The organism is Microbispora sp. NPDC004025, assembly GCF_053604425.1.
Genome location: NZ_JBSGHN010000006.1, coordinates 272,050 through 377,441 on the forward strand (window position 1 = coordinate 272,050; position 105,392 = coordinate 377,441).

The 105,392-nt window shown below is 72.1% G+C and carries 102 protein-coding genes and 2 tRNA genes (1 of these 104 running past the window's edge); 66 read left to right on the plus strand and 38 right to left on the minus strand.

What is annotated here, in order from left to right; all coding sequences use genetic code 11:
- Nucleotides 1–1,230, minus strand: the 5' portion of a protein-coding gene (gene rfaE2, locus ACWEQG_RS18645) for a D-glycero-beta-D-manno-heptose 1-phosphate adenylyltransferase (RefSeq protein ID WP_452286141.1). 216 nt of this gene lie to the left of the window's left edge; only the first 1,230 of its 1,446 coding nucleotides appear in the window; it begins with the start codon at nucleotides 1,228–1,230; its stop codon lies off the left edge, out of view.
- Nucleotides 1,231–1,416: 186 nt separating this feature from the next.
- On the opposite strand from rfaE2, the gene ACWEQG_RS18650 reads away from it, so the two are divergent.
- Together ACWEQG_RS18650 and ACWEQG_RS18655 are read left to right on the plus strand one after the other, a co-directional pair.
- A complete protein-coding gene (locus ACWEQG_RS18650; RefSeq protein WP_363462508.1) occupies nucleotides 1,417–2,469 on the plus strand; it encodes a glycosyltransferase family 9 protein in 1,053 nt (350 codons plus the stop codon).
- On the plus strand, nucleotides 2,466–3,578 hold the full coding sequence (locus ACWEQG_RS18655; RefSeq protein ID WP_452286143.1) for a DNA topoisomerase IB: 1,113 nt from the start codon (nucleotides 2,466–2,468) through the stop codon (nucleotides 3,576–3,578). The genes ACWEQG_RS18650 and ACWEQG_RS18655 overlap by 4 nt, the downstream gene beginning before the upstream one ends.
- Here the strand turns inward: ACWEQG_RS18655 and ACWEQG_RS18660 are convergent.
- A complete protein-coding gene (locus ACWEQG_RS18660) occupies nucleotides 3,538–4,446 on the minus strand; it encodes a glycosyltransferase family 9 protein (protein WP_452286145.1) in 909 nt (302 codons plus the stop codon). The genes ACWEQG_RS18655 and ACWEQG_RS18660 overlap by 41 nt on opposite strands.
- Before the next feature lie 25 nt (nucleotides 4,447–4,471).
- On the minus strand, nucleotides 4,472–5,695 hold the full coding sequence (locus ACWEQG_RS18665) for a glycosyltransferase (RefSeq protein ID WP_452286147.1): 1,224 nt from the start codon (nucleotides 5,693–5,695) through the stop codon (nucleotides 4,472–4,474).
- A 580-nt stretch (nucleotides 5,696–6,275) separates the two neighbouring features.
- Here ACWEQG_RS18665 and ACWEQG_RS18670 point away from each other — a divergent pair.
- Together ACWEQG_RS18670 and ACWEQG_RS18675 are read left to right on the plus strand one after the other, a co-directional pair.
- On the plus strand, nucleotides 6,276–6,521 hold the full coding sequence (locus tag ACWEQG_RS18670) for a BON domain-containing protein (protein ID WP_030505965.1): 246 nt from the start codon (nucleotides 6,276–6,278) through the stop codon (nucleotides 6,519–6,521).
- Nucleotides 6,518–7,246 carry a metallophosphoesterase family protein gene (locus tag ACWEQG_RS18675; RefSeq protein ID WP_452286149.1) on the plus strand — a complete coding sequence of 243 codons (729 nt, stop codon included), beginning with the start codon at nucleotides 6,518–6,520 and terminating at the stop codon, nucleotides 7,244–7,246. The genes ACWEQG_RS18670 and ACWEQG_RS18675 overlap by 4 nt, the downstream gene beginning before the upstream one ends.
- Nucleotides 7,247–7,326: 80 nt before the next feature.
- On the opposite strand, the gene ACWEQG_RS18680 is transcribed toward ACWEQG_RS18675, so the two are convergent.
- Nucleotides 7,327–7,476, minus strand: coding sequence for a GPGG-motif small membrane protein (locus ACWEQG_RS18680; RefSeq protein WP_169947694.1), 150 nt, complete (start codon nucleotides 7,474–7,476; stop codon nucleotides 7,327–7,329).
- Between the two features lie 120 nt (nucleotides 7,477–7,596).
- Between ACWEQG_RS18680 and ACWEQG_RS18685 the strand changes: the two genes are divergently transcribed.
- Entirely contained in the window at nucleotides 7,597–8,559 is a 963-nt protein-coding gene (locus ACWEQG_RS18685; RefSeq protein WP_452286151.1) for an LLM class F420-dependent oxidoreductase, read from the plus strand.
- Nucleotides 8,560–8,611: 52 nt separating this feature from the next.
- On the opposite strand, the gene ACWEQG_RS18690 is transcribed toward ACWEQG_RS18685, so the two are convergent.
- Both ACWEQG_RS18690 and ACWEQG_RS18695 read right to left on the minus strand, forming a co-directional pair.
- Nucleotides 8,612–9,103 carry a DUF6328 family protein gene (locus ACWEQG_RS18690; RefSeq protein WP_452286153.1) on the minus strand — a complete coding sequence of 164 codons (492 nt, stop codon included), beginning with the start codon at nucleotides 9,101–9,103 and terminating at the stop codon, nucleotides 8,612–8,614.
- Between the two features lie 55 nt (nucleotides 9,104–9,158).
- Complete coding sequence (locus ACWEQG_RS18695; RefSeq protein WP_452286155.1) at nucleotides 9,159–9,659, minus strand: DUF1360 domain-containing protein; 501 nt, start codon at nucleotides 9,657–9,659, stop codon at nucleotides 9,159–9,161.
- A gap of 55 nt (nucleotides 9,660–9,714) precedes the next feature.
- Here ACWEQG_RS18695 and ACWEQG_RS18700 point away from each other — a divergent pair, with 55 nt between their 5' ends.
- Nucleotides 9,715–10,311 (plus strand): nucleotidyltransferase family protein, encoded by a 597-nt coding sequence (locus tag ACWEQG_RS18700; RefSeq protein ID WP_346224690.1) that lies wholly within the window; start codon nucleotides 9,715–9,717, stop codon nucleotides 10,309–10,311.
- Nucleotides 10,312–10,423: 112 nt separating this feature from the next.
- On the opposite strand, the gene ACWEQG_RS18705 is transcribed toward ACWEQG_RS18700, so the two are convergent.
- Entirely contained in the window at nucleotides 10,424–10,786 is a 363-nt protein-coding gene (locus ACWEQG_RS18705; protein WP_169987722.1) for a PRC-barrel domain containing protein, read from the minus strand.
- 160 nt (nucleotides 10,787–10,946) lie between these two features.
- On the opposite strand from ACWEQG_RS18705, the gene ACWEQG_RS18710 reads away from it, so the two are divergent.
- Nucleotides 10,947–11,023 (plus strand) — tRNA-Lys (locus tag ACWEQG_RS18710).
- 117 nt (nucleotides 11,024–11,140) lie between these two features.
- Here ACWEQG_RS18710 and ACWEQG_RS18715 read toward each other — a convergent pair.
- Together ACWEQG_RS18715 and ACWEQG_RS18720 are read right to left on the minus strand one after the other, a co-directional pair.
- A complete protein-coding gene (locus ACWEQG_RS18715) occupies nucleotides 11,141–11,458 on the minus strand; it encodes a hypothetical protein (protein ID WP_452286157.1) in 318 nt (105 codons plus the stop codon).
- A 69-nt stretch (nucleotides 11,459–11,527) separates the two neighbouring features.
- A complete protein-coding gene (locus ACWEQG_RS18720; RefSeq protein ID WP_363462974.1) occupies nucleotides 11,528–11,731 on the minus strand; it encodes a hypothetical protein in 204 nt (67 codons plus the stop codon).
- 172 nt (nucleotides 11,732–11,903) lie between these two features.
- Here ACWEQG_RS18720 and ACWEQG_RS18725 point away from each other — a divergent pair, with 172 nt between their 5' ends.
- Nucleotides 11,904–12,803, plus strand: a complete 900-nt coding sequence (locus ACWEQG_RS18725; RefSeq protein WP_452286159.1) for an ASCH domain-containing protein — start codon at nucleotides 11,904–11,906, stop codon at nucleotides 12,801–12,803.
- A gap of 115 nt (nucleotides 12,804–12,918) precedes the next feature.
- A complete protein-coding gene (locus ACWEQG_RS18730; RefSeq protein WP_452286161.1) occupies nucleotides 12,919–14,259 on the plus strand; it encodes a DUF2786 domain-containing protein in 1,341 nt (446 codons plus the stop codon).
- Nucleotides 14,260–14,342: 83 nt separating this feature from the next.
- Here ACWEQG_RS18730 and ACWEQG_RS18735 read toward each other — a convergent pair whose 3' ends face one another.
- Nucleotides 14,343–15,959: a hypothetical protein gene (locus tag ACWEQG_RS18735; protein ID WP_452286163.1), complete on the minus strand. Its 1,617-nt coding sequence runs from the start codon at nucleotides 15,957–15,959 to the stop codon at nucleotides 14,343–14,345.
- Between the two features lie 220 nt (nucleotides 15,960–16,179).
- The gene (locus ACWEQG_RS18740) at nucleotides 16,180–16,908 is read right to left on the minus strand and encodes a GntR family transcriptional regulator (protein ID WP_363462978.1); all 729 of its coding nucleotides are present in this window, start codon (nucleotides 16,906–16,908) and stop codon (nucleotides 16,180–16,182) included.
- Between the two features lie 140 nt (nucleotides 16,909–17,048).
- On the opposite strand from ACWEQG_RS18740, the gene ACWEQG_RS18745 reads away from it, so the two are divergent.
- From ACWEQG_RS18745 to ACWEQG_RS18765, 5 genes are read left to right on the plus strand one after another with little or no spacing between them, the layout of a single operon-like run.
- Entirely contained in the window at nucleotides 17,049–18,308 is a 1,260-nt protein-coding gene (locus ACWEQG_RS18745) for an extracellular solute-binding protein (RefSeq protein WP_452286165.1), read from the plus strand.
- Between the two features lies 1 nt (nucleotide 18,309).
- Nucleotides 18,310–19,254, plus strand: a complete 945-nt coding sequence (locus ACWEQG_RS18750; RefSeq protein WP_452286167.1) for a carbohydrate ABC transporter permease — start codon at nucleotides 18,310–18,312, stop codon at nucleotides 19,252–19,254.
- On the plus strand, nucleotides 19,251–20,069 hold the full coding sequence (locus ACWEQG_RS18755) for a carbohydrate ABC transporter permease (RefSeq protein WP_182906483.1): 819 nt from the start codon (nucleotides 19,251–19,253) through the stop codon (nucleotides 20,067–20,069). Before ACWEQG_RS18750 ends, ACWEQG_RS18755 begins: the two co-directional genes overlap by 4 nt.
- 5 nt (nucleotides 20,070–20,074) lie before the next feature.
- Complete coding sequence (locus ACWEQG_RS18760) at nucleotides 20,075–21,346, plus strand: beta-N-acetylhexosaminidase (protein WP_452286169.1); 1,272 nt, start codon at nucleotides 20,075–20,077, stop codon at nucleotides 21,344–21,346.
- A gap of 36 nt (nucleotides 21,347–21,382) precedes the next feature.
- The gene (locus ACWEQG_RS18765; RefSeq protein WP_452286171.1) at nucleotides 21,383–22,792 is read left to right on the plus strand and encodes a cellulose binding domain-containing protein; all 1,410 of its coding nucleotides are present in this window, start codon (nucleotides 21,383–21,385) and stop codon (nucleotides 22,790–22,792) included.
- Between the two features lie 45 nt (nucleotides 22,793–22,837).
- Here ACWEQG_RS18765 and ACWEQG_RS18770 read toward each other — a convergent pair whose 3' ends face one another.
- Complete coding sequence (locus tag ACWEQG_RS18770) at nucleotides 22,838–23,629, minus strand: class II aldolase/adducin family protein (RefSeq protein ID WP_452286173.1); 792 nt, start codon at nucleotides 23,627–23,629, stop codon at nucleotides 22,838–22,840.
- 179 nt (nucleotides 23,630–23,808) lie between these two features.
- Here ACWEQG_RS18770 and ACWEQG_RS18775 point away from each other — a divergent pair, with 179 nt between their 5' ends.
- Complete coding sequence (locus ACWEQG_RS18775) at nucleotides 23,809–24,462, plus strand: HAD family hydrolase (RefSeq protein WP_452286175.1); 654 nt, start codon at nucleotides 23,809–23,811, stop codon at nucleotides 24,460–24,462.
- A gap of 4 nt (nucleotides 24,463–24,466) precedes the next feature.
- Here ACWEQG_RS18775 and ACWEQG_RS18780 read toward each other — a convergent pair whose 3' ends face one another.
- A complete protein-coding gene (locus ACWEQG_RS18780) occupies nucleotides 24,467–25,369 on the minus strand; it encodes a LysR family transcriptional regulator (RefSeq protein ID WP_452286178.1) in 903 nt (300 codons plus the stop codon).
- 100 nt (nucleotides 25,370–25,469) lie between these two features.
- On the opposite strand from ACWEQG_RS18780, the gene ACWEQG_RS18785 reads away from it, so the two are divergent.
- Both ACWEQG_RS18785 and ACWEQG_RS18790 read left to right on the plus strand, forming a co-directional pair.
- Complete coding sequence (locus ACWEQG_RS18785; protein WP_452286180.1) at nucleotides 25,470–26,297, plus strand: oxidoreductase; 828 nt, start codon at nucleotides 25,470–25,472, stop codon at nucleotides 26,295–26,297.
- A 10-nt stretch (nucleotides 26,298–26,307) separates the two neighbouring features.
- Entirely contained in the window at nucleotides 26,308–27,000 is a 693-nt protein-coding gene (locus ACWEQG_RS18790; RefSeq protein ID WP_452286182.1) for a hypothetical protein, read from the plus strand.
- Here ACWEQG_RS18790 and ACWEQG_RS18795 read toward each other — a convergent pair.
- The gene (locus ACWEQG_RS18795; protein WP_452286184.1) at nucleotides 26,990–28,330 is read right to left on the minus strand and encodes a helix-turn-helix domain-containing protein; all 1,341 of its coding nucleotides are present in this window, start codon (nucleotides 28,328–28,330) and stop codon (nucleotides 26,990–26,992) included. The genes ACWEQG_RS18790 and ACWEQG_RS18795 overlap by 11 nt on opposite strands.
- A 166-nt stretch (nucleotides 28,331–28,496) precedes the next feature.
- Here ACWEQG_RS18795 and ACWEQG_RS18800 point away from each other — a divergent pair, with 166 nt between their 5' ends.
- On the plus strand, nucleotides 28,497–28,724 hold the full coding sequence (locus ACWEQG_RS18800) for a hypothetical protein (RefSeq protein WP_363462988.1): 228 nt from the start codon (nucleotides 28,497–28,499) through the stop codon (nucleotides 28,722–28,724).
- Between the two features lie 125 nt (nucleotides 28,725–28,849).
- Here ACWEQG_RS18800 and ACWEQG_RS18805 read toward each other — a convergent pair whose 3' ends face one another.
- Nucleotides 28,850–29,407, minus strand: a complete 558-nt coding sequence (locus ACWEQG_RS18805; RefSeq protein ID WP_452286186.1) for a hypothetical protein — start codon at nucleotides 29,405–29,407, stop codon at nucleotides 28,850–28,852.
- Between the two features lie 48 nt (nucleotides 29,408–29,455).
- Between ACWEQG_RS18805 and ACWEQG_RS18810 the strand changes: the two genes are divergently transcribed.
- The 4 genes from ACWEQG_RS18810 to ACWEQG_RS18825 all read left to right on the plus strand — a co-directional run bounded on the left by ACWEQG_RS18810 (nucleotide 29,456) and on the right by ACWEQG_RS18825 (nucleotide 31,408).
- A complete protein-coding gene (locus ACWEQG_RS18810) occupies nucleotides 29,456–29,659 on the plus strand; it encodes a hypothetical protein (protein WP_452286188.1) in 204 nt (67 codons plus the stop codon).
- A gap of 158 nt (nucleotides 29,660–29,817) precedes the next feature.
- The gene (locus ACWEQG_RS18815; RefSeq protein ID WP_452286190.1) at nucleotides 29,818–30,411 is read left to right on the plus strand and encodes a PadR family transcriptional regulator; all 594 of its coding nucleotides are present in this window, start codon (nucleotides 29,818–29,820) and stop codon (nucleotides 30,409–30,411) included.
- 122 nt (nucleotides 30,412–30,533) lie between these two features.
- Complete coding sequence (locus tag ACWEQG_RS18820; RefSeq protein ID WP_452286192.1) at nucleotides 30,534–30,956, plus strand: SgcJ/EcaC family oxidoreductase; 423 nt, start codon at nucleotides 30,534–30,536, stop codon at nucleotides 30,954–30,956.
- A complete protein-coding gene (locus tag ACWEQG_RS18825) occupies nucleotides 30,953–31,408 on the plus strand; it encodes a hypothetical protein (RefSeq protein ID WP_452286194.1) in 456 nt (151 codons plus the stop codon). Before ACWEQG_RS18820 ends, ACWEQG_RS18825 begins: the two co-directional genes overlap by 4 nt.
- 114 nt (nucleotides 31,409–31,522) lie before the next feature.
- Here the strand turns inward: ACWEQG_RS18825 and ACWEQG_RS18830 are convergent, their stop codons facing one another.
- Nucleotides 31,523–32,095 carry a DinB family protein gene (locus tag ACWEQG_RS18830; RefSeq protein ID WP_452286196.1) on the minus strand — a complete coding sequence of 191 codons (573 nt, stop codon included), beginning with the start codon at nucleotides 32,093–32,095 and terminating at the stop codon, nucleotides 31,523–31,525.
- A 58-nt stretch (nucleotides 32,096–32,153) separates the two neighbouring features.
- Between ACWEQG_RS18830 and ACWEQG_RS18835 the strand changes: the two genes are divergently transcribed.
- From ACWEQG_RS18835 to mgrA, 3 genes are all read left to right on the plus strand, one after another.
- Entirely contained in the window at nucleotides 32,154–33,113 is a 960-nt protein-coding gene (locus tag ACWEQG_RS18835) for a helix-turn-helix transcriptional regulator (protein WP_452286198.1), read from the plus strand.
- An 80-nt stretch (nucleotides 33,114–33,193) separates the two neighbouring features.
- Nucleotides 33,194–33,823, plus strand: coding sequence for an alpha-ketoglutarate-dependent dioxygenase AlkB (locus ACWEQG_RS18840; RefSeq protein WP_452286200.1), 630 nt, complete (start codon nucleotides 33,194–33,196; stop codon nucleotides 33,821–33,823).
- Nucleotides 33,824–33,986: 163 nt separating this feature from the next.
- On the plus strand, nucleotides 33,987–34,982 hold the full coding sequence (gene mgrA / locus ACWEQG_RS18845; protein ID WP_452286202.1) for an L-glyceraldehyde 3-phosphate reductase: 996 nt from the start codon (nucleotides 33,987–33,989) through the stop codon (nucleotides 34,980–34,982).
- 61 nt (nucleotides 34,983–35,043) lie between these two features.
- Here mgrA and ACWEQG_RS18850 read toward each other — a convergent pair whose 3' ends face one another.
- The 4 genes from ACWEQG_RS18850 to ACWEQG_RS18865 all read right to left on the minus strand — a co-directional run bounded on the left by ACWEQG_RS18850 (nucleotide 35,044) and on the right by ACWEQG_RS18865 (nucleotide 40,063).
- Nucleotides 35,044–35,994 carry an SDR family NAD(P)-dependent oxidoreductase gene (locus ACWEQG_RS18850; protein ID WP_452286204.1) on the minus strand — a complete coding sequence of 317 codons (951 nt, stop codon included), beginning with the start codon at nucleotides 35,992–35,994 and terminating at the stop codon, nucleotides 35,044–35,046.
- Nucleotides 35,995–36,081: 87 nt separating this feature from the next.
- Nucleotides 36,082–36,945 (minus strand): NAD(+)/NADH kinase, encoded by an 864-nt coding sequence (locus ACWEQG_RS18855; RefSeq protein ID WP_452286206.1) that lies wholly within the window; start codon nucleotides 36,943–36,945, stop codon nucleotides 36,082–36,084.
- Between the two features lie 35 nt (nucleotides 36,946–36,980).
- Nucleotides 36,981–38,408 carry an ATP-binding protein gene (locus tag ACWEQG_RS18860; protein WP_452286208.1) on the minus strand — a complete coding sequence of 476 codons (1,428 nt, stop codon included), beginning with the start codon at nucleotides 38,406–38,408 and terminating at the stop codon, nucleotides 36,981–36,983.
- Complete coding sequence (locus tag ACWEQG_RS18865) at nucleotides 38,405–40,063, minus strand: FAD-dependent oxidoreductase (protein ID WP_452286210.1); 1,659 nt, start codon at nucleotides 40,061–40,063, stop codon at nucleotides 38,405–38,407. Before ACWEQG_RS18865 ends, ACWEQG_RS18860 begins: the two co-directional genes overlap by 4 nt.
- Before the next feature lie 129 nt (nucleotides 40,064–40,192).
- On the opposite strand from ACWEQG_RS18865, the gene ACWEQG_RS18870 reads away from it, so the two are divergent.
- Both ACWEQG_RS18870 and ACWEQG_RS18875 read left to right on the plus strand, forming a co-directional pair.
- Entirely contained in the window at nucleotides 40,193–40,888 is a 696-nt protein-coding gene (locus tag ACWEQG_RS18870) for a CBS domain-containing protein (protein WP_452286213.1), read from the plus strand.
- Nucleotides 40,888–41,367 (plus strand): CBS domain-containing protein, encoded by a 480-nt coding sequence (locus tag ACWEQG_RS18875; RefSeq protein WP_452286215.1) that lies wholly within the window; start codon nucleotides 40,888–40,890, stop codon nucleotides 41,365–41,367. The genes ACWEQG_RS18870 and ACWEQG_RS18875 overlap by 1 nt, the downstream gene beginning before the upstream one ends.
- On the opposite strand, the gene ACWEQG_RS18880 is transcribed toward ACWEQG_RS18875, so the two are convergent.
- Both ACWEQG_RS18880 and ACWEQG_RS18885 read right to left on the minus strand, forming a co-directional pair.
- Nucleotides 41,354–42,358 carry a zinc-binding alcohol dehydrogenase family protein gene (locus tag ACWEQG_RS18880; RefSeq protein ID WP_452286217.1) on the minus strand — a complete coding sequence of 335 codons (1,005 nt, stop codon included), beginning with the start codon at nucleotides 42,356–42,358 and terminating at the stop codon, nucleotides 41,354–41,356. The two genes, ACWEQG_RS18875 and ACWEQG_RS18880, sit on opposite strands and share 14 nt — an antisense overlap.
- Nucleotides 42,359–42,365: 7 nt before the next feature.
- Entirely contained in the window at nucleotides 42,366–42,791 is a 426-nt protein-coding gene (locus tag ACWEQG_RS18885; protein ID WP_363463004.1) for a pyridoxamine 5'-phosphate oxidase family protein, read from the minus strand.
- A 174-nt stretch (nucleotides 42,792–42,965) separates the two neighbouring features.
- Here ACWEQG_RS18885 and ACWEQG_RS18890 point away from each other — a divergent pair, with 174 nt between their 5' ends.
- From ACWEQG_RS18890 to ACWEQG_RS18915, 6 genes are all read left to right on the plus strand, one after another.
- Nucleotides 42,966–43,373, plus strand: coding sequence for a VOC family protein (locus ACWEQG_RS18890; protein ID WP_452286219.1), 408 nt, complete (start codon nucleotides 42,966–42,968; stop codon nucleotides 43,371–43,373).
- Between the two features lie 62 nt (nucleotides 43,374–43,435).
- Nucleotides 43,436–43,648 carry a hypothetical protein gene (locus tag ACWEQG_RS18895; protein WP_363463006.1) on the plus strand — a complete coding sequence of 71 codons (213 nt, stop codon included), beginning with the start codon at nucleotides 43,436–43,438 and terminating at the stop codon, nucleotides 43,646–43,648.
- Nucleotides 43,649–43,653: 5 nt separating this feature from the next.
- Nucleotides 43,654–43,989, plus strand: a complete 336-nt coding sequence (locus ACWEQG_RS18900; protein ID WP_346224726.1) for an ArsR/SmtB family transcription factor — start codon at nucleotides 43,654–43,656, stop codon at nucleotides 43,987–43,989.
- A complete protein-coding gene (locus ACWEQG_RS18905) occupies nucleotides 43,986–45,707 on the plus strand; it encodes a SulP family inorganic anion transporter (protein ID WP_452286221.1) in 1,722 nt (573 codons plus the stop codon). The genes ACWEQG_RS18900 and ACWEQG_RS18905 overlap by 4 nt, the downstream gene beginning before the upstream one ends.
- A gap of 81 nt (nucleotides 45,708–45,788) precedes the next feature.
- Nucleotides 45,789–47,111, plus strand: a complete 1,323-nt coding sequence (locus ACWEQG_RS18910) for a lanthionine synthetase LanC family protein (protein ID WP_452286223.1) — start codon at nucleotides 45,789–45,791, stop codon at nucleotides 47,109–47,111.
- Between the two features lie 507 nt (nucleotides 47,112–47,618).
- Nucleotides 47,619–48,830, plus strand: coding sequence for a hypothetical protein (locus ACWEQG_RS18915; protein WP_452286225.1), 1,212 nt, complete (start codon nucleotides 47,619–47,621; stop codon nucleotides 48,828–48,830).
- A 17-nt stretch (nucleotides 48,831–48,847) separates the two neighbouring features.
- On the opposite strand, the gene secA2 is transcribed toward ACWEQG_RS18915, so the two are convergent.
- A complete protein-coding gene (gene secA2, locus ACWEQG_RS18920) occupies nucleotides 48,848–51,112 on the minus strand; it encodes an accessory Sec system translocase SecA2 (protein WP_452286227.1) in 2,265 nt (754 codons plus the stop codon).
- Nucleotides 51,113–51,240: 128 nt separating this feature from the next.
- Here secA2 and ACWEQG_RS18925 point away from each other — a divergent pair, with 128 nt between their 5' ends.
- The 3 genes from ACWEQG_RS18925 to ACWEQG_RS18935 all read left to right on the plus strand — a co-directional run bounded on the left by ACWEQG_RS18925 (nucleotide 51,241) and on the right by ACWEQG_RS18935 (nucleotide 53,745).
- The gene (locus ACWEQG_RS18925) at nucleotides 51,241–51,597 is read left to right on the plus strand and encodes a VOC family protein (RefSeq protein ID WP_169987786.1); all 357 of its coding nucleotides are present in this window, start codon (nucleotides 51,241–51,243) and stop codon (nucleotides 51,595–51,597) included.
- 168 nt (nucleotides 51,598–51,765) lie between these two features.
- On the plus strand, nucleotides 51,766–52,710 hold the full coding sequence (locus ACWEQG_RS18930; RefSeq protein ID WP_452286229.1) for a hypothetical protein: 945 nt from the start codon (nucleotides 51,766–51,768) through the stop codon (nucleotides 52,708–52,710).
- 147 nt (nucleotides 52,711–52,857) lie between these two features.
- Nucleotides 52,858–53,745, plus strand: coding sequence for a DMT family transporter (locus tag ACWEQG_RS18935; protein WP_452286231.1), 888 nt, complete (start codon nucleotides 52,858–52,860; stop codon nucleotides 53,743–53,745).
- Nucleotides 53,746–53,757: 12 nt separating this feature from the next.
- Here ACWEQG_RS18935 and ACWEQG_RS18940 read toward each other — a convergent pair whose 3' ends face one another.
- Nucleotides 53,758–54,921, minus strand: coding sequence for an FAD-dependent monooxygenase (locus tag ACWEQG_RS18940; protein ID WP_452286233.1), 1,164 nt, complete (start codon nucleotides 54,919–54,921; stop codon nucleotides 53,758–53,760).
- A gap of 68 nt (nucleotides 54,922–54,989) precedes the next feature.
- Between ACWEQG_RS18940 and ACWEQG_RS18945 the strand changes: the two genes are divergently transcribed.
- Entirely contained in the window at nucleotides 54,990–55,559 is a 570-nt protein-coding gene (locus ACWEQG_RS18945; protein ID WP_363463013.1) for a TetR/AcrR family transcriptional regulator, read from the plus strand.
- 1 nt (nucleotide 55,560) lies between these two features.
- On the opposite strand, the gene ACWEQG_RS18950 is transcribed toward ACWEQG_RS18945, so the two are convergent.
- On the minus strand, nucleotides 55,561–56,139 hold the full coding sequence (locus tag ACWEQG_RS18950) for a GNAT family N-acetyltransferase (protein ID WP_452286235.1): 579 nt from the start codon (nucleotides 56,137–56,139) through the stop codon (nucleotides 55,561–55,563).
- Nucleotides 56,140–56,254: 115 nt separating this feature from the next.
- On the opposite strand from ACWEQG_RS18950, the gene ACWEQG_RS18955 reads away from it, so the two are divergent.
- From ACWEQG_RS18955 to ACWEQG_RS18970, 4 genes are read left to right on the plus strand one after another with little or no spacing between them, the layout of a single operon-like run.
- Nucleotides 56,255–57,205: a phosphotransferase family protein gene (locus ACWEQG_RS18955; protein WP_452286237.1), complete on the plus strand. Its 951-nt coding sequence runs from the start codon at nucleotides 56,255–56,257 to the stop codon at nucleotides 57,203–57,205.
- Nucleotides 57,206–58,426: an acyl-CoA dehydrogenase family protein gene (locus ACWEQG_RS18960; RefSeq protein ID WP_452286239.1), complete on the plus strand. Its 1,221-nt coding sequence runs from the start codon at nucleotides 57,206–57,208 to the stop codon at nucleotides 58,424–58,426.
- Nucleotides 58,427–58,433: 7 nt separating this feature from the next.
- Nucleotides 58,434–59,606, plus strand: a complete 1,173-nt coding sequence (locus ACWEQG_RS18965) for an acyl-CoA dehydrogenase family protein (RefSeq protein ID WP_452286241.1) — start codon at nucleotides 58,434–58,436, stop codon at nucleotides 59,604–59,606.
- The gene (locus ACWEQG_RS18970) at nucleotides 59,603–60,802 is read left to right on the plus strand and encodes an acyl-CoA dehydrogenase family protein (protein WP_452286243.1); all 1,200 of its coding nucleotides are present in this window, start codon (nucleotides 59,603–59,605) and stop codon (nucleotides 60,800–60,802) included. The genes ACWEQG_RS18965 and ACWEQG_RS18970 overlap by 4 nt, the downstream gene beginning before the upstream one ends.
- Nucleotides 60,803–60,820: 18 nt before the next feature.
- On the opposite strand, the gene ACWEQG_RS18975 is transcribed toward ACWEQG_RS18970, so the two are convergent.
- Nucleotides 60,821–61,468 (minus strand): TetR/AcrR family transcriptional regulator, encoded by a 648-nt coding sequence (locus ACWEQG_RS18975; protein ID WP_452286244.1) that lies wholly within the window; start codon nucleotides 61,466–61,468, stop codon nucleotides 60,821–60,823.
- 152 nt (nucleotides 61,469–61,620) lie between these two features.
- Here ACWEQG_RS18975 and ACWEQG_RS18980 point away from each other — a divergent pair, with 152 nt between their 5' ends.
- Complete coding sequence (locus tag ACWEQG_RS18980) at nucleotides 61,621–62,388, plus strand: nuclease-related domain-containing protein (RefSeq protein ID WP_452286246.1); 768 nt, start codon at nucleotides 61,621–61,623, stop codon at nucleotides 62,386–62,388.
- A gap of 53 nt (nucleotides 62,389–62,441) precedes the next feature.
- Here ACWEQG_RS18980 and ACWEQG_RS18985 read toward each other — a convergent pair whose 3' ends face one another.
- Together ACWEQG_RS18985 and ACWEQG_RS18990 are read right to left on the minus strand one after the other, a co-directional pair.
- Nucleotides 62,442–63,815, minus strand: a complete 1,374-nt coding sequence (locus ACWEQG_RS18985) for a vWA domain-containing protein (RefSeq protein ID WP_452286248.1) — start codon at nucleotides 63,813–63,815, stop codon at nucleotides 62,442–62,444.
- Nucleotides 63,812–64,660: an AAA family ATPase gene (locus ACWEQG_RS18990; RefSeq protein WP_452286249.1), complete on the minus strand. Its 849-nt coding sequence runs from the start codon at nucleotides 64,658–64,660 to the stop codon at nucleotides 63,812–63,814. The genes ACWEQG_RS18985 and ACWEQG_RS18990 overlap by 4 nt, the downstream gene beginning before the upstream one ends.
- An 89-nt stretch (nucleotides 64,661–64,749) precedes the next feature.
- Here ACWEQG_RS18990 and ACWEQG_RS18995 point away from each other — a divergent pair.
- The 3 genes from ACWEQG_RS18995 (at nucleotide 64,750) to ACWEQG_RS19005 (ending at nucleotide 66,818) form a co-directional block, all read left to right on the plus strand.
- Nucleotides 64,750–64,826, plus strand: a tRNA-Lys gene (locus tag ACWEQG_RS18995).
- Between the two features lie 203 nt (nucleotides 64,827–65,029).
- Nucleotides 65,030–65,416: a hypothetical protein gene (locus ACWEQG_RS19000; RefSeq protein ID WP_452286251.1), complete on the plus strand. Its 387-nt coding sequence runs from the start codon at nucleotides 65,030–65,032 to the stop codon at nucleotides 65,414–65,416.
- 100 nt (nucleotides 65,417–65,516) lie between these two features.
- Complete coding sequence (locus ACWEQG_RS19005; protein WP_452286253.1) at nucleotides 65,517–66,818, plus strand: alpha/beta hydrolase family protein; 1,302 nt, start codon at nucleotides 65,517–65,519, stop codon at nucleotides 66,816–66,818.
- 42 nt (nucleotides 66,819–66,860) lie between these two features.
- Here ACWEQG_RS19005 and ACWEQG_RS19010 read toward each other — a convergent pair whose 3' ends face one another.
- Nucleotides 66,861–67,790, minus strand: coding sequence for a helix-turn-helix transcriptional regulator (locus ACWEQG_RS19010; protein WP_452286255.1), 930 nt, complete (start codon nucleotides 67,788–67,790; stop codon nucleotides 66,861–66,863).
- 101 nt (nucleotides 67,791–67,891) lie between these two features.
- Between ACWEQG_RS19010 and ACWEQG_RS19015 the strand changes: the two genes are divergently transcribed.
- Complete coding sequence (locus tag ACWEQG_RS19015; RefSeq protein WP_452286257.1) at nucleotides 67,892–68,812, plus strand: oxidoreductase; 921 nt, start codon at nucleotides 67,892–67,894, stop codon at nucleotides 68,810–68,812.
- Here ACWEQG_RS19015 and ACWEQG_RS19020 read toward each other — a convergent pair.
- The 3 genes from ACWEQG_RS19020 to ACWEQG_RS19030 form a co-directional block, all read right to left on the minus strand.
- Nucleotides 68,799–70,073 (minus strand): endonuclease Q family protein, encoded by a 1,275-nt coding sequence (locus tag ACWEQG_RS19020; protein WP_452286259.1) that lies wholly within the window; start codon nucleotides 70,071–70,073, stop codon nucleotides 68,799–68,801. The two genes, ACWEQG_RS19015 and ACWEQG_RS19020, sit on opposite strands and share 14 nt — an antisense overlap.
- Nucleotides 70,074–70,146: 73 nt before the next feature.
- Entirely contained in the window at nucleotides 70,147–71,007 is an 861-nt protein-coding gene (locus ACWEQG_RS19025; RefSeq protein WP_452286261.1) for a DUF4429 domain-containing protein, read from the minus strand.
- A gap of 42 nt (nucleotides 71,008–71,049) precedes the next feature.
- Nucleotides 71,050–72,963: a Xaa-Pro dipeptidyl-peptidase gene (locus tag ACWEQG_RS19030; protein WP_452286263.1), complete on the minus strand. Its 1,914-nt coding sequence runs from the start codon at nucleotides 72,961–72,963 to the stop codon at nucleotides 71,050–71,052.
- Between the two features lie 249 nt (nucleotides 72,964–73,212).
- On the opposite strand from ACWEQG_RS19030, the gene ACWEQG_RS19035 reads away from it, so the two are divergent.
- From ACWEQG_RS19035 to ACWEQG_RS19075, 9 genes are all read left to right on the plus strand, one after another.
- A complete protein-coding gene (locus tag ACWEQG_RS19035) occupies nucleotides 73,213–74,241 on the plus strand; it encodes an SIS domain-containing protein (RefSeq protein WP_452286265.1) in 1,029 nt (342 codons plus the stop codon).
- Nucleotide 74,242: 1 nt separating this feature from the next.
- Nucleotides 74,243–75,067, plus strand: a complete 825-nt coding sequence (locus tag ACWEQG_RS19040; protein ID WP_452286267.1) for a PfkB family carbohydrate kinase — start codon at nucleotides 74,243–74,245, stop codon at nucleotides 75,065–75,067.
- Nucleotides 75,064–75,861, plus strand: coding sequence for an ATP-binding cassette domain-containing protein (locus tag ACWEQG_RS19045; RefSeq protein WP_363465151.1), 798 nt, complete (start codon nucleotides 75,064–75,066; stop codon nucleotides 75,859–75,861). Before ACWEQG_RS19040 ends, ACWEQG_RS19045 begins: the two co-directional genes overlap by 4 nt.
- Entirely contained in the window at nucleotides 75,858–76,925 is a 1,068-nt protein-coding gene (locus ACWEQG_RS19050) for an ABC transporter permease (protein WP_452286269.1), read from the plus strand. The genes ACWEQG_RS19045 and ACWEQG_RS19050 overlap by 4 nt, the downstream gene beginning before the upstream one ends.
- A gap of 55 nt (nucleotides 76,926–76,980) precedes the next feature.
- Nucleotides 76,981–77,967, plus strand: a complete 987-nt coding sequence (locus ACWEQG_RS19055) for a substrate-binding domain-containing protein (protein WP_452286271.1) — start codon at nucleotides 76,981–76,983, stop codon at nucleotides 77,965–77,967.
- A complete protein-coding gene (locus tag ACWEQG_RS19060) occupies nucleotides 77,964–80,018 on the plus strand; it encodes a hydantoinase/oxoprolinase family protein (protein ID WP_452286273.1) in 2,055 nt (684 codons plus the stop codon). The genes ACWEQG_RS19055 and ACWEQG_RS19060 overlap by 4 nt, the downstream gene beginning before the upstream one ends.
- On the plus strand, nucleotides 80,015–81,739 hold the full coding sequence (locus ACWEQG_RS19065; protein ID WP_452286276.1) for a hydantoinase B/oxoprolinase family protein: 1,725 nt from the start codon (nucleotides 80,015–80,017) through the stop codon (nucleotides 81,737–81,739). Before ACWEQG_RS19060 ends, ACWEQG_RS19065 begins: the two co-directional genes overlap by 4 nt.
- Before the next feature lie 94 nt (nucleotides 81,740–81,833).
- A complete protein-coding gene (locus ACWEQG_RS19070; protein WP_452286278.1) occupies nucleotides 81,834–82,928 on the plus strand; it encodes a LacI family DNA-binding transcriptional regulator in 1,095 nt (364 codons plus the stop codon).
- 422 nt (nucleotides 82,929–83,350) lie between these two features.
- Nucleotides 83,351–83,863, plus strand: coding sequence for a GNAT family N-acetyltransferase (locus ACWEQG_RS19075; RefSeq protein ID WP_452286280.1), 513 nt, complete (start codon nucleotides 83,351–83,353; stop codon nucleotides 83,861–83,863).
- A gap of 26 nt (nucleotides 83,864–83,889) precedes the next feature.
- Here ACWEQG_RS19075 and ACWEQG_RS19080 read toward each other — a convergent pair whose 3' ends face one another.
- A complete protein-coding gene (locus ACWEQG_RS19080; RefSeq protein WP_452286282.1) occupies nucleotides 83,890–84,027 on the minus strand; it encodes a hypothetical protein in 138 nt (45 codons plus the stop codon).
- Between the two features lie 219 nt (nucleotides 84,028–84,246).
- Here ACWEQG_RS19080 and ACWEQG_RS19085 point away from each other — a divergent pair, with 219 nt between their 5' ends.
- Genes ACWEQG_RS19085 through ACWEQG_RS19100 form a run of 4 tightly spaced genes read left to right on the plus strand, consistent with a single transcriptional unit; the run spans nucleotide 84,247 to nucleotide 86,726 of the window.
- On the plus strand, nucleotides 84,247–85,236 hold the full coding sequence (locus ACWEQG_RS19085) for a DUF2332 domain-containing protein (protein ID WP_452286284.1): 990 nt from the start codon (nucleotides 84,247–84,249) through the stop codon (nucleotides 85,234–85,236).
- Between the two features lie 35 nt (nucleotides 85,237–85,271).
- Nucleotides 85,272–86,012: a class I SAM-dependent methyltransferase gene (locus ACWEQG_RS19090; RefSeq protein ID WP_452286286.1), complete on the plus strand. Its 741-nt coding sequence runs from the start codon at nucleotides 85,272–85,274 to the stop codon at nucleotides 86,010–86,012.
- Between the two features lie 40 nt (nucleotides 86,013–86,052).
- Nucleotides 86,053–86,418, plus strand: a complete 366-nt coding sequence (locus tag ACWEQG_RS19095) for a hypothetical protein (RefSeq protein ID WP_452286288.1) — start codon at nucleotides 86,053–86,055, stop codon at nucleotides 86,416–86,418.
- Between the two features lie 32 nt (nucleotides 86,419–86,450).
- Nucleotides 86,451–86,726 (plus strand): HesB/IscA family protein, encoded by a 276-nt coding sequence (locus tag ACWEQG_RS19100; RefSeq protein WP_452286290.1) that lies wholly within the window; start codon nucleotides 86,451–86,453, stop codon nucleotides 86,724–86,726.
- Nucleotides 86,727–86,742: 16 nt separating this feature from the next.
- Here ACWEQG_RS19100 and ACWEQG_RS19105 read toward each other — a convergent pair whose 3' ends face one another.
- Together ACWEQG_RS19105 and ACWEQG_RS19110 are read right to left on the minus strand one after the other, a co-directional pair.
- Nucleotides 86,743–87,054 carry a hypothetical protein gene (locus ACWEQG_RS19105; RefSeq protein WP_363465181.1) on the minus strand — a complete coding sequence of 104 codons (312 nt, stop codon included), beginning with the start codon at nucleotides 87,052–87,054 and terminating at the stop codon, nucleotides 86,743–86,745.
- Between the two features lie 41 nt (nucleotides 87,055–87,095).
- Nucleotides 87,096–92,480: a non-ribosomal peptide synthetase/MFS transporter gene (locus ACWEQG_RS19110; RefSeq protein ID WP_452286292.1), complete on the minus strand. Its 5,385-nt coding sequence runs from the start codon at nucleotides 92,478–92,480 to the stop codon at nucleotides 87,096–87,098.
- 623 nt (nucleotides 92,481–93,103) lie between these two features.
- On the opposite strand from ACWEQG_RS19110, the gene ACWEQG_RS19115 reads away from it, so the two are divergent.
- From ACWEQG_RS19115 to ACWEQG_RS19135, 5 genes are all read left to right on the plus strand, one after another.
- Nucleotides 93,104–94,030: a TauD/TfdA family dioxygenase gene (locus tag ACWEQG_RS19115; protein WP_452286295.1), complete on the plus strand. Its 927-nt coding sequence runs from the start codon at nucleotides 93,104–93,106 to the stop codon at nucleotides 94,028–94,030.
- Between the two features lie 25 nt (nucleotides 94,031–94,055).
- On the plus strand, nucleotides 94,056–96,116 hold the full coding sequence (locus tag ACWEQG_RS19120; protein WP_452286297.1) for an HAD-IIIC family phosphatase: 2,061 nt from the start codon (nucleotides 94,056–94,058) through the stop codon (nucleotides 96,114–96,116).
- 5 nt (nucleotides 96,117–96,121) lie between these two features.
- Complete coding sequence (locus ACWEQG_RS19125) at nucleotides 96,122–97,405, plus strand: glycosyltransferase (protein WP_363465192.1); 1,284 nt, start codon at nucleotides 96,122–96,124, stop codon at nucleotides 97,403–97,405.
- 28 nt (nucleotides 97,406–97,433) lie between these two features.
- Nucleotides 97,434–98,258, plus strand: coding sequence for an SDR family oxidoreductase (locus ACWEQG_RS19130; RefSeq protein WP_452286299.1), 825 nt, complete (start codon nucleotides 97,434–97,436; stop codon nucleotides 98,256–98,258).
- Nucleotides 98,259–98,325: 67 nt separating this feature from the next.
- On the plus strand, nucleotides 98,326–99,588 hold the full coding sequence (locus tag ACWEQG_RS19135; protein WP_452286301.1) for a GAF domain-containing protein: 1,263 nt from the start codon (nucleotides 98,326–98,328) through the stop codon (nucleotides 99,586–99,588).
- A 22-nt stretch (nucleotides 99,589–99,610) separates the two neighbouring features.
- Here ACWEQG_RS19135 and ACWEQG_RS19140 read toward each other — a convergent pair whose 3' ends face one another.
- Both ACWEQG_RS19140 and ACWEQG_RS19145 read right to left on the minus strand, forming a co-directional pair.
- A complete protein-coding gene (locus tag ACWEQG_RS19140; protein ID WP_452286304.1) occupies nucleotides 99,611–100,768 on the minus strand; it encodes an NAD(P)/FAD-dependent oxidoreductase in 1,158 nt (385 codons plus the stop codon).
- Between the two features lie 2 nt (nucleotides 100,769–100,770).
- On the minus strand, nucleotides 100,771–102,036 hold the full coding sequence (locus ACWEQG_RS19145; RefSeq protein ID WP_452286306.1) for a serine hydrolase domain-containing protein: 1,266 nt from the start codon (nucleotides 102,034–102,036) through the stop codon (nucleotides 100,771–100,773).
- A 169-nt stretch (nucleotides 102,037–102,205) separates the two neighbouring features.
- On the opposite strand from ACWEQG_RS19145, the gene adh reads away from it, so the two are divergent.
- The gene (adh, locus tag ACWEQG_RS19150; protein WP_452286308.1) at nucleotides 102,206–103,729 is read left to right on the plus strand and encodes an aldehyde dehydrogenase; all 1,524 of its coding nucleotides are present in this window, start codon (nucleotides 102,206–102,208) and stop codon (nucleotides 103,727–103,729) included.
- Nucleotides 103,729–104,109, plus strand: coding sequence for a DUF779 domain-containing protein (locus ACWEQG_RS19155; RefSeq protein ID WP_452286310.1), 381 nt, complete (start codon nucleotides 103,729–103,731; stop codon nucleotides 104,107–104,109). The genes adh and ACWEQG_RS19155 overlap by 1 nt, the downstream gene beginning before the upstream one ends.
- 183 nt (nucleotides 104,110–104,292) lie before the next feature.
- Here ACWEQG_RS19155 and ACWEQG_RS19160 read toward each other — a convergent pair.
- Nucleotides 104,293–105,392: pectate lyase family protein (locus tag ACWEQG_RS19160; protein WP_452286312.1), on the minus strand; the 1,100-nt coding region annotated here is incomplete at its 5' end.

A 105,392-nucleotide genomic window follows, 5' to 3' on the forward strand; every position in this document is an offset into this window, starting at 1 on the left:
CGCCGCCAGCACCGCGACCCGGTCCTCGCAGCGGTTGATCGGGCGCTGCGGCCCCTTCAGCCGGGCCACGCCGTCGTCGCCGTTGACCGCGACGACCAGCACGTCGCCGAGCCGGGCGGCCTCCTCCAGGCAGGCGACGTGGCCGCGGTGCAGCACGTCGAAGCAGCCGTTGGTGAAGACGATGCGCTTGCCTTCGGCCCGGTCGCGCTCCAGGCACGCGGCCAGCCGCTCGGGCGGCAGCGCGGTGTCGGGCCGCAGCGCCTGCAGCAGGTCCTCGTGGGAGCAGGCGGCCGTCCCCTGGCGGCGTACCACCACGCTCGCCGCCGCCTGGCCGATGTCCGCGGCGCGCTCGGGCTGCGCGCCGGCCGCCAGGGCGAGCGCGAACGCCGCGGTGAAGGTGTCGCCCGCGCCGATGCTCATCGTGTCGGGCGCGGGGGTCGCGTACGTGCGGTGCGGCGGCCTGCCGCGCCGGTGCAACAGTGTGCCCTCGCCGTCCAGCGTCGTGACCACCAGGTCGGCGCCGGTGGCCTCGACGAGGTCCTCCGACCGCGCGGACAGGAACGCGACCCTGTCGTGGTCGTCCCCCTCGCCTAGCAGCCGCCGTACCTCGGCGTAGTTGGGCAGCACGGCCGTCGGCCGGCACTCCCGCCAGGCCGCCACGTCGTGGGCGTCCACGACGAGGATCGGCGCGCCGCGCGAGCCCTCGCTGCGGTCGATGCTCAGGTCGCACAGCACCCGGCGGACGTCCGGCGTGCACACCCCGCCGCCGTAGTCGCAGGCGATGATGACGTCCGCGTCCGCCGCGAGCCGGGTGATCTGCTCGATGAGCTCGCGCTCGGCCGCCTCCGGCAGCGGCGCCTCGTCCTCCTCGTCGTACCGCGCCACGATCTGGCCGTCGGTCAGCACCCGGCGCTTGACCGAGGTCCGCCAGCTGCGCACGATGACCAGGCCCTCGATGTCGAGCCGTCCCAGGGTCGCGTTGAGCGTGGCCCCGGCGGGGTCGGCGCCGGTGACCCCCACCATGTGGACCCGTGCGCCCAGGGCCGCCAGGTTCACGGCCGTGTTGGCGGCACCGCCCGGCTGGTCCTCGATCTGCTCGACGGTCACCACCGGCACCGGGGCCTCCTGCGCCATGCGCTTGGTGCGGCCCCGCAGCCACGAGTCGAGCATCACGTCCCCGACGACGACGGCTGTGACTTCACCGAAACGGTTGAGCGTCTCTTCCGTCATACACGGCGGCTACCCCGGCAGACGCAGGGAAAACAACAGGCACGGCAGACCCGGCGGGCCGGTTTGGGGCGGTCGCACCGGGGTAACCGGGATCAGACGTCGCACCACACGAGCGCTCCGCCGGGGGTCAGCCGGCGGGCCGGGCGAATGGGGGTGTCCGATGCACGAGGGGACGAGGCGGGTGGCATGAGCGCGCTGCTCGTCGAGGGAGTCGAGCGGATCGCCGTGCTGAGGGCCAACGCGCTGGGCGACCTGCTGCTGGCCCTGCCCGCCATCGGGGCGCTCAGGCGGGCGTACCCGGCCGCGAAGATCACCCTGCTCGGCCGTGAATGGCACGCGCGGTTCCTGCGGGGCCGCCCGGGCCCGGTGGACGAGGTGGTGGCGCTGCCGCCCATCTCCGGCGTCTCCTCCGCCCCGCCGGACGGGACCGACGCCCCCGAGGAGCTGTACGAGGACCTGCGTGAGCGCAGGTTCGACCTGGCCGTCCAGATGCACGGCGGCGGGCGCAACTCCAATCCGTTCATCCGCAGCCTCGGAGCGCGGGTGACGGCCGGCCTGCGCACGCCCGACGCCGCGCCGCTCGACCGCTGGGTGCCGTACGTCCACTACCAGCACGAGACCCTGCGCTATCTGGAGGTGGCCGGGCTGCTCGGCGCCGCCACCAGCGAGATCGAGCCGAGGATCGCGGTCGTCAGGGAGGACTGGGCCGAGCTGAACCGCACGCTCGGCAAGGTGCCCCGGGGCCTGGTGGCGATCCACCCGGGCGCGGGGGACCGGCGCAGGAGATGGCCGCCGGAGCGCTTCGCGGAGGTCGCCGACCGCCTGGGACGGCCGGTGGTGGTGACCGGCGTCGAGGAGGAGCGGGAGGTCGTGGAGAAGGTCGTCGCGCAGATGCAGACCCCGGCGAGGGCCGTCGTCGGAGAGCTGTCCCTCGGCGGGCTCACCGCGCTGTACGCCGCCTGCGACCTGCTCGTGTCCAACGACACCGGGCCGCGCCACCTGGCGGCGGCGACGGGCACGCCCACCGTGGGCATCTACTGGTGCGGCAACATGATCAACTGGGGTCCGCTGAGCAGGGGTCACCAGCGGCCGCTGATCTCCTGGACGTCGGGCTGCCCGGTCTGCGGGCTCCCGGCCGGCACGGAGGGCATGCGGGAGTGCGGCCACCGCGACGTCTCGTGGGTGGGCGACGTGAGCGTGGACGACGTGCTCGAACAGGCGTGGGATCTGCTGCGATGAGCGCCGTGGCCGAGAAGTCCGGCGCGGGGAGGTCCGCGGCGGACAAGGCCGCGGCCGGCAAGTGCGCGGCGGAGAAGGCGAAGGTCTTCGAGACACCGCCCGTCGAGCTGCGGCCGAGCGACCCGAGCGAGCCGGGCATCCGGCGCCGCCGCCGCGGGCGCGGGTTCAGCTACACCTGGGCCTCCGGCCGGCCCGTGAAGGACCGGGCGGCCCTGCACCGGATCAAATGCCTCGCGATCCCCCCGGCGTGGACCGACGTGTGGATCTGCGCGCATCCGAACGGTCACCTCCAGGCCGTGGGCACCGACGCCGCCGGCCGGCGGCAGTACCGCTACCACGACGAGTGGCGCAGGCAGCAGGACGAGGCCAAGTTCGACCACGTGCTGGAGATCGCCGAGCGGCTCCCCGCCTTCCGCGAGCGGATCGCTCGCGACCTGCGCGGGGACGGCCTGGGCCGCGAGCGCGTGCTGGCCACCGCCGCGCGCATGCTCGACATCGGCTTCTTCCGCGTCGGCGGGGAGGAGTACACCGACTCCTACGGCCTGGCCACCCTGAAGACGTCGCACGTGAAGTGCGGGGACGGCAAGGTCGTGTGCCGCTACCTGGCCAAGGGCCGCAAGGAGCGGGAGCAGGTGCTGGCCGACGCCGACGTGTGCGCGGTGCTCACCGCGCTGTCGAAGGGCCGCCGGGGCGAGCTGCTGCGCTACCGCACCGAGGAGGGCTGGGTGGACGTGCGCAGCGCCGACATCAACGCCTACCTCAAGGACGCTTTCGGCACCGACGTCTCGGCCAAGGACTTCCGCACCTGGCACGCCACGGTCCTGGCCGCGGTCGGGCTCGCCGTCTCCCGCCCCGTACGCAGCGGCGCGGGACGCAAGCGGGCGGTCTCCAGGGTCATGAAGGAGGTGTCGGAGTACCTCGGCAACACGCCGTCGGTGTGCCGCGCCTCCTACGTGGACCCCCGCATCGTCACGCTGTACGAGAAGGGGCGGACGATCCCCCTCGAACGGCTGGGCGAGGAGACCGGCGAGGGCCGGCTCGCCACCCACGGGCCGGTCGAGGAGGCCGTCATCGAACTCCTGCGCCGAGCGCCCGCACGGCGGCGCTGACCACCTGCGCGGCCGGGACCACCGCGCCCAGGTGGTCGGAGGCGTCCGCCTCGTGCAGGATCGGGTGGCGTCCGTCCGCCGTGGACACGAGCACCGAGGGCGTCCGATAGGCCCCGGCGAGCCGGGTCATCGCGACGTCGCCGCTGATGACCAGCCGGGCCCCGGCGACCAGCGCGCACAGCTCCCGCAGCGAGGTGCGGCCCGCGAGCACGATCTGCGGCGGCAGCACCGCCCGGGTCGCCACGAGCAGGGCCATCGGCCGTTCCCGCACGCTGCCGGTGATCACGACGGGCAGGCCCTCGTCCGTCAGCACCCGGGCCACCTCGGCGAACCGGTCTGCGGGCCAGCGCAGCGAGGTGCCGCCGGCGCCGGGGTGGATCACGACGGCGCCCGGGGCGGGACTCGCGGTCAGGGGAGTGGGCAGCGCCATGTCCTCCGGGTCGGCCGGCACGCCGTGCCACTGGAGCAGCCGGCACCACCGCAGCACCTCGTGCTCGCCGGGGTCCCACCACGGCCCCCTGATCCAGGGGACGTCCGGGTTCGCGTACGCCCACAGGCGCCTCGTCCCGACAGCGAGGAGGACGCGGTGACTACGCGGCCCGCGGTCGTGCAGGTTGACGGCGAGGTCCGGCAGGAGCGGCGGGTGAGCGGCGTCCTCCTCGCCGGGCCCGGGCCACGACAGCGGCGCGAGCCCGTACGCGGGCAGGATCCGGTCCACCGCGCCGGTGAGCGCGGCGAGCTCGCTCAGCTCCGGCGGGCAGGCGAGGACGACGCGCAGCCCGTGGCGGCGCAGTGCGCGCAGCGCGGGCACCACGGTGAGAAGGCCCCCGATGCCGTCGGAACGCAGCACGAGGGCCGTCGACGTCACCGGCTCACCTTGGGGGTCGGCAGGATCAAGAAGCGCTCCTTTCCAGCTCCCGGGCGGACAGCACCCGGTCGTAGGCGGCCAGGGTCTCGGTGGCGATTCGGCTCCAGGCGTACCTCGCGCGGGCCCGGTCGGCGCCCGCGATGCCGTACGCCGTGCGCCGCACCCGGTCGTCGAGCAGCTTGCGCAGCGCCCGGGCCAGCACGGCGGGCCGGCGGGGCGGCACGAGGAGACCGGTCACGTTGTTGACCACGGTCTCCTTCTGGCCGCCGACGGCCGAGGCGACGACGGGGACGCCGCAGGCCATCGCCTCGAGCGCCACCATTCCGAACGGCTCGTACCACGGCACGGAGACGACGGCGGTGGCCGAGCGCATCAGCGCGGGCAGCGTGTCGCGCTCGACCCGGCCGAGGAAACGGACCCGATCGGAGACGCCCGCCTGGGCCGCGAGCCAGCGCAGCCGGGTGACCTCCGGGTCGTGGTGCAGCTCGGCGGCCGGGGGACCGCCCGCGACGACCAGCTCGGCGTCCCGCAGGTACTGCAGTGCCCTGATGGTCGTCTCCAGGCCCTTGCGCGGCACGAGACGGCCGACCGACAGCAGACGCGGGCGCTCCGGCCGCTCCAGCGGCTCGACGTGCGGGTGGAAGGCGGCGACGTCCACTCCGCAGGGGACCACCCGGGTCGCGCGGCGCGGCACCCGCATGCGGATCAGCTCGTCGATCTCGTCCGTGCAGGTCGCGATGACGCCGTCGACGCGCCGTCCGATCTCGGCCTCGGCCTCGACGCGCTCGCGCGGGCTGGTGTCGGCCGGGCCCTGGTGCCGCCGCTTGACGCTGCCGAGCGCGTGGTAGGTGTGGACGACCGGGATCCGCAGCTTCTCCGCCGCGGCGAGCGCGGCCAGCCCGCTCATCCAGAAGTGGCTGTGCACGACGTCCGGCCGGTCGAACAGCCACCGGTCGTGCAGCCACTTCCCGAAGTGGGGGATCCAGGGAAGGATCTCGTCCTTGGGGATCTCGGCGGCGGGACCGGCGGGGACGTGGACGACCTCCACCCCGGGGCCGAAGGCGACGGTTTCCGGCAGGTCCTCGCGGTCCTTGCGGGTGTAGACGGTGACCTCGTGCCCGGCCCGGGCGAGCTCCCGGGCGAGGGCGGCGACGTGCACGTTCTGACCGCCGGCGTCGACACCGCCGAGGGTGGCGAGCGGGCTGGCGTGCTCCGAGACCATGGCGATCTTCACTGGGGGTTCCTCCATGAGCGGCAGTGGCGAATACCCGGCTCGGGGGTCAGGGAGTCCAGGTGAGCAGGTCCGGCGACCGGGGCGGCGGCAGGTCGCCGTGCGCGGGAACCGGCGGCGCGGACGCGGCGGTGACGGTTCCCCGGGGCGGGACGGCGCGCGACGACGGCGGCGCACGCATGGCGGGCCGTGGCGGGCGGACGGCGGAGGGCGGGCGCGTGGCCCGCGGGGACGGTGGCGCGTGGCCGGTGGGGGATGCCGTAAACGGCCCGTACGGAGGGGGCCGCGAGGTGGGGGGCCGCGACGTGGGGGGCCGTGTGGTGGGGACGGCCGGAGGAGGCGGTGCCTGTGGAAGAGGTGCGGTGAGAGGTGCCTCCGGTGCCCGCGGTGCTTCGGCCGGGGCGGGGTGAAAACCGGTCACACGTTCCCAAGACGCTCCTCCGTCACGGCATGCTCACGCCAAGGAGGTACCTGCGTCTTAGGCACCAGGAATACCAACAACCATATCCACACTAGCGCCTGTCAAACCCCTGGTTTCGCCCGGCAAGGGCCGGGCAGCGCTAGCGATACAGAACCGAGGGGGACACGAGGGGAAGAGATGGAGACGCCGCATTATGTCGCGGCCCGCGTCCAGCGGGCTCTCGCGGAGGACGATCGGACCACCGAGCTGGGCATTCGGGTGGATGTGCGAGGAGAAGAGGTCTATCTGCGCGGGCAGGTCTCCTGTGACGAGCGGCGCCACCAGATCGAGAACGTCGCCCGGGAAGCGGCTCCGGGCCTGCGGGTGCACAACGAGATCACCTTGGTGGAGGTGCGGGAGCCGGGAGAGGAGGAGCATCTGTGAGGGAGTTGCGGATCGCCGCCGTCGCGGACATCCATCTGGGCGAGGATCTGCGCGGTCACTATCGCAAGAAAATCGAGGGCATCGAGCGCCGCGCGGACGTGCTGCTGGTAGGAGGCGATCTGACCAGGCACGGCACGATCCCCGAGGGCCGGGTGGTCGCCGAGGAGCTGAGCAACCTGCCCATCCCCGTCGTCGCCGTGCTCGGCAACCACGACTACCACTCCGACTGCAACCAGGAGATCATCGACCTCCTCCGCGACGCCGGCATCACCGTCCTCGACGACGAGGGCACGGTCATCCCCATCGACGGCGTACGGCTCGGAGTCGCCGGAGGCAAGGGATTCGGCGGCGGTTTCGCCGGGAAATGCGCGAGCGAGTTCGGCGAGCCGGAGACGAAGGCGTTCGTCCGGCACACCAAGGAGATCGCCGAGCGGTGGCGGCGCGCGCTCAAGGAGCTCGACGCCGACCACAAGATCGTGCTCAGCCATTACTCGCCGGTCAAGGACACGCTGATGGGCGAGCCGCCGGAAATCTATCCGTTCCTCGGCAGTTACATGCTGGCCGAGGCGGCCGACGCCGAGGGCGCGGATCTCTTCATTCACGGCCACGCGCACGCCGGCACGGAAAAGGGCGTGACTCCCGGAGGCATCCGGGTGCGTAATGTCGCCCTTCCGGTCATCAAGCACGCGTACACCGTCTACTGCCTGAACGGCGACCATTGCTGAGCGTTCAGTCGTGAGACGGCGGCCGGCCCTTGTGGCCGGCCGCCGTCTCGGTGTACGCGAGCAGGGTGGGTGAGGTGCGACTAGGGATTGAAGATACTGACGCCACCGGGGCCGACGAGGAATCCGATGACGATGAGGACGATCCCCCAGAGGATGTCCCGACGGGCCAGGATCACGTAGATCCCGGCGATTACCAGTACCACGGCGATGATCCAAAGCAGAGTAGCCATGGCCCTCCACTGCCCGTACAAAGGGCCACGTAACATCATTCAGGCCTGGGGCCGATCGAATTTGCCTTAGCAGCGCTCATTGTTACGTTTGCTTGACAATAATCGGGCATGTGGTGATACATGACCACTTTCGGCTATTTCCTGTCCAGCGAGGAACATGATCCGAAGGAGCTGGTCCGCCAGGCGAAACTCGCCGAGGAGGCCGGCTTCGAGGCGTTGTGGATCTCGGACCACTATCACCCGTGGCTGGACGAGCAGGGCGAGAGCTCGTTCGTGTGGTCCGTCATCGGGGCTGTCTCGCAGGCCACGTCGCTACCGGTGACCACCGCCGTCACCTGTCCCATCATCCGCGTCCACCCGGCGATCATCGCCCAGGCCGCGGCCACCGCCCAGATCCTTCTGGACGGCAGGTTCCGGCTCGGGGTCGGCACCGGAGAGGCGCTGAACGAGCACATCCTGGGCGACCAGTGGCCCCCGGCCGAGGAGCGCCAGCGCATGCTGGAGGAGGCCCTCGACGTCATCAGGGAGCTGTGGACCGGTGAGCTGGTGACGTACCGCGGCGAGTTCTACGAGGTGGACACGGCCCGGCTGTACTCGCTGCCGGACCAGCCCCCGCCGATCTACATCTCGGGCTTCGGGCCCAAGGCCGTCGAGCTCGCGGGCCGGCTCGGCGACGGCTACATCCACACCGCGCCCGCCGCCGACATGGTGGAGGCGTTCCACAAGGCGGGCGGCGAGGGCAAACCCTGCGCGGCCGGGCTGAAGGTGTGCTGGTCGGAGGACGAGGCCGAGGCGCGCAGGACCGTCCACCGGCTCTGGCCCAACCAGGGGATCCCGGGCGAAGCCGCACAGCTCCTGCCGCTGCCACGCCACTTCGAGCAGCTCGCGCAGCTCGTCACGGAGGAGGCCGCGACCCAGTCCACGCCCTGCGGACCCTCTCCCGAGGCGCACCTGAACGCGATCCGCGAGTACGTGGACGCCGGCTTCGACGAGGTCTACGTCAACCAGATCGGCCCGGACCAGGACGGGTTCTTCGAGTTCTACGCGACGCGGATCCTGCCGCGCCTGCGGGAAGCGAGCTGATCGCGCGAGAGCGCGACCGCGGTGCACGCGGTCGCGCTCTCATGGTGGTTCTTCAGCCGTCGTTCCTGACCAGGCGCAGCGACAGGAGCGGCTGGATGAACCAGAGCCAGCCGGACAGCAGCGCCACACCCGCACCGATCAGCGCCGTCGGCCACATACCGGTCAGCGCGTCCATGACCAGGGCGGTGGAGCAGGCCATGGCGACGGCCAGGGCGAGTCCGCCGACCACGCCGAGCCGGTTCGCCCGGTGCAGCAGCAGCTCCTTGAGTCCAGACCGGAACAGGATCCGGTGCTGCGTCGCCGGAGCGATCAGGCAGATCGAGGCGATCGCCGCGGCCACGACCGCGGTGTAGAACAGCCAGTTCCCGGTCGCGTCGATCTTCTCGAACCCGGCGGAGAACGGAAGCGTCAGCAGGAACGCGAACAGCACCTGCACGCCCGTCGCGGCCACCCGCAGACCCTGCAGCAGCTCGCCCAGCTCGCGGTCGACGCGCTCCTTCGGGTGCTCGTCGGTGTTCTCCAACGGCTCCAGCACCTCACTCATGCCGCCTCCCCGCGCGGCGGCTGGGAGTCACGTCGTGCGGTGTCGGTCCGCTCGCTCATTCGGCCGCCTTCATCAGGCGCGCGTACGCGAGCTGGAGCCAGTCGGACATGGCCACGGCCGTCATGGTGGCCCCGGCCAGCCGGGTCACCCGGGGGAAGAACACCGTGCCCGCCGCGTAGGCCGTGGCGATCCACTGGGACAGACAGAACGGGCAGGTCAGCAGCTCGCCCACGGCATGCTGCAGTCCGTGGCCGCGGACCTGCTCCCTGAGCTCCGCCGGGCCGGAGACCCCTTCGTAGCGGGTGAAGGGGGCGCGAATGGGACTGGTGACCGGGTCCTTCGCGAGCGTCCGCGAGAGCCGGTGTGTGAACAGCCCCATGAGCATGAGGTCCATCACCTTGATCTTCTCCGGGCCCTTGTGGCCCGTCAGTTTCGCCGCGGCCAGCAGCGCCCCTACGGCCCCGCCGTACACCGCGAGAACCCGTACGTACGAGGCGAGCGGACGGCTCTCCTCGCCCTCGTACTCGCGCTTGATCTCCTGGAGGGTCTCGGTCATGAGCGCGCCCTACCCGGGATTGTTTGCGGCGAACATGGCTGGGCAAGCGACGTGAGTGGGTAGTCACAGTCACGAAGTCACCGACGCGATTCTTGAAACGCTCAAGCGCGCCGGGGCCGGTCTCAAGGAGGCCGGGGTGCGCTTCGCCCTGGCCGGAGGCTGCGCCGGCTACGCGAGGGGCGCCGCGCCATCACTGCACGACGTCGACTTCGCCTTGGTCGAGGAAGACGTCCCGCTCGCGCTGAAAACCCTGGAGAGCCTGGGTTTCCGGACCGCGAAACCACCGGAGGACTGGCTGGTCAAGGCGTTCGACGAGGAAGGCGTGCTCGTCGACCTGATCTTCTCACTCGCCGACAGGCCGGTGACCGAGGCGATGATCGCTCGAGCCGAGCCGATCAACACCGCGGCGCTGAGCCTGCCCGTCCTCGAAGCCACCGATCTTGTGATCTCCTGGATACTGCCGTTGTCCGAGCACGCCTGCGACTACGGTTCGCTGCTGCCGATGGTCCGTGCCATGCGGGAGCAGGTCGACTGGGACCGGGTCGCCTCGGTCGCCGCGCCGTCGCCGTACGCCTCGACGTTCGTCACGCTCCTGGAGCGGCTGCACATCATCGCCCCTACGACACCCAGGCCCGACAGCACCTGGCCCTGAAAGGCCCGCTCCGGCCGCCGTCCCGGTCCATGCGGAGGAGGGGCCGGGAGGGATCTCCGGGAAGAGGAGAAGGGGGCCGCGCCGCGGTGGCGGCGCGGCCCCCTTTCCGCCGTCACATGGACGAAGTGCGGGGGAAACGCCCGTAGTACTCCCCGACGCGGTCCCGGTAGCCCGGCTCGCTCATCGCCGTCTCGTTGAACTCGGGCGCGTTCTTGATCTCCTGTTTGGTGCGGCTGACGAAGACCTTGCGATCCTGGAAGTCGATCCTCGTCACCACACTCGCGGGGAGCATTACCTTCTTGCCGAAGATCCACGGGCCCGTGTCCACGACGATGTAGCTCTGGCCCGCCTCATAGGTGGCCTCGTCCACGGAGCCGATCTTCCCGTCCACGGCCTGCACGTCGTATCCGGCGATGTCCATCTGCTGTCCCGTGCCGCTCACGGTGTCGGAATACGACCAGAGATCCGGTGTCATGGTGCTCACTCCCTTCGTCGTCACTCTCCGTACCCGAACGGGAGAAGGGGAACATCCCGGACACGTAAGGGCAGGACATCATCTGGTCGCCCGCCATCCGCCGCGATCGGTCGCGCCGTGGCGCGGAACACCTCCGGATGCCGCTACTCTTATGGGGCGGGCGCCGCTAGCTCAGTTGGTTAGAGCAGCTGACTCTTAATCAGCGGGTCCGGGGTTCGAGTCCCTGGCGGCGCACCACAAGAAGGCCCAGGTCGGCACAGCCGGCCTGGGCCTTCCGCGTGCGGGGCCCCGGACTTCGTCTCGTGCCGCCGGCTCGCCGCCGGAGCTTCCCGACCGCGCGGCCACCCGCCACCGTCACCCGGTGCCGGGGAATCCGTTGTCGCAGTCCTGGCAGCGCCGGACGGCGAACGTCTCCAGGTTTCCCTCCTGTGCTCGCAGGGGAGTGTCGGGGCCGATGCCGAGCCACGAGCCCGGTCGAGGATCACGTACCCGTCCCCAGTCGCGTTCCATGGTCTCCGGGCTGGCCGTGTGGCCGCATCCTCCGGGCAGGTGGGCGAATCGACTGGGGGAGATCAGGATCTCGAAGGGGACGAGCGCCTTCGGCGAGACTCCCCGGCAGGAGCAGCCCATACCCACGGGCAGCTCGCAGCGTTCGCAACGGACGTCCTTCATGGGGACAGTATCGAGCGGTGAACGGCGATCCGCTGGGCATCGCGCCGGCCGGTTCGCGGCGGCGCGGTGTCAGCGGGAGGTTTCGTACCAGTGGTAGGGGATCGACCAGTCCCAGTGCTCGGTCTCCTCCTCCTGCTCGCGCGCGAGGGGGGCCGCGTCGGGGGCCCAGGTCAGCGTGCAGGCGACGCCGAACTGGGCGGCCCAGTACCGTCCGAGCCGTACGAACCCCTGGCCGAGAGCGGAGAGCATCCGCTGCACCAGCGACAACACCATCGGGCACCACTCCTCGCACGATCAGGCTCGGCACCAATGTGGCCCAGATCACCATGTATCTGGAAATAAAGATTTAATCTGGCCGAATCGTCCATGTAAATGCCCAGAGGGGTACGTGATGCACTCATGCATCCGGTCGTCCGCGTGACCTTCCGGAGGCAGGATGTCGGGCATGGCACCCTTCGAGATCGGTGAGACCGCCCTGGTGGTGGAGGTTCCCTCGGCCGAGCCCCTGGTCCGGGGCCTGCGGGAACGCTACGGCTTCTCCCCGGCGTACGGCATGCCCGCGCACGTCAGCGTCCTGTATCCGTTCCTGCCGCGTCAGCGCCTCGACGACGATGTGCTCGCCGGCCTGCGGGGCCTGTTCGCGGCGCGGCGGCCGTTCGAGGTCGCGTTCGCGAAGGCCGGCCGCTCCCGGGGCGTGCTCCACCTCGCCGCGGAGCCGGACGGCCCGGTGCGCGAGCTCACCGAGGCGGTGGCGGGCCGCTGGCCGGAGGCCGTGCCGCACGGGGACGGGCTCGCGGCGCCGCACTTCGCACTCGCGGAGGGACTGCCCGGCGACGCGGGTCAGGCGGCCGGGCCTCCCGTGACGACGTACGTCGGCGGTGTGACGCTGCGGCTCTTCGACGGCGAGAGCTGGCGAGCGGAGGCGTTCTTCCCGCTGGGCGAGCCGCCGGTGGCCGAGTTCGCCTTTCCCGGGCCGCTGCGCGAGCGTCTGGTCGCGGCGATCCTGAGCGGGGACAAGACGGCCACCGCGGGCCTGCTGGCGGATTACGAGCACTGCGGCGACCCCCTCCCGGTGGCCGGCCGGTGGACCGCTCTGATCGACTCCGCCGGGCGGCGCGTGGCGCTCCTGGAGACGACCCAGGTGCGCGTGCTGCCGATCCGCGAGGTCGACGAGGCGTTCGCCCGCGACGAGGGCGAGGGGTACGACACCGTCGCCCAGTGGAGGGCCTCCCACGAGCGCTTCTGGACCGGCCCGGAGATGTCCGCCGTCCTCGGCGGACCACCGGTGATCGACGACGACACGCTGATCGTGGCCGAACGCTTCCGGCTGCTCGGGCCCCTGTGACGCCTGTGGATAACGTCACGGAGCCGGTGGCCGGGCCTGACAGAATCGCTCGCACGACCCGGCCGGGCGGCCGTCGAGGGCCGCCGGAGGGCGCCGATCGGGGGAGGGCGAGCGGATGATCGGGGCGAACCGGCGGCGTGGAGCCGGAGAGCGGGAAGACACGCGACGGCGGAGCCTCGGGCCGCCGGGCGAGGCCGCGTGGAGCTTCCCCTGGTCGTCGCAGTCCTCCGGGCGGGCGGCGGAGGAACTGGTGGCCGAGCTGCTGTCGGCAGCGCTGGAGGCGGCGCGCCGCCGCGACGAGACCGAGTTCCGGCGATGCGTGCGGGTCCTCGCACAGGGCCAGGGGCTGCGCGCACTCGTGGACCGCGCCCTGCTGGAGGCGCTGAACCGGCACGTGACACTCGCCTGGGAGCGCGGCTGGCAGCCCGCCGACGTCGTCCGGCTGGTGGGGCGGCGGCTCGAGGCCCGGCACGTCCGCCTCGTGACCGACGCCGTCGCGGCCGAGATGCGGGCCTACGCCGCCGCGACGGTGGACGAGCGCTGGCTGGACCAGCTCGCGGCCCTCGGCGCGACGGTGTGGTGGAGCCGTGACGAGGAGTGTCTCCGCGAGGACGGCGACCGGATCGGGATGGTCGCCTGCGCGCTGCGGGTGATCCGCCTGCTGGCCACGCTGCCGCCGCTGGAACGGCTGTGCCCGGTGCCGGGAACGGCCCGCCGTACGCACGGCTCCCGTGGCGGCGCCGTGGACGAGCGGATGCTCGCCCGGGTGCGGGCACTGCTTGCCAAAGCCGAGTCGACCGAGTTCGAGGCGGAGGCCGAGACGTTCACCGCGGCGGCCCAGTCGCTGATGGCCCGGCACAGCATCGACGCCGCGCTGCTGGCCGCCCGGACGGCCGGCCGGGGCGGAGCCGGGCGGCCGGAGGGACGCCGGCTGGGCGTCGACGCGCCCTACGAGGGCCCGAAGGCGATGCTGCTGGACGTCATCGCCTCCGCCAACCACTGCCGCTCGGTGTGGAGCCGGCATTTCGGGTTCGCCACCGTGCTCGGGTTCCCCGCGGACCTGGCCGCGGTGGAGGTGCTGTTCACCTCCCTGCTGGTGCAGGCCACGACGGCGATGAGGCTCGCGGGGTCCCGCCGTGACGGTCTCGGCCGTTCCCGCACGCGGTCGTTCCGGCAGTCGTTCCTCGCGGCGTACGCCCAGCGCATCGGCGAGCGGCTGCGGGAGGCGGCGGGACAGGCGATGCGGGAGGCCGCCGCCGACACCGGGCGCGACCTGCTGCCGGTGCTGGCGGCTCGGGAGGCCGAGGTCGAGGCGAGGGTCGAGGAGCTCTTCCCGACACTGACCATGGTCGGCGCGGGCGCGATCAGCAACCGGGAGGGCTGGATCTCCGGCCGGGCCGCCGCCGACCGCGCCGTCCTCGACCCACGCGCCAAGGTCACCCGGGGAGGCGCTTGATCCGAGCCCACGACGACCGGCCGCGGCAGGCGTCCGAGCGGCGCCGGCCGACGCCGACGGCACGAGCCGCCGTACGTCCGGCTTCAGGCGTCGAGCAACTCGTGCGGCCCCCAGCCGTCGGCGTCCTCCACCACCCGCAGGGCCAGCTTCGCGCGGCCGGCCATGTCGAGCGGAGCGACGCCCGAGACCGCGTGACCGTGCGCGAGCCGATCCAGGGCGGCGCCCACGAGCGGCCCGGCCGTCCGCACGGTCGAGGGCAGCGCGATCGACCGCGTCGAACCTCCGTGCAGCACGATGTTGCGCTGGCGGTACAGGCGCCGGAAGCAACCGCGCAGATAGCGCTCCACGCGGCCGAGGGTCACCGACGGTGCGGCGACCAGCTCGCGCATCCGGCCGAGCGCGGCCGTGGTCACGGGGTCGTCCACGCGCACGACCGGCTCCGCGCTCAGCCACCGGACCATCCGCCTGGCGCGTTCGCGGTTGTTGCCGCCGATCAGGTCGAGGTCGCGGCACAGGCGAGGGTCCTCCTCGCGGATCCGCGCGTCGTAACTGAGGGCGGTCAGTTCGGCGCGTGGCCAGCCCGCCGCCACCAGCGCGGCGGCCCGGTCCGCCGCCACCGCCCGCCCCTCCTCGCGGTCGGCTTCGTCGGTGTCGCAGAGAAGCAGCGATTCGACGGCGGCCCAGGCTCCCGCCACGGCCGTGCTCGGCGAGCTCTCCGTGAGCGGCGCGGCGAGTTCGAGCGCGTCGTCGATGCGCAGCCCGTGCGCACCGGCGTCGGGCAGGTCGTAGAGCACGCCGACGCGTTCCAGCGACAGCACGGTCACCGCCGGGTCGCCCCGCCGGAAGTCCTGCGGTTCGGCCAGCCCCGAGATGAACACTTTGGGGTAGACGTCGAGCGCCGTCTGCCCACGCCGGTAACGCACCCTGTTGCGGACCCGGTCGAACGACTCGGCCACCTGCTGCACCGCCGAGACGTGGTCGCGAGCCCGTACGCGGAACAGCAGGCCTCCGCTGGCGCGGACACCCGTCACCTGGGGAAACTCCGTCAACAGCCGCTGGCGCACCTCCTCCTGCGACAGCCAGTGCGAGGACTTCAGCGCGACCTGCGGCGCGGGCACCTTGTCCTGGAGGACGATCACTCCCTCGTAGCCGAGATCGCCACGTGATTCCAGTTCGATGAGGAGATCGATCAGGTCGACCGGGTCGGCCGATCCGGCCAGCCGTGTCTTGATCTCACGCCGGAGGAAATCCTGATGAAAACCCTCGTCCAGTAGATGAGCGGCGACGCACCGGGCGGAACGTTCCACATGAACGCGGCCGGAGGTAAGAAGATCACGCCAGCGACGAAGATAGCCGTCGGCCACGAGGTCCGACAGGAGCGCCAGGGCGCGCTGACTGCGGGCGCCCGGCTTGATCGGTCTGACGCAGATCTGGTGCAGGTGCCGGCGGATCGGCCCGTCCCCCAGGGCGCTGTCGGTCCTGAGCCTGGGAAGCAGCGACTCCCGGGCGTACCACGCGAGGGAGGCCTGCGAGAGGACGTGGCGTCCGACCCAGTCGGCCGCCTCCACCGCCTCACGCAGGGCGAGGACCGTGCCCACGTCCCACAGGCGTCGCTGCCAGGGACGCCACGATTCCAGCAACTCCTGGATCCGGGCGGTGACCAGGGCACCGGTTTCAGGTCTGCTGCTGACGGCTCCCATCGGCGAGGTACCCCTTCGGCTGAGTGACTGCGGCGTTACTGGTTGCGCACAGCCCTCCGGGGAAAGTACTCTCAAGAGGAACTTAGGCAGGGGAGTCGCCCGGAAGGGCCGCTCCCCATCGCCTTTTCTGGGGGGTGTGCGGCACCCAGTGTGGCCGATCAGAGACCTCCCGATCACTGTTTTCGCACATCTCGACCACTGTGAGTGACTGTCTTCCGGGTCAGCCGGAGGAGTCGTCGAAGTGGAGTTCCGAGGTGATCCGGTAGCGGTCGCCGCGGTAGATGGACCTCGTGAACTCCACGACCCGGCCACCGGCCTCGCGGGCCGTGCGCTCGATGAGCAGAGCGGGGGCGTGCTGGGGGACGCCGAGCAGTTCGGCCTCGGTCTCGTCGGTGACGGTCGGCTCGATGCTCTGGGTGGCGCGGCGGACGTCGACGCCGAACCTCGTGCGCAGGAACCGGTAGAACGACCCGGACACCATGTCCTCGGGCCGCAGGGACTCGACCAGGCGGTGCGGCAGGTGGATGCGCTCGATCGCCATCGGCTCGTCGTCCACCAGGCGCAGCCGTACGACGCGCAGGACCGGGTCGGCGGGCGAGACCTGCAGGCGGTGCGCCAGCCGTGCGGTGGCCGGGGCCGAGTCGAACTCGAGGATTCGGCTGAGCCAGTTCCCCTCGGCGGCGGGGGCGTGGAAGGAGTCGTCGCCGGCCGCGAGGGGCTGGGTGACCTTCCTGCGGCCGGTGAACGTCCCCCGCCCGTGCTCCCGCACGAGCATGCCCTGCCGTACGAGCCCGTCGATCGCCGCGCGGAGGGTCGGGCGGGAGACGCCGAGCTCCCGGGACAGGTCGCGTTCAGAGGGGATGGCGGTGCCGGGCTCCTTGTCGGCGATCAGGTCGAGCAGGACGTCTCTGACCCGGTCGCGCTTGAGGCCCGCTGGAAGTCTCTGCACGCCCCAGACCTTACCAGTAGTTGACCACTCATCCCCATCTCGGCCTGGAGATAGCCCGAAATATCGCCTCTTGACAGTCCGACTGGTTAAGACCACTCTCCTCTCAATGGTTTACCAATAACTGACCACTGGGAGGACCGATGAGGTTACGCCTCCTCGCCGCGGCGGCCGCGTTCAGCCTCGCGCTCGCCGGTTGCGGCTCGGCGTCCGAGCCCGGGACATCCGGACAGACCGGTACGACCACGCTGACCGTGTGGTTCATGCGCGACAGCCTGTCGGACGCGATCGTGAAGCGGTTCACGGACGACTTCCAGCGGTCGCATCCCGGAATCACCCTGAACGTCCAGATCCAGGAGTGGGACGGCATCGGGCAGAAGGTCACCAGCGCACTGGCCAGCAAGGACGCCCCCGACGTCATCGAGGTCGGCAACACCCAGGTCGCCGAGTACGCCGCCAGCGGCGGAGTCAGGGACCTCACCGGCAAGGTCGCCGACCTCGGCGGCGCCGACTGGCTGCCCGGCCTGGCCGAGCCGGGGAAGATCGGCGGCAGGCAGTACGGCATCCCCTGGTACGCCGCCAACCGAGTGGTCGTCTACAACAAGGACCTGTTCGCCAAGGCCGGTGTCACCTCCCCGCCGAAGACCCGCGACGAGTGGATCGACGTCACCACCAGGCTGAACAAGGGCGGCGTGCAGGGCATCTACCTGCCGGGCCAGAACTGGTACACCCTCGCGGGGTTCGTCTGGGACGAGGGCGGCGACCTCGCCGTCGAAGAGGGCGGTCAGTGGAAGGGGACGCTCGACACGCCGCAGGCGCTAGCCGGGCTGGCCTTCTACAAGCGTCTCCAGGCGCTCGGCAAGGGACCCAGGGACTCCGACGAGGCCAGGCCGCCGCAGGCCGACGTGTTCGGCAAGGGCGACGTCGCGCAGATCATCTCCGCGCCCGGCGGCGCGGTCGCGATCGAGAAGGCCAACCCGGACCTCAAGGGCAGGCTCGGCTTCTTCCCGATCCCCGGCAAGACGGCGGACAAGCCGGGCGCCGTCTTCACCGGAGGGTCCGATCTGATCATCCCTGAGGCGTCCGCGCACCCCGATGAGGCGTACGAGGTGGTCAAGGCCCTGGCGGGGGAGAAGTTCCAGCTCGACATGGCCAAGGAGATGAGCTATGTGCCCAACCGCACCTCGTACGCCGGGGTCCTGAGCGGCGACGAGGCCACCGCGGCGATGGCGGCGGGGGCCGCGGCCGGGCATGCCACGCCCAACTCGCCCAACTGGGCGGCCGTGGAGGCCAGGAACGTCATCAAGGAGTACATGACCAAGGTGCTCACCGGAGGGGACGCGGCCACCGCGGCGAAGGAGGCCTCCGGCGTGATCACCACGATCCTCAACACCAGGTCCTGACATGGCGCGCGCCCTCGCCCGCACGGCCCGTCCCGCTCTCCTCGCCGAGGCGAGAACCCGCAGAAAAGGCGCGCTCTGGCCGTACCTGCTGGTGGCCCCGGCCCTGGCCGCCTTCGCGTGCCTGCTCGTCTACCCGCTGGCCCGCAGCGTCGTCATCTCCTTCCAGCACTTCCGGCTGGGCGAGCTGATCAGGGGCGGGGCGGCCTTCGAGGGCCTCGCCAACTACGCCGAGGCCCTCGGCGGGCCGGAGTTCTGGGCGGTCGTACGGCGGACCTTCCTGTGGACCGCCGCCAACGTCGTACTGATCATGGTGATCGGCACCGCCGTGGCGCTGATGCTGCCGCACCTGGGACGCCGGATGCGGCTGGCCGTCATGAGCGGGATGGTGCTCACCTGGGCCACGCCGGTGCTGGCGGCGACGACGATCTTCCAGTGGCTCTTCCAGTCGCGTCTGGGCGTCGTCAACTGGGTGCTGGTCAGGCTCGGCTTCGACTCCTTCCGCGACTACACGTGGTTCGCCGACGGACGGGCGACCTTCGCGATCCTGGTCGCGCTGGTGGTCTGGCAGTCGGTGCCGTTCGCCGCGCTCACCCTCTACGCGGGACTCACCACCATTCCCGGAGAGCTGTACGAGGCGGCCCGGATCGACGGGGCCGGGCCGTGGCAGGTCTTCGGCCGGGTCACGTTTCCCATCCTGCGCCCGCTGTTCGGCCTGATCACGTCGCTGGAGGTCATCTGGGTCCTCACCTGCTTCGCGCAGATCTGGGCGATCAGCAAGGGCGGCCCCGGCGGCGCCACCGCCACCCTGCCGGTCTACGCGTTCCAGATCGCGCAGTCGCTGCACCGGTACGACCTGGGGTCGGCCGTCTCCACGCTGACCGTGCTGATGCTGCTCGCGGTGCTGGTCGTCCACCTGCGGCGGATGTTCCGGGAGGAGGGAGCGTGAGGAGGGCCGCGCTCAACCTGGCAGCCGTGGGCGTGCTGGCGGTGTCGGTGTTCCCCGTCTACTGGATGGTGATCACCGCGTTCAAGCCGACGGTGGACATCCTGACCGAGACGCCGGCGTTCTGGCCCGCCCGGCCGACCCTCGACCACTTCGCGACAGCCGTACGCGCCGCCGGGTTCTGGACGTTCTGGCGCAACAGCCTGGCGGTCACGCTCGGCGCGGTGGTGCTCGCGCTGGTCGTGGCGCTGCCGGCCGCCTTCGCCGTGGCCCGGCTGCGCTGGCCGGCGCGGCGCGGGTTCATCCTGATGGTCTTCGTCGCCCAGACCGCCCCCTGGTCGGCGCTGCTCGTGCCGGTCTACATCATCGCCCGCGACGCGGACATGCTCGACCGGCTGCCGACGCTGACGCTGGTGTACTTCGTCACGACGCTGCCGTTCACGATCGTGACGCTGCGCGGGTTCATCGCGGCGGTCCCGCCCGAGCTGGAGGAGGCCGCGCTGATGGACGGCTGCGGCCGGGCCGAGGCGTTCCGCCGGGTGGTGCTGCCGCTGCTCGCGCCGGGCCTGATGTCCACGTCGCTGTTCGGCTTCATCACCGCGTGGAACGAATTCGCCTTCGCCAACGCACTCATGATCAAGGACCAGGGCGACCGTACGCTGCCGATCTGGCTGTCCGGGTTCGCCAACGTCTTCGGCACCGACTGGGGCGCCACGATGGCCGCCGCCACGCTGTTCATGCTTCCCGTCCTGCTCGTCTTCCTCGTGCTCCAGCGCCGCGTGTCCTCCGGGATGATCGCGGGCGCGGTGAAGGGATGACCCAGATGATGATTCCGCGGCCCCGCCAGGCGGCCGTGCTCGGGGGAACCGTCACGCTCCACGACGGCCTCGTACGGCACGCGCCCGACGATCCCCGGCTGGGAGAGGAGGGATATCGCATCGACGTCACGCCGGACGGCGCGGAGCTGGCGGCGGGAGGACCCGCCGGGCGCTTCTACGGCCTGCGGACCCTGGCGGCACTCGGCCCCGAGGCGCCGCTGTGCCGGATCACCGACCGGCCCGCGCACTCCTGGCGAGGGGTGATGCTCGACGTCGCCCGGCACTTCATGCCGAAGGACTTCGTGCTGCGGCTGATCGACCTGCTGGCGGTCCACCGGCTCAACCGGCTGCACCTGCACCTGACCGACGACCAGGGCTGGCGGCTGCAGATCAAGCGCTATCCCCGGCTCACCGAGGTCAGCGGGGAGCACTACACGCAGGAGGACATCCGGGAGATCGTGTCGTACGCCGCCGACCGGTTCGTCACGATCGTGCCCGAGATCGAGATGCCGGGGCACGCCCAGGCGGCGATCGCCGCCTATCCCTGGCTCGGCAACCACCCGTCACGCCGTCTGCCGGTCCGCGACTCGTGGGGGATCAGCCCGCACGTGTTCAACCTGGAGGAGGCGGCCGTCGGCTTCTGCCGGGACGTGCTCGACGAGGTCATGGACCTGTTCCCCGGCGAGTACGTCCACCTCGGCGGCGACGAGTGCCCGCCGGACGAGTGGGCGCACAGCGAGGCGGCGTTGCGGCGGATCGCCGAGCTCGGGCTGCCGGGCCCGGATGCGGCGCGGGCGTGGTTCACCTCAACCGTCGGCGCGTACGTGACCTCCCGGGGCCGGCGCCCGATCCACTGGTACGACACCCCTGGTGGGCCCCCCGGCGTCACGGCGATGACATGGCTCGACCACGAGAGCGGACCGCGGGCGGCCCTCGAAGGGCTCGACGTCGTGCTGGCCCCGCACACCAGCACCTACCTCGACTACCCGGCCGACGCCCCCGGCCCGCACGGCCGGATGCTCTCCCTCGCCGACGTCTACGGGTTCACGCCGCCCCCGGCCCCCGAGGGGGCGGCGGGCCGGATCCTCGGGGTGCAGTGCCAGCTCTGGACCGAGTACATGCCCACGCCCGAGCACGTCGAGGCGATGGCCTTCCCCCGGTTGTGCGCCTTCGCCGAAGTGGCCTGGGGCACGGCGGGGGACTACCGCGACTTCCTGCGCAGACTCACCCCTCATCTGGAGTCGCTGGGCGTCCGGCCGGGGCCGGTCATCCCCTGAACTCCGCAATCCACCCCCCACGAAAGGAAGACTGCGGTGTCACGAAAGCTCTTATGGGGCGGCCTAGCGGCCGTCCTGCTGGCCGCGCTGGTCGTAGCGCTGCCCGCGCAGGCGGCCCAGTCGCTGCGCCTGCGCTACAAGACGAGCGCGACCGGCGCCACCGCCGACCAGGTGGAGCCCTGGTTCGACCTGGTCAACAGCGGGACCACGGCGGTGCCGCTGAACACCGTCAAGATCCGCTACTACTTCAGGGCCGACTCACCGGCGCAGCAGTACCGCTTCGCCTGCTCATGGGCGGTGATCTCCTGCTCCACCGTCACCGGGACCTTTCAGACGATCTCGCCGGGAACGGCCACGGCCGACCGCTACCTGGAGGTCGGCTTCACCTCCGGCAGCCTGGCGGCCGGCGCGTCGACCGGCGACCTGCAACTGCGCTTCTACCGGGCCGACTGGCAGACGATCAGGCAGAGCGACGACTACTCCTTCGGCCCCGCCCGGACGACGTACGGCGACTGGGACAAGGTCACGGTCCACCAGGGCGGCACGCTGGTGTGGGGCACCCCGCCCGCGGGCGTGACGGACCCCTCGCCGTCCCCGTCCCCCTCCACCTCGCCGTCGCCGGGCGGTCCGGGCGGCGGCAGCGGAGTCGTCTTCGACGACTTCGCCTACGCCTCCTCGTCGGACCCGCAGATCACGGCGCACAACTGGACCGTACGGACCAACAGCGGCGGCCCCGGTGTCCCCGGCGCGAGCTGGCCGGCGTCCAACGTGAGCTTCCCCGTCGTGAGCGGGAGCAACAAGGCGCTGCAACTGCGGGCGGCCACGGACGGCACCGCGGGAGGCACCTCGCAGGCCGAGTTCCTGCACCAGCGGAAGTTCTTCGAGGGCACGTACGCCGCGCGGGTGAAGTTCGCCGACGCCCCCGACAGCGGACCGGACGGCGACAACATCGTGGAGACGTTCTTCACCATCACGCCCCTCGCCTACGACCTCGACCCGGACTACAGCGAGCAGGACTTCGAGTACCTGCCGAACGGCGGCTGGGGCGCGCAGGGCCCGATCATGTACACCACCACCTGGGAGACCTACCGCAACGAGCCCTGGCTCGCGGTCAACACGCACACCGAGCGGACGGCGAGCTACGCCGGCTGGCACGACCTCGTGCTCCAGGTCTCCGGGGGCACGGTCCGCTACTACATCGACGGCACGCTGTTCGCCGAGCACGGCGGCGACTACTACCCCGAGACGCCGCAGTCGGTGAACTTCAACCTCTGGTTCATCTCCGGCGGGCTGCTGGGCAGCGCCACCCCGCGCGTCTACACGCAGCAGGTCGACTGGTTCTACTTCAGCAAGAACGAGGCCGTGGCTCCGGCCGAGATCACCTCCAGGGTGAACGCGTTCCGGAGCGCCGGCACCACGTGGAAGGACACCGTGCCCATGCCGTAGCCGGTATCGCCCGGGTCCCGGCGTGTCCGGGGCCCGGGCGACCGGTCAGTCGAGGAGATCGGGGTCGGAGGCGAGGATCTGGTCCAGCAGGGGCTGGAAGTTGATCCAGCCGACGAGGTCGTTGCCGATCTGGCCGTGCGTGAGCTTGGCGTTCTCGTGCGAGATGGGCACCGTCGGCCCGGCGGCCTTGGCCGCGAGCTGCGCCTGGCAGCTGCGCTCCATCGTGATGAACCACCAGGCCGCCGCCTCCACGCTGTCGCCCACGGTCAGCAGCCCGTGGTTGCGCAGGATGACCGCCTTGTGCGAGCCCAGCGCCCGCGCGATGCGGCGGCCCTCCTCGGTCTCCACGACCACCCCCGTGTAGTCGTCAAACAGGGCGTGGTCCTCGTAGAACGCGCACGCGTCCTGCGTCAGCGGCTCGAGCAGCGTCCCGAGCGCCGACAGGGCCTTGCCGTACACCGAGTGGGAGTGGGCGGCGGCGACCACGTCGGGCCTGGCCCGGTGCACCATCGAGTGGATGGCGAACGCCGCCTGGTTGACGTGGTGGCGGCCCTCCACCACCTGGCCCTCGTGGTTGACCAGGATCAGGTCGCCGACCTTGATCTGCTTGAACGACATGCCGAACGGGTTCACCCAGAAATGGTCGGTGTGCTCCGGGTCCCGGGCCGTGATGTGGCCGGCCACGCCCTCCTCGAAGCCGAACCTCCCGAACAGGCGCAGCGCCGCCGCGAGCCGCTCCTTGCGGTGACGCCGCTCCTCCTCCACGGTGGCGAAGGTCGGCGGCAGCCGGAAGGCGAGCTGGTCGGCGGGCACGGGCTGCAGGTCGGACAGGCTCATCGCGGCTCCCAGGGCTCGTGAGGCGTACCCGTCCAGCCTGTCCTCCGCCGCCGTCCCCTGTCCACGCGGGAACCGAATCTTCTTCGGTGCCCCTGGCGGCTTCGGTCCTGTCCGACGGGGCAGTGGAGGCCGACCGAATCCGCGTAAGGTGCATGCAGCCTGAGAGACGGGAGGTACCGATGCGGCTGGAGGCCGTCTTCTTCGACGTCGGAGAGACCCTGGTGGACGAGACCCGCGAATACGGCACCTGGGCCGACTGGCTGGGCGTCCCGCGGCACACCTTCTCCGCCGTGTTCGGCGCCGTGATCGCGCGCGGCGGCGACTACCGGGACACCTTCCAGCACTTCCGGCCAGGTTTCGACCTGCACGCCGAGCGGGAACGCCGGGTCCGGGAAGGCCAGGCCGAGACGTTCGGCGAGGAGAACCTCTACCCCGACGCCCGGCTCTGCCTGGCCGAGCTGCGGGAGATGGGGCTGCGCGTCGGCCTCGCCGGCAACCAGACCGCCCGCGCCGAGACCATCCTGCGCGCCCTGGACCTGCCCGTGGACGTAATCGGCACCTCCGACGGCTGGGGGGTGGAGAAGCCCGACACGTCCTTCTTCGACCGGCTGGTGGCGGAGGCCGGCTGTCCGGCGGAATCCGTCCTCTACGTGGGCGACCGCCTCGACAACGACATCCGGCCCGCCCAGAAGTCCGGGCTGCGCACCGCCCTCGTACGGCGGGGCCCGTGGGGCCACATCCTCCGCGACGAGACGGCGGCCCGGGCCTGCCTGTTCCATGTCGACTCGCTGGCCGAGCTTCCCGCGCTCGTCCGCAAGCACAACGGCGACTGACGGCTCACCCGGCCTCCGTGAGGTCGATCGAGGCGGCCAGTTCCACCACCACGTCGAGCAGGTTCCGCACGGCCTGCCGGTCGCGCGCGGGGTGCCAGGCCATGACGGTCTCGGCCCGTTCATCCGCGAGCGGCACGAACACGACCCCGGTGCGCCGCAGGCTGTGCGCCGACCGGGCGAGCCGGGTGACCCCGACCCCGGCGGCGACCAGGCCGAGCAGGCTCGGCACGCCCTCGGCCCGCTGTGTCACCCGTGGCTCGAAGCCCGCCGTGCGGAAGTCCTCGTCGTACTTGCGGTGCCACGGCTCCCACGAGCCGCGCGGCGTGAGCACCCAGGGCTCGCCGGCCAGGTCGGCGAGCCGCAGCTCGGCCCGCCCGGCGAGCGGGTGACCGGTCGGCAGGACCGCGCAGACGCGCTCGGCGACCAGCGTGACCGTCTTCAGGTCGTCCACGAGCGGCGGCCGGGTGAAGGCCGCGTCGTACCGCCCGTCCCGCAGACCGCCGACGAGATCGGCGATGCCGACCGCCTCGGTGACGAGATCCACGTCCGGGTACCGTTCGCGGAACGCGCGGACGACCGGCGGCATCATGTAGTTCGCGGTGGAGACGAGGAAGGCCAGGCGCAGCCTGCCGACCTCGCCGCGCTCGGCGCGACGGGCGGTCTCCACGGCGGCGTCCGCCCGGGCCAGCACCGCGCGCGCCTCGGGCAGGAACACCCGCCCGACCTCGGTGAGGCGGGTGCCCCGGGCGTCCCGGTCGAACAGCCGCGTGCCGAGGGCGCGCTCGAGCGCGACGATCTGCTGTGAGAGCGACTGCTGGGCGATGCGCAGCTCCCGCGCGGCCACGGTGAAGCTCAGATGCTCGGCCACGGCGACGAAGTACCGCAGATGACGCAGCTCGGGGGTCACAGGCTCTGACTGTAACGGCCGCAGGAAACGTGTGTTGGCGCGGCGGGTCCCGTACGGCGGACAGTGGTCCCACTGACTACGGAAACGAGGAGTGAGGACCATGACCGGACGGGTGTGGCTGATCACCGGATGCTCGGCGGGCTTCGGCCGGGAGCTGGCCGAGGCCGCTCTGGCCGCGGGGGATCGCGTGATGGCGACCGCGCGACGCCCCGAGGCGCTCGCCGCCCTGGCGGAACTCGGCGGCGACCGTGTGCGCGTCTCGCGGCTGGACGTCACCGACGCCGCCTCCGTCGACGCGGCAGTGGCCGAGACGCTGTCCGCCTTCGGCCGGATCGACGTCGTGGTGAACAACGCCGGCCACGGGTCGGTGGGAGCCGTCGAGGAGCTGTCGATGAGCGACCTGCGCGCGCTGATGGAGGTCATGTTCTTCGGGGCGGTGACCGTGACCAAGGCCGTCCTGCCACATCTGCGCCGCCAGGGGAGCGGGACCGTCGTGCAGATGAGCTCGATGGGCGGGCAGCTCAGCATGCCGGGCTTCGGCGCCTACTGCGCCGCCAAGTTCGCCCTGGAGGGGTTGTCGGAGGCGCTCGCCGCCGAGGTCGCGCCCTTCGGCGTACGGGTGCTGATCGTCGAGCCGGGCGCGTTCCGCACCGAGTTCGGCGGCCACCGCATGCACCGTTCTGAGCCCATCGACGCCTACCGGCTGTCCGCGGGCGCGACCCGGGCCTTCGTGGACGGCATGGACGGCACGCAGCCGGGCGATCCGGCCAAGGCCGCGCGGGCGATCCTCCAGGTGCTGGACGACGCCGAGCCGCCGCTGCGCCTCGCCCTGGGTGACGACGCGGTCGACGCCCTCCGCGCCCACCACGAGATGCTCCGCGCGGACCTGGACCGATGGGAGAAGCTGAGCCGGGCGACGAGCCTCTAGAGTCGCCGGGATGAAGCTCGATCACGATGCCGACGTCACGCCGCTGCTCGGCCGCGACTGGAGTGCGGTGAACCACCGGGACGCGCTGGCGGTCCTCGCCAGGCTCGGCTGGATGCCCTGTGGCGTGGGTGACTGGGCCGTCGGGCTGCGCTCGCCCCGCGGCCTGTTCGCCGCGCGGATCTGCCCGTTCGACCCGGCCTATCCGGCCTTCCTCGAACTGTGCCGTCGCTGCCCCGGCAACCCGTACCTGCCGCGGGTGGCGCTCGCCGAGGCCCTCGACGGCGGCGGCTCGCTCACGGTGCTGGAGTTCCTGGCCCCGGCCGCACCGGAGGAGGCGGCGGAGGTGGCCCGCCGATGGCGCGAGGGGGAGGGGGACGAGGCGCTCGACGCCGTACGGCGCGCCGCCCTCACGGTGGACGAGGAGTGGCGGGCGCGGACGCCGTGGTGGGACGGGATCGACCTCAACCACGGCAACGTCCGCCGGGCGGTGGACGGGAGGATCGCGCTCGTCGACGTCTTCTGCATGGACGGGGCGTCGCTGTACCGCCAGGTGCTCGACGACTCCGCCGTCGTGCGCGAACGCCTGTCCGCAGCCGGGACGAGGCACCTGCTGGACATCCCGTACATCGCCCGCGAGAGCTCTCCGGCGGAGATCGAGGCGCTGCGCGCGGCGTGGCGGACGGGGGCCGCCGTCACATCGTGAGCTCGGGGTGCCTGGCGCGGCCGAGCTCGGCCAGCCGTTCGTCCAGCGCCCGCGTGGCCGCCGCGGGCGGCAGGACCTTCAGCACGCCGCGGACACGGTCGTGCCCGATCGCGTACCACTGGTCCTCGAGCGCGTCGACCGCCTCCCGGAGATGCTCGGCGGCCTGGTCGCCGTCGGTGGAGGCGTGCGCGGCGGCGAGGTCGGCGAGCAGCACCGAGCGCTGCTTGCCGCCGTTCGGGCCCAGGTCGTCGAGCGCCTTGCGCAACCGGCGGGCCGCCTCCTCGTGGTTGCCCGCCGTCAGCGCGCTGTAGCCGGCGAAGCCGTCGAGCCTGGCCCGCTCGAAGAAGTCCAGCCAGGACGGGTCGTCGCCGCTCGCGTCGATCATGTGGTCGGCCCGGTCGATGTGGCGCATGCACTCCTTCGGCTCGCCGCAGCGGGCCGAGATCTCCGACGCCACACAGTGGAGCCATGCCCTGGTCAGCGGGCCGACGCCGTGCCAGGCGTGCGCGAACGCGGCGTCGAGCAGGCCCAGGGCGTCCGTACGGTGGCCCTCGAACCCCGGCACGAACGCCGCGTGGGCGAGCACGGCGGCGGCCAGGGGATGGTCCCCGCACTCCCGGGTGGCCGACAGGGCCATGCGGAACAGCCGCGCCGCGGTGGGGCCGTCGTTCAGGTCGAAGAAGGCGACCCTGCCCGACAGCAGGGCCGAGCGGGCGGCCGCCTCGGCCAGCGTGTGCCGGACCGCCCCCTCCGGGGCCGCCCGCAGCAGGCTCATGCCGAGCCGCGTGTGCGCGACCGACGCCTGGAAGATGTCGTCCGGGGGCGAGGTCCAGTAGAGGGCGGCCTGCTTGTCGACCACCCGGGCGAACGCCTCGGCCGACTCGGCGTCGACCCCGCGCCCGCGTTCCACCGCCGCGGGAAGACGCTCGCCGCCCTCACCGATGAGCGGAGCGAGCACGCCCGCGCCGAAGAGCCCCCGCAGGAACGTGGAGCGGTCGATGCCGTCTGCGGCGATCATGCTCAGCAGCCTCCGTATCTCGTCCACCACCTCCGTGACCGGCCGCATGGCCATCTCGTCGGGGGTGAGCAGTCCCAGTTCGCTCGCGGGCTTGTCGAAAATCGTCACCAGATGCTTGCGATAGCGCGGATCCGGCCACCGCTCGCCGGTCTCCCATCGCCTGACCGTGTTGGCCGTCAGGCCGGTGTCCTTCTCGTCGCACGACCGCATGGACGTACGAATGCGTTCGCACAGCTCCTCGTAGGACCACCCGCGCTGCAGGCGTTCCCACGCGAGCCGGCGATTTTGCGGATGGCGGTGGTTGGCCGGCATGTCGCACCCCCAGCACACTGTGTCAGCGTGACACGCCGACACTACGGGAGATTCCGTGTTCGCGCGGCTACTGGCTGTGATTGGACGTCCTCTGGCTGATACTCCAACCGCTTCAAAAGCGCTTAGCTTGGCCCACTTCCGCGAGCAGCCGTTGGAGATGGGTGACATGACCACGCTGGAGGACATCGCACGAGACCACGCCGGCTGGATCATCTGGCGGTCGGACGTCGGCCGCTGGTGGGCGACCAGGCGCGGGCCGGTGAACCTCGACGCGATCCGCAGGGGATGCGCGATGACGCTCGACGCCGACGACCCCGAGGCCCTCGCCGCGGCGCTGACGGCCCAGGCCGAGCTGACCGCCGCGGTCACCGCCGACCCCGCGATCACCGGGTGACCGAGGGCCGCCGGCACGGTCAGCGGCCGTGCCGCGGACGGTCCCTGATGTAGTGGACGACGTGGACCGCGCAGGCGCCGTCGCCGGCGCCTGCGACGGATCCATCCGCCCCTGCCCTCCGCTGTTCAGGCGAGGAGATCGGGCCTGAGGACCTCCGCCTGGAGGATGCGCTCGATCTCCTTCTCGTCCGCGTTGTGGCCCGTCTGCCGCCGCAGCTCCTTCCGTACGGCGTCGAGGATCACGGGCGTGAGGAGGACGCGGTCGAGGAGGTCGATCTCCAGGGCCAGGTCGACGACGACCGGGAGACCGCCGGTGAGGTGGTAGACCTGCCACACCTGCCCGTTCGTCAGCACCATCCATTCGACGCCCTCGTTCACCGCGTACATCTGCACCTGTCGCAGGTGTTTGACGCCCAATTTCTGCGTGCACCGCTTCACCTTGATGAACGCGGCCAGCTGTTTGTCCACGCGTATGCCGTAGTCGGCGAATTCGCCTTTGACCTGGTATTCGGTTGTCAGATCTTCGTATTTGTCGTAGCCCAGCCCTTCGCAGAGGAAATCGGTGACGAGCAGGCGGGTGTCACCCTCGTTGGCGTCGCGGGCGATGAGATCGCTGAGGGGCTTGCCGTACCGGCGTATCGCCGTGCGGATGCGGTTGCGCGCCTCGGACTCCCATTTCGGCATGGTGCGGGGGTTGGCGGGTGCCTTCCGGGGTCCGCGAACGTCGCCCTCATGCGTGAGGGGGGCTTGAGTCGCCTCGGGCGCGACGAGGGCCTCGGACGTCTGATCGGTCATGAAGTGCACCTTTCCTCGCGATGCTCGGGACGTTTGCTGGTCATCGGTGTGACGATGTTGGACGCGTTTCCGCGTCCGAATGGTTACCGCCGTGAATATCTGTTCGGCAACAAAAATGAGAATGCGAGCATTCTTCTTTGAAGACGATTTATGGGGTATGTACCTTCGTTTCGACCTCCGGCCGCGAGGTCCGGGTGTTGTGCCTCGCGGGGCGCGTCGCCGGTGTGCTTCGGCGTAGGGGTTCCCTGTCGGATTGCGTCTCGCTATAGTGCGGATTGCAATATGACGATGGGGGTGTGATGGGGCGGGCGGACAGGGATCTGGTCGGGCTCACGGTGCTCGCTCTGCTGTCCGTACGGCCCGCCCACCCCTACGAGCTGCACCGGTTCGTCATCGACACGCACAAGGACTACATCGGCGGCCTGCCCCGCAGCCTCTACCACGCGGTCGACCGGCTGGCCCGTGACGAGCTCATCGCTCCGGTCGAGACCAGCAGGGAGGGCCGCCGGCCGGAACGCACCGTCTACCGGGTGACCGAGGAGGGGCGGGCCGAGCTGAGCACCCGGCTGCGCCGTCTGCTGGAACAGCCGGACGGCGACACCAAGGTCTTCCTGGCCGCGGTGTCGCTGATGGGATGCCTTCCCGTCCCCGAGGCGGAGCGGGCGCTGAGCACCCGCGCCGCCACGCTGGAGGGCGCCATCGTCGCCGCCGACGCGCACATCGAGACGCTGGACGGCTCGGGCCTGCCGCGCGTGCTGGTCCTCGAAGTGGAGTACGACCGGGCGATGAAGGCCGCCGAGTTGGCGTGGGTCCGCGCGACCCTCGCCGAGATCCGGTCGGGCCGGATCACCTGGAGCACCGAGACGAACGCCGGACAGCTCGACCGGCAGTGACGCGCCGGCCGGATGCGCCAACATCCGGCCGGCGCCCGACCCGACCACCCGCGAAGCGGCCGATCAGGGCTCGCACTCCGAAGGATAGGCGGCTTCGCGGTCATCCGAGAGGAGTCGCAACCATGTCAGAGACCGCGCTGGAGACCGTGTCCGGCGACATCCACCGCCTGCTGGACGCGCTGACCGCGGCCTGGAACGACGGGGACGCCGCCGCCTTCGCGGGGTTGTTCACCGAGGACGCCGACTATGTGACGTACTTCGGTGCCCGCATGGAGGGCCGCCGGGCCATCGAGGACAGCCACCGGGCCCTGTTCGAGGGCCCGCTGAAGGGGTCCCGGCTGGGCGCGCCGGCCGCCGCGCCCCCGCTGCGGAAGATCCGCCTGCTGAGCCCGGACGCGGCGCTGGTCGTGACCACCGGAGGATCGTCCCTGCCGGACGGCGGGTCCGATCCGGGCCGTGACTCGATCATGACGTTCACCGTGGTCAGAGCGGGCGACGGCTGGCGCCTCGCGTCGTTCCAGAACACGCGGACCGGTGCGCCGTGACGTCCGCCGAGGCCCCGCTGTGCGAGGTGCGCGGCGTCGTCGAGGCGCCGGTCGACCGGGTGGCCGGCCTCATCCTGCGAGTACGGCCGGGGCAGGTGGGGCGGCACAACTGTTTCCTCCTGGCGGAGCACGGCGGAACGCTCACCGGTGGACCGGACCGGTTCGTGCTCGCCGCGCCCGGGCACGCGATGACGGTCGAGGTGGGCCCGGACCGGCTGGACGTGCAGGGCGGCTGGTGGTACCGCGGTGAATACCGCCTCGCGCCCGATCCGGCCGGCACGCTGCTGGTCCACCAGGTCCGCAACGTGGCCGAGCGCCTGCGCTGGGGAGTGCCCCTGGCCAACGGGTTCTTCCGGCGGTTCGGAGCACGGACGCGCGACGGCTTCGCGGTCCTGCTCGACCGTGTGGGCGCCGAACTGGACTGCCCGGTCCGCCTGCTGGGCAGGCGCTGAAAGGCACGGATCGGCCCGGATCGGCCCGGCTCGGGCCGGTCCGGGACGGCAGCCCTTCTCCGCGCCCTCGTTCGCGCCGCGGACGAAGTAGCGCTGGCCCACCACGAAGACGTCTCAGCCCGCCTGCCGGCGGGTGTGGAGATAGAGATCGCGGAGCAGGCACACCTCGGCCAGGTGATGGATCAGCTCGCGGTTGATGTGGAGCACCAGCACCGCCAGAGGATGGTCGGCGTACGGCCCTTCCGCCTGCCCGCACGGGCGGGCGAGGCCGGCTTCGCCGAGGGACTCGACCCCGGCCAGCCATGTGGCGTACTCCGCGTCGAGCTGGGCCAGCGCTTCGGCCGCGGAGGCGGCGTACGCGAACGACTGGTAGTCGACCGGCGGGCGGCCGAAGTGCGCGGCGTTGCGCATCGCGAGCACGCCGACGATCACGTGCCCGAGCCGCCAGGCGATCGTCGTGAGCGGCGGCGGGTCGGGTGCCGGCATCGCGAAATCGATGGTCATCGCGCCGGACCCGGCCTGCACGGGTGCGGCGCCGGCGCCGCGCGGGCGCACGCTCCAGCAGCCGGGCGCGGGCTCCCAGAAGTACTCGTCGTCCGTGAGCCCGTCGAGGCGGCCGCGCAGCTGGTTGGTCCAGTGCCAGGTGACCTGCTCGCGCAGCAGGGGGTTCCACGTCTGGTCGCTCATGGCTCCAGGCTCCCCCACATAGCGGACAGTTCCGTTCCGTGATCCGTACGATGGCCGCATGAGCGCCGAGTCGACGACCGAGCGGGTGCTGCGGCTGCTGGCGCTGTTGCAGCGCAGGCCGTCCTGGACCGCCGCCGAGCTCGCCGCGGAGCTGGGGGTCACCGACCGATCGGTGCGCCGCGACGTGGAGCGGTTGCGCGCGCTCGGCTACCCCGTGCACGCGACGGCGGGCGTCGGCGGCGGCTACCGGCTCGGCGCCGGCACCCGGCTGCCGCCGCTGCTCCTGGACGACGAGGAGGCGATCGCGACGGCGGTGTCCCTGCGGCTCGCGTCGGGAAGTACGGTCGCCGGGGCGGGTGGGGCGGCGCTGCGGGCCCTCACGAAGCTCGACCAGGTGATGCCGCCCCGGCTGCGCGCCGAGATCCGGGCGGTGTACGGGGCGACCGAGACTCTGGCCGGTCCCGCCGCCGAGATCGACCCGGAACTGCTGATGACGCTGGCGCGGGCCTGTCGCGACGCCGTGAGGGTGCGGTTCCGGTACGCCGGTCGCGACGGAGGGGAGCGCGAACGCACGGTCGAGCCGGTGCGCATGGTCGTCGCGGGCCGCCGCTGGTACCTGATGGCCCGGGACGTGGACCGCGACGACTGGCGCACCTTCCGGCTTGACCGGATGCGCGAGGCGGTGGCGACGACCTGGCGCTTCCGGCCGGGCGAGCATCCGGACCCGATCGCCTACGTGCAGCGGTCCGTGACCGAGGCGCCGTACCGGTGTCTCGCCCGGGTGCGGCTGCACGCCCCGCCCGATCGGGTGCGCGAGCTGGTGCCGCCCCAGGTGGGGCGTGTCGAAGACGACCGCGACGGAGCGTGCGTGCTCGTCGTCGGCGGGGACGACCCGCAGTGGCTCGCCATACGGGTGGCCCTGCTGGGGTTCGAGGCGGAGGTGCTTGATCCCCCGGAGCTGCGGGAGGCCGCCGCTCTGCTCGCCCGCCGCCTCGCGGCGATGGCCCGGACCGGTTGAAGGCGCGCAGTGTGCTTCATCCCGGACGCCGCTCCGGGCACATGGCATGATCGAATATCTGTTCTAATACAATCGATGTCATGACGGCTTTTCAGGCCTCGTTGCTGGACTGGGGCAGGGACGTTCAGATCGGGCCGCTCGGTTCGTCGGTGCGGCGCACGCGGCTCGACCGGGGCGCCTGGATCGACGTCCGGCCGCACTGGGTCGAGGGGGCGGACGTGCTCTTCGAACGCCTCCTCGACGCGGTGCCCTGGCACGCCGAGCGCAGGCACATGTACGACCGGGTCGTGGACGTGCCGCGGCTGCTGAAGTTCTACGACGAGGGCGAGGAACTGCCCGATCCCATCCTCGCCGAGGCGAGGGACCTGCTCGACGCCCACTACGAGGAGGAGCTGGGCGAGCGGTTCCGTACGGCGGGCATGTGCCTCTACCGGGACGGCCGCGACAGCGTCGCCTGGCACGGCGACACGATCGGACGCGGCAGCACGCAGGACACCATGGTCGCGATCGTGTCGGTCGGCACACCACGCCCGCTGTTGCTGCGCCCGCGCGGCGGGGGAGGCCCGACGCTGCGGCACGAGCTGGGCCACGGCGACCTCATCGTCATGGGCGGGAGCTGCCAGCGCACCTGGGAGCACGCGATCCCGAAGTCCACCAAGGTGATCGGCGCCCGCATCAGCGTCCAGTTCCGCCCGAGAGGCGTACGGTGACGGCACGCGCCGGGGCGCCCCCGCTCTGACCCCGCCGGCCCGCATCCCCCGGCTTGAACGCCCTCCCCCGCCTGCCCGGCCGTTGACACGTGCGGTTTCCTGGTACTGCTGGAGCAAGGCCCGGGCAAAGGACGGGCCACGGTCGCACGAGGAAAGGTCGCGGATGATCCCGAACCCCTACGCCCCCGCCCCCACCCGGTACGACGACATGCGGTACCGGCGCAGCGGAAGGAGCGGGGTGCTGCTTCCCGAGATCTCCCTCGGCCTGTGGCACAACTTCGGCGACGGCCACCCTCTCGACGTGCAGCGTGCCGTCCTGCGCCGGGCCTTCGACCTCGGCGTCACCCACTTCGACCTGGCCAACAACTACGGCCCGCCGTACGGCTCGGCGGAGGAGAACTTCGGCCACCACCTGCGCGCGGACTTCCGGCCCTTCCGCGACGAGCTGTTCATCTCGACCAAGGCGGGCTACGACATGTGGCCCGGCCCGTACGGCGAGTGGGGATCGCGCAAGTACCTGCTTGCCAGCCTCGACCGGTCGCTGAGCCGGATGGGACTCGACTACGTCGACGTCTTCTACTCCCACCGGCCCGACCCGGACACCCCGATCGAGGAGACGATGGGCGCCCTCGACACGGCGGTGCGCTCCGGCAAGGCGCTCTACGTGGGCATCTCGAACTACTCGGCCGAGCAGACCGAGCGGGCCGCCGCCGTGCTGCGCGAGCTGGGCACCCCGCTCCTGATCCACCAGCCGCGTTACTCGATGCTCGACCGATGGGTGGAGGACGGGCTGCTCGACACGCTGGAGCAGGCCGGAGCGGGCTGCATCGCCTACTCGCCGCTGGCGCAGGGCCTGCTCACCGGCCGCTACCTCGACGGCGAGGTGCCGGCCGACTCGCGGATGGCGATCGGCCACTTCCTCACGCGCGACCGGCTCACGCCCGACCTGCTGGAGACCCTGCGCGGCCTCAACAAGATCGCACTCGAGCGCGGCCAGACGCTCGCCCAGCTCGCCCTGGCGTGGATCCTGCGCGACCGGCGGATCACGTCCGTGCTGGTCGGGGCGAGTTCGGTCGGGCAGCTCGAGCAGAACATCGCGGCCCTCGACGCGCCGGCGCTCACGCCGGAGGAACTGGCCGAGATCGAGAACCTGCTGTAGTCCTCACGGCGGCGGGCGGCCGGTCACGATGGGCCGCCCGCCGCCGGAGGCGAGGTCCGCGTCAGGAGAACGCGTCGACGCCGGTCAGCTCGGCGGACAGGTCCCAGAGCCGGGCCGCCTCCCCGGGATCGACCGCCCACGGCGCGACCCGCCCGCCGGCCGTGTCGCCGGTGGCGACCTCGGCGACGTCGCAGTCCTCGCAGTAGACCCCGCCGTGACCCTCGAGCAGAGGGGAGGTCGCCGCCCAGACGGTCGTGGCCGCGCCCTGCTCCGGTGTCTTGAAGTCCTCCGCCGGCGTGCCGCCGGGAGAGATCCAGCCCAGGGCGACCTGCTCCGCACGGGGGATGTGCCGCTGGAGCGGGGTGAGGATGCTGCCGGGGTGCAGGGAGAAGGCCCGGATGCCGGCGGCGGCCCCGAGCGCGTCGAGATGCACGGCGAACAGGATGTTCGCCGTCTTCGACTGCCCGTAGGCCAGCCACTTGTCGTACCCGTCCCGGAAATGGATGTCGTTCCACCGGATGCCGGACCCGAAATGGGCACCCGAGGACACCGACACCACCCGTGCCCCGCCGTCGGCCAGAGCCGGGCGCAGGTGGTTGACGAGGGCGAAGTGACCGAGGTGGTTGACCGCGAACTGGGCCTCCCACCCCGGCCCGACGCGGGTCTCCGGGCAGGCCATGATCCCGGCGTTGGCGACGACGAGGTCGATGGTCCTGCCGGTCTCCACGAGCGTTTCCGCGAACACGCGAACACTGCGCAGGTCCGCCAGGTCGAGTTCGTGCGTCTCCGTACGCGGGATGTCGCGCAGCGCCTCCTTCGCCGCCGCCGGCCTGCGGGCGGGGACGATCACCTGGGCCCCCGCCGAGCTCAGCGCCCGCGTCGTCTCCAGGCCGAGCCCGGAGTATCCCCCGGTGACCAGGGCCGTCCGCCCGGACAGGTCGATTCCCGCGAGCACCTCGCGCGCGGTGGTGCGGGGGCCGAAACCACTGCCGATCCTGTGCTGTGCCGTCATGAGGAGGACCGTAGGAGCTGGAGCGTGCTCCAGGTCAAGCCGCACGCTCGCCGGACGGCCAGGTGTCAAGTGGCGAAGGGCGGCGGCTCAGTCGACCTCGGCGCTGCCGTTCACGCGGAGCTTGCGGCGGGCCCGCTCGTAGAAGGTGGTCGTCCCCAGCCGCACGACGCGGGCGGCGGCGCGCAGCGCGGTCACGGTGAGCCGGTCGCCGGGGCACAGGTGGCCGCCGATCGTGCCGTCGACCTCCATGGCGAGCTGTCCGCTGGTGGAGAGCACGTCGAGCGTCACCTCCTCGTCCGCCGACAGGACCAGCGCCCGGTTGAACGCCGAGTGGGCGGCGGCGGGGACGACGAGGAAGCCCTCGACGGTCGGGGAGACGATCGGACCGCCGGCCGAGAAGTTGTACGCGGTGGACCCGGTGGAGGTGGAGACGATCACGGCGTCGGCGGCGTACCGGACGAACGGCTCGCCGTAGACGGATACGGAGACCGCCGCGAGCCCGTCGCCGGGGATGCGCACGAGGGCGATGTCGTTGAACGCCGTCACCATCCGGCCGTCGTGGCTCGTCGCACTGACCGCCATCCGCGGCTCGACCGTGTATCTGTGCTCGTCGATCGCCGACAGCGCGGGGGCGAGCTCGTCCACGTCGATCTCGGCGAGGAAGCCGAGCCGTCCCAGGTTCACCCCGAGGACGGGGGTCGGCCGCCCGGCGATCAGGCGCATCGTGCGCAGCATCGTGCCGTCGCCGCCGAGGCTGACGAGGAGGTCGGACCGCTTGACGAGGGCCGGGGCGTCCACCGGGACCGCGCTGCAGTCGATGCGTCCGACCTCGTCGGGCAGTCCGAGCACCGTGACGTCCCGTTTGCGCGCCCACTCGACGATCGTGTCGATCGCCTCCTTGGAGTCGCGCTGCGGGTGCAGGACGAGACCCACGGTGCTGACCATGCCCATGCCCCAACTGTACGGTCAGCCTGGCGTGGCCGGTTTCAGGCCGCGATGGGCAGGTAGACCCGGAACCACGTCTCGCCGGGGCGCGACTCCACCCGGATGTCCCCGTGGTGCTTGTTGACGACGATCCGATAGGAGATGTCCAGGCCCAGGCCGGTGCCCTCACCGACGGGCTTGGTGGTGAAGAACGGCTCGAAGATGCGGGGCCGGACCTCGGGCGGGATGCCGGTGCCGGTGTCGCCGACCTCGACGATCAGGTGCCCGTCCTTGCGCCGGGTGCGCAGGGTCAGCGTGCCCGCGCCGTCCATCGCGCCCAGCGCGTTGTCGATGAGGTTCGTCCACACCTGGTTCAGCTCCGCCGCGAACGCGGGGATGAGCGGCAGCGACCGGTCGTACTCCTTGAGCGTGCGCACACCCTCGGGGATCTTGCCGTGCAGCATGGTCAGCGTGGCGTCGAGCAGATCGTGCACGTCGACGGTCTGGTGCGGAGCGCGGTCGAGCTGGGAGTACTGCTTGGCGGCGGCGACCAGACCGGAGATCCGGTTGACCGTGTCGTCGATCTCGGACATCAGCAGCTCGGTGTCCACGGTGTAGGTGAGCCACCGGACCGCCGGCTCCAGGTTGTCCTCGCCCACCGCCCCGGCGATCTGGTCGAGCCAGACCGCGTCGACGCCTCCGGCCACCAATGTGGCCGCCAGGTCCCAGCCGCCGACGATGTCGTGGTCGTCCAGCCAGTCGGCGACCGCGTCCTCGGCGTCGGAGCGCGCCAGCGGGGACAGCTCGGGGGCGGACGCGGCCCGCTTGACCGCGTCCTCCTGCAGCTCCACGAGGTCGTGCAGCTGGCTGCCGTCCAGCCGCCCGTCGGCGATCATGGCGAGCTTCTGCCGCATGCCCGCCACCCGCCCGCGCAGCGCGGACGTCGCCCGTACGGCGGCGGCCGCCGGGTTGTTCAGCTCGTGGGTCAGACCGGCCGACAGCGAGCCGAGCGCGAGCAGCCGCTCCCGTTCGCCGACGATCGTCTGCGTGGCGCGCATGCCGAGGAACAACCCCTCCAGCAGGTGCATCGCCATCGGGAACCACTCGCGCACGCACGCCCTGATGACCTCGGCCGGCAGCACGAAGAACTCGGCGTCGGTGACCGCGGTCAGCGTGTTCATGTAGAGCTGGGAGAACTCGCCGGTGATGTACGCCTGCGTGGCGCCGCCGTACACGCCGCGCTGGCCGGTGCGGCTCACCTCGACCTCGTCGCCCTGCACTCGCCTGCTCATCGCGACCGTGCCGCTCAGCAGCACGAAGAAGCAGGTCGCCGGCTCGCCCTCCTGGTAGACGCGGGTCCCGGCGAGCCGCCGCTCCACCCGGCCCGCCTCCGACAGCCGGGCGAGCTGCGCCTCGTCCAGCGCCTCGAACAGGAAAAGCGTGCGCAGTTCGCCGGGCGGCAGGGTCGGCTCGCTCGGATGCTCGGTCATGTGTCCTCCAGATAGCGGTGCACGAGTGAGACCGCCATGGCGCCCTCTCCCACCGCCGAGGCGACCCGCTTGACCGAACCGGCCCGCACGTCGCCGGCCGCGAAGACGCCGGGCATGCTCGACTCCAGGTGATAGGGGTCCCTGGAGGGCGTCCACCCGGGCGGGCGGCGGCCGTCCGCGAGCAGGTCGGAGCCGGTCAGCACGTAACCGCCTCCGTCGCGGGCGACCACGTCGCCGAGCCAGTCGGTGCGCGGTTCCGCGCCGATGAAGACGAACAGCCACGACGCGGGCACGGACGTCGTCCGGCCGCTCCGCCCGTCGCACAGGATCAGGCGCTCCAGGTGGTCGCGGCCCTCGCCGCCGACCACCTGGATGCGCGGGTGGACCTCGATCGCCGGAATGGCCTCGATCTGGTCGATCAGGTAGCGCGACATCGACCGGGTGAGGTCGTCGCCTCGGATGAGGATGTGCACCTTGCGGGCGAACCGGGAGAAGTACACCGCCGCTTGCCCGGCCGAGTTCGCCCCGCCCACGATGTAGACCTCTTCGCCGGCGCAGCTCGGGGCCTCGGTGGCGGCCGCGCCGTAGAAGACGCCCCGGCCGGTCAGGTCGGCAAGGCCGGGCGCGTCCAGGAGCCGGTAGGACACCCCGGTCGCCAGCACGACCGTGTGCGCCGTCACGGCGGTGCCGTCGCCGAAGCGCAGCAGGGTGGCCGAGCCGCTGCGTTCGAGGCCGACGACCTCGCGGGTGGTGAGCAACTCGGCGTCGAACTTCAGCGCCTGCCTGCGGGCGCGGTCGGTGAGCTGGGCGCCGGAGACCCCGTCGGGGAAGCCGAGGTAGTTCTCGATGCGGCTGCTCTGCCCGGCCTGCCCGCCGGTGGCCCGCTGCTCCACGAGCAGGGTCCGCAGCCCCTCGGACGCGCCGTACACCGCGGCGCCGAGGCCCGCGGGGCCCGCGCCGATCACGGCGAGGTCGTAGAGCTCCGAGGCCGGGGTGGTGGCCATGCCGACGTGCGCGGCGAGATCGGCCTCCGTGGGCCGCGCCAGGGCCTTGCCGCCCGTGGTGATCACCACGGGCACGTCCGTCTCGCTCATCCCGGCGGCGGTCAGCAGTCGTGCGCCCTCGGCCTCGTCGGCCCGCAGCCAGCGGTACGGCACGAGGTTGCGGGCCAGGAAGTCGCGCACCGCGAACGACTGCGCCGACCAGCGATGGCCCACGATCTTGGTCTCCGGCATCGTCACGGCGGGGGTGGCGAGCCACGACTCCAGCAGCGCGTCCAGCACCGGATAGAGCTTCTCCTCCGGCGGGTTCCACGGCTTGAGCAGGTAGTGGTCGAGGTCGACGATGTTGATCGCGTTGATGGCCGCGTCCGTGTCCGCGTAGGCGGTCAGCAGCACTCTGCGCGCCAGCGGGAAGACGTCCATGGCGGCTTCGAGGAACTCGATGCCGTTCATCTGGGGCATCCGGTAGTCGGCCAGGATGACGGCGACCTGCTCGCCGCGCAGCTTGATCTCGCGCAGCGCGTCGAGCGCGCTGGGGCCGGACTCGGCCCGGATCACGCGGTAGCGGTCGCCGTATCGGCGGCGGACGTCACGAGCCACTGCCCGGGAGACGGAAGGGTCGTCGTCGACGGTGAGGATCGCGGCATTCTGCACATCTCACAAGGTACTGGCGTATCTCCGGCGAATGACACTCCTAGGACATAGGTCCCATAGTGCGGTGACATTCGCCGGTCGCCCCGCAGCCGGTCATGACCAAGGCTGGGGGAGTCGAAGGAGGGCGCCATGCCGATGACCGTCCGGGACGTGATGAACAGGTTCGTGGTGGCGGTCGAGGCGACGGCCTCGTTCAGCGACGTGGTCACCGCCATGTGCCGGTTCCACGTCGGCGCCGTACCGGTCGTGGACGGGGACCGGCGCGTGATCGGCATGGTGAGCGACGACGACCTGCTGCTCAAGGATCTGGACCGGCGGCCCGGCGACCTGTTCATCGAGGGGCCGTCCCGCCGCAGGGAGCGCAGGAAGGCGAGGGGGCGCACCGTCTCCGAGATCATGACCAGCCCCGTGATCACGGTCACCGAGGACACCCCGCTGCGTCGGGCCGCCTGGCTGATGCACTGCAACAGGATCAAGGAGCTTCCGGTGGTGGACCGGCAGAGCGGCCGCATCACCGGGCTGGTGAAACAGTCGGACCTGATCAGGGCGTTCTGCCGGCCGGGGGAGGACATCCGTGACGACGTCCTGGAGGTCGTGGTGCGCTACTCGAGGCAGTGCGCCGTACGGGTCGAGGACGGGATCGTCCACCTCGACGGCGGCGTGGAGCGGCGGTCCCAGCTCCGCGCCCTGATCGACGAGGTCTGGCGGGTGGACGGCGTGGTGGACGTCGAGTCCTCCATGACGTACGAGACGGACGACGTGAGCCGGGCCGTCTCCGCGGGTGGGCCGTGGAGGACAGGCCCGGCGGAAGGCGGTGAGAAGTGATGAGCGTCGAGACCATGACGGCGTCCGAGGTGATGACCCGGACGCTCGTCACGGTGGAGCCGGAGGAGTCGCCGCTCATGGCGTGGGAGCTGATGTGGCGGGCCGGGGTCCACCATCTGCCGGTGGTGGACGCCTGCGGCCGGCTCGTCGGCGTCCTCGCACGGGAGGACATCGCCGGCAACTGGTCGGGCGGGCCCGCCGAACAGTCCCGCAAGCAGGTGCACACGCTCGTGCGGGGCGTGCGCTGTCCTCGGGCGGCCCCGGACGCCCCGCTGTCCGAGATCGCCGCGCTGATGGCCGATGCCGGCTGCGGCGCGGTCCCCGTGCTCGGGCCGGACGACATCCTGCGGGGCCTGGTCACCACCACAGACGTGCTGATGGCGCTGGCCGGGAGGACGCCCCGTCCGGCCGCCGGCCTCGCGGACGTGAAGGGCGGCCTGTTCCATCTGGAGCCGGTGCCGGCCGTCACCTGTCCATGAGCAGGACGGCCGCTCCCTCGACCCGGTCGGCGGCCAGGTCGGCCAGGGCCCTGTCGGCCGTGTCGAAGGAGTAGGGCGTCGTGGTGACCAGTGGGTGATGACCGGCCGCCAGCCGCAGGAACTCCCGTCCGTCGGCACGGGTGTTGGCCGTGACGCTGCGCAGCGTCCGCTCCTGGAACAGATGACGCTGGTAGTTCAGTGCCGGGATGTCGGTGAGGTGGATCCCCGCCACCGCGAGCGTGCCGCCCCGATCGAGCGCGGCCAGCGCGACCGGCACGAGGTCGCCCACCGGGGCGAACAGGATCGCCGCGTCCAGGGGCTCGGGCGGCGGGTCGGCGCTGCCCGCCGCGGAGGCCGCGCCCAGCCGGAGCGCGAGCTCCCCGGCCGCCGCCGACCTCGTCATCACGTGCACGGTCGCGCCCTCGGCGATCGCGATCTGGGCGGTCAGGTGGGCCGAGGCGCCGAACCCGTAGATCCCCAGCCGCCCGCTCGGCGGCAGGTCGGCGCGGACCAGCGCGCGGTATCCGATGATCCCCGCGCACAGCAACGGCGCGAGCGTCTCCGCCGGAGTGTCCTCCGGCAGCGGGTAGACGTACGCCGCGGGGGCGGTCAGCAGCTCCGCGTAGCCGCCGTCGGCGTCCCATCCGGTGTAGGCGGACGCCGGGCACAGGTTCTCCGCGCCGCGCAGGCAGTAGCGGCACCGGCCGCAGGTCGAGCGCAGCCAGGCCACCCCCACCCGGGTGCCGACCGGCGGCCCCGGCGTGTCCGGGCCGAGCCCCGCCACCCGTCCCACGACCTCGTGCCCCGGAACCGTACGGGGCCGTCTCGGGGGCAGGTCGCCCTCGGCGAGATGCAGGTCGGTGCGGCAGACCGCGCACGCCTCGACCCGGACCAGCAGTTCCCCGGGCCCGGGCGCGGGGTCCGGCAGCACGGCCCGCTCCAGCGGCCGCGTCGCCATGGGCCCCGGCCGGGCCACGACCCAGGCGTCCACGACGCGGCTATCCGTGCTGGATGCGCCGGCCGCTGATCTCGACGGGCGCGATCCGGATGTACAGCTCGCGCTCGCCGCCCGCCCAGGTCTCGACCTTCGTGTTCACGTCACCGGTCACATGGTGGGCCCCGCCGCGGACGAGGACGCTCCAGCCCTCCCGGGTGCTCTCGTCGATGCGGTCGACCTCGAAGGCCACCATGAAGTCGGCCCCCTCGACCCCGGTGCGCAGATCGGCGTCCATGGGGCCGCCGAGAGCGGTGCGGAACAGCACGGCGCCCTGCTCGACGGTGTAGTTGACCGGCAGGATCACCGGCCCGCTGGGGTTGTTGAACGCGATCCTGCCCACGCCGCCCGGGGAGATCAGCCGCAGGCACTCCTCACGGTCGAGCTTGTCCAGGCGCGGCATGCCGGCGGGCGCGGTGTCTTCAGTCATACGGACCTCCACAATGATCCTCAACGGGCGTCGGCGACCAGTCTGTCGTCGCTGTTTCTCCGGCGGCACGGCGGTCCGTCACTTCCGGAGGGGCCGAAAGGCCCATGTGCGCCTTGGCCGCCGCTTTCCCCGATCCATCCTTAACCGCATGCCCCGGATGGGCACTACGGTCACATGGAAGTGCTGAGCAGCCGCATACTTCTGCGACCGGCCGACCGGGCCGAGAGCCGCCGTTTCTACCGGGAGGTCCTGGGCCTGGCCGTCAGCCGGGAGTTCGGGGCGTCCGAGGACCCCGGGATGGTGTTCTTCCTGGGGCAGGGGCTCCTCGAGGTCTCTCCCCGCGGCGCGGGCGACGGGGGGCCGGGCACCGCGATCTGGATGCAGGTGCGCGACGTCCAGAAGGAGTACGACCGGCTGGTGGGGGCCGGGGTGCCGGTGTCCCGGCCTCCTCGGCTCGAACCGTGGGGGCTGGTGGAGATGTGGATCGAGGACCCCGACGGCCTGCCGATCGTGCTGGTCGAGATCCCCGAGGGCCACCCGCTGCGGCGCGACCAGCGTTCCTTCACGCCGCGTCCCGCCTGAGCCCGCCCTCCTCCGGGTGAGCTGCGAAGCTGACGAATTGAAGAATTCTTCATATCGCGAATATGCTGTTCTCGTCTGACGGACGAGAGGACGACATGCACGAGTTCACGGCGGAGCTGCGCGCCCGGCTCGGGGAAGCGCGCGAGGACCTGCGGCGGGCGCGGGAGGCCGGCGACGAGCACGGAGTCCAGATCGCCTCCGGCCGGCTGGACAACCTGCGGCGGCTGGCCGCCGACCACGGGATCAGCCTGGAGGCGGCGGGGGAGACGGAGTGACCCCGATGCCCGTTCCCCTCTATCAGGCCAAGGCCGACTTCTTCCGCACCTTAGGACACCCGGTGCGCATCCGCGTGCTCGAACTCCTGCGGGACGGCCCCCGCCCGGTCCGCGAACTGCTCGGCGAGATCGAGGTGGAGCCGTCGAACCTGTCCCAGCAGCTCGCCGTGCTGCGCCGTACCGGCCTGGTGAGCGCGGTCAGGGAGGGGGGCACGGTGGTCTACTCGCTGGCCACCCCCGACGTGGTGGACCTGCTCGCGGCGGCCCGGCGGATCCTCACCGACATGATCACCGGCCAGGGCGAGCTGCTGGCCGAGCTCCAGGCGGAGGCGGCGAAGTGACCGGCGCGGCCAGACTGCTGTACGGGCGGGTCGCGGGGCTGCTGCCCTCGCCCGCCGACTGGCGGCCGGCCCGCCGCAGCCCCGGCCGCGACCTGATCGCCGGTCTCACGGTCGCGGTGGTGGCCCTGCCGCTCGCGCTGGCCTTCGGGGTCGGCTCCGGCCTGGGCGCGCAGGCCGGCCTGGCGACCGCCGTCGTCGCGGGCGCGGTGGCCGCGGTCTTCGGCGGCAGCAACCTCCAGGTCTCGGGCCCGACGGGGGCGATGACCGTCGTCCTCGTGCCGATCGTGCACACGCACGGCCCTGGTGGCGTGCTCGCGGTCGGCCTGCTCGCCGGGATCGTGCTCGTCGTGCTCGCGCTGGCCCGGGTCGGCAGGTACGCCCGCTACATGCCCACCCCCGTCATCGAGGGCTTCACCGCGGGCATCGCCGTCGTGATCGCGTTGCAGCAGGTGCCCGCGGCGCTCGGCGTGCGGGGCGAGGGGGAGCGGGTGTGGCAGGCGGCCGGCGACGCCGTCGCGAACTTCGCGCGCGACCCGCGTCCGGTGCCGATCGTGCTGGCGCTCGTGGTCGCGGGGGTCATGCTGCTGGGGGCGCGGTGGCGGCCGGCGGTGCCGTTCTCCTTCCTCACGGTCGTGGCGGCCACGGTCGTGGCCGAGGTCGCCGGGCTGGACGTCGCCCGCATCGGGTCCCTTCCGGCCGGACTGCCCGCGCCGTCGATGAGCTTCCTCGACGCGGGCGCGATCACGTCGCTGCTCCCGGCGGCCCTCGCGGTGGCGGCCCTCGGAGCGCTGGAAAGCCTGCTGTGCGCCTCCGTCGCCGACGGCATGAGCGTGGGGGAGCGCCACGACCCCGACCGTGAGCTGTTCGGGCAGGGCCTTGCGAACGTCGTCTCCCCGCTCTTCGGCGGCATCCCCGCCACCGCCGCGATCGCCCGTACGGCCGTCAACGTCCGCTCGGGCGCGCGCTCACGCCTGGCCGCCCTCACGCACGCCGTCGTGCTTGCCGTCATCGTGTTCAGCGCGGGCGGCCTGGTGGGGCGCATCCCGCTCGCCGCGCTGGCCGGGGTGCTGCTGGCCACGACGGTCCGCATGGTCGAGGTCGGATCGCTGCGCGCGATCGCCCGCGCCACCCGTGGCGACGCCGCGGTCATGGTCCTCACCTTCGCCGTGACCGTCCTCTTCGACCTCGTCATCGCCGTCGCGGTCGGCGTCGGCGTCGCGATCGTGCTCGCCCTGCGGGCCGTCGCGCGCAGCGCCCAGATCGAGCAGGTCCCGCTGGAGACCGGCGACCACGGCGACGAGGAACGGCGCCTGCTGGCCGAGCACATCGTGGCCTACCGGTTCGACGGGCCGCTGTTCTTCGGCGCGGCCCACCGCTTCCTGCTGGAGCTGTCGGAGGTCGCCGACGTGCGGGTGGTCATCCTGCGCATGTCGCGCGTGTCCACGATCGACGCCACCGGCGCGGGGGTCCTCGGCGACGTGATCACCCGGCTCGAGGGCAGGGGGATCACCGTGCTGCTGTCGGGCATCCGGCCGGGCCACGACGAGGTCCTCAACGGGCTCGGGGTGGCCGATCACCTCCGCCGCGACGGCCTCGTCTTCCCGGACACGCCGGCCGCGATCGCCCACGCCAGGACACTGCCCGGACTCCTGTCCGCGCCGCCGCCGGCCCCGGTCGCCACGGCACGCCACCCCGACGTTCCCGTGCCGACGGTGTGATCGGCGCGCGACTCCCCGTAGGCTTCCGTTTGTAAGAGTGATAGCCTTAATTTCCTACCAGCTTTGTGGGAGACTGGGGTGATGAGCGCCTGGCCCCGTGAGAGCCCTATCACCGCCGCCGTCACGGCCGCGCGCTGGGTGCGGTCGGCGGGGGTCGACGACGACCTGGGACGGCGATGGCGGGCCAACCCCGATCCCCGGGGGCGGTCGTCCGGCGCCGGTGACGCCTCCTCCCTCTATGCCGGCGCGGCCGGCGTCGTGCTGTTCTTCCTCGAACTCGCCGCCGCCACCGGCCACGAGGCGTACCTGCGGGACGCGCTCGCGGGAGCTCGCCGGCTCGCCGCCACCTGGCCGGAGCAGCGTGACCCGACCTTCTACCACGGGCTCGCGGGCGTGGTCTTCGTGCTGGCGGAGACGGGGTGGGCCACCGGCGACGAGGAGGTCTTCGGGGCGGCCCGAGCCGCCGCCGACCGCCTCGTCCGCGACGCCCGTCCGCTGGGCGACGGCATCGGCTGGACCGGGGACCCGGCGCAGCGCGGTGACGGGGGGATCGTGCTCGCCCTGCTGCACGCGGCGGGCATCCTCGGCGTCCCGGCGTACGAGGAGGTGGCGATCGAGGCGGGGGAGCGCATCGCGAGCCTCGCCGTCCCCGGGCACCGCTTCGGCGGGGACGCCGTCCCCGACCTGCCCGTGGACTCCGTCACCCCCGGGTTCCTGTCCGGGACGGCGGGCACGGCCTTCCTGCTCGCCCGCCTGTACGGCGTGACCCGCGACGAGCGGTTCCTCGCGGCGGCCCGCCGGGGCGCCGACTTCGTCCGGACGGTCAGCGTGGTCACCGACAAATGCGCGCTCGTGCCGCATCACCTCCCGCAGGGCCGCAGGCTCAACTACCTCGGCTTCTGCTCGGGGTCCGCGGGGGTGGCCCGGATGTTCTACGAACTGCACCGGGTCACCGGCGACCCGGGCGATCTCGATTGGGTGGAGCGGCTCGCGCACGGCATCGTGCAGAGCGGGGTGCCCGGGTCCCGGCCGCCGGGTCACTGGGACGTGGCCTGCCTGTGCTGCGGCACCGCCGGGCTGATCGACTGCTTCGTGGGCCTGTACGCGGCCACGGGTGCTGGGCCGTACCTCGACTTCGCGCGCACGCTCGCGATCGACCTGATCGGGCGGGCGACCGCGGGCGACGACGCCGGCTTCCGCTGGTACCAGGCGTACCGGCGGCTGCGGCCCGGAGAGGTCACGGCGGACACCGGATACATGGTGGGAGCCGCGGGCATCGGGACGGCTCTGCTGCATCTGGAGGCCGCGGAGCAGGCCGCGCCGCGCCGGTTGATCCTCCTGCCGGACAACCCGTTCCCGGCCATCCCGATCCCCGCCGCCGTCCTGCGCGGCGAACAGGCGTAGCGGCTGAAATTTTCAGCCGTGCCCGGCACGTACGCCCAGTTCGGCGGGGGCGACGGGTCCGTCGCTTTGCCTTGGGCGGTCTCGTTGGCGACGCTTCGGTCCGGCGCGTGTCCGCCGGCCTGGGCGCCGGCCGGACCCGAACGCCCGGGACCGCTCCACCGGGGCGTCCCCGATCAGCGACAGCGACGGCGCCCGGAGTCCTTCGGGGCCGCGCCGCGAGGCCGTCCGCCGTCGTCCTGATCCCGGTACGTGGCGTGCCCTCCTTCCCTCCAGCCCCCCGGAAGGGGGGCGCGTCCACATCCGACTTTGCCACTTCCTGAGATATTCGTCCAGAAAGTAAAACTTTTGTCCGCGATGTCGAGATTTGGGGTGTTCTTGGCCTAGTGTCCGGTTATCCGACCGTGACCAGTCAGGAGATCCCCCATTTCCAGCTACGCGGACCCCCACAACGACGCCCTCCGGGAGCAGACGAGCCCGGCGAAGGGCGAGACGCACCACGCGACCGCCGTGTCCCCGAACCGGCAGGACGCCCCCGCCCGCCCCGCCCCGGCGGGCCCCCAGCACCCCCACGCCGACATCGCGACCGTCGTGAGCCACGTCCTCGGGCCGGAACCGGCCGAGGCGCCCGCCGAAGCCGCGTCCGCGCCGCAGGCGCCCGCCATCCCGGCGGTCGGCTGCCCGACGGCCGGAGGCGAGATCGTCCTTTACTCCGGCAAGACGACCGCGTCGTACTTCTGGGACGACGGGTCGGGCATCAACGGCGACACCGGCGCCCCCGCGTCGGGGAAGCCGATGCAGAAGGGCCTGGCCGCCAGCCCGAGCTGGCCGATGGGCACCAAGGGCTATGTGATCTACAAGGGGAAGAAGGCCGAGTTCTTCGTCGGCGACCGCGGTCCCGGCGTGCCCTCCAGCAGCGGGGTCATGCTCGACCTCGACGGCAAGACGTTCGCCGAGCTCACCGGCGGCACCTGGGACACCGACTCGCTCACCGTCGAGGACGCGGGCGGCCTCGGCCACATTCCGGTGCAGTACGTGATCACCCAGTGGGGCAAGGGCCTCGGGAAGACGGGCGCGCCCAAGCCGTTCTCGACGGGCGCGTACGGCGTCAGGGACCACGCGGAGCCCCCGCCGCCGTGTCCCACCGCGGCTCCCGCTCCCTCTGCGGCTCCGGCCGCGCCCCAGGACGCCGCTCCCGCGTCCACCCCCGGCGTGAAGGAGAACCAGGCCCCTGCGGCCCCCGCTGCCTCCGTGGCTCCCTCCGTGGCTCCCTCCCTGGCTCCCTCAGCGACCCAGTCGACGGCCCAGTCCACGACCCAGTCCACGGCCCAGTCCACGGCTCCGTCGGCGGCCCCCGCGCCGCCCGCCGAGCCCGCCGCGCGGATCCAGGCGGCCGGGGTGGGGATGTTTCCCCTCTCGGCCACGACGGCGGGGAAGGGCGGCGGGTCTCCCGCACCCTCGGCCGCCGCGAAGACCACAGCGATGACCACAGCGATGACCACGGCGAAGACCACGGCGAAGACCGTGAAGACGGCGAGGACCGGCGAGGCGACGGCCTCCCCGGCGTTCACTCCGGCGTCGGCCGCGAGCGGGCAGCTCGAAGAGGCGGCCGTTCCCGCGTTCTCGGTCGCGATCGTCGTGTGCGCGCTCGTCGCCGTCGGCGCCAAGGCCGTGCTGAGCCGCCCCGCGCACGCGCATGCCGGCCGCCACCGCAAGCGGTAGGGACGCGGCGCGGGCCGCTACCGTTTGCGCTTGAGCGTCCCGGCCACGCGCTTGAGCACGCGGTCCCACTCCGAGCCGAACGGGTTGTCCTGCACCAGGTAGGTCCAGGTGGCCGTGGGCCGCTTGAGGCCCTGCTCCGCGAGGTCCCGGGTGACGTCGGCCTTCTCGAAGGTCTCCTTGGAACGCCGCTCGACCTCGTCGAGCATGGCCCGATAGGCCGGGACGGCCTCGCGGTTGAACTCGTCGAGCGGGTTCAGCCGGCCGAGGGCCCGCAGGTGGATGCCCTCGCGCAGGTCGGCGAGGAAGCCGAGGTGCTCGGTCCAGCAGCGGTCGAGGTGATACAGCACGATCTGCCGGGCGGCCCGCTCGACGGTCTCCCGGCCCGCCTCCTCGCACAGCTCGCGGTAGCGCTCCGGGCAGGCCTGCTCCAGGGCCCGCGCCCCGGTGTCGCCGTGCAGGACGCGGTCGCGCCGGTCCAGCACCTCCGCCCGCTGGCGCTCCTGCTGCCGTGAGTAGCGCCAGGTGTTGCGGTGGATCTCCAGGTTGACGCCCTCGGCCACGCGCTGCGCGTGCGCCACCAGTCCGGCGGCGTCGGCGCCGGACACGACGCCGTCGCGGCCGGCCGGGGGCAGCGACTGCTCCGGCGCGTACGCGGTGAGGAGCGTGTCCTCGCCGCTGACGAAGAAGACCGAGCCGCCGGGGTCGCCCTGCCGTCCCGCCCGGCCGCGGAGCTGGTCGTCCAGCCTGCTGCTCTCGTGCCTGCCGGTGCCGATGACGTAGAGCCCGCCGAGCCCGGCGACCTCCTGCTCCTCTCCGGGGTCGCCGGCCCCGAGCCGGATGTCGGTGCCGCGCCCGGCCATCTGGGTGGAGACCGTGATCGCGCCGCGCCGGCCGGCCTTCGCGATGATCTGCGCCTCCTCGGCGTCGTTCTTCGCGTTCAGCACCGTCGCGCTCAGCCCCCTGGCCTCCAGGGCCCCGGCCAGGCGCTCGGACTCGGCGACGTCGAGCGTGCCGACGAGGATGGGCTGCCCGGTGGCGTGCCGGGTCTCGATCTCCTCGAGCAGCGCCCGTTCCTTGTCCTCCAGCGTGGCGAAGATCCGGTCGGGCTCGTCCGCGCGTACGCACGGCTTGTTGGGCGGGATGACCGCGACCTTGAGGTCGTAGAACTCCCGCAGCTGCTCGGCCACGGCGATCGCGGTGCCCGTCATGCCGCACACGCGCGGGTAGCGGCGGATGAGGCTCTGCACGGTGAGCGAGTCGAGGATCTCGCCCGTCTCCGACGCCGGCAGGTGCTCCTTGGCCTCCACGGCCGCCTGGAGCCCGTCCGGCCAGCGCTGCAGCACCGCGACCCGGCCGCGCGAGGTGTTGATCAGGTGGACCCGGCCGTCCCTGACGATGTAGTCGACGTCCCTGGTCAGCAGGGCGTGGGCGTGCAGGGCGAGGTTGACCTGGGTCACCACGCCGGGGTGCTCGTAGAGGTCGATCCCGAGGGCCTTCTCGACCGTGTCGGTGCCCTTCGGGGTGAGGAAGACGCTGCGCCCCTCCTCGTCGATCGTGTAGTGGTAGCCGCGCGACAGCCGCCGCACGAGTGCCGCCATCTCGGGCAGCGCCGTGCCCGGGTCGGCCGTGCCGGCCAGCACCAGCGGCACGCGGGCCTCGTCCACGAGCACGGAGTCGGCCTCGTCCACGAGTGCGATCTCCGGAGCGGGCACGACCAGCTCGGCCGGATCCGTGCGCAGGCGGTCGCGCAGCACGTCGAACCCCAGCTCGCTGACGGCGCCGTATGTGACGTCGCACGCGTACGCCGCCCGGCGCTCCTCGGGGGCCGAGGTCTCGGCGATCCACCCGGCCGTGAGGCCGAGCGTCTCGTACAACGGTCCCATCCACTCGGCGTCGCGGCGGGCCAGGTAGTCGTTCACCGAGACCGCGTGGACCCGCGCGCCGCGCAGCGCGTACCCGGCCGCGGCGAGGGCGCCGACGAGCGTCTTGCCCTCGCCGGTGGCCATCTGCACGACGTTGCCCTCCAGCATGGCGAGCACGCCCACGAGCTGCACGTCGTACGGCCGCTGGCCGAGCGCCCGGCGGGCCGCCTCCCGCATCACCGCGCAGAAGTCGGCGCTGCCGACCCAGGCGGGATCCGGCTCTGCGGGACGGAGGTCGGCCCGCTGGGCCACTTCGCTCTCGAGTTCGCCCGCCTCGGCGACGATCCGCTGGAAGGGGGCCAGGTCGACACTTCCCGGCTTGTCCAGGAACCGCCTGATCCATGCACCTACCCGCGCCACACCCGCTCCAACGTCTCGCCTGCCGGACTGGTTCCACATGCCCGGTTCATGGTCCCACTATCGGCGAAGATTCCGATGGTGTGGGTACCTGACACTCCCTGACAGGATTGGGCGGCAGGATGGCGGCCATGACAACGATCGCGAAGCTCATCGCCGTGACCATCGACTGCGCCGAGCCGAAGAGGCTCGCCGAGTTCTACTCCCAGATCACCGGGTTCCCGGTGCAGTACGCCGAGGAGGAGTACGCCGGGATCGGCGACGGCACGACGAGCATCTACTTCCAGCGTGTGCCGGAGCGGAAGGCCCCCTCCTGGCCCGGCGGGGACAAGCAGTTCCATCTCGACTTCCGGGTGCCCGACGTGGCCAAGGCGGTGGAGGAGTACGTCGCGCTCGGGGCGACCAAGCCGGAGTTCCAGCCGGGCGACTGGGTGGTGCTCGCCGACCCGGAAGGCCACCTTTTCTGTGTCTGCCCGGAGAGGTCCTGAAACAGGCCCAGTAGCCCTGAAGTGGGGGCAGCGGCCGCCGAATGCGCACAGTGTGGCCGACTCTCCTGACGATGCAGGAAGCGTGCTTACATCGCGTGACCGAATCTAGTCTCTCCGTGATCGACCTCGGCGGGCAGGGGGCCCGCCCGATGCGATGCGGAGGCGTTCATGACTCGTTCAGCGACGCGCCCCGGCCTGGTCTCCCTCGGGGCGGGGTTGGCCTGCGCGGCGGGCCTGCTGCTGGCCGGATCGGCCGCGAGCCTGGCGAGTGCGCAGGACCGGCCCGGCAAGGCCGGGCGGGCGGCCGTCGCCCCGCCCCGGATCGGCGTGCTGAAGGCCGGCGGCGACGCTCTGGTGAAGGAGGGCGAACTGTCGGCGAGCTGGGTGCTCGAGCACGACGGGGTCATCCAGATCGCGCTCGCGGGTGACCGGATCGGCGTCGTCACCGGGGACGGCAAGGCCTGGGTGAAGGAGGGCGACCTGTCGGCGAGCTGGGTGCTGCAGCACGACGCCGGGATCAAGCAGCTCGTGCTGTCGGGTGACCGGATCGGCGTCGTCACCGGGGACGGCAGGGCTCTGGTCAAGGAGGGCGGGCTGTCGGCGAGCTGGGTGCTGCAGCACGACGGCGGCGTCAAGCAGCTCGTGCTGTCGGGTGACCGGATCGGTGTGCTTACGGCGGACGGCAAGGCCTGGGTGAAGGAGGGCGGGCTGTCGGCGAACTGGGTGCCGGAGTACGCCAGCGTGAAGCAGCTCGCGCTGGCGGGCAAGCGCATCGGCGTGCTGCGGTCCGACGGCGTCGCCCTCGTGAAGTACGACGACGGCCCGTCGGCCACCTGGGCGACCGTGAACACGAATGTGAAGCAGCTCGTCCTGGCCGGCGACCGCATCGGGGTCGTCAGGAGCGGCGGCGCGGCTCTGGTGAAGGAGGGCGGCCGGCCCGCTCCGTGGGTGACCCAGAGCTACAACGTCCTCGAACTCGCGCTCGCGGGCAAGCGGGTCGGCATGCTCACGGTCACCGGCGAGGCGTGGGTGAAGGAGGGCGACCTGTCCGCCAACTTCTGGGGCGCGGACACCGGGGTCATCGACATCGCGCTGTCCAGCGGCACCGACTGAGCCGCACGTCCCCCGTCCCCGGGATCCGCGCCGCCGCGGATCCCGGGGACCTGCCCGGAAAGCCCCACTTGTGTCGCGAGCTCCCTTGGCGCCCGCCGGGCCCCACTAAGCTTGCGTGGTGATTTCTCGACACACCGGCGGGCGCGCATGACCTGGGTGGGAGTGGCGATCGCCCTCGTCGGCGCGCTGGGGTACGCCCTGGGCGCGGCGCTGCAGCAGTTCGAGGCGGTGAGCGAGGGGGCGACCCTCGCGCTCGTCAGAAGGCCCCGCTGGTGGATCGGCGGCATCATCGGTTTCACCGGGGCGTCGCTGCACGCGGTGGCGCTCAGCCTGGCGCCGCTCGTCGTCGTCCAGCCCGTGAGCGTGGCGACGCTCGTCTTCGCGGTGCCGCTCGCCGCCACCCTGCACGGAAGGCGCCCGCGCCGGGCCGAGATCGCCGGGTCGATCGCGGTGGCGGCAGGCCTGCTCGGCCTGATGCTGCTGGTCCCGGCGCACAATGTGACCCCGGTCCTGTCGGACGCGAACGCCATCGGGCTGATCGCGTGCATCGGCCTGGTGGTCGCCGTCACGTTCACCGCGGCGCGCTGGCTCAGGGGCCCGTCGAAGGCGCTGCTGATGGCGATCGGCGCCGGTGCGGTCACCGCGACCGTGTCCACGTTCGTCCGGGTCGTCGGCGGCGGGCTCGAAGGCGACCTCGGCAACCTGCTGCACTGGTTCACTCTGGCCATCCCGGTGCTGCTGGTCTGCGCCGTGGTGCTGCTGCAGAAGTCGTACGCCGTGGGCTACTTCGGCATCGCCTACGCCGGGGTCCAGGTCGTCGACCCCATCACCTCCGTCACCGCCGGGGCCCTGCTGCTGGGCGAGTCGCTGCCCACCGAAACGGACAAGGCGATCCCCGCGCTGCTCGCGGCCGCCCTGCTGATCGCCGGGACGATCACGCTCGGACGCCTCGCGCCCGACCATTCCAAGCGCGCCGCCGCACCGGCCGAGCCGGACAGGATCGGCGAACCGGTGGTCGCGTCCGAGGCCGCCTGAGCCGCGCGCTCCTCAGGGCCGCCAGTCGAAGACCGGGTCGAACTGCCGCATCGCGACGTTCGGCCCGAACCGGCCCGCCGCGCGCATCGCGCCGTCGCGGAGTGCGACGGCCAGCGGATTGCGCCAGCGGGTGAGCCGGCCGATCGCCCGGGACCGCCGCACGATCGGTGTCGTCCGCGCCAGCCGTTCCCGGCTGTAGGCGGCCAGCCCGGCGGCCGGATCCGCGATCGGAGACCCGTGCGGCGAGACGCGCTCGGCGAGCACGACGGCGTCCTCCATGGCCTGACAGGCCCCCTGCCCGAGGTTGGGCGTCATGGCGTGCGCCGCGTCGCCCAGCAGCGCGACCCGCCCCGCATGGAAGGCGGGCAGCGGCGTGTCGAGGCAGTGGACGTCGTGACGGAGCACGGCCTGCGGGTCCGCGGCGGCCAGCAGCGCGGGGATCGGGTCGTGCCAGCGGCCGAACAGCCGGAGCAGTTCCTCTCTTTCGTCCGTCGCGCGCAGCCCCGCGGGGACCGGCGCGGTGGCGTAGCAGTACACCTGACCACCCGCGAGCGGCATGACCCCGAAGAGCGGCCCCGCTCCCCAGGTCTCCGACGCGCCGGTTACCCCGGGCAGCGGCACGATCGCCCGCCAGCTCGTCACGCCCGCGTAAACCGGTGCGGGATGCCCGGGGAACAGGGCGGCGCGGGTCCGGGACCTGATCCCGTCCGCCGCCACGACGAGGTCGGCCTCGATCGTCTCCGCCGCCCCCGCGTCGCTCGCCGCCAGGGTGACGCGCCCGGTCGCGGGGTCGGCCGACTCGACGCGCGCGTCCACCCGCAGGGCTCCCGGCGGCAGGCGCTCGGCGAGGATGCCGACCAGCGACGACCGCGCGAGCAGCACGATCGGGTCGCCGTACCGCGCGGTGGCGTCCTCCGCGGTGGTACGCGACAGCCACCGGCCGTCCGGCACCCGGATGCCGCTGCGGCCCTGGATCGCGGAGAGCCTCCGGACCTCGTCGCCGACGCCGATCACGTCGAGCGCCCTGAGCGCGTTGGGCGCGACCGCCAGCCCGGCGCCCACCGGCTCGATCGACGCCGCCTGTTCGAGGACGGTCACCGACCACCCCTTGCCCGCCAGGGCGAGGGCCGCCGTCAGCCCGCCGATGCCCGCCCCGATCACCACCGCGTGCGCCATGCCCGCCTCCTCGTCACTACAGCCGTAGTAAGCGTACTACAGCCGTAGTCCGGCCCTACGATGTGAGGGTGAGCAGTCAGCGGGCGGTCCTCGTCGCCGACGCGGCCATCGCGATCCTGGCCGAGCGGGGGATGCGCGGCCTCACTCACCGGGCGGTCGACGAGGCCGCCGGGCTCCCGCCGGGATCCACCTCGAACCACGCGCGTACGCGCGCGGCGCTGCTCGGGCTGACGCTGGCCCGGCTCGCCGAGCGCGAGGAGGCCGTCTTCGCCGCCGTGACCACACCCGAGGCCGAGGTGTCCCGGGACGAGGTGGCGGATCTCCTGGCGAGGATGACGCACGCGGCGGTCACCGTGCACCGGGAGACCACGATCGCGCGATACGAGCTGGCCCTGGAGGCGACCCGGCGTCCGGAGCTGCGCAAGACCTACGACGAGATAGGGCGCCGCTTCCGCGAACTCGCCACCGCCGTGCTGGCCGCCGCCGGCTCGCCCGACCCGGTACGGCACGGCCGCCAGATGGTCGCCTACGTCGAGGGGCTGCTGTTCGACGCGGTCGTCGGCGCGGGCGGCGTGCCGCCTCTCGAAGATCTGGACGCCGCCTTCCGGGACCTGCTCCGCGTCGCCACGAGCATGTGACCTACCGGGCGGTCAGCAGGCGGGCGCGATGGGCGGGCCACTCGTCGTCGAGGATCGAGTAGAGGGGGCTGTCGCGCCACGTGCCGTCGGGGCGGCGGTACTGCCGCCGGAGCACGCCCTCACGCACGCCGCCGATGCGCTCGATGGCCGCCTGCGACCGCAGGTTGCGGATGTCCGTCTTGAGCACCACGCGGGCGAACCCGAGGGCGAAGGCGTGGTCGAGCAGCAGGATCTTGCACTCGGTGTTGACGGCGGTGCGCCAGTAGGCCCTGCCGTACCAGGTGGAGCCGATCTCCACGCTCTCGTCGAAGCCGCCGACGTCCCAGTAGCCGGTCGAGCCGATCGCCCGGCCCGTCTCCTTGAGGACCACCGCGAACTGCGTGGTGCGGGGATCGGCGAGCAGCTTGTCGACCATCCGGCGGGTGTCGTCCTCGGTCTCCGGCACGGGCTCCGGCCGGAACCGCCAGACCTCCTCGTCCTGCGCCGCGAGGAACAGGTCGGGCACGTGGCCGGGGGCGAGCGGCTCCAGGCGTACGACGCGGCCGTCGAGCACGGCCGGCGCGGGCATCTTCGCGGTCATGTGCACGACGCTATCGGCGACGTATCGTGCGAGCGGAGGGCCACTCGGACCCGATAGGGGACGACCACTTCCGGCTCTGTCGACACACATACCGGCTGGTCGGTATCCTTCCCCTGTGAACCCTGACCCGCCCGGCCTCGACCTCACCCGCCTCGCCGGACACCTCCAGCGGGAGGGCCTGACCCGGGGGCCTCTCACCGCCGAGCTGATCGTGGGGGGCAAGTCCAACCTGACGTACGTCGTCGGAGACGGCGAGAGCACGTACGTCGTGCGGAGGCCTCCCCTCGGGCACGTCCTGGCGACGGCGCACGACATGGGCCGCGAATACCGGGTCATGAGCGCGCTCCAGGACACCGGCGTACCGGTCCCGCGCACTTATCACCTGTGCCGGGACGCCGAGGTCGTCGGCGCACCCTTCTACGTCATGGAACACGTCCTGGGCGGGCAGCCGCCGCTCACCCCCGCCCTCGCCCACGGGCTGGTGGACGTGCTTGCCGCACTCCACTCGATCACCCCCGAGAGCGTGGGCCTGGGCGACTTCGGCAGGCCCGACGGCTTCCTGGAGCGGCAGGTCGCCCGGTGGAAGCGGCAGCTCGACGCCTCGCGCAGCCGCGAGGTGCCCGGCATCGACGACCTCTACGAGCGGCTCGCCCGGGACGTGCCCGTCTCCGGCCCGCCGGCGATCGTCCACGGCGACTTCAAGCTCGGCAACACGCTGATCGCCGACGGCGAGGTGCGCGCCGTGCTCGACTGGGAGATGTCCACGCTCGGCGACCCGCTCACCGACCTGGCACTGTTCCTCCTGTACGGCGAGGTCGCCTCGCTCGACCGCGGCTCGGCCGGGGAGGTGCCGCCCAGCTCCGAGCTGGCCGCCCATTACGGCGAGGCGTCCGGCCGTGACCTGTCCCGGCTCGGCTGGTACGTCGGCCTCGCCTGCTTCAAGCTCGCGGTGATCGCCGAGGGCATCCATTTCCGATACACCAAGGGGCTCACGGTCGGTGAGGGCTTCGCCGAGGTCGGCGACCAGGTCGCCCCGATCGTCGCCCGCGGGCTGATGGAGGTCTGAATGGATTTCGGGTTCGACGCGACCACGGAGCGCTATCGGGAGCGGCTGCTCGCCTTCATGGACGAGTGCGTCCACCCCGCCGAGCAGGCCTTCCACGAACAGGCGGCGGCCGGCGGGTGGAGTCCGCCGCCCCTGCTGGAGGACCTCAAGGCCGAGGCCCGCTCGCGTGGCCTGTGGAACCTCTTCCTCCCCTCTTCCGAAAAAGCAGGTGAACGCGGTGCGGGGCTGACCAACCTGCAGTACGCGCCGCTCGCGGAGATCATGGGCAGGTCGCCCGGCATCGCGCCGCCCGCCACCAACTGCGCCGCCCCGGACACCGGCAACATGGAGGTGCTCGCGGAGTTCGGCAGCGAGTGGCAGCGCAAGGAGTATCTGGAGCCCCTGCTGGCCGGCGAGATCAGGTCGGCCTTCGCGATGACCGAGCCCGAGGTGGCCTCCTCCGACGCGACGAACATCGCGACCTCCATCAGGAGGGACGGCGGGGAGTACGTCATCAACGGCCGCAAGTGGTACATCACCGGCGCGATGAACCCGAACTGCAAGATCTTCATCGTCATGGGCAAGACCGACCCGGAGGCGCCCAAGCACCGGCAGCAGAGCATGGTGCTGGTCCCGCGCGACACCCCCGGCCTGACCGTACGGCGCGGCATGACGGTCTTCGGCTACGACGACGCCGACCACGGCGGCCACGCCGAGGTGGTGTTCGAGGACGTACGGGTGCCGGTGGACAACCTCGTCGGCGAGGAGGGCGGCGGCTTCGCCATCGCCCAGGCGCGGCTCGGGCCGGGCCGCATCCACCACTGCATGCGGCTCATCGGCATGGCCGAGCGGGCGGTCGAGCTGATGTGCCGGCGGGTGCTGTCGCGCGAGGCGTTCGGCAAGCAACTGGCCAGGCAGGGGGTGATCCAGGACTGGATCGCCGAGTCCCGGGTGCGCATCGAGCAGCTGCGCCTGCTCGTGCTGAAGACGGCCTGGCTGATGGACACGGTCGGCAACAAGGGCGCGCACACCGAGATCCAGGCCATCAAGATCGCCGGCCCGGCGACCGTGGAGTGGATCCTTGACAAGGCCATCCAGGCACACGGCGCCGGCGGCCTCAGCCAGGACTTCCCGCTGGCGGCGCTGTGGGCGGGGGCGCGGTCGCTGCGGTTCGCCGACGGCCCCGATGAGGTCCACAAGCGGTCGCTGGCCTACCGCGAACTCAAGAGATACATGGGGTGATGTGCTGGTGACATGGGATGAGGCGTCGGTCGCCGAGCGGGCCAGGGCCTTCCTCGCGGAGCACGACCCGGCGGGCATGGACCGCCTGGAGTTCCTGCGCGCCCGGTTCGACGCCGGGCTGGCGTGGGTGCACTTCCCCGAGGGCCTCGGCGGGCTCGGCGCGCCCCGCGGGCTGCAGGCCGTGGCCGACCGGGAGCTCAAGGGCACGCCCGACAACCAGCCGGGCCGGATCGGCATCGGCCTCGGCATGGCGGCCCCCACGATCCTCGCCTTCGGCACCGAGGAGCAGAAGAGGCGCTTTCTGCGGCCGTTGTGGACGGGCGAGGAGGTGTGGTGCCAGCTGTTCAGTGAGCCCGGCGCCGGCTCCGACCTCGCCACGCTGGCCACCCGCGCCGTACGCGAGGGCGACGAGTGGGTGGTGGACGGTCAGAAGGTGTGGACGTCGAGCGCGCACACCGCGCGCTGGGCCATCCTCGTGGCCCGCACCGACCCGGACGTGCCCAAGCACCGCGGGCTGACCTACTTCGTGTGCGACATGCACGCGCCCGGCGTCGAGGTGCGCCCGCTGCGTCAGATCACCGGAGAGGCCGAGTTCAACGAGGTCTTCCTCACCGGGGTGCGGCTGCCCGACTCCCTGCGGCTGGGCGAGGTGGGCGACGGCTGGCGGGTCGCGCAGACCACGCTCATGAACGAGCGGGTCGCCATCGGCGGCACGCCGAGCCGTCGCACGATGATGGGCGTAGTCGCCGAGACCTGGCGTTCCCGGCCCGAGCTGCGCACCCACGACCTGCACCAGCGGCTGCTCAAGCTGTGGGTGGACTCGGAGGTCATGCGGCTGACCGCCGTACGGCTGCGCGAGCAGCTCGCCGCCGGGCATCCCGGGCCGGAGGGGTCGGGCATGAAGCTGGCCTTCGCCCGGCTGCACCAGGAGCTGTCGGGCCTGGAGGTGGAACTGCTCCGCGAGGACGGCCTGGCCTACGACGACTGGACGTTCCGCCGGCCCGACACGGTCGACTTCATCGGCCGCGAGGCGGGCTACCGCTACCTGCGCGCCAAGGGCAACTCGATCGAGGGGGGCACCTCCGAGATCCTGCGCAACATCATCGCCGAACGCGTCCTCGGCCTGCCCGCCGAGCCGCGCGCCGACAAGGACGTCGCCTGGAAGGACCTCCCCCGATGACGCTGCTGTACACGGAGGTGGAGGAGGAGCTGCGGGCCGCCGTGCGCGCCCTGCTCGCCGACAAGTGCTCCCCGTCCGCCCTGCTCGACCGTGCCTCCCGTACGGCGGAGTCGGGCACGCCGTACGACGCGGAGCTGTGGAAGGCGCTGGCCCGAGACATCGGCGTGGCCGGGCTGCTGATCCCCGAGGAGCTCGGCGGCGCCGCCTCCCGTGAAGGCGGCGCGTCGGCCCGCGAGGCCGCCGTCGTGCTGGAGGAGCTGGGCCGGGCCGTAGCTCCCGTGCCGTTCCTGAGCAGCGCCGTCCTGGCCACCCAGGCCCTGCTGACGGCCGCCGGGCAGAAGGCGCGCGGAGACGCCGCGGCGGAGCTGCTGGGACGGCTGGCCGCGGGGGAGGCGACGGCCGCGCTCGCGGTGTCGTTCGCCGCCTCGCCGTACGCGCCGCCGGGTCCGGTGGCGACGCTCGGCGAGGACGGCACGGTGAGCGGGACCGTGACCGGGGTGATCGGCGCGGAGGCCGCCGACGTCCTGCTCGTGCCGGTACGGCTCGCGCGGTCCACGAAGCAGGGCACCGGCCTGTGCGCGGTGGAGACGTCGCCGGCCGCCGGAGAGGCGGTGCGGGTGACGCCGGTCACCTCGCTCGACCTGACCCGGCCGGTCGCGACCGTGTCGTTCGACTCGGCGGCCGCCCGCGTCGTCGCCACGACCGACGGCATGGAGGCGCCCTGGGTGTGGGAGGCACTGGTGCGCGGCGCCGGGCTGCTCGCCTCCGAACAGCTCGGCGTGGCCGAGTGGTGTCTCACCACGACGGTCGCGTACGTGAAGGAGCGCAGGCAGTTCGCCCGGCCGGTGGGGTCGTTCCAGGCGGTCAAGCACCGGCTGGCCGACCTGTGGCTGGAGGTCGTGGGGGCAAGGGCCGCGGCCCGCGACGCGGCCGCCCGGCTGGCGGAGGCGCCCGCCGGGGGACCGCTGGGCGACGACGCGGCCGTGGCGGTCGCGGTGGCGCAGGCCCACTGCGGAGCGGTGGCCGTGCACGCGGCCGAGGAGTGCGTGCAGCTCCACGGCGGCATCGGGATGACCTGGGAGCACCCCGCCCACCTGTATCTCAAGCGGGCCAAGGCCGACCAGATCGCGCTGGGCACGCCGGGCGACCACCGCGATGCGCTGGCGGGCCCGGCGGACCTCCCGGCGCCCGCGTGAGCGGTGTTTCCGGCCTGATCAGGGCCGCAGCGCGTTGAGCAGGAGGTCGGCGAAGTGGCGGCCGACCTCCTGCCCGGTCAACGGGCCGTCGGGGTGATACCAGGTGCCGAGGTGGTGGACCGAGCCGAAGAAGAAGTCCACCACCATCTCGGCGGGGATGTCGCCGCGGAAGACGCCGTCGCGCTGCCCCTCGACGACGAGGTCGCGGAACCGCTCGTGGTAGCGGCGCCGCTCGGCCCGCACGCTCTTGTACGTCTCCGGCGCGAGCTGGTGCATGGACCTGAAGAAGATCTTGGAGTCGTCCAGGTTGTCGACCGTGGTCACCACCACGTCCGTCGCCGCCGCGTGCAGGCGCTCGGCCACCGGGCCCTCCGCGTCGGCGAACCGGTTGAGGCGCTCCATCTGCAGGCGCAGCACCCGGGCGTAGATCTCGTGGAGCAGGTCGTCCTTGGAATCGAAGTAGTGGTACATGGCGCCCTTGGTGACGCCGGCCGCCGCCACGATCTCCTGCACCGACGTGCTCTCGAAGCCCCGCTCGGCGAACAGGCGGGTGGCCTCGGCGAGCAGGCGCTGCCGCACCGGCTCCTCCAGGGACCCGCCGGCGGGGCGCTCCCCGTTCGCGAGATCCCCGGTTACGCGGCGCTCTCCAGCTGCGCGGCGGGCCATGCCGACCTCCTTCGTCTCTCGAATCAAGCATACCGACTGGTCGGTCAAGTGTCGGCACTGGCGTAACTGCGCTACTTCCCTCACCTTAGGAGGGTTGGGATTCCCGGTCGGGTATCCCGGAGTAAGCCGCATGCCTAGTGTGGGGGGTTCGCGTGCCCAATGGGTCCATTTACGTCCCGAGGGACGAGAAGTTCACCGGCGCATCGCCGCAGAACCTGTACGAGACGTTCTGGTACGCCGGCCGCAAGAACCGCATCCGGATACGGGCCGCCATCGCCTTCGCGGGGTTCGTCGTCGGCACCCTGGTGGGCCCGCGGCTGGGGCTGAACATGATCGCCGCCGGCCTCGGGCTGGCCGTCCTCGCGGGCGGCACCGACCTGTTCGTCGCCTGGCGCCTGCACGAGCGGACGGCCGTGTGGCGAGGCAAGCGCCGCGGCGAGGTGCGCACCGGGCGGCTGCTGCGTCTCGGGCTGCGCCGGCACGGCTACCGCGTGATGAACGGCCGGGCCGTGCCCGGCGAGGCGTCGATCGACCACCTCGTCATCGGGCCGGGCGGCGTCTGGATCGTGGACAACGAGGCGTGGTCGCCCGACACCCTGATCGCGCGGTACGGCGAGCGGTTGTTCTTCGACGAGAAGTTCGGCACCTCGGTCGCCAAGGGCCTGATCTCGGCCGCCGGGTCGATGGCCGCGCTGCTGACCAAGGAGACCGGCATCCAGATCTCGATCAATCCGGTGCTCGCCGTGCACGGCGGGAAGATCAAGGCCAGGGGCGGCGTGCTGTACGGCGAGGGGCTGACGGTCGCCTACCCGCGAAGGATCGCCCGCTGGATCCGCACCCACGGCTCCCCGAAGTTCACCGAGGACGAGATCGAGCTGCTGGCCCGTACGGCGGCCCGCATCCTGCGCCGCATGAGCTGAGAGCACGCGGACGCGGACGCGGGCCGGAATCGGGTCGGGCGAAGGGTCTCGATTCAGGCCAGGGTCTCGACGAACGCGGCGAGCTGGGCGACGTTGCGGCACTCGTGCATGGGGACGACCGAGCCGTACGACGTGGCGAGCGAGTCCCCGGTGTCCCACTGGGCCCGGGGCTCGGGGTTGAGCCAGTAGGCGTGCCTGGCCTGCCCGGCCAGCCGTTTCAGCGTGCCCAGCGCCGGGGCCTGGTAGTTGGACCGGGCGTCGCCCAGGATCAGCAGCGACGTCCGGGGGCCCACCGCGTCCGGGAACCGTTCGGCGAAGCGCTCGAAGACGTGGCCGTAGTCGGTGCGGCCGAACCTGACGATGTCGGCCTCCTCCGTCAGGCGGCCGATGGCGTCCAGCACGTCCGCGCCCGGGGCGAACAGGCGGGTGATCTCGTCCACGGTGTCCACGAACGCGAACGCCCGGACCTTGGTGAACTGCTCCCGCAGCGCGAACGTCAGCAACAGCGTGAAGTGCGAGAACGTGGAGACCGAGTCGCTGGCGTCGCACAGCACCACCAGCTCGGGCCGGTGCGGGCGGGGCGGGCGCAGATGGGTGGTGAGCGGCACGCCGCCCGTGGACAGCGACGCCCGCACGGTGCGCCGGAAGTCGAGCCGCCCGCGCCGCCCGCGCCTGTGCCGGATCGCCAGCCGGGTGGCCAGGCGGCGGGCCAGGGGATGGACCTCCCGGCGGAGCCGGGCCAGCTCGTCCTTGGTCGCGCGCAGGAAGTCGACCTGGTCGATCGGCGGCCGGACCGCCGACCTGGCGATCTTCTCGATCCCCGACTCCTCGGCGATCCTGCGGCGTACGTCGGTGGCGACGGCCTCGGTGAACGCCTCCGTGGTCCGTGCGATGTGCCGCCTGGCGACCTTCTCCGGCAGGCCGCCGCGCTCGTCGAGCATGGCGGTGAGCATCCGGGCCACCAGCGTCTCCGGCGACAGCGCGCGCAGCACGGGGAAGGAGAACCACGACTGCCTGCCGGGGGCCGCCTGGACCTGCCCGAATCTCCCGACCATGGCCCGGGCGAACTCCCGGAACGCGGGATCGGCCGGATCGCCCATCAGCAGCTCCGCCAGCCGCTCCCGCAGCTCGGGCAACTCGGGCTGCTCGGCGTCCGCGGCTTGCTCGCCGACGGCGGTGCCGTCGGCGGCGCTGATCACCGGCGGGAACCACAGGTCGAAGAGCGTGTCGAAGCCCGGCCGGTGGGCGGGCCGCTTCACCAGCGTCGCGGCGTACGCCTCGCGCAGTGTCTCCCGGTCGGCCAGGTCGACGACCATGAGCGCGTGGGCCGCGTCCAGTCCCTCGGCGGGGGAGACCGGCAGCCCGGCCGCCCGCAGGGCGTGGACGAACCCCACGTGCCGGTCCACGAGAGACGCCGGGGGAGTCATGACCGCGTCGGCAGGCCGAGCTCCTTGGCGGCCCGCACCTGGTCGGAGTTGTGCTTGAGCACCACGCCCAGCGTCTCGCCGATCAGCGCCTCGTCCAGCTCCGTACGGCCCAGCGCGAGCAGGGTGTGCGCCCAGTCGACGGTCTCGGCGATCGACGGCGACTTCTTCAGCTCCAGCCCGCGCAGCGTGGCCACCGTACGGGCGAGCTGCTCGGCGATGCCCGCGGGCAGCCCGGGCACCTGCGCGAGCAGGATGTCGCGCTCCCGCTCCGGAGTGGGGTAGCCGAGGTGGAGGTACAGACAGCGCCGCTTGAGCGCCTCCGACAGCTCGCGGGTCGCGTTCGAGGTCAGCACGACGTACGGCCGGCGCGCGGCGGTGATCGTGCCCAGCTCGGGAATCGTGATCTGGTAGTCGGACAGGATCTCCAGCAGCAGACCCTCGACCTCGACGTCGGCCTTGTCGGTCTCGTCGATGAGCAGCACGGTGGGCTCCTCGCTCCTGATCGCCTTCAGGAGGGGACGCTCCAGCAGGAACTCCTCGGAGAAGATGTCGTCCCAGGCGCCGTCGTCGGCCTGGATGCGCAGCAGCTGCTTCTTGTAGTTCCACTCGTACAGCGCTCGCGCCTCGTCCAGGCCCTCGTAGCACTGCAGGCGGATGAGCCGGGCGCCGGTGGCCGCGGCGACGGCCTTGGCGAGCTGGGTCTTGCCCACCCCCGCGGGCCCCTCCGCCAGCAGCGGCTTGCCCAGCGCCCCGGCCAGGAACACCGATGTCGCGATGCCGTCGTCGGCAAGGTAGTCGACGGCCGTCAGCCGCCCGCGGACCTCGTCAGGCGAGGCGAACCACATGTGCGCTCCAAACCGCCGATAACCGAATGATGTTCTACTCTAGCCCGATTTTGACCGCTCTGACGTGTGCGATAACCTCTAAGAGCTCTGCGCCGCTAGCTCAGTTGGTTAGAGCAGCTGACTCTTAATCAGCGGGTCCGGGGTTCGAGTCCCTGGCGGCGCACCAATTTTGAAACCCCAGGCCGGTATCACCGGCCTGGGGTTTTTCATTCGGTGATCGCCTCGCGATGCCCCGTGCCCGCCATGGCGTCAGGGGTGTCCGGACAGATCCCGGAAGATCAGGACGGCAGTAGCATGGGCGCCATGCATCCGCCGGTGCCCCCCACCCCATGGAGCCAGCCGCCCCCACCCGCTCCTCCGGGGGCGCAGGTGACCATCGACGTGAAGCGGCACTGGCTGAGCTTCATGCTGGCCATGATCACGCCGAAGATCGTCATCAACGGCCGTCAGATGCTGGGCCGGTGGGGACGCAACACGATCCCGCTTCCTCCCGGCCAGTACCATCTCCACGTCCACCTGCCCTATCTCCTCCCCGCGCGGATCGGCCCGGCGGATCTGACGATCTGGCTCCAGCCCGGGATGGCGCTCGAACTCGAATACCGCGCTCCCATGTGGACCTACTCCAGAGGCGCCCTCGGCCCCGCCCCTCAGCCGTGGAACGGAATGGGCTGTGCGATCACGTCCCTGGTGATCGCGGGCGTCGGGGTGGCGCTCCTGCTGGTGCTGGTCGTCGCCGTGCTGGTCGCAGCCGCCTGACGCCGGGAAGGGCCTGAACCGGCCTTAAGTGCTACCAGAACGGCGCCGATCGCACTTTCGGCTGATACCGTGCCAGGCCCTGGCCTCGCAGGATCAGGCCATGCCATCCAAAGATCCGCAGGCGGCGCTGAGAGCCGAGGGCCCCACCAGACATGACGAGGCACGTCCGGCTCTGACCGGCCGTCGGAGCAGCGGAAAGCCGGCGTTCCGGACTCCGATCCTGCGGGCCGGCCTGGTCGTGGTCGCAGGACTGCTCACCCTGACGGTCTCCGCCTCCCGGACGCCGGCGTCCGCCTCTTCCGCGTACGCCTCCGTCGGTTCTTCGGCCACGACGAGCGGCACGCCGTCTCTGCCCGAGCCGACCGGTCCCCATCCGGTCGGCACGACGTCCCTGCGTCTGGAGGACACCTCGCGCCCTGACCCCTGGGTCCCCGAGGCCGAGTCGAGAGAGCTCATGGTCTCCCTGTGGTATCCGGCGAAGTCCCGTGACGGCCGGCGTGCGCCCTATGTGACGCCCAAGGAGTCGGAGCTCATCCTGAAGGGCAAGGGGGTGACGGGCGTGCCGTTCGACGTGCTGAGCAGAACGCGGACCCACGCGTTCAGCGGCGCCGAACCGGCGGGACGTGGACACAGTCTGCCCCTTGTCGTGCTCTCTCCCGGCTTCACCGACCCCCGAAGCTCGCTCACCGCCTTGGCCGAGGAACTGGCGAGCAGAGGCTACGTGGTGGCCGGCATCGACCACACGTACGAGACCTTCGCCACCACTTTCCCCGACGGGCGGCTGACCACCTGCGCCGCATGCGAACTCGAAGGCGTCGACGACTTCGGTGAGAAGGCGGTGGAGAACCGGGCGGTCGACGTCTCCTTCGTGATCGATCAGCTCACCGGTCCGCACTCCAGGTGGACGGGTGCCTCGCTGATCGACGCGTCCCGGATCGCGATGGCGGGCACCTCCCTTGGAGGCGCGAGCGTCGCCGGGACGATGCTGAGGGACTCCCGGGTACGCGGCGGTATCAACATGGACGGCCTCATGTTCGCCCCCATCCCCGCGAGCGGGGTGGCACGCCCGTTCCTGCTCTTGGGCCAGCCTTCGCACAGCCCGGGCGGCATGGACGCCACATGGGACCGCGACTGGGAACACCTCACCGGGTGGAGGCGCTGGCTCGTGGTGGCCGGAGCGGTACACCCGTCCTTCAGCGACTACGATCTGCTGGCCCAGCAGATCGGCGTCGACCTCGGCAGTGGGCTTCCCGGAAGCCGCTCCGTGGACATCACCCGCAGGTACGTCCGAGCTTTCCTCGACCTGCACCTGGGCGATAAGCCACAGCCCCTGCTGGACAGGCCGTCGGTGCGCTACCCCGAGGTCGCGTTCTGCTCGCCGGGAACGAAGACCTGCGGATAGAGAGGTTCGACGGCTGGGTTACGGGGGCTGAAAGACTCTTGATCAGCGGGTCCGGGGTTCGAGTCCCCGGCGGCGCACCACTTCGGGCAGCCCGGGCCGTTCGGTCCGGGCTTTCCCCGTTTCCCTGGTGGCGTGCAGGGACGCGAGCAGCTGGAGGCGTTCGGCGTCCGCGCTGCCGGGCTCGGCCGTGTGGACGAGCAGGACCGGCCCGGGATTGCCGGGCAGGGGATAGACGTCCCAGTCGAGGGTGATCTCGCCCACCTGGGGATGCCGGAACAGCTTCGTCCCGTGGACCGTCTCACGCACGTCGTGCCGGGCCCAGAGCCGGCGGAAGTCCGCGCTGCGGATGCTCAGCTCGCCGATGATCGTCGTGGCGCGCGGATGGGTGGGATCGGTCGCGACGGCGGCCCGCAACATGCCGATGTACTGCAGGGCGGTGGTCTCCCAGTCGGGGCAGCGCGAACGGCTCCCGGGATCCTCGAACAGCAGCATGAGCATGTTCCGCCGCCCCGGCGGCAGGGTGTCCGGATCGCCGAGCAGCGCCTCGGCGAGGGCGTTCCACGCGAGCACGTCGAGGTGCCGGCCGAGCACGACCGCGGGCGTGTTCATCACGTGCAGCAGGCGCCGGGTGCTGTCCGGCACGCGCTCCGGGGCGCGGCGCGTACGGACGGCCGCCGGTCGTCGTGCCGCCCGGGCGAGGGTGAACAGATGCCGCCGTTCCTCGTCGTCGAGGTCGAGCGCGGAGGCGAGGGCGTCGAGCACCTGGTCGGAGGGCCGCACCTCACGGCCCTGCTCCATGCGCTGGTAGTAATCGGTGCTCAGCCCGGCCAGCAGCGCGACCTCCTCGCGCCGCAGACCGGCCACCTTGCGCCGGGGCCCCGGCTCCAGGCCGACGTCCCGCGGGCGCAGCCGGGCGCGCCGGGCACGCAGGAAATCGCCGAGCTCACGGGCGTACGGGTGGTCGACAGCCATGACCCCAGTCTGCCGGTGCGGCCCGCGCCGAAGGTAGGTCTGGCGTTCCCAGGCAAACGCGTACGACCGAATCCCGGCGACCCCGTCCTAGCGTCGTCGCCATGACCGAATGGAACGCCAGTCACATCCCCGATCAGCACGGCCGGGTCGCCGTCGTCACCGGCGCGAACTCCGGGCTCGGGCTGGTCACCGCGACCGAGCTCGCCCGGCATGGCGCACACGTGGTGATGGCCGTACGCGACATCGCCGCCGGCGAGCGGGAGGCCGAGGCGATCCGGCGTTCGGCGCGACGGGCCGAGATCGAGGTGCGGAAGCTCGACCTGGCCTCGCTCGCGTCGGTGCACGCGTTCGCCAAGGAGCTGATCGCCGACTTCCCGGCGGTCGACCTGCTGGTCAACAACGCCGGCGTGGTCATCCTCGGCCCCGCCCGCACGACGGCCGACGGGTTCGAGCTCCAGTTCGGCACCAACATGCTCGGCCACTTCGCCCTCACCGGCCTGCTGCTCGACAGCCTCGGCAGGGCGGACGCCGCGCGGGTGGTCAGCCTCAGCTCGATCACCCACAAGAACGCCCACCTCGACTTCGACGACCTGATGTCGCGGCGCGACTTCAACGCCAGTCGCGCGTACGGCCGCTCCAAGCTCGCCACCACCGTCTTCGGTCTCGAACTCGACCGCCGCCTGCGCGCCGCGGGCGCACCGGTCGTCAGCGCCCTCGCCCACCCCGGGCTGTCCAGGAGCAACCTCACCCCCCGGGCCTGGGAGCACCGCGGCCGGATGGGGCGGATCTTCGCCCGCGGCGGGCTGCTGGTGACGCAGCCGGCCGAGCGGGGGGCGCTGCCCCAGCTCTTCGCCGCGACCGCGCCCGGCGTGCGCGGCGGTCAGTTCTTCGGACCGTCCGGCCTCTTCGAGACGCGCGGCCGGGTCGTGGAGGTCCGCCCCAGCGCGGAGGCGGCCGACCCGAGCGTCGGGCGCCGCCTGTGGACCGCGGCCGAGGCCCTGACCGGCGTCACCTACCTCTGACCCGGCCCGAGGAAGAAGCCACTGGGCCGAGGGTGCGGATCAGGCCGAACTCGCCGTCGTAGCCGGGGTCCTTGGTCACCTCGCCGTTGCGCAGGCGGCCGATCGCCTCGGCGAGCGGCGGCGATTGGGCGGCGATGTCGCCGAGCGGGAGGTCGCCGAGGATCGCGAGCTCCGGCCCGAGCGCGGCCACGAGCCTGTCGGTCTCGGCGCTCACCTTCTTGCTCTTCGGGCCCACCCCCAGGATCTCGGCCACGAGATCCGGGAGCGGGACGAGGTTGCGGAAGCCCGCCGCGCCGGGCGGGGTCCTGCCGGCGGGGCGGTCGGCCAGATCCTCGACCCTGCTGAGCACGCCGACCGTGAGTTTCCCGCCGCACACCGGGCACAGGCCGCCGAGCTTGCGGGTCTCCTCCGGGTCGAGGCGCACGCCGCACTTGCGGTGGCCGTCGACGTGGTATTTGCCCGCCTCGGGGAAGAACTCGGTCGTGCCGCGCAGACCGGCGCCGGTGCGCAGGACGCGCTCGATCGCGAAGTAGTCCAGATCGGTCTCGAAGACCGTGGTCTCGCGGCCGACGATGGGCGGCGAGTGGGCGTCCGAGTAGCTGACCAGCCGATATCCGTCGAGGCCGGAGACCTGCCACATCATCGCGGGGTCGGCGGACAGCCCGGTCTCCAGCGCGAAGACGTGTCCGGTGAGGTCGCCGAAGCACTCCTCCAGGCTGTCGAACCCCGATTTCGAACCGAGCACGCCGAACCACGGCGTCCAGACGTGCGCCGGCACCAGGTAGGCGCCCTCGCCGCAGGACAGGACGGCCTCGAGCAGCTCCCGGCTGCTCATGCGTACGGTGGGCCGGCCGTCCACACCGAGATCGGCGATCTTGGCCAGGCCGCGGTTGAACTCCTCGACCTGGTCGAATCCGGGCAGGTAGACGAGGTGGTGGATCTTCCGGGAGCGACCGCCCTGGGAGTAGACGGTGGAGATCTCCACCGAAAGCATGTACCGCACGGGGGCGTCCGCCACGCTGTCCGGCAGCGTCGCGGCGACCTCGCGGTCGAGGTCGTCGCGCAGCCGGAACAGCCCCGGCTCGGCCGGCACGAGAGCCGTGCGCAGCCGCTCCAGCCAGGCCGGGTGGGTGAAGTCGCCCGTGCCCATGAGCGTGACGCCCTTGCGGCGGGCCCACCAGGTCAGCTGCTCCAGGTCGCTGTTCTTGCTGCACGCGTACGCGTACCTGGAGTGCATGTGCAGGTCGGCGTGGAAACGCACGGTGACCTCTCCCGTCGGCGTGATCCCGGATCCACCAGCTTGCCGATCAGAAGAGATCGAAACGCCCGCCCCTCTACAGTTCGGCGATGCGGTCCAGCAGCGCCTTCTTCGCCGTGCTGAACTCCTCGTCGGTCAGCACTCCGCTCCGGTGCAGTTCGCCCAGGTCGGCGAGCCGCCGGATCAGCAGGTCACGCCCGTCCGCGGCGGGGGGCGGCAGGGCGGCGGGCGGTTCCGGCGCGTGGCGGGCCAGCCGCGCCAGCACGGCGGCCGCGACGAGGACGCTCGTCCCGCCGAAGCGCTGCACCCCCCAGGACAGGCAGCGCCGGTCCTCCTCCGGCCGCCCGGTCGGCCCTTCGCCGCGCACGTGGAAACGCAGGCTCCCGTAGGCCAGGCCCGCCTGCGGCTTCCACTCGACGCCGGTCAGATCCGACAGCCGGAACTCCTGCGCGCCGGCCGCCTGCTTGGTCGTCTTCGCGAATCCCGTCCACTCCAGGCGGACCCGGACGCCGTCGAAGCTCACGGTGCCGTCACCGGCCGTGGCGCTGATCGGCACGGCCGGGCCGGGCAGCAGGAAATCGGGACAGGGCTCCTCCGGCACCTGGGCCAGCTGCACCAGATCGCGGATCTCGCCGGCCATGTACTCCGCCGCCGCCTTGCGCTCCTTGGGGACGGCCAGCCGGTAGGGGTCGGCGGGGGCGGCCAGCAGCCCGGCGCCGACCTCGGTCAGCGGGTCGGCGCCGGGGCGCAGCCGCAGCCGCAGGTGCCCGCCTTTGCGGGAGGGCTCGAACACGGCGCCCGCCACGGCCTCCAACGGCACGACCAGGTCTCCGAGGGCCTTGCGTACCTCGTGGACGTCGCGGCCGCTGCCGGGGGTGATCCGTACCGCCTCGACATCGACCGTCCAGGCGCCGTCCTCCACGACGATCTCGGTCATGCGATCACACTACGACGAAGGCGCCCGAGGGCGGCCGGGGGATCAGTAGAGCTTGATCTCCGGCACCGGCAGCCGCACCTGCTTCGGGCCGTGCCAGTTCCCACGGCCCTTCGGCAGGCCGGTCAGCGCGCCGGCCGGATCCAGCGGGAGCGAGACGCTGCTCTTCCTGAGGTCGACGGTGACGTTGGCGCCGGTGGCCTGCTCACGGCTGTAGGTGGAGTCGGTCCCGGCGATCACCAGGCCGATCCTGTGGCCCTTCTTGAACGTGTACTCCTGCGGCAGGGTCTTCCACTTCACCTGTGCGTACGTTCCGGGGGTCAGCGGGGACGACTCGGTGAGCGAATCGCGGTTCTGCGTGTCGATCCAACCGCGGGCCACGACCTCCAGGGGCCTGGTGGCCAGGTTGGTGGCGACCTTCCTGTAACAGGCGTCGTCGGCGGTGGTGCCGTCGCCGTGGCAGTCCTCCTCGGCGAGGGTGGTGATGCCCTGCCCGAGACGCCAGTCGACCCGGGTGTCCTCGCCGAAGTCGACCAGGAGCGCGGTCAGGTTCGCGGCAGGCCTGTCGAGGGAGATCCGCAGGTCCACCTCGGGCGTGCCGGACATGCGCAGGTCCAACGGCAGCGCGCCGGTGGTGAAGGCGACCCTGCCCGGCGCCGCCGTGCCGACGTCGGCGACCATCGCGTCCTCCGACTGGCGGGTGTCGGTGAAGGCGGCCGTCTCCCCCTTCCTGGCGGGGAGCAGGCCGAGCGAGCCGTCGGCGGACGGCCGGAGGGGCACCTTCCGGGCGAGCGGCGCGGGCCAGTCGCGCTGCGTGACCCACTCGGCCGGGCCGATCTGCACGTCGGCCCGCGGCTCCCGCATGATCCCGTTGTCCACGCCGAGCAGCCAGCGGTCGAACCAGCGGTGCAGCGTGTCGACCCACAGGCCGCGGCGCCCCTCGAAGTCGAAGGGGTCCACGTGCTGATACTGGCCGACCCAGATCTTGCGCGGCACGTTCCGGTCGGCGAGCGCCTGCCACCACACCGAGAAGTTGTCGGGCTTGACGTTCAGGTCGTTGACCGTGTGCACGACGAAGACGCTGGCGCGCACCTTCGAGGCGTCGCCGAGCGATCCGGCGACGTAGTCGCGCTCGGCCCAGAAGTCGTTGTAGTCCCCCGTCGCGTCGTCTGCGTCGGCGTCCAGCCGGGCCCGTACGGCCGCGCACTTGGCGGCCGGGTCGGTGTCGACGGCCCGGGACAGGTACGACATGTAGTTGTAGTTGTAGACGACGCCGTTGGACCGCTGGTACTTGTACCAGGAGCTGATGGCGGAGATCGGGACGATCGTCTCCAGGCCCTCGACCCCGGTCGCCGCGACCGCGTTGGCCAGCGTGCCGTCGTACGACTTGCCGATCATGCCGGCCTTGCCGGTGCTCCAGTCGGCCACCGCCGGGGTGCCGTCGTCGTGGTAGGCGGGGGCGCGGCCGTTCAGCCAGTCGACGACCGCCTTGCCGCCAAGCACGTCGGCCCTGCCGCCCACGTCGGGGCAGCCGTCGGACTTGGTGGTGCCGGCCATGTCGACGTTGAGGACGGCGTACCCGCGCGGCACGAAGTAGTTGTCGTAGAACAGCGGGAACTTGGCGAGCTCGCCGGCCGCGTCGTAGACCTTGCGCTCGGACTCGTTGCCACGCCCGGAGTTGTCGTAGTAGGGGCTCTCGTCGATGATCGACGGCACCGTGAGCCCGGGCCCCGACTCCCTGGGCCTGATGATGTCCACCCTGACCCGGTCGAGGCGGCCGTCGGAGTCGCTGTCGACGCTCGACTCGACGTAGACGTGCTCGCGGATCGCGTCGGCGTAGGAGAAGACCGGCTGGGTCCGTCCCTTTGCGACGGTGATCGCCGGGCCGGTGGCCGCGTGGGCCGGTACCACGCCGATCGCGGTCACGGCGACGGCGGCGAGGGCTGCTCGTAACAGCACGGAGAGCCTCCTGAGGGGTGCGGAAGTCCCCGTAAATCTCCATGCGGGTCGGTATGTCGGCAAGATTCCTTAATGTGATCGACATCACCTTGGTCCTGCCGCGTGACAAGAAGTCGGTCGGCTGAGTCAAAATCCCCGTTGCCTCTTGACTGCTCCCCGGCAGGGTTGAGAACCTTCTCATCATCCCGGTGAGAACGTTCTACGCGTTCGCTCGCCGGTCAGTGAGAACGTTCTACATGCGGAGTGCCAATGACTTCGAAAACCGGCCTGCGGCCCATCGACCCCCAGCTCAGGGAGGTCATCGGGGGAGCGGTCGACCAGCGCGGCGTCGCCGCGAAGGTGGCGGCGCAGGCGGCCTCCGCCGGAGTGACGGACGTGTTCTTCCTCGGCTGCGGCGGTTCCTGGGCCTCCTCGGTGCCGGCGCACGCCACCCTGTCCGCCTCGGCGACCGGGCTGGTCAGCCACAACATCAACGCCGCCGAGTTCCTGGCGTCCCCCTCGCCCCGGCTGTCGGAGCGCTCGCTGGTGGTGGCCTCCTCCCACTCCGGTGCGACCCCCGAGACGGTGGCCGCGGCGCGCCTGGCCAAGGAGGCGGGCGCGTACGTCGTGGCGGTGGCGACCGACGACGACAACCCGCTCGGCGAGCTGGGGGACGCCGCGTTCACCTACCACAGTGAGAAGACGATCACGGCGGCCAAGCACGTCCTGCTGGGACAGCTCGTGCATGAGCTGCTGCGGGTCGACGGCGCCGACCTCGACTACGAGACCCTCCGGCGGGGCTACGAGGCGCTGCCCGACGCGCTCGCCGTCGCCACCGAGGCGCACGAGGAACTGTCGGCGACGATCGCGCGGGAGACCGCCGACGCCGACCTGACCTTCGTGGTCGGCGGCGGCAACGCGTACGGCGTCGCCTTCCTGCTCTCGGTCTGCTACCTGATGGAGATGCAGTGGAAGAAGTCGGTCTGCGTGGCGTCCGGCGACTTCTTCCACGGCGCGTTCGAGATGGTGGTGGGCGACGCGCCGCTCATCCTCCTGCGTGGCGAGGACCGCACCCAGGCGATGGCCGACCGGGTCGCCGCCTTCGCCCCCAAGGTGACCTCCCGGGTCTACACGCTCGACTCGGCCGCCCTCGAACTGCCCGGCGTGCCCGCCGCGGCGCGGCCCGAGCTGTCGGCCCCGGTGCTGGCCAACCTCGCCACCCGGCTCGCCGACCACTACGAGTCCGTCACCGGCCACTCACTCGACGAGCGGCGCTACATGCACAAGATGGCGTACTGAGATGCGGCTGTGCGGCGTCGGCGACAACGTCGTCGACAGATATCTCGACCTAGGCCTCGTCTTCCCCGGCGGCAGCGCCTGCAACGTCGCGGTCCACGCCCGGCGCCTCGGCGCGGAGGCCGCCTACGTCGGCTCGATCGGGTCCGACCCCGCGGGCGACCTCGTACGGCACAGCCTGGCCGCCGAGGGCGTCGAGGCCCGCTGGTCCCGGTACGGGGGTCACCCCACCCCCCGGGCCGACGTCAAGCTCGACGCCGACGGGAACCGGACCTTCGTCGACTACGTCCCGCCCACGGAGGACCTCCGGCTGAGCCCGGCGGACGTGGACTATCTGGCGTCGTTCGACCTCGTCCACACGGGACACACCAGCCTGGTCGAGGACCAGCTGCCCGACATCGCCCGCGTCACCGAGGTCTCCTTCGACTTCTCGTACAAGGACATGGAGTACGCGCGGGACCTGCTGCCCTCGGTCGCCATCGCCTTCTTCTCCCGGGCCCGGCTCGACCGGCGCGAGTGCGCCGGGTTCGCCGCGTCCGTCCTCGCTCTCGGACCCCGCGTCGTGGTCGTGACCTGCGGAGATCAGGGTGCGTTGCTGACCTCGGCGGACCGTACAGTGTGGCAGCCGGCGGTTCCCACCGAGGCGGTGGACACGCTCGGCGCCGGCGACGCCTTCGCGGCGCAGCTGCTGGTCGCGCTGCCCGTGGCCCCGGCCGAGGTCGCCATGGCGCGGGCCGCGGCCTACGCCGCCTCCGTCTGCCGCCACCACGGCGGTTACGGCTACCCCGCCGATATCGACGCCCTCTACCCACCGGAGGAGACCTCATGAAGGACAGCGCCGACCTCGCTGTGCGGGTACGCGGCGTGCGCAAGCGGTACGGCCACGTCGAGGCGCTGCGCGGCGTCGACCTGGACATCGCGCCCGGGGAGATCCACGCCCTGCTCGGCGACAACGGCGCCGGCAAGTCGACGCTGGTGAAGGTGCTCGCGGGAGCGGTGACGCCCGACGAGGGCACCGTCGAGATCAACGGCGTGCCGCACCGGTTCACCGGGCCGAGGGACGCCCAGGCGGCCGGCATCGAGACGGTCTACCAGGACCTGGCGCTCGCGCCGACGCTGCCGCCGGACGCCAACCTCTTCCTCGGGCGCGAGCCCGCCCGCCCCGGGCTGCTGGGCCGGCTGGGGTTCGTCGACCGCAAGACCATGCGGGCCGAGGCCGCCACGCACCTGCGCCGGCTCAACTCGAAGATCCAGGACCTGGGCGCCGAGGTCGGCTCCATGTCGGGCGGGCAGAAGCAGGCCGTCGCGGTCGCCAGGGCGGCGATGTGGGGCTCGGCCCTGATCATGATGGACGAGCCGACCGCGGCGCTCGGCGTGGCGCAGACCGAATCGGTCCTCGAACTCATCCGGCGGATCCGGGACGAGAAGGGCCTGCCGGTGCTGCTCATCTCCCACAACCTGCCCGACGTCTTCCGCGTCGCGGACCGCTGCACGGTCCTGCGGCTCGGCAGGCGAGTCCTGACCGCGCCCATGTCCGACGTCACCTCGACCGACCTGATCAGGGCGATGACGGGCGCCGACACGCTCAGCCCGACCGAGGAAAGGGCGGCAGAACCCCGATGACCGACCTCGCTTCCCCGACCAAGCCGCCGGCCACGCCGCCGACCAGGGCGCGCAGGAGGGCCCTGCCGCGCACCCAGCGGCTGTCCGACGCGACCATCCTGCTCCTGCTGATCGCCATCGTGGCGGTCTTCTCGATCGTCACCCCGGCGGGGACGTTCCTGTCGCTCAGCAACGCCGAGTCCATCCTGCTCACGGCGTCGCAGCTGCTCATCCTCTCGTGCGGCATCACGTTCCTGCTCATCGCCGGCGGGCTCGACCTGTCCATCGGCTCGATCACGATCTTCTCCGCCGTCGTCGTGGCGAAGGTGATGGGGGCGCTCGCCGGGACGGCGGCGCAGGCGGCCGACTTCCACTACCCCAACCTCGGCATCGCGATCACCGTGGCCATCGTCTGCGGCCTGCTCGTCGGCGTCGGCTGGGGGGCCGTCAACGGGGTGCTCGCCGTCAAGCTGCGCATCCCCCCGTTCATCGCCACGCTCGCGACCGGCGGCATCGTGCTCGGCCTGGCGAGCGTCTGGACCAACGGCCAGAACGTGCAGAACGTGCCGCTGCCCTTCCAGTCGTCGTTCGGTCTGGGCAAGCTGTTCGGGGTCATCCCGTGGTCCATCGTGATCGCGGCCGTGGTCACCGCGGTCTTCTGGGTCGTGCTGTCGAAGACCCGCTTCGGCCTGCACACGTACGCGATGGGCGCCAACCTGGAGGCGGCCCGGCGCTCGGGCGTGAACGTCAAGCGGCACATGATCCTGCTCTACGTCGGCACCGGCGCCCTGTGCGGCATCGTGGCCGTCCTCGACGTCGCGCGCTTCGGCACGGCGTCGATCACCAGTCACTCCGGGGACGCGCTGTCGGCCATCGCCGCCGTCGTCATCGGCGGGACGAGCCTGTTCGGGGGACGGGGCCGCATCTCCGGGACCGTGGTGGGCGCGCTCATCCCGGCGGTCCTGCAGAGCGGCTTCGTGATCATGGACGTCCAGCCGTTCTGGCAGAACGTCGCCGTCGGCGTCGTCCTGCTCGTGGCCGTCTACGTGGACCAGGTCAAGATCCGCGCCCAGGAACGCACATGACCTTCCCCTCCTCGCTCCACAGCCCTCGCCCTCGCTCCACACCCGAAGGAACCCGATGAAGCGAACCATCCCCGTCCTGGCCGCGAGCGCCCTGGCGGTCGGCCTGCTCGCCGGTTGCGGCACCTCCTCGTCCGCCGACGACGCCGGCGGCGGCAAGAGCGCCGCGGGCAAGAAGATCGTCATGCTGCTGAACGACCAGTTCGACCCCTACTACCTCACGCTGGTCGCCGGAGCCGAGGCCGAGGCGAAGAAGCAGGGCTTCGACTTCAGCTGGCAGGCGCCGTCCACCCTCGACGTGGCCTCGCAGACCCAGCTCCTGCAGTCCGTGGCCGCCCGCAAGCCGGACGGGATCATCATGTCCGCCCTGGACGCCAAGGCGATGATCGCGCCGATGAAGCAGGTCATGGCGCAGGGCATCCCGATCATCACGGTGGACGCCGACGTCGCCGACCAGTCGGCGCGTCTCGCCACCGTCACCTCCGACGGCGAGGCCGCCGGCCGCCTGGCCGCCGAGACGATGGACAAGCTGCTCGGCGGCAAGGGCAAGGTCGCCTTCGAGGGCTACACCCCGGGCACCTCCAGCACCGACGCCCGCCTCAAGGGCTGGCAGGAGGGGCTGAAGCAGACCGGCCTCGAGTACGTCGCCGAGCGCTACGACGCCACCGACCTCACCACCATCGCCGGCACCGTCAGCGCGGTGCTCAAGCGGTACCCCGACCTCGCCGGCATCTTCACCAACTGGACCAACCCCACCCTCGGCGCCGCCCAGGCCGTACAGGCCGCGGGCAAGAGCGACCAGGTCAAGATCGTCGGCTTCGACGCCTCGCCCGACGAGGTGAGCCTGCTCAAGCGCGGTCTGGTCTCCGCACTGATCATCCAGAAGCCCGGCGAGATGGGCGTCAGGGCGGTCTCCGACCTGGCCGCCTACCTCAAGGACGGGACCAAGCCGCAGTCGGTCAGCCTCGACGCGGTCGTCGCGACCAAGGAGAACATGAACGACCCGGCCGTCAGCGCGTACTTCTACAAGGCAGGAAAGCAGTGAGTCAACGCCTCGGAATCGACGTCGGCGGGACCTTCACCGACGTCGTGGTCATCGGCGACGACGGACGCGTCCTCGTCGAGAAGGTCCCCAGCACTCCGGAGAACCAGGCGGGCGGCGTGCTCGACGGCGTCCGCGCCGCGCGCGGCACGCGTGGCGTCGACACCGGCGCGCTGCGGATGTTCGCGCACGGGTCCACCGTCGCCACCAACGCCCTCCTGGAGTTCAAGCTCCCGCCCACCGCGCTGATCGTGACCCGCGGCTTCCGGGACGTCCTGGAGATCGGTACGCAGCTGCGCCCCGCGCTGTTCGACCTCGGAGTCGTCAAGCCGGAGCCGGTGATCCCGCGCGAGATGGTCTTCGAGATCGACGAGCGGGTCGACCGGCTCGGCGAGGTCGTCACGCCGCTCACCGACGAGGAGATCGACCGCGTCGTGGCCCAGGTCGCGGCGAGCGGTGCCGAGGCGTGCGCGGTCACGCTGCTGTTCTCCTTCCGCAACCCCGAGCACGAGCGCCGGCTGGCCGAGCGGCTCGCCGCCGCCGTGCCCGGCCTGCACGTGGCCGTCTCCTCCGAGGTCGCGCCGGAGATCAAGGAATACCCCCGGACGTCGACCACCGCGATCAGCGCCGCGCTGCAGCCGCTGGTGGCGCGCTACCTGTCGGCGGTCGAGGACGGCCTGGAGCGGGAGAAGGTCACCTGCCCGTTCTTCGTGATGCAGTCCTCGGGCGGCGTCATGTCGGCGACGGAGGCCTCGGCCGCCGCGCACAAGATGGTGCTGTCCGGTCCCGCGGCGGGGGTGCTCGCCGCCGCCCGGGTGGCGGAGAACCCGGCGTACGCGAACCAGATCACCTTCGACATGGGCGGCACGTCCACCGACATCTGCCTCATCTTCGAGGGCCGGCCGCGCCTGGACCGGTCGTCGCAGTTCGAGGGGCGGCCCCTGCAGGTCGCCCAGTTCGACATCCACACCATCGGGTCCGGCGGCGGATCGCTGGCCCGGGTGGACGCCGCCGGGCTGCTGCGCGTGGGACCGGAGAGCGCGGGCGCCGTCCCCGGCCCCGCCTGCTACGGGCGCGGCGGCACCCGGCCCACGACGACCGACGCACAGGTCGTGCTCGGCCGGGTCGACCCCGGGCGCTTCCTCGGCGGGGAGATGACCCTCGACGTGGAGGCCGCCAGGCGGGCGGTCGCGACGCACGTCGCCGAGCCGCTCGGGATCGGCCTGGAGGAGGCCGCGCTGGGCATCCTCGACGTCGCCGACGCCATCATGGCCCGGGGTGTCCGGGTGGTCAGCGTCAACCGAGGCTACGACCCGCGCGACTTCGTGCTGCTGCCCTTCGGCGGGGCCGGTCCGATGCACGCCCTGTCGGTCGCCGAGATGGTCGACATCAGGACCGTCCTGGTGCCGCGCCACCCCGGCACGTTCTCGGCGCTCGGCCTGGCCACCTCCGATCTGAAGTACGACTTCTCGCTGACCGTGGACGCCCCCGTGGACACGCTGACCCCGGGGCGGATCGAGGAGCTGTTCACCGGCCTGCTCGACCGGGCCCGCGGCCGCCTGTCCCGAGTGGAGTCGCTCACCACGGGCCGCGTCGAGAACCGGCTGGCCCGCTTCCGCTACGCCTGGCAGGACAACGACGTGGAGGTCCTGCTGCGGCCGGGCCCGGTGGACGAGCAGAGCCTGGCCGAGGCGCTCGACCGCTTCCACGCCCAGCACGAGTTCGAGTTCGGGCACAGCGACAAGGAGGCCCGCGTCGAGCTCGTCGCCGTCGGCGTCGAGGTGCACGGCGTGCTGCCGCGTACGGCCGCCCCCACCGCGGAGGCGGGGTCCTCCACTCCCACCCCGGCCTCCGTACGGCGGGTCTGCTTCCGCGGGACCGGCTGGGTCGACACCGACGTGTACGAGCGGGCGGACCTCGCGCCCGGCGCGGCGTTCAGCGGTCCGGCGATCATCGAGGAGCGCGAGGCGACCACGGTCGTGCCGCCCGGCGCGCGGGTGCGGGTGGACGGCGACGGCAACCTCGTCCTGACTGTGAAGGGAACCTCCGCATGAGCCCCGGCATGAACCCCGGCATGAACTCCGGCACGAGACGAACCGACCCGATCACCACCGAGGTGATCCGGCACGCCCTGGAGACCATCGCGGAGGAGATGGGCACCGCGCTGCGCCGCACCGCGCTCAGCGTGGTGGTCAAGGACATGCGCGACTACAGCTGCGCGGTCTTCGACCGGTCCGGCCGGCTGCTCGCCGCCGCGCTGGACATCCCGACGCTGCTCGCCTCGATGTCCCCCGCGCTGCGGGCCTGCCTCGACAAGTGGGGCGACGACATCCACCCCGGTGACGTCTTCCTCAGCAACCACCCCTACCTGGGGGCCTGCCAGACCAACGACCTCAACCTGTTCGTCCCGGTCTTCGACGAGGACGAGCGGCTGATCGGCTTCACCGGCGCCATCGCGCACCACGCCGACTGGGGCGGGGTCGTGCCCGGCACGGCGGCCGCCACCAGCCGCAGCGCGTTCTACGAGGGCGTCATGCTGCCGGCGGTGAAGCTGGAGGTGCGCGGCGTCCCCGAGCCGAACGTCCGCGACATCATCACGGCCAACACCCGCCACCCCAAGCAGAACCACGGCGACCTGCGCGCCCAGGTCGCCTCCGCCCGCTCGGGCGCGCGCCGCTTCGCCCGGCTCGCGGAGCGGTACGGCACCGACACGCTGGTGACGGCGATCGACGACCTGATCGGCTACACGGCCGAGCGCACCCGGGCCGAGCTGGCGGCGCTGCCCGACGGGACGTACCAGGCCGAGGGGTGGCTGGACGACGACGGGATCAACCCCGGCGCGGCGGTCCGCCTCGCCGTCACGGTCACCATCGAGGGCGACGGCGCGCACGTCGACTTCTCCGGCTGCGACCCGCAGATGCCCGGCGGCATGAACATCCCCACGTCCACGACGCGGTCGGTCGTGCACTACGCGATCAAGTGCCTGCTGCCCGGCGACGTGCCGTTCAACGAGGGGTCGATGGAGCCGGTGACCATCCACGCCCCCGAGGGCTCGGCGGTCAACCCGATCTTCCCCGCCGCGGTCGGCGACCGGCACCTGGCCTCCCAGCGGCTGGCGTCCGTCATGACCCGGGCGCTCGCCCCGGCGGCGCCGCACCGCGCGTCGTCCGAATGGTTCGTGGGCTGGCCGGTGCTGATCTGCGAGTCGGCCTCGCCGAAGACCGGGGACGGCGTCGTGCTGCTCGCCAACGTCGCCGGCGGCGCGGGCGCCACCGCGGCGCACGACGGCGCCGACGCGGTCGACGTCCACATGGCCAACTGCGCGATCATTCCGGCGGAGATCATCGAGTCGAGCTACCGGTTGCGTGTCGAGCGCTACGAGCTGGTGCCCGACAGCGGCGGTGCGGGACGCACGCGGGGCGGCCTGGGCATCCGCGCCGACTACCGGAACATCTCCGACGAACCCATGCAGTTCCTCTCCGAGGCCGAGCAGAGCAACCCCGGTCACGCTCCCCAGGGGCTCGACGGCGGCCTGCCCGGCACGTCCGCCTCGATCGTCCTCATCCGGCAGGACGGCGAGGAGACCCCGCTCCCGGCGAAGGGGCAGCACGTCGCCGCCCCGGGCGAGGTGGTGAGCCTGCGCGCCGGCGGCGGAGCCGGATACGGCGACCCGGCGCTGCGCCCGAGGGAGGCCGTGGAGGCCGACCTGCGCACCGGACGGATCACCGCCCGCGCCGCGCGGGATCACTACAATCTCGCTGCGGCGGATCGCTGATGGGCGAGCCGCCGGCGCCTCCCGGGCGTACCCGCGAACGCGATGACGGCCGGGACCCCGCCGGCGGCGACCGATACCGGGAAAGGGAGGATCCGTGACCGCATCCAGGCCGCGCCGGGCGACGCTCCCGGACGTGGCGGCGCTGGCCGGCGTCTCCACGGCAGCCGCTGGGCGCGCGCTGGGGGGTTACGGAAGCGTCAGCGAGGACGTACGGCGGCGGGTGGCGGAGGCGGCGCGGCAGCTCAACTACCGCGCCAACCGCCTCGCCGCCAGCGTCCGCACGGGCCGGACCGACACCATCGGAGTGGTGTGCGCCGACATCGAGAGTCCCTTCTTCGCCCGCGCGCTGCGGGGGATCTCCGACGTCGCGCACGAGCACGGCTTCAGCACCCTCGTCACCAACAGCGACGAGGACCTCGTCAGCGAGCGTGAGGCGGTCCAATTGCTCCTGCACAAGCAGGTGGACGGGATCATCTGCGCGCCCGCCGACGTCACCCAGGTCGACCATCTGGCGCAGGCGCAGACCGGCGGCACGCCCGTGGTCCTGTTCGACCGCGTCAGCGACCACCTGGAGGCCGACGCCGTCGTCGTGGACGGCATGAAGGCCGCCTACCAGGCCGTACGGCGTCTGCTCGACCTCGGCCACCGGCGCGTCGCGATCATCGCGGAGCTGCGCCAGCCGCGGGAGCAGGACTGGGTCAGGTTCCTCACACCGCAGGCCGAGGTGTCGCTGGGCGAGCTCAGCCCGAGCGAGGCCCGGCTGCTCGGTTACCTGCGGGCCCACTGGGACGCCGGAGTGCCGGTGCGCCGCGAGCTCGTGCGGCGCACCGGCACCTACGCCGCCGAGGCCGCCTATCAGCAGACCAAGCGCGTCCTCGCGCTGAAGAACCCGCCCACGGCGGTCTTCACGGTGGACAACCTGATGACGGTCGGCGCCTACCGCGCGATCCGCGACCTCGGCATCGCGGTGCCCGACCGGCTCTCGGTGGTGGCCTTCGACGACCTCGACTGGACCGTGCTGGTCTCCCCGGCCCTGAGCGTCATCGCGCAGCCGGTCTACGAGATGGGCGCGGAAGCGGCCCGGCGCCTGATCCGGCGCCTGCGGGACCCGGAGCCGGCGCCGCCCGGCACGCTGTTCATGGACGTCACCCTCGTCGAACGCGAGTCCGTCGCCCCGATCCCGACCTGATCCGGCCGCACGTCCTTCAGGTCCTCGGCCGTGCAGGAGAACGAGTCGACGAGGTCGACCTCGACCGTCACCGTGCTGTTCTCGTCCTCGGAATTGGTCGGAGACGTGCACTCGTGCAGGTCGGGGCCGGTCAGCAGCAAAAGCTCCGAGGAGTGCCGCGCGGCACTGGCGAGGACGTCGCGCTCGCGGCCGGTCAGCCGTCCCGCGAGCGTCTGGAGGATCAGCTCGGCGACGTCCTCCGGGCGGTAGCGGCGGTCCAGCGAGCCGTGCAGCTCGGCCAGCGCCTTCCGGCGGGAACGCTCGGAACCCTTGCGGTGCTTCATGCCCGCCATGATGTACTCGAGATCCGCCGGGAATCGATCGGTTATCCGCGGGTGGAAAACCGCTGGGCGTACGGGCTCGCGGCCGGGAAGACTTCGGGCATGCACGACACCATCGCGGCGGGCCCTGTCACGCTCCGGCCGCTGACGGCCGAGGACGCGGACGAGATGACGGGAGTGCTGGCGGGGGAGGAACTGTACTCCTTCATCGGCGGAACGGCGCCCACCCTGGCCGAGCTACGCGCCCGGTACGAGGCGCTCGAGGCCCGCCGGTCCCCGGACGGACGGCAGGAGTGGCTCAACTGGATCATTCGCCGCGACGTCGACGGCCGGGCGGTCGGCTACGTCCAGGCGACGGTGATGGACGAGGGGCGGCGGGCCGAGATCGCGTGGGTCGTGGGCACCGCGTGGCAGGGCCGGGGGTACGCGACGCAGGCCGCCACCGCGCTGGCCGGATGGCTCCGCGGCAGAGGAGTCTCCCGCATCGAGGCGCACATCCATCCCGATCATCACGCCTCCACGAAGGTGGCCCGGCGGATCGGCCTGCTGCCCACCGATCGCATCGAGGACGGCGAACGCCTGTGGACCTGGGAACGACCCGGGGGCCCATCGTAGGCCCTCCGGCGTACGCCCGCCCCGGCTCACCAGGTCTTGCCGGCCTGCTCCCGGATCGTGTGGTTGATGCGGTTGAAGAAGTTGGTCAGCGCGATGTTCAGGATGATCGCGGACAGCTGCTTCTCGTCGAAGTGGGCGGCGGCGTCCCAGATCTCGTCGGTCACACCCGGGGCCGCGTGGTGCTCGTCAACGGCCTTCCCGGATTCGTGTCCTGGGGGAGGACGGCGCACCGCTCTCGGTCGTCTCGTTCACTGTCGCCGGTGGCCGGATCACCGGCATCACGGTCGTGACCGACCCCGCCAATCTCGCGTCGCTGGGCCTGCCGGATCCGGAGTGAACGCGCCGGCGGCTCTGGAAGACTCCGCGCGCCGCGGCCTGATTCGATGGAGCCCAGAGCGTTCCTGGGGGAGGCGGGCATGGAGACGGCGGAGTGGTACAGGTACTTCGCGGAGCGGGAGGTCAGGGGGCACAGCCCGGTCTACGAGGCGCTCGCTCACGGGATCGCCGCCGATCCCGGGCTGGTCGAACTGATCGACGGCCTGCCGGAGCCGAAGAGACAGCCGAACCTGCTGCTGGCCGCCGTGCGCTTCCTCGGCGGGCCGTACGAGGGGTTCGGCCGGTTCCGGGAGTGGACCGTGAGTCACTGGGCCGAGGTGCGGGAGACGGTGCTCGCCCGGCGGACGCAGACCAACGAGGCGGGCCGGTGCGCGAGTCTGCTGCCGGTGCTGGCGGCGCTGCCGCGGCCGCTGGCCCTGGTGGAGGTGGGCGCGTCGGCGGGGCTGTGCCTGTACCCGGACCGGTACCGCTACCGGTACGACGACGGGCCCGAGATCGGACCGGCCGACAGCCCCGTCCTGCTCACCTGCCGGACGAACGGGAAGGTGTCGGTGCCCGAACGCCTCCCCGACGTGGTGTGGCGGGCCGGACTGGATCTCGACCCGGTCGACGTACGCGACGACGAGGCGGTGCGCTGGCTGGAGTGCCTGGTGTGGCCGGAGCAGGAGGACCGGCTGGCGCGGCTGCGCGGGGCGGTGCGGATGGCGAGACGGGACCCGCCGCGCCTGGTGCGCGGGGACGCCGAGGCGGTCCTGCCCGGCCTCGTCGCCGCCGCGCCGGCCGGGGCGACGGTCGTCGTCTTCCACAGCGCGGTCATGCCCTACCTGGACGCCGCGGCGCGGGACCGCTTCGTGGCGCTCGTGCGGACCCTGCCGGTGCGGTGGATCTCCAACGAGGGCTCGCCCCGGCTGCCCGAACTGGCCGCGAAGCTGACGGCCGGCCTGCCGGACAGGCGGCTGGCGTTCCTGCCCGCGCTCGACGGGGAGCCGCTCGCGATGGCCGGGCCGCACGGCGAGTGGCTCGACTGGCTCGCCTGAGCAGCCCCCACACGGCGTGGCGGATACTGAGGATCATGACCGTCTACGACGAGATCGGCACGACCTACAGCGCCGCGCGCAGGCCCGACCCGCGACTGGCCGCCCGGATCGCCGCCGCGCTCGGGGACGTCGCGACGGTCGTCAACGTGGGGGCGGGCACGGGGTCGTACGAACCCCCGGCGACCCTGCTCGCGGTCGAGCCCAGCACGGTGATGATCGGCCAGCGGCCGCCGGGGTCGGCTCCCGTGCTGCGCGCCCGGGCCGAGGCCCTCCCTCTCGCCGACGGCGTGGCCGACGCCGCCATGGCCCTCCTGACCGTGCATCACTGGACGGACCTCGCGGCCGGGATCGCCGAGTTGCGCCGGGTCGCGCGGCGCCGCGTGGTGATCCTCACCTGGGATCAGGAGCTCACCCGTGACTACTGGTTCCTCAGGGAGTACCTGCCCGAGGGCGCGGCGCTGGACGACGCCCGCGCCGCCTCGATCGACGACCTCGTCCGGCTGCTCGGCGGCGCGCGGGTCGAGGCCGTGCCCATTCCGCACGACTGCACCGACGGGTTCGGCGCCGCCTACTGGCGCAGGCCCGAGGGCTACCTCGATCCCATGGTCAGGTCCGGCATGTCGGTGCTGGCCCAGCTCGACCAGGCGGTCGTACGGCCGGCCCTGGACCGGCTCGCCGCCGACCTGGAGTCGGGCCGCTGGCACGAGCGCCACCGCGACCTGCTCGGCCTGGAGGAGTACGACGTCGGATACCGGCTGCTCGTCGCCGACCTGTGAGGGAGCGTGGGATCCGCGCACCGGAGGGTAAGGACACCCTGTGGACACGGAGCGGCTGCGCCAGGTCGTGGACGAGATCTTCCACGACCGTCCCCACGTCACGCGACGCGACCTCTACTCGGCCGCCGCCGCGGACATCCACGTGCCGGCCGAGACCCTGGCCCTTCTGAACGAGATCCCCGAGGGCTCCTACGACCGCGGGGAGATGCTGGAGGCCATCGAAGGAGCCGTACGGGACCGGGACGAGGCGGAGCGGAGGGCGCGGCCACCGGAGCAGATCGCCGCGCTGGAGGACACGGCCGAGGCCGAGCACGCCATCGCCGACGACACCACGCTGGGTGCGCTGACCCAGGACAACGCCGGCCCGCCGCCGGACGCGCCGCGGTTCCGGGAGCCGGGCGAGTGAGGACGCGTGAGCAGACACACGGGAGGCGCGTCGTGCTGACAGTCACCGATCACGCCGTTCAGGCGATCCGCGATCTGATGGTGGGGGAGTATCTCCCCGAGGAGGCGGGCCTGCGCATCGCGGCCAAGCCGGGCGAGCCCGCCTCGCTGGAGCTGTCGCTGGTCAGCGCGCCCTTCTCGGGCGACGAGGTGATCGAGAGAGCGGACGTGCGCGTCTTCCTCGAACCGGAGGTCGCGCAGGCCGTCGGCGGCAAGACCCTGGACGCCGAGACCGGTCCCGGCGGCCGCCCGACCTTCCGCCTGGCCTAGGTCGTGTCCCGGGCGGTCACTGGTCGCCCTCGTCCTCCTCGTCCTCCTCGTCATCGGGCGGCAGGCCGGTGCCGGCCACCGTGTCGGCGAGCTGGTCGTCGTCGAGCCGCCCGGTCGGCGGCTGCCCGAGCGTCCCTCCACCGGAGGCGCCGCCGCCCGAGATCCCCTTGCCGCCGACGATGCCGGCCGCGTCGAGGTCCGCCTGCTCCACCGATCCCTGCCGCGTGGCGCGGATGCCGGGCGTCCGGTTCTTGAACCGCGGGTCGTCCTGCGCGTTCGTCGCCAGCTCCTCGGCGAGCTGCTTCGGGTTCATCTTCTTCTCGTCCATACGGGCCGCCGTACCCGGCGGCCCGCATGCCATTCACATCCTCACAGCTCGGACGGAACCCGCTGCGGCGGGACGTGCCGCCGCTCCTGCCGGCTGCGCAGCGCCTCCAAGCCGACCAGGTCGTCCGGCTCGGCGTCCGGGGTCTCCTGGTCGAACCTCGCCAGGGCCGGGTGCCGCAGGGCCAGCGTGATCGTGATCGCGATGGCCAGGCCGCACACGATGTACAGCAGGCCGATGCCGCGGCCGTCTCCCGTGCCGATGACCTTCCCGACCGTGTCGGCCAGGGGGCCGTCAGGCCGCATCAGCGGTTCGAAGACCAGCCCCACCAGCCAGGCCTGTACGGCCAGGCCGACCGGCTGCGTCGACAGCGCGAGCATCCGGTTGATCGAGATGACCCGGGCGTGGTAGCGCTGGGGCACCTTCGAGTGGATGATCGTCAGCCAGATGCCGTCGCTGATCGTCATCATCAGCGACATGCCGAAGGCGCCGACCGTGATCAGGATGAGCGACGGGCGCAGACCGGCGATCGCGCAGAAGATCCCGAGCACCCCGGCGGCCGCCAGCATGCCGAACATCCGGCGCTCGCGCGGGCCGCCCCACAGGGTGATGATCAGACCGCCGCAGACCGCCCCGATCCCGGCGAGCAGCGCCACCCGCCCGGTGTCGGCCAGCTCGCCGACCGACAGCACCAGCGGCGAGATCATGATGAACCCGGTGAACAGGAAGAAGTTCACGATGAACATCGTGAAGGCCATGGCCCGCAGGCCCCGCCGCCGCAGCAGGTAGCGGAAGCCGTTGCGGATCTCGGCCGAGACCGTCTCGCGGCGCCGCCAGGCCATCGTGGCCGGGAAGCGGACCAGCAGGGTCACGCCGAACGCGATCGCGTAGCAGACCACGTTGGCGGTCAGGATGCCCTCGATGCCGATCAACGCGAGCACGGCGACGGAGAACAGCGGCACCATGAGCTGGGCCACGGCGTTGCCGAGCTGGACGACGCCGCCGACGTGGTGCAGGTAGGCCTTGGGCGCGAGCTGCGGGCCGGCCGACTGCCAGGCCACCCGTTGCAGGGTCACCGATATCGACAGCAGCACCAGCAGGCCGTACAGCAGGGGCATGCTCAGCACGTCGCCGGCCATCAGCGCGAGCAGCGCGGCCTGCACGGCCAGGGACATGCCGTCGGCGGCCAGCATCGCCCGTTTGCGGTCGTACCGATCGACGAGCGCGCCGATCAGCGGCGCGAGCACGAGCCCGGGCACCAGGGCGATGATGGCGAACAGGCCGAACTGCACCAGCGAACCGCTCTTCAGGTACGCCCAGATCGGCACGGCGAACTCGGTCATCACGGCGCCGATCATCGAGACGATCTGACCCGTCGCCACCGTGAAGAACCGGCCGAGACTGGGCTGCGGCCCGTCCACGTCGGCCTTCCGGTCGGTGGACACGCGCTCCCGCCACCAGGTGGCCGTGTCGCCGGGCGCCGGGACGTGCCATTCCTCGGGACGGTCCACGCTGGTGTGGGCGGTCGTGACGATCGCGGCCAGCTCCTCGGTGCGGTACCGGAGGAAGTAGTGGCCGGCCTCGGCCATGACGACCAGCGCGGTGGTCTCGGAGACGCAGTGCCAGTCGCGGTAGCGCTCCTGGTAGAAGTCGGTCAGCGCGTCGCGGTCGCCGACGATCGAGATGACCGGGGCGCGCAGCTGCGGGCTCTGCTGCTCCACGAGCTCGCTGAAGTAGTCCTCACCGGCGCGCGCGTCCACCCGCATCGTGCGGATGATGTGGTCGACCTGCTCGGGGTCGAGGTCCTGCAGGTCGGCGCCCATCGCGCGCAGCCAGTTGGCGTGCGCGTTGGCGTTGTCCAGCGCCTTGCTGCGGAAGATCCGGCCGAGCAGGCCGTTGAGGCCCTTGCTGGGGGTGGCGAACGGGAAGCTGCCGCCCGTGTAGACGGCCTCGACGCGCCGTCCGGCCGCCTCCAGCCGCCGCGCGATCTCGGCGGTCAGCGCGCTGCCGACGCAGTGGCCGTACAACGCGACCGGGCCGCGCACGCGCTCGATGACCTCGTCGCAGACCCGCTGGGCGGCCTCGTGGAACGGGATCGTGCTCTCCTCGACGCCCAGCTCGTGACCGGGCAGGGCGACCGCGAACAGCGAGTGGCCGTCCGGCAGCGCGTCGGCCAGCGGCTGGTAGACCATCGCGCTGGCCCCGCCGTACGGGATGCAGACGAGCGACAGCGTGGGCGTCTTCACCGGGCGGGTCAGCTCGACGAGCAGGCCGCGCGGGCCCTCCTCGGCGGCGCCCTCCGGCGCCCCGTTGGCGGCGTCGACCAGCGCGGCCAGCTCCCGCACCGTGCGGTTGGCGATCGCGTCGAGGACGGTCACCTGGTAGCCGCCGGCGGGCAGCACCTGCCTGAGCTTGGCGACCATGCGGATGAGCAGCAGCGAGTGGCCGCCGAGCGCGTTGAAGTCGCTGTCGATGGAGATCGCGTCGATGCCGAGGACCTCCCGCCAGACCCCGGCCACCGCGATCTCGGTCTCGGTCTCCGGCTCGGCCAGGTCCTCGCCGACCCGGACGACCGGATCGGGCAGCGCCTTGCGGTCCACCTTTCCGTTGGCGTTGAGCGGGATGGTCTCCAGCGGCACGAACACCGACGGGACCATGTACTCCGGCAGCCGCTCCGCGCAGTGGTCCGCCAGATCCGCGGGCTCCCGCGCCTCGGGCACGTAGTAGGCGACCAGCCTCTTGTCCTCGGGCGTGAACGCGTGCACGGCGACGACCGCGTCCCGTACGCCGGGGTGGTCGAGGACGGCGGCCCTGACCTCGTCCAGCTCGATGCGGTAGCCGCGGATCTTCACCTGGTCGTCGAACCGGCCGAGGAAGGCCACGTCGCCGTCGCGGGTCCAGGCCACCCGGTCGCCGGTGCGGTACATCCGCCCGCCGGGCTCGAAGGGGTCGGGGAGGAACCGCTCCTCGGTGAGGTCCGGCCGGTTCATGTAGCCGCGGGTCACGCCGACGCCGCCGACGTACAGCTCGCCCGGCACGCCGACCGGCTGCAGCCTCCGGTCGGCGTCCAGCACGTACATCCGCATGTTGGGCAGCGGGCGGCCGATCGGCACGACCTCCACGAGCTGGGCGTCCCTCACGGGATAGATACAGGTGCCGACCGACGCCTCGGTGGGGCCGTACTCGTTCACCAACCGGCCGGGACCGAGCATCTCCAGCCACCGGTTGGCCATGGAACCGGGCAGCGCCTCGCCCGCCACGACGATCTTCCCGGCGAGCGCGGCGGCCTGCCGGGCGTCGATCTGGTGACCGAGCACCTCCAGGTGGCCGGGGGTGCACTTGATGAAGCTGTACGGCCCGCCCGCCGCCAGCAGCGCGCCCAGCTCGCCCATGTCGAAGTCCTGCGGCAGCACGGTGACGCGCTGACCGGTGACGAGCGGCGCCCACAGGTTGGGCACGACGAGGTCGAACGCCACCGAGCCGAACAGCGGGGCGCCGCCGTCGCCCTGGGAGGCCAGGTCCTCCACGGCCCACCACACGTGGTTCACCAGCCCGCGGTGGGTGACCTGCACGCCCTTCGGCTTGCCCGTGGACCCTGACGTGAAGATCACATAGGCCAGGCGGTCGATGTCGTACGGCACGCCCGCCGGCTCGCGCGGCCGGTCGTCGAGCACCCCGCTCTCCACGTCCACGACCTCGACGCCGTCGAACAGGTGCGCGTGGCCCGCCGAGGTCAGGACCAGCGGGGTCGCGGCGATCGACAGCATGTCGCGGACGCGCTGCGCGGGAAACTTGGGATCCATCGGCAGATAGGCCGCGCCCGCCTTCCACACGCCCAGCAGGCAGGCGATCAGCTCCGGGCTCCGGTCGAGCAGCACGCCCACCGTGTCCTCCGGGCCGACGCCGCGCTCGCGCAGCAGATGGGCCACCTGGTCGGCGCGGGCGTGCAGCTCGGCGTAGGTGGTCGTGCGGCCCTCGAAGGAGACCGCCACCGCGTCCGAATCCGCGTGGCGCTCCAGCAGCTCGGGCAGGGCCACGTCCGGGTACGGCCGCGCCGAGTCGTTCCACGTCCCGAGGACGAGGTCGCGCTCGGCGTCGGTGACCAGGTCGAGCCCGGCCAGCGGGGTGTCCGGCGCGACGGCGATCCGCTCGGCCAGCGCCCGGTAGTGCCCGGCCATCCGGGTGATGGAGTCCGCGTCGAAGCGGTCCTTCTGGTAGGTCAGGTAGAGCTCGGGGTCGCCCGCGCCGTTCAGGTGCACCAGCAGCGCGAGGTCGTAGGTGAAGTCGTCGACCTCGTGCTCCCAGACCGACGCCTCCAGCCCGGGCCAGCGGCCCCGCTGGTCGCGGAACACGCGCAGCGAGAAGCCGACGGTCGACAGCGAGAAGTTGCGGGCGTCCCGGTCGCTCAGCGCCCCGGCCAGTTCGGAGAACGGCAGGTGGTTGGCGAGCGCCTCGCCGAGCCTGCGCCGCACTCCGGCGGCGGCCTCGCGGAACGACGGGTCGCCCGACAGGTCGGCGCGCAGCGGCAGGGCGTTGACGAAGCAGCCCAGCACCGGCTCCAGCTCCACCCGGCGCCGGCCGCCGTCCACCGTGGCGATCGTCAGGTCGCCCTGTCCGGTGTAGCGCGCCAGCAGCATCGAGAAGACCGTGAGCAGGGCCACGAACGGGGTGGTTCCGGGGCCGCCGGCCTCGCGCAGCGCCCGCAGGACCTCGTCCGGCAGCGTGAACAGATGACAGTCGCTCCGGTTCCCCTCGGCGACGGGCTGGCCGTCCCGCGCGATGGGAAGCTCCAGGGCGCTCGCGCCGTCCAGCCGGTCGCGCCAGTACGCCAGGCGCCGCTCGCGCTGCTCGCCGCTCAGCTCACGGCGTGACCAGGCCGCGTAGTCGGCGTACTGGAGCGGGGGCGGGACCACTCCGGCGGGACGGCCCTCGTGGACCGACGCGTACACGCTGGTCAGCTCGTCCACGATGATGCCGACCGACCACCCGTCGCACGCGATGTGGTGGCAGACGAACATCAGCACGTGGTCCTCGTCGCCCAGCCGGACCAGCGTCGTACGGTGGACCGGCCCGGTCTCCAGGTCGAAGCGCTCGACGGCGGCCCGGCTCGTGATCTCCCGGGCCCGGCCCTCCCGCTCGTCCTCCGGCAGGTCCCGCAGGTCGACGACGTCGAGCGGCGCCGGCCCGGGGTCGAGGACGATCTGACGGGGCTCGTGTCCGTCGCCCTCGTAGACCGTACGCAGGATCTCGTGGCGTTCGACCAGGCTGTCCAGGGCGACGGTCAGGGCCCGGACGTCGAGCGGGCCGGTCAGCCGCAGGCCGATGGTGGCGTTCGGCGCCGGGGCGCCCTCCGCGAAGCGGGCGCCGAGCCACATCTGGGTCTGCTCGTAGGAGCAGGGGGCAGGTCCCTCTCCGCGGGGGGCGATCACGCTCGCGGCGGCGGCCCTGGCGGCCCTGGCGGCGAGCAGCCGGCGCAGCGCCTCCTGCCTGCGTGGGGAAAGCGACGCTATTAGATGCTCGTTGTCAGTCGTCGGCGATATCGTCACCGAGCGTTCTCCTCTCTGCGCAGAAATGCGCAGGACCAGCTGACCACGCAGAAAAGTGGTTGAACCAGAAAACGCTTTGATCGTCGATTTCGCAGGACCTCGCCGCGTATCTCGCCGCGTTCGGGCCGAGACGCGTGGGAGCGCTCCCACGAAGAGGATTATTTCACGATACGGGATGCGAGTCTGGTAACGCAAGCCTCACTTCGACCTGCGATCAGGCGCGAAGAGTAAGGGGAAATCGACCTTCCGTCATCGATTGCGGGCAGCGAAACATGAGCGCTCGTCGGCATTGCCGGCGGACACATGATCGTGTCGAATAATTTGACTTCAGGCGTCGAGGGGACGGGATTAAACATGTTTCTTGCGCGTAACCCGACTCGGGTTCTATGTTGGCCGCCGGAATCTATTGCCGCAGGGGCGCCGCCTATTCGAGGGCCCGCCTGCCTCCTTAATTCGACTTTTCCCCGTGCTCGGCCGCGGCCGGATCCCGTGCAGAAGGAGGACGCATGGACGACTTCTGGAAGCCCCTGGAAATAACCCCCGACGGCTACGCCGCCACGCCCGAGGGGCTGGTGGAACGGCTGCGCGAAACGGACGTGGGCGACCTGCTGGTCCGCGAGAAGGCGCTCGTATTCCGGGGGTTCGGCGTCACACCCGAGACCCTCGACGCCGTCATGGACATGTTGCTGCCCAACCGGCTGGCGTACGTCCACGGCAACTCGCCCCGCACCAAGGTGGGCGGCAACGTCTACACCTCGACCGAGTACCCGCCCGAGTACACGATCTCCATGCACAACGAGCTGTCGTACTCCGCCACCTGGCCCTCCCGGCTGCTGTTCTACTGCGAGAAGGCGGCCGAGAGCGGCGGGGCGACTCCCGTCGTGGACGGCGTGCGCTGGCTGGAGTCGCTCGACGACGAGGTCAGGGAGGCGTTCGCCAAGGGGGTGCGCTACACCCAGAACCTGCACGCCGGCCGTGGGCTCGGCAAGAGCTGGCAGGAGACGTTCGAGACCGAGGACCGCGACGAGGTGGCCGAGTTCCTCGACCGCATCGGGGCGGACTGGCAGTGGCGTCCCGACGGCGGCGTGCGGGTCTCGCAGGTCAGGCCCGCCACCACCCGGCACCCCGTGACCGGTGCCGAGGTGTGGTTCAACCAGGCCGACCAGTGGCATCCCGCCTCGCTGGGCGACGAGACCGCCGCCATGCTCGCCGAGCTCATGCCGCCGGAGGAGCTGCCGCAGTCGGTGACGTTCCCCGACGGCGCCCCGATCCCCGGCGAGTACGTCATCCAGGCCCGCGACCGCGGCCTGGACAACGCGGTGGACGTCGACTGGCGGGAGGGCGACCTGCTGCTGATCGACAACGTGCTGGTCGGGCACGGCCGCAGGCCCTTCGCCGGCTCCCGCCGCATCCTCGTCGCCATGTCCGACTGATCACGCTCTCGAAAGGGAAACCGCTGTGGACAAGATCGGGCTGGGGGTCGCCGCGACCTTCACCGCCGAGCCGCTCGGGGACGCCCTGCGGTTCTGGCTCGCCGAACTCGACGGCGGGGGGGACGCCGAGGGGGACGTCGCCTTCGCTCCGTACGACCAGGTCTTCCCCTCGCTCCTCGACCCGGGCAGCGTGCTCGGCCGGGCCGGCGCCGTGGTCGTCCTCGTCCGCGCGGAAGATCTGCACCGTGACCCGGACGGGACCGGCGAACTGGATGCCGTGGCCACCGACCTCGCCGCCGCGCTGCGGGCCTCGGCGCGCGCGTCCGGCGCGCCCCACGTGCTCGTCGTCTGCCCTCCCTCGCCCGGGCACGGCTCGCCCGAGACCCACGCGCGCTTCGCGGCCGGGCTGGCCCGGGAGTTCGAGGGCGACCGGGCCGTGTCCGTGCTCACCTCCGCCGAGCCGTACGAGCCGGAGCCGGAGGACGTCCACGACGCGTTCGCCGACCGGACCGGCAACGTCCCCTACACCGACCGCTACTTCGCCGCGCTGGCCGCCGCGGTCGCCCGCCGCCTGCACGCCCTGACCACCCCGCGTCCCAAGGTCGTCGTCGCGGACTGCGACGGCACGCTCTGGGACGGCGTGGTCGGCGAGGACGGCCCCGACGGCGTGGTCATCGGGCCGCAGCGGCTGGAGATCTGGCGGGAGCTGGCCCGCCAGGTCGCCGCGGGCAGGCTGCTGTGCCTGTGCAGCAAGAACGAGGAGAAGGACGTCCGCGAGGTGTTCGCCCGGCATCCGGAGCTGCCGGTCGGCCTGGACGACATCACCGCGATGCGCGTCGGCTGGGAGGCCAAGTCGGACGCGCTGCGCTCGCTCGCCGCCGAGCTCGACCTCGGGCTCGACTCCTTCGTCTTCCTCGACGACAGCCCGGTCGAGTGCGCCGAGGTCCGGGCCGGCTGCCCCGAGGTGCTGACGCTCCGGCTTCCGGCCGACGCCGCCGGGGCCGCGGCCTTCCTGCGGCACTGCTGGCCGCTCGACGTGACGTCGGTGACCGCGGCCGACCGCGAGCGCACCCGGCGCTACCAGGAGGAACGGCGGCGCGACCAGGCCAGGGGCGAGATGTCCCTCGCCGACTTCTTCGCCACGCTCGACCTGCGGGTGACCATCACCCCGGCCGGTCCCGAGCACGAGGCCCGGGCCGCGCAGCTCGCCGAGCGGACCAACCAGTTCAACCTCTCGGGGACGCGCCGCCTGGACGGCGAGGAGAGGTTCGTCGTGGACGTGCGGGACCGCTTCGGCGACTACGGCGTCGTCGGCCTCACCGACGTGCGGACGGAGGGGGACACGCTGCGCATCGGCGCGTTCCTGCTGAGCTGCCGCGCGCTCGGCCGCGGGGTGGAGCACCGCATGCTCGCGCATCTGGGGGCGCTCGCGCGGGAGCGCGGGCTGGCCCGGGTGGCCCTGGCCTTCCGGGCCACCGAGCGCAACCGGCCGGCCGGGGACTTCCTCGCCGCCCTGCCGGCGACGGTGGAGCCGGACGGCGAGGGAACGGCCTGGTACGTCCTCGACGCGGGCGACGCGGCGGCCGTCGTCCACACGCCGGGCCCTGCTGAGGAGAGGGCAGCGGGGCCCGTCAGGACCGTCGAACCGGCCGTTCCCGCCGGCTGGGCGGCCGTCGAACGGATCGCGACCCGGCTGACCGGCGCCGACGCGATCCTCGACGCCATGCGGGCCGCCCGCCCCGTCACGGAGGTGGCCGGGGCGAGCCCCGTCGAGGCGACCGTCATGCGGTTGTGGGCCGAGCTGCTCGACACGGCGCCGGCCTCGGTGGACGACGGCTTCTTCGAGCTGGGCGGCCACTCGCTGCGGCTGGTGCAGTTCATGGCGCGGGTCCGCGCCGAGTTCGGCGTCGAGCTTCCCTTCGACACGCTCTACACCACCTCGTTCACCGTCGCCGAGGTCGCCAAGGTGATCGAGGAGCGGCAGCTCGCCGACACCGACGACGAGGAGCTGGCCGGACTGCTCGACGAGCTCGCGGGCCTGTCGGATGAGGAGATCGACGCCCTGCTCGACTCCGGGAACGGCTGATCCGCATGGCGACGATGCTGCTGAGCACCCACGGCACCAACGGCGACGTGCTCCCGTTCGTACGGATCGGGCGCGAGCTGGCCGAGCGCGGCCACGACGTCATCGTCATGACGCACTCCTGGTTCGCCGACCGGATCGCCGCCGCGGGCCTGCGGCACCTGCCCATCGACACGGCGGAGGGCTACGACCGGCACCTGGACGACGCCCGGCGGTACATGCTCGATCCCCTGAAGGACCCCGAAGGCGTGCTCGCGCTCTACCGGCGCAACGGCCTGTTCGAGCTGCTCGCCGACGAGGTCCGCATGATCGAGGCGCACTACCGGCCGGGCGACACCGTGGTGGTCGCCCGGCACACCTCGGGCATCGCCGGGCTGATGGCCGCCGAGCTCCGCGGGGTCCCGGTGGCGCTGGTGTCCGTCACACCCCATCAGTACGTCTCGTTGCCGGTGCTCGGGAACCTTTTCCGGCGCGTGCTCGGGCAGGGGTACGACGAGGTCTTCCAGTCGTTCGGCCTGCGTCCCGTCCGCGACTGGGCCGCCTATCTGACGAGCGCCCGGACCCAGCTGGCGCTGTGGCCGGAATGGTTCGACGCCGCGGGCCAGCCGGCGCCGGAGGGCGTCGTCCGCTGCGGGTTCGTGCTCGGCGACACGGCGGAGGGGCCGGTCCCGGACTGGACCGAGCCGCCCGTGCTGATCACCGGGGGCACCGGGCAGGTGCTGCACGACCGGTTCTACGACGTCGCGGCGCGGGCGTGCCGGCGGATCGGGAGGCGGGCCCTGCTGGTGAACCGGCATCCGGCGTTCCAGCCGGAGTCGCTGCCCGACGGGATCGAGTGGGTGCCCTCGGCGCCGTTCGCCTCGTTCATGCCGCGGGTCGCCGCGGTCGTCCATCACGGGGGGATCGGCACGCTCGCCCGGGCGCTGTCGGCGTCGACCCCGCAGGTGCTGCTGGCGCACGGCGTGGACCGGCCGGACAACGCCGAGCGGCTCGACCGCGCGGGCGTCGCGCGGTGGCTTCCCGTGTCCCGCTGGGACGAGGAGCGGACGGCCCGGCTGCTGGCGCGGGCGTTGGACTCCGCTGCCGACGACGGATACCGGGAGCGGATCGCGCCGCTCGCGGCGGACGCCGCGTCGCAGGACGCCGTGCGGCTCGCGGCCGATCACGCGGAGGCGCTGATCGGCACCGACGCGATCATGAAGCGGCCGGATCCGCGTGAGCGGCTGGCGCGGCTCACCCCCCGGCAACGGGAACGTCTGGCCGTCCTGGCCCGCGCCCGGCGGAGCGTGTAGAGGGGGATCTTCCGGGTACGCCGGGCGCATGGCGGACACGACGGCGCCGATCTCGCGCTTCGACTACGACAAAGTGGCGATCGTCACCGGAGCCGACTCGGGCATCGGGCGGGCGACGGCGGTGACACTCGCCGCGCAGGGCTTCGACGTCGGCGTCACCTATCACCGGGACGAGAAAGGCGCGCGGGAGACGGCCGGCCAGGTCGTGAAGCAGGGCCGCCGCGCGGCCGTGCGGCGGCACGACCTGACCGACCCGGTGACCGCGGCGGCCGTCGTCGACGAGCTCGCCGACGAGCTGGGCGGCCTCGGCGTGCTGGTGAACAACGCCGGCACCGGCACGGCCGAGCCGCTCCTGGAGATCGGTTACGACCGGTGGCGGTCGGTCCTCGCGGTCGACCTCGACGGGCCGTTCCTGTGCTCGCAGCGCGCCGCGCGCCGGATGATCGAACGCGGCGCGGGCGGGCGGATCATCAACGTGACCAGCGTCCACGAGGACTATCCCCGCCTCGGGGCCGGGCCGTACTGCGCGGCGAAGGGCGGCCTGCGCATGCTCAGCCGCACGTTCGCCCTGGAGCTGGCCAGGCACGGCATCACGGTCAACACGATCGCGCCGGGAGAGATCGCGACCCCGATGACCGGCCAGGAGGACGAGCCGCCGAAGCCCGGCACCCGGCCCGGCTACCCCCTGGGCCGTCCCGGGGACGCCCGCGAGGTCGCCGCCGTCATCGCCTTCCTGGCCGGGCCGGCCTCGTCGTACGTCACCGGCGCGTCGCTGTTCGTGGACGGCGGGCTCGGCCTGATGGGCCCGCAGGCGGCCGGGGACATCGACAAGGACATCTGGTCCTCCGGCTGACCGGGTGTTGCCCGGCGGCCGGGCCTGGGTGACGATGGCGCCTGAAGACGCGGAAGGTGAGGGCGCCGTGACCAATCCATGGCTCGCGCTTGAGTCCGGGGCCGACGCGGCCGAGCGCACCGGTGAGCTGCGCCGGGCTCACGAACGCTTCCTGTCGGCCGGCGCGGTCGACGGTCCCGTACGCGCGGTGGTGGCGGACTCGTGGCGGCGCTCGGCGCGGGCGGTGGACCCGGACGCGCTGGCGCCGCTGGAGCTCACCGACGACGAGCTGGAGGAGTACCGCGACGCGCACCCGCTGGCCCGGGTGCTGCCGCTGTTCCGCGACCTGCTGGGCGGCATCGCCGACGACGGGCGGCACCTGCTCGCGGTGTGCGACGCGGCCGGGCGGCTTTTGTGGGTCGAGGGCCATCGCGGGGCACGGGCGCGGGCCGAGCGGATGAACTTCGTCCCCGGGGCCCGGTGGGACGAGGCCCATGCCGGCACCAACGCCCCCGGCGTCGCGCTCACCGTCGAGCATCCGGTGCAGATCTTCGCGGCCGAGCACTTCGCCGTACCGGTGCAGCCGTGGACCTGCGCCGCCGCGCCGATCCACGACCCGCACACCGGCCGCCTGCTCGGCGCGGTCGACGTCAGCGGCGGCGACAACCTGGCCAGCCCGTACAGCCTGGCCCTCGTGCAGGCGGCGGCCAGTGCCGCGCAAGCTCATCTGGCCGCTCTCCCCGCGCCGGATCTCGCACCCGCGGTGACGCTCACCGCGCTGGGCCGGGACGACGCCGTCCTCACCGAGGGGGCGCGCCGCATCAGGCTCGGACCACGGCACAGTGAGATCGTCGTCCTGCTGGCCTGCCATCCGGAGGGGCTGAGCAGCGACCAGCTCAGCGCGGAGCTGTACGGCGACCGCATGCTGAACCCCGTCACGCTGCGCGCGGAGCTGTCCCGGCTGCGCCACCGGCTCGGGCCGTTGCTCGACTCCCGTCCGTACCGGTTACGGGTGCCCGTGCGGGCCGACTTCCAGGCGCTCGCCGAGCACCTGGCCGCCGCCGACGCGGACGCCGCGCTGCGCGCCTACCGGGGGCCGCTCCTGCCCGGCTCGGAGGCGCCCGGCGTCGTGTGGCAGCGCCGCCTGCTGGACGACGGCGTACGCGAGCTGCTGGTGGCCCGCCGCGACCCCGCGCTGCTCGAACGGTGGACGCGCGCGCCATGGGGGAGGGACGACCTCGTCGCCTGGCAGGCGCTGCTGGCCGCGCTGCCCGCCGGGTCCCCGGCCCGGGCCCGGGCCGCGCGGCGGGTGCGGGACCTCGACGCGGAGTACGGCCTGCCGTTCGGGTGAGGACTGTTCAGGTGAGGACTGTTCAGGTGAGGTCGCGCAGCCAGCGGAGCGCGACCGCCGCCGCGAGGCGGGGCGGCACGGTGCCCGCGCCGAGCCCGACGTCCACGAGCAGGTCGAACACCTCGGTGCGGCGGGCGGCGACGGCGATCGCCGCGTCGATGAAGCCGGGGGAGCGGGCGGCCAGGGCGAGCACGTCGGTGGTGCGCAGGTGCCGCCCGAGGGCCCGGCGCAGACCGCGCCGGTAGGCGCGCAGCGGGTCGCCCGGCGAACCGACCGCCGCCTCGGCGGCGAGCCGTCCCGACAGCAGCGCGTAGTAGATGCCCTCGCCGGTCAGCGGGTTGACGAGGTTCGCCGCGTCGCCCGCCAGCAGCACCCGGCCCGCCCCGGGCACCGGCCGCCCGCTCGACAGCGGCAGGTGGTGGGCGCGCAGGTCGCGCACCTGTCCGGGCGGGTGCTCCATCAGCGCGGGGAGCAGCCGCGCCAGCCGTCCGTGCAGCACCTCGCGGCCCGGCAGCCCGGTCTGACTCAGCGCCGGCAGCAGCAGGCCGTAGCCGACGTTGGCCGTGCCGTCGCCCACCGGGAACGACCAGGCGTAGGCCGGCCACGCCTCGCTCTGCATGACGATGACCTGGACGTCGTCGTCCGGCGGCACGTCGGCGTAGCCGCGCACCGCGATGGCGGTGTGCCGATCCGGGCTCGGCGGGACGCCGATCAGCCGCCGTACGGCCGAGTTGGCGCCGTCGGCGGCGACGACCGCCCGGGCGACCAGGTGGCCGTCGAGCACGACGTGCTCGCCGAGGGCGGTCAGCGTACGGACCCGGTGGCGGCGCACCTCCACGCCGCGCGCCCGCGCCGCCTCGACCAGCCGGGCGTCGAAGACCCGGCGGGGCACCACGTGGTTGGGCCGTGCGACGACGGCCGAGACCTGGGCTCCGCCGGGCGACGTCACCGACAGGCGCGGCGTCGGCCGGTGGTCGTCGAGCACATCGGGCAGCCCGAGCAGCGCGAGCTCCTGCCGTGCGTGCGCCGCGATGCCGTCGCCGCAGGCCTTGTCACGCGGGAAGGCCGCCCGGTCGAGCAGCAGCACCCGGCAGCCGGGGTCGAGCTGCCTGGCCCGCAGCGCGGCGGCCGAGCCCGCCGGCCCGGCGCCGACCACCACGAGGTCCCAGACGTCGTCCACACTCACAGACCGTACGTGGCGAAGAGGTTGGTGGTGGGCCACGACTTCACGGAGTTCGCGGCGGTGTGCAGTTGGGCGTCGATGTCCCCGTAGCTCAGCCCCGAGGCGTCGTCACGCTGGTCGAACAGCACCACCCAGCTCAGCCCGTCGTAGCGCCGGACCATGAGCGTGGATGTGCCGGCCAGCGATCCCGTGTGCCAGGTGTTGCGGCCGCCGGTGACCGGGCGCACCTGCCAGCCGAGGCCGTAGTACCAGCCGTCGGAGTTGACGCCGATCGACGGCTTGGCGAACGCCTTAGAGATCGACGCCGAGGTCAGCACGCCCGCCGCGTCGAAGAGGGTGGCGAACTTGGCCAGGTCGACGGCCGTGGCGAGCCAGCCGCCGTGCGCGGCCATGTTCTCGAGGTTGAACCCGCCGTACGGGAATGGCATCACGGAGTTCGAGGTGTCGATCACACTCTTGCCGGTGTACTGCGAGAAGTACGGCGCCTCGCCCGCTTTGCGGAGACTCTTCGCCGTTCTGCCGAGCACCATCCGTTTGATCTTGAGCGGCGTCAGGATCGTGCTCTGGACGTAGCTCGCGTACGAGACCCCGCTCACCTTCTCGATGATCTTCTGCAGGAGGAGGTATCCGTAGTTCGAGTACGCGTACGTCGTTCCGGGGGCATGGTCGAGCTTGCGGCGGGTGGTGTATTCGATGATGTGCGCCTGGGTGACGGGCAGCGGGACGCCGAGCGCGGCCGCGACGGCCCTGTCGCCGAACATCGGGTCGCCCGACACGTCGAGGTCCCAGCCGCCCAGATGCTGCAGCAGGTGGGTCACGGTGACGGAGGCGAGGCGCGGGTCGGCGGTCGTGCTCAGCCCGAGCAGCGGCGCGACCTTGGCCGTGAGGCTGAGCTTGCCGTCCTGCGCCAGCTTCAGCACCGCGGCGGCGGTGACCGGCTTGCTCAGGCTCGCGACGCGGAACAGCGACGTGGGCCCGGCCGCGAACGAGGTGTCCGCCGTCCAGTTGTAGCCCCGGGCGAGCATCAGCTTGCCCTTGCGGACCACGGCAAGGGACGCGTGCGGGATCGTCCGTGCCTGCATGAAGCGCTTCAGCGCGTCGTCGAAGGGCTTCAACGACGTCGCGCTGCGGCCGGTGACGCTCCACGCGCGGGCCGCCGCGCTCGCCGGAGACGCGGGCAGCCCGGCGGCGAGCCCCGCCGCGGTGCCGCCCGCCAGCAGGCGCAGGGCGTCCCTGCGGGAGACGGAAAACGTTTCCGGAATCATGACGCGTGATCTTAGAGGAGATTTGACCACTCATGACCGCATTCCTGACCGCACGGATCGGAGGCTGAGTTCGGAACGACGCCCGGAACACGGCCGCAACGTCTCGGCAACGTGCCCGCGACTAACGTCCGGGGCGTCAGTCCCACACCCTGTCCGGGAGGTCTCTCTCATGACCCGTTACGCCGCGCCGGGACAGCCGGACGCCCTCATGGCGTACGAGCAGCGTTACGACCACTGGATCGGCGGCGAGTACGTCGCGCCGCAGCGAAGGCGGTACTTCGAGAACCCCACCCCGGTCAACGGCCAGACGTTCACGGAGATCGCGCGGGGCACCGCCGAGGACGTCGAGCGCGCCCTGGACGCCGCACACGGCGCCGCACCCGCCTGGGGCCGTACGCCGGCGTCCGAGCGGGCGAACATCCTCAACCGGATCGCCGACCGCATGGAGCAGAACCTGGAGCGGCTCGCCGTCGCGGAGACCTGGGAGAACGGCAAGCCGATCAGGGAGACGCTGGCCGCGGACATCCCGCTGGCGATCGACCACTTCCGTTACTTCGCCGGGGCGATCAGGGCCCAGGAGGGCAGCCTGTCGGAGATCGACGCGGACACCGTCGCCTACCACTTCCAGGAGCCGCTCGGCGTCGTCGCCCAGATCATCCCGTGGAACTTCCCGATCCTGATGGCCACCTGGAAGCTCGCGCCGGCGCTGGCCGCCGGCAACGCCGTGGTCCTGAAGCCGGCCGAGCAGACCCCGGCGTCGATCCACTACTGGATGAGCCTGGTGGCCGATCTCCTCCCGCCGGGCGTCCTCAACATCGTCAACGGGTTCGGCGTCGAGGCCGGCAAGCCGCTGGCCTCCAGCGCGCGGGTCGCGAAGGTGGCCTTCACCGGGGAGACCACCACCGGGCGGCTGATCATGCAGTACGCCAGCGAGAACATCAAGCCGGTCACGCTGGAGCTCGGCGGCAAGAGCCCCAACATCTTCTTCGACGACGTGTCCTCCGCCGACGACGAGTTCTTCGACAAGGCGCTGGAGGGCTTCACGATGTTCGCCCTCAACCAAGGAGAGGTGTGCACCTGTCCCTCCCGGGCGCTCGTCCAGCAGGGCCACTACCGGCGGTTCCTGGAGGCCGCGGTCGAACGGACCGAGAAGATCGTCCGCGGCCACCCGCTGGACCTGGCCACGATGGTCGGCGCCCAGGCGTCCAACGACCAGCTGGAGAAGATCCTGTCGTACCTCGACATCGGACGGCAGGAGGGCGCCAAGGTGCTCACCGGCGGGCACCGCGCCGATCTCGGCGGCGAGCTGTCGGGCGGCTACTACGTCGAGCCGACGATCTTCGAGGGCGCCAACCACATGCGGGTGTTCCAGGAGGAGATCTTCGGGCCGGTCGTCTCGGTGACCTCGTTCACCGACTTCGACGACGCCATCAAGATCGCCAACGACACGTTGTACGGCCTGGGGGCGGGCGTGTGGACCCGGGACGTCAACAAGGCGTACCGGGCGGGCCGCGCCATCCAGGCCGGGCGGGTCTGGACGAACTGCTACCACGCCTATCCCGCCCACGCCGCCTTCGGCGGCTACAAGCAGTCGGGCATCGGCAGGGAGACGCACAAGATGATGCTCGACCACTACCAGCAGACCAAGAACCTGCTGGTCAGCTACTCCCCCTCGAAGCTCGGCTTCTTCTGATGCCCGAGGTGTCCCGCGTGGACCTCACCCCCGCGGCCGCCGATCTCATCCGGCGGCTGCGGGCGGACCACGGCCCGCTGATGTTCCACCAGTCCGGCGGCTGCTGCGACGGCAGCGCCCCGATGTGCTACCTGGAAGGCGAGTTCCGCACCGGCTCCTCGGACGTGCTGCTCGCCTCGCTGACCGTGGAGGGCGTGAACGAGCCGGTCACGTTCTGGATGTCGGCGAGCCAGTTCGAGCGCTGGCGGCACACCCATCTCACCGTGGACGTCGTACCGGGCCGTGGTAGCGGCTTCTCCCTGGAGGCGCCCGAGGGAGTCCGTTTCCTGATCCGCTCCCGCCTGCTCACCGACGCCGAACGCGCCGCCCTCGACAGCTGACGATCGATCCGCATCGCCTGAAGCTTCGCAGTTCCTCCCTCGCGCTGAGTGGCAACTTGATAAGTTCAATTAGCTCTCGGCGAGACTTATCAAGTACAGGATGAGACGCGGTGGAGGCCGCGGCGGGGGTGCCGCGGCCTCCGGGACTTCACAGGGACGTGCCGGTACCTGTGCGCCGGGAACTCAGATCTTGCCGGTGCCCGCGTTGGCGAGGACGTTCGCCTTGACCCCGCTGGGGTTGTCCACCGTGTACGAGTACGGAATGGAGGCGACGCTGCCGGAGGTCTGCGGCGTGCCCGAGTTCACGAAGTAGTTGTCGCGGGCGACGATCGACCCGCCGGGCGACGAGCCTTCGGAGGTGTGGGTGGGCTCGGCGACGTTCTCGAAGTAGTTGCCCTCGACGAGCACCCCGGCGCCGCAGGTGGAGGCGATGCCGTAGCTGTAGTCGGTGTAGGACGAGTCCTTGTAGTAGTAGTTGTTGAACACGTGGACCGGGTTGCCGAAGCGCACCCGGGGGTTGCGCTGTGCGCAGGTCTGGAACGCGTTGTGGTGGTACGTCACGCGCAGGTGCCCGGTGTCCTCGGAGCTGTTGTTGTCGCTGTGGCCGACGAGCGAGCACTTGACGTGGTCGTGGAGCTTGTTCCAGGAGACGGTGACGTAGTCGGAGCCGTGCGTGACGTCCAGCAGGCCGTCGTAGTAGTCCGTGCCGTGGCTGGTGTCGCTCGACAGGTCGTTGTGGTCGAGCCACACGCGCTTGGCGTTGTCGAGGTGGATCGCGTCGCCGTTGCCGTTGCCGGCCCGGACCTTCGAGATCTTCATGTTGCGCACGATCACGTTGTCGACGTCACGGATGTTCAGGCCGCAGCCGGTCAGCCCGGAGTCGGCGCCGACGCCGACGATGGTGGTGTTGCCGCCCACCCGCACGTCCTCCGAGCAGGTGAAGTTGCCGTTCACCTGGACGATCTTCGCGGCGTCGCCCTTCACGGCGGCGGTGAGCGCGGTCAGGGAGGTGACCGTCGTCGTGGCGCCGCCCGCGCCGCCGCTCGTGCCGCCGCCCTGCGTCGCCCAGCCCACGAGTCCGGTGGTGGGCGGGGTGGTCGGGCCGCCCGTGGGCGTGGCGGTCGGCGTAGCCGTCGGGCTCTTGGTCGGCGTGGTCGTGGGCGTCTGCGAGGGGGTGGACCCGGCCGGCTGGAGGGTCCACTGCTTGGTGGCCGCCGAGTCGCAGGAGTTCTGCTGTACCAGCGCGCCCGAGGAGGTGGAGTTGTCCTTGGTGTTCAGGCATT

Excerpts from the sequence above, each read along its gene's own strand:
- ACWEQG_RS18650 (WP_363462508.1), top strand. The coding sequence starts at position 1,417 with ATGAGCGCGCTGCTCGTCGAGGGAGTCGAGCGGATCGCCGTGCTGAGG.
- ACWEQG_RS18655 (WP_452286143.1), top strand. The coding sequence starts at position 2,466 with ATGAGCGCCGTGGCCGAGAAGTCCGGCGCGGGGAGGTCCGCGGCGGAC.
- ACWEQG_RS18665 (WP_452286147.1), bottom strand. The coding sequence starts at position 5,695 with ATGGAGGAACCCCCAGTGAAGATCGCCATGGTCTCGGAGCACGCCAGC.
- ACWEQG_RS18670 (WP_030505965.1), top strand. The coding sequence starts at position 6,276 with ATGGAGACGCCGCATTATGTCGCGGCCCGCGTCCAGCGGGCTCTCGCG.
- ACWEQG_RS18680 (WP_169947694.1), bottom strand. The coding sequence starts at position 7,476 with ATGGCTACTCTGCTTTGGATCATCGCCGTGGTACTGGTAATCGCCGGG.
- ACWEQG_RS18685 (WP_452286151.1), top strand. The coding sequence starts at position 7,597 with ATGACCACTTTCGGCTATTTCCTGTCCAGCGAGGAACATGATCCGAAG.
- ACWEQG_RS18690 (WP_452286153.1), bottom strand. The coding sequence starts at position 9,103 with ATGAGTGAGGTGCTGGAGCCGTTGGAGAACACCGACGAGCACCCGAAG.
- ACWEQG_RS18695 (WP_452286155.1), bottom strand. The coding sequence starts at position 9,659 with ATGACCGAGACCCTCCAGGAGATCAAGCGCGAGTACGAGGGCGAGGAG.
- ACWEQG_RS18705 (WP_169987722.1), bottom strand. The coding sequence starts at position 10,786 with ATGACACCGGATCTCTGGTCGTATTCCGACACCGTGAGCGGCACGGGA.
- ACWEQG_RS18715 (WP_452286157.1), bottom strand. The coding sequence starts at position 11,458 with ATGAAGGACGTCCGTTGCGAACGCTGCGAGCTGCCCGTGGGTATGGGC.
- ACWEQG_RS18720 (WP_363462974.1), bottom strand. The coding sequence starts at position 11,731 with ATGGTGTTGTCGCTGGTGCAGCGGATGCTCTCCGCTCTCGGCCAGGGG.
- ACWEQG_RS18725 (WP_452286159.1), top strand. The coding sequence starts at position 11,904 with ATGGCACCCTTCGAGATCGGTGAGACCGCCCTGGTGGTGGAGGTTCCC.
- ACWEQG_RS18730 (WP_452286161.1), top strand. The coding sequence starts at position 12,919 with ATGATCGGGGCGAACCGGCGGCGTGGAGCCGGAGAGCGGGAAGACACG.
- ACWEQG_RS18735 (WP_452286163.1), bottom strand. The coding sequence starts at position 15,959 with ATGGGAGCCGTCAGCAGCAGACCTGAAACCGGTGCCCTGGTCACCGCC.
- ACWEQG_RS18745 (WP_452286165.1), top strand. The coding sequence starts at position 17,049 with ATGAGGTTACGCCTCCTCGCCGCGGCGGCCGCGTTCAGCCTCGCGCTC.
- ACWEQG_RS18750 (WP_452286167.1), top strand. The coding sequence starts at position 18,310 with ATGGCGCGCGCCCTCGCCCGCACGGCCCGTCCCGCTCTCCTCGCCGAG.
- ACWEQG_RS18760 (WP_452286169.1), top strand. The coding sequence starts at position 20,075 with ATGATGATTCCGCGGCCCCGCCAGGCGGCCGTGCTCGGGGGAACCGTC.
- ACWEQG_RS18770 (WP_452286173.1), bottom strand. The coding sequence starts at position 23,629 with ATGAGCCTGTCCGACCTGCAGCCCGTGCCCGCCGACCAGCTCGCCTTC.
- ACWEQG_RS18775 (WP_452286175.1), top strand. The coding sequence starts at position 23,809 with ATGCGGCTGGAGGCCGTCTTCTTCGACGTCGGAGAGACCCTGGTGGAC.
- ACWEQG_RS18785 (WP_452286180.1), top strand. The coding sequence starts at position 25,470 with ATGACCGGACGGGTGTGGCTGATCACCGGATGCTCGGCGGGCTTCGGC.
- ACWEQG_RS18790 (WP_452286182.1), top strand. The coding sequence starts at position 26,308 with ATGAAGCTCGATCACGATGCCGACGTCACGCCGCTGCTCGGCCGCGAC.
- ACWEQG_RS18795 (WP_452286184.1), bottom strand. The coding sequence starts at position 28,330 with ATGCCGGCCAACCACCGCCATCCGCAAAATCGCCGGCTCGCGTGGGAA.
- ACWEQG_RS18800 (WP_363462988.1), top strand. The coding sequence starts at position 28,497 with ATGACCACGCTGGAGGACATCGCACGAGACCACGCCGGCTGGATCATC.
- ACWEQG_RS18805 (WP_452286186.1), bottom strand. The coding sequence starts at position 29,407 with ATGCCGAAATGGGAGTCCGAGGCGCGCAACCGCATCCGCACGGCGATA.
- ACWEQG_RS18810 (WP_452286188.1), top strand. The coding sequence starts at position 29,456 with ATGCGTGAGGGGGGCTTGAGTCGCCTCGGGCGCGACGAGGGCCTCGGA.
- ACWEQG_RS18815 (WP_452286190.1), top strand. The coding sequence starts at position 29,818 with ATGGGGCGGGCGGACAGGGATCTGGTCGGGCTCACGGTGCTCGCTCTG.
- ACWEQG_RS18820 (WP_452286192.1), top strand. The coding sequence starts at position 30,534 with ATGTCAGAGACCGCGCTGGAGACCGTGTCCGGCGACATCCACCGCCTG.
- ACWEQG_RS18830 (WP_452286196.1), bottom strand. The coding sequence starts at position 32,095 with ATGAGCGACCAGACGTGGAACCCCCTGCTGCGCGAGCAGGTCACCTGG.
- ACWEQG_RS18835 (WP_452286198.1), top strand. The coding sequence starts at position 32,154 with ATGAGCGCCGAGTCGACGACCGAGCGGGTGCTGCGGCTGCTGGCGCTG.
- ACWEQG_RS18840 (WP_452286200.1), top strand. The coding sequence starts at position 33,194 with ATGACGGCTTTTCAGGCCTCGTTGCTGGACTGGGGCAGGGACGTTCAG.
- mgrA (WP_452286202.1), top strand. The coding sequence starts at position 33,987 with ATGATCCCGAACCCCTACGCCCCCGCCCCCACCCGGTACGACGACATG.
- ACWEQG_RS18850 (WP_452286204.1), bottom strand. The coding sequence starts at position 35,994 with ATGACGGCACAGCACAGGATCGGCAGTGGTTTCGGCCCCCGCACCACC.
- ACWEQG_RS18855 (WP_452286206.1), bottom strand. The coding sequence starts at position 36,945 with ATGGGCATGGTCAGCACCGTGGGTCTCGTCCTGCACCCGCAGCGCGAC.
- ACWEQG_RS18860 (WP_452286208.1), bottom strand. The coding sequence starts at position 38,408 with ATGACCGAGCATCCGAGCGAGCCGACCCTGCCGCCCGGCGAACTGCGC.
- ACWEQG_RS18870 (WP_452286213.1), top strand. The coding sequence starts at position 40,193 with ATGCCGATGACCGTCCGGGACGTGATGAACAGGTTCGTGGTGGCGGTC.
- ACWEQG_RS18875 (WP_452286215.1), top strand. The coding sequence starts at position 40,888 with ATGAGCGTCGAGACCATGACGGCGTCCGAGGTGATGACCCGGACGCTC.
- ACWEQG_RS18885 (WP_363463004.1), bottom strand. The coding sequence starts at position 42,791 with ATGACTGAAGACACCGCGCCCGCCGGCATGCCGCGCCTGGACAAGCTC.
- ACWEQG_RS18890 (WP_452286219.1), top strand. The coding sequence starts at position 42,966 with ATGGAAGTGCTGAGCAGCCGCATACTTCTGCGACCGGCCGACCGGGCC.
- ACWEQG_RS18895 (WP_363463006.1), top strand. The coding sequence starts at position 43,436 with ATGCTGTTCTCGTCTGACGGACGAGAGGACGACATGCACGAGTTCACG.
- ACWEQG_RS18900 (WP_346224726.1), top strand. The coding sequence starts at position 43,654 with ATGCCCGTTCCCCTCTATCAGGCCAAGGCCGACTTCTTCCGCACCTTA.
- ACWEQG_RS18910 (WP_452286223.1), top strand. The coding sequence starts at position 45,789 with ATGAGCGCCTGGCCCCGTGAGAGCCCTATCACCGCCGCCGTCACGGCC.
- ACWEQG_RS18925 (WP_169987786.1), top strand. The coding sequence starts at position 51,241 with ATGACAACGATCGCGAAGCTCATCGCCGTGACCATCGACTGCGCCGAG.
- ACWEQG_RS18930 (WP_452286229.1), top strand. The coding sequence starts at position 51,766 with ATGACTCGTTCAGCGACGCGCCCCGGCCTGGTCTCCCTCGGGGCGGGG.
- ACWEQG_RS18935 (WP_452286231.1), top strand. The coding sequence starts at position 52,858 with ATGACCTGGGTGGGAGTGGCGATCGCCCTCGTCGGCGCGCTGGGGTAC.
- ACWEQG_RS18940 (WP_452286233.1), bottom strand. The coding sequence starts at position 54,921 with ATGGCGCACGCGGTGGTGATCGGGGCGGGCATCGGCGGGCTGACGGCG.
- ACWEQG_RS18950 (WP_452286235.1), bottom strand. The coding sequence starts at position 56,139 with ATGACCGCGAAGATGCCCGCGCCGGCCGTGCTCGACGGCCGCGTCGTA.
- ACWEQG_RS18960 (WP_452286239.1), top strand. The coding sequence starts at position 57,206 with ATGGATTTCGGGTTCGACGCGACCACGGAGCGCTATCGGGAGCGGCTG.
- ACWEQG_RS18970 (WP_452286243.1), top strand. The coding sequence starts at position 59,603 with ATGACGCTGCTGTACACGGAGGTGGAGGAGGAGCTGCGGGCCGCCGTG.
- ACWEQG_RS18975 (WP_452286244.1), bottom strand. The coding sequence starts at position 61,468 with ATGGCCCGCCGCGCAGCTGGAGAGCGCCGCGTAACCGGGGATCTCGCG.
- ACWEQG_RS18985 (WP_452286248.1), bottom strand. The coding sequence starts at position 63,815 with ATGACTCCCCCGGCGTCTCTCGTGGACCGGCACGTGGGGTTCGTCCAC.
- ACWEQG_RS18990 (WP_452286249.1), bottom strand. The coding sequence starts at position 64,660 with ATGTGGTTCGCCTCGCCTGACGAGGTCCGCGGGCGGCTGACGGCCGTC.
- ACWEQG_RS19005 (WP_452286253.1), top strand. The coding sequence starts at position 65,517 with ATGCCATCCAAAGATCCGCAGGCGGCGCTGAGAGCCGAGGGCCCCACC.
- ACWEQG_RS19010 (WP_452286255.1), bottom strand. The coding sequence starts at position 67,790 with ATGGCTGTCGACCACCCGTACGCCCGTGAGCTCGGCGATTTCCTGCGT.
- ACWEQG_RS19015 (WP_452286257.1), top strand. The coding sequence starts at position 67,892 with ATGACCGAATGGAACGCCAGTCACATCCCCGATCAGCACGGCCGGGTC.
- ACWEQG_RS19025 (WP_452286261.1), bottom strand. The coding sequence starts at position 71,007 with ATGACCGAGATCGTCGTGGAGGACGGCGCCTGGACGGTCGATGTCGAG.
- ACWEQG_RS19035 (WP_452286265.1), top strand. The coding sequence starts at position 73,213 with ATGACTTCGAAAACCGGCCTGCGGCCCATCGACCCCCAGCTCAGGGAG.
- ACWEQG_RS19040 (WP_452286267.1), top strand. The coding sequence starts at position 74,243 with ATGCGGCTGTGCGGCGTCGGCGACAACGTCGTCGACAGATATCTCGAC.
- ACWEQG_RS19045 (WP_363465151.1), top strand. The coding sequence starts at position 75,064 with ATGAAGGACAGCGCCGACCTCGCTGTGCGGGTACGCGGCGTGCGCAAG.
- ACWEQG_RS19050 (WP_452286269.1), top strand. The coding sequence starts at position 75,858 with ATGACCGACCTCGCTTCCCCGACCAAGCCGCCGGCCACGCCGCCGACC.
- ACWEQG_RS19055 (WP_452286271.1), top strand. The coding sequence starts at position 76,981 with ATGAAGCGAACCATCCCCGTCCTGGCCGCGAGCGCCCTGGCGGTCGGC.
- ACWEQG_RS19065 (WP_452286276.1), top strand. The coding sequence starts at position 80,015 with ATGAGCCCCGGCATGAACCCCGGCATGAACTCCGGCACGAGACGAACC.
- ACWEQG_RS19075 (WP_452286280.1), top strand. The coding sequence starts at position 83,351 with ATGCACGACACCATCGCGGCGGGCCCTGTCACGCTCCGGCCGCTGACG.
- ACWEQG_RS19085 (WP_452286284.1), top strand. The coding sequence starts at position 84,247 with ATGGAGCCCAGAGCGTTCCTGGGGGAGGCGGGCATGGAGACGGCGGAG.
- ACWEQG_RS19090 (WP_452286286.1), top strand. The coding sequence starts at position 85,272 with ATGACCGTCTACGACGAGATCGGCACGACCTACAGCGCCGCGCGCAGG.
- ACWEQG_RS19105 (WP_363465181.1), bottom strand. The coding sequence starts at position 87,054 with ATGGACGAGAAGAAGATGAACCCGAAGCAGCTCGCCGAGGAGCTGGCG.
- ACWEQG_RS19115 (WP_452286295.1), top strand. The coding sequence starts at position 93,104 with ATGGACGACTTCTGGAAGCCCCTGGAAATAACCCCCGACGGCTACGCC.
- ACWEQG_RS19125 (WP_363465192.1), top strand. The coding sequence starts at position 96,122 with ATGGCGACGATGCTGCTGAGCACCCACGGCACCAACGGCGACGTGCTC.
- ACWEQG_RS19130 (WP_452286299.1), top strand. The coding sequence starts at position 97,434 with ATGGCGGACACGACGGCGCCGATCTCGCGCTTCGACTACGACAAAGTG.
- ACWEQG_RS19145 (WP_452286306.1), bottom strand. The coding sequence starts at position 102,036 with ATGATTCCGGAAACGTTTTCCGTCTCCCGCAGGGACGCCCTGCGCCTG.
- adh (WP_452286308.1), top strand. The coding sequence starts at position 102,206 with ATGACCCGTTACGCCGCGCCGGGACAGCCGGACGCCCTCATGGCGTAC.
- ACWEQG_RS19155 (WP_452286310.1), top strand. The coding sequence starts at position 103,729 with ATGCCCGAGGTGTCCCGCGTGGACCTCACCCCCGCGGCCGCCGATCTC.